The organism is Streptomyces sp. NPDC033136 (assembly GCF_055578235.1).
In genome coordinates this window covers 53,774-169,116 of sequence record NZ_JBVIPD010000004.1, presented here as the reverse complement: position 1 = coordinate 169,116, position 115,343 = coordinate 53,774, and the positions used below count along the sequence as shown (strand labels likewise).

At 71.3% G+C, this 115,343-nt stretch carries 89 protein-coding genes, 2 tRNA genes and 1 pseudogene (2 of these 92 running past the window's edge); 59 read left to right on the top strand and 33 right to left on the bottom strand.

Annotation, left to right across the window (positions count from 1 at the left end; translation table 11 throughout):
• A protein-coding gene (locus tag ACZ5TL_RS09015; RefSeq protein WP_468588720.1) for a globin crosses the window boundary here: on the bottom strand, nt 1–412 show its 5' portion. The gene continues 2 nt to the left of window position 1, outside the view; only the first 412 of its 414 coding nucleotides appear in the window; the start codon lies at nt 410–412; its stop codon straddles the left edge of the window (only 1 of its three bases is visible, at nt 1).
• A gap of 70 nt (nt 413–482) precedes the next feature.
• Between ACZ5TL_RS09015 and ACZ5TL_RS09010 the strand changes: the two genes are divergently transcribed.
• On the top strand, nt 483–1,466 hold the full coding sequence (locus ACZ5TL_RS09010) for a methyltransferase domain-containing protein (RefSeq protein WP_468588719.1): 984 nt from the start codon (nt 483–485) through the stop codon (nt 1,464–1,466).
• 24 nt (nt 1,467–1,490) lie between these two features.
• Here the strand turns inward: ACZ5TL_RS09010 and ACZ5TL_RS09005 are convergent, their stop codons facing one another.
• The 8 genes from ACZ5TL_RS09005 to ACZ5TL_RS08970 all read right to left on the bottom strand — a co-directional run bounded on the left by ACZ5TL_RS09005 (nt 1,491) and on the right by ACZ5TL_RS08970 (nt 13,767).
• A complete protein-coding gene (locus tag ACZ5TL_RS09005) occupies nt 1,491–2,963 on the bottom strand; it encodes an FHA domain-containing protein (protein ID WP_468588718.1) in 1,473 nt (490 codons plus the stop codon).
• 32 nt (nt 2,964–2,995) lie between these two features.
• Entirely contained in the window at nt 2,996–4,342 is a 1,347-nt protein-coding gene (locus tag ACZ5TL_RS09000; protein WP_468588717.1) for a vWA domain-containing protein, read from the bottom strand.
• A 99-nt stretch (nt 4,343–4,441) separates the two neighbouring features.
• Nucleotides 4,442–5,857, bottom strand: coding sequence for a PP2C family serine/threonine-protein phosphatase (locus ACZ5TL_RS08995; protein WP_468588716.1), 1,416 nt, complete (start codon nt 5,855–5,857; stop codon nt 4,442–4,444).
• Between the two features lie 3 nt (nt 5,858–5,860).
• Nucleotides 5,861–8,419 carry a serine/threonine-protein kinase gene (locus ACZ5TL_RS08990; protein WP_468588715.1) on the bottom strand — a complete coding sequence of 853 codons (2,559 nt, stop codon included), beginning with the start codon at nt 8,417–8,419 and terminating at the stop codon, nt 5,861–5,863.
• A gap of 17 nt (nt 8,420–8,436) precedes the next feature.
• A complete protein-coding gene (locus ACZ5TL_RS08985) occupies nt 8,437–9,774 on the bottom strand; it encodes a coiled-coil domain-containing protein (protein ID WP_468588714.1) in 1,338 nt (445 codons plus the stop codon).
• Between the two features lie 94 nt (nt 9,775–9,868).
• Nucleotides 9,869–10,891, bottom strand: coding sequence for a glutamate ABC transporter substrate-binding protein (locus tag ACZ5TL_RS08980; RefSeq protein ID WP_468588713.1), 1,023 nt, complete (start codon nt 10,889–10,891; stop codon nt 9,869–9,871).
• A 29-nt stretch (nt 10,892–10,920) separates the two neighbouring features.
• Nucleotides 10,921–12,381 (bottom strand): hypothetical protein, encoded by a 1,461-nt coding sequence (locus tag ACZ5TL_RS08975; RefSeq protein ID WP_468588712.1) that lies wholly within the window; start codon nt 12,379–12,381, stop codon nt 10,921–10,923.
• 276 nt (nt 12,382–12,657) lie between these two features.
• Nucleotides 12,658–13,767, bottom strand: coding sequence for a mechanosensitive ion channel family protein (locus tag ACZ5TL_RS08970; RefSeq protein ID WP_468588711.1), 1,110 nt, complete (start codon nt 13,765–13,767; stop codon nt 12,658–12,660).
• Between the two features lie 313 nt (nt 13,768–14,080).
• Between ACZ5TL_RS08970 and ACZ5TL_RS08965 the strand changes: the two genes are divergently transcribed.
• Entirely contained in the window at nt 14,081–14,617 is a 537-nt protein-coding gene (locus ACZ5TL_RS08965) for an HNH endonuclease (protein ID WP_468588710.1), read from the top strand.
• Nucleotides 14,618–14,734: 117 nt separating this feature from the next.
• On the opposite strand, the gene ACZ5TL_RS08960 is transcribed toward ACZ5TL_RS08965, so the two are convergent.
• From ACZ5TL_RS08960 to ACZ5TL_RS08950, 3 genes are read right to left on the bottom strand one after another with little or no spacing between them, the layout of a single operon-like run.
• Nucleotides 14,735–16,087, bottom strand: a complete 1,353-nt coding sequence (locus ACZ5TL_RS08960) for an FtsX-like permease family protein (protein ID WP_468588709.1) — start codon at nt 16,085–16,087, stop codon at nt 14,735–14,737.
• Nucleotides 16,084–16,770 carry an ABC transporter ATP-binding protein gene (locus tag ACZ5TL_RS08955; protein ID WP_468588708.1) on the bottom strand — a complete coding sequence of 229 codons (687 nt, stop codon included), beginning with the start codon at nt 16,768–16,770 and terminating at the stop codon, nt 16,084–16,086. Before ACZ5TL_RS08955 ends, ACZ5TL_RS08960 begins: the two co-directional genes overlap by 4 nt.
• A complete protein-coding gene (locus tag ACZ5TL_RS08950) occupies nt 16,767–17,300 on the bottom strand; it encodes a PadR family transcriptional regulator (protein ID WP_468588707.1) in 534 nt (177 codons plus the stop codon). Before ACZ5TL_RS08950 ends, ACZ5TL_RS08955 begins: the two co-directional genes overlap by 4 nt.
• Nucleotides 17,301–17,612: 312 nt before the next feature.
• Between ACZ5TL_RS08950 and ACZ5TL_RS08945 the strand changes: the two genes are divergently transcribed.
• The 3 genes from ACZ5TL_RS08945 to ACZ5TL_RS08935 are packed head-to-tail and all read left to right on the top strand — an operon-like array spanning nt 17,613 to nt 20,316.
• Nucleotides 17,613–17,870, top strand: a complete 258-nt coding sequence (locus tag ACZ5TL_RS08945; protein WP_468588706.1) for a hypothetical protein — start codon at nt 17,613–17,615, stop codon at nt 17,868–17,870.
• The gene (malQ, locus tag ACZ5TL_RS08940; RefSeq protein WP_468588705.1) at nt 17,871–19,970 is read left to right on the top strand and encodes a 4-alpha-glucanotransferase; all 2,100 of its coding nucleotides are present in this window, start codon (nt 17,871–17,873) and stop codon (nt 19,968–19,970) included.
• Nucleotides 19,971–20,028: 58 nt separating this feature from the next.
• Nucleotides 20,029–20,316: a hypothetical protein gene (locus tag ACZ5TL_RS08935; RefSeq protein ID WP_468588704.1), complete on the top strand. Its 288-nt coding sequence runs from the start codon at nt 20,029–20,031 to the stop codon at nt 20,314–20,316.
• Nucleotides 20,317–20,384: 68 nt separating this feature from the next.
• On the opposite strand, the gene ACZ5TL_RS08930 is transcribed toward ACZ5TL_RS08935, so the two are convergent.
• Entirely contained in the window at nt 20,385–20,897 is a 513-nt protein-coding gene (locus ACZ5TL_RS08930) for a MarR family winged helix-turn-helix transcriptional regulator (RefSeq protein WP_468588703.1), read from the bottom strand.
• A 105-nt stretch (nt 20,898–21,002) separates the two neighbouring features.
• Here ACZ5TL_RS08930 and ACZ5TL_RS08925 point away from each other — a divergent pair, with 105 nt between their 5' ends.
• Nucleotides 21,003–21,977, top strand: a complete 975-nt coding sequence (locus tag ACZ5TL_RS08925; RefSeq protein ID WP_468588702.1) for a DMT family transporter — start codon at nt 21,003–21,005, stop codon at nt 21,975–21,977.
• A gap of 146 nt (nt 21,978–22,123) precedes the next feature.
• On the opposite strand, the gene pepN (ACZ5TL_RS08920) is transcribed toward ACZ5TL_RS08925, so the two are convergent.
• Nucleotides 22,124–24,712 carry an aminopeptidase N gene (gene pepN / locus ACZ5TL_RS08920; RefSeq protein WP_468588701.1) on the bottom strand — a complete coding sequence of 863 codons (2,589 nt, stop codon included), beginning with the start codon at nt 24,710–24,712 and terminating at the stop codon, nt 22,124–22,126.
• Between the two features lie 151 nt (nt 24,713–24,863).
• Here pepN (ACZ5TL_RS08920) and ACZ5TL_RS08915 point away from each other — a divergent pair, with 151 nt between their 5' ends.
• Nucleotides 24,864–25,094 (top strand): ribbon-helix-helix domain-containing protein, encoded by a 231-nt coding sequence (locus ACZ5TL_RS08915; RefSeq protein WP_468588700.1) that lies wholly within the window; start codon nt 24,864–24,866, stop codon nt 25,092–25,094.
• A complete protein-coding gene (locus ACZ5TL_RS08910; protein ID WP_468588699.1) occupies nt 25,081–25,428 on the top strand; it encodes a type II toxin-antitoxin system PemK/MazF family toxin in 348 nt (115 codons plus the stop codon). Before ACZ5TL_RS08915 ends, ACZ5TL_RS08910 begins: the two co-directional genes overlap by 14 nt.
• 73 nt (nt 25,429–25,501) lie before the next feature.
• On the opposite strand, the gene ACZ5TL_RS08905 is transcribed toward ACZ5TL_RS08910, so the two are convergent.
• Complete coding sequence (locus ACZ5TL_RS08905; protein WP_468588698.1) at nt 25,502–26,518, bottom strand: aspartate-semialdehyde dehydrogenase; 1,017 nt, start codon at nt 26,516–26,518, stop codon at nt 25,502–25,504.
• A gap of 348 nt (nt 26,519–26,866) precedes the next feature.
• On the opposite strand from ACZ5TL_RS08905, the gene ACZ5TL_RS08900 reads away from it, so the two are divergent.
• Both ACZ5TL_RS08900 and ACZ5TL_RS08895 read left to right on the top strand, forming a co-directional pair.
• A complete protein-coding gene (locus tag ACZ5TL_RS08900; protein ID WP_468588998.1) occupies nt 26,867–27,439 on the top strand; it encodes a sigma-70 family RNA polymerase sigma factor in 573 nt (190 codons plus the stop codon).
• A 1-nt stretch (nt 27,440) separates the two neighbouring features.
• Nucleotides 27,441–28,367, top strand: a complete 927-nt coding sequence (locus ACZ5TL_RS08895; protein ID WP_468588697.1) for a hypothetical protein — start codon at nt 27,441–27,443, stop codon at nt 28,365–28,367.
• Nucleotides 28,368–28,480: 113 nt separating this feature from the next.
• Here the strand turns inward: ACZ5TL_RS08895 and ACZ5TL_RS08890 are convergent, their stop codons facing one another.
• Nucleotides 28,481–31,792 (bottom strand): S8 family serine peptidase, encoded by a 3,312-nt coding sequence (locus ACZ5TL_RS08890; RefSeq protein WP_468588696.1) that lies wholly within the window; start codon nt 31,790–31,792, stop codon nt 28,481–28,483.
• 241 nt (nt 31,793–32,033) lie between these two features.
• Here ACZ5TL_RS08890 and ACZ5TL_RS08885 point away from each other — a divergent pair, with 241 nt between their 5' ends.
• The 3 genes from ACZ5TL_RS08885 to ACZ5TL_RS08875 all read left to right on the top strand — a co-directional run bounded on the left by ACZ5TL_RS08885 (nt 32,034) and on the right by ACZ5TL_RS08875 (nt 35,808).
• Complete coding sequence (locus ACZ5TL_RS08885) at nt 32,034–32,510, top strand: NUDIX domain-containing protein (protein WP_468588695.1); 477 nt, start codon at nt 32,034–32,036, stop codon at nt 32,508–32,510.
• 313 nt (nt 32,511–32,823) lie between these two features.
• A complete protein-coding gene (locus tag ACZ5TL_RS08880) occupies nt 32,824–34,581 on the top strand; it encodes a TIGR03767 family metallophosphoesterase (RefSeq protein ID WP_468588694.1) in 1,758 nt (585 codons plus the stop codon).
• Nucleotides 34,582–34,677: 96 nt separating this feature from the next.
• Entirely contained in the window at nt 34,678–35,808 is a 1,131-nt protein-coding gene (locus tag ACZ5TL_RS08875; protein ID WP_468588693.1) for a serine hydrolase domain-containing protein, read from the top strand.
• A 306-nt stretch (nt 35,809–36,114) separates the two neighbouring features.
• On the opposite strand, the gene ACZ5TL_RS08870 is transcribed toward ACZ5TL_RS08875, so the two are convergent.
• On the bottom strand, nt 36,115–37,155 hold the full coding sequence (locus ACZ5TL_RS08870) for a hypothetical protein (RefSeq protein ID WP_468588692.1): 1,041 nt from the start codon (nt 37,153–37,155) through the stop codon (nt 36,115–36,117).
• A 196-nt stretch (nt 37,156–37,351) separates the two neighbouring features.
• Nucleotides 37,352–39,931 carry an aminopeptidase N gene (gene pepN, locus ACZ5TL_RS08865; protein WP_468588691.1) on the bottom strand — a complete coding sequence of 860 codons (2,580 nt, stop codon included), beginning with the start codon at nt 39,929–39,931 and terminating at the stop codon, nt 37,352–37,354.
• Between the two features lie 137 nt (nt 39,932–40,068).
• On the opposite strand from pepN (ACZ5TL_RS08865), the gene ACZ5TL_RS08860 reads away from it, so the two are divergent.
• The 3 genes from ACZ5TL_RS08860 to ACZ5TL_RS08850 all read left to right on the top strand — a co-directional run bounded on the left by ACZ5TL_RS08860 (nt 40,069) and on the right by ACZ5TL_RS08850 (nt 42,409).
• Nucleotides 40,069–40,707, top strand: coding sequence for a mycothiol-dependent nitroreductase Rv2466c family protein (locus ACZ5TL_RS08860; RefSeq protein ID WP_468588690.1), 639 nt, complete (start codon nt 40,069–40,071; stop codon nt 40,705–40,707).
• Between the two features lie 289 nt (nt 40,708–40,996).
• Nucleotides 40,997–41,620 (top strand): histidine phosphatase family protein, encoded by a 624-nt coding sequence (locus ACZ5TL_RS08855; protein ID WP_468588689.1) that lies wholly within the window; start codon nt 40,997–40,999, stop codon nt 41,618–41,620.
• A gap of 12 nt (nt 41,621–41,632) precedes the next feature.
• On the top strand, nt 41,633–42,409 hold the full coding sequence (locus ACZ5TL_RS08850; protein WP_468588688.1) for an SAM-dependent methyltransferase: 777 nt from the start codon (nt 41,633–41,635) through the stop codon (nt 42,407–42,409).
• Between the two features lie 139 nt (nt 42,410–42,548).
• Here ACZ5TL_RS08850 and ACZ5TL_RS08845 read toward each other — a convergent pair whose 3' ends face one another.
• Together ACZ5TL_RS08845 and ACZ5TL_RS08840 are read right to left on the bottom strand one after the other, a co-directional pair.
• A complete protein-coding gene (locus ACZ5TL_RS08845; protein ID WP_468588687.1) occupies nt 42,549–43,196 on the bottom strand; it encodes a superoxide dismutase in 648 nt (215 codons plus the stop codon).
• Between the two features lie 172 nt (nt 43,197–43,368).
• Nucleotides 43,369–44,751, bottom strand: coding sequence for an amino acid permease (locus tag ACZ5TL_RS08840; RefSeq protein ID WP_468588686.1), 1,383 nt, complete (start codon nt 44,749–44,751; stop codon nt 43,369–43,371).
• A gap of 386 nt (nt 44,752–45,137) precedes the next feature.
• On the opposite strand from ACZ5TL_RS08840, the gene ACZ5TL_RS08835 reads away from it, so the two are divergent.
• Entirely contained in the window at nt 45,138–45,719 is a 582-nt protein-coding gene (locus ACZ5TL_RS08835; RefSeq protein WP_468588685.1) for a biotin transporter BioY, read from the top strand.
• Between the two features lie 165 nt (nt 45,720–45,884).
• Here the strand turns inward: ACZ5TL_RS08835 and ACZ5TL_RS08830 are convergent, their stop codons facing one another.
• Nucleotides 45,885–46,637, bottom strand: coding sequence for an LPXTG cell wall anchor domain-containing protein (locus ACZ5TL_RS08830; protein ID WP_468588997.1), 753 nt, complete (start codon nt 46,635–46,637; stop codon nt 45,885–45,887).
• A gap of 241 nt (nt 46,638–46,878) precedes the next feature.
• On the opposite strand from ACZ5TL_RS08830, the gene ACZ5TL_RS08825 reads away from it, so the two are divergent.
• The 3 genes from ACZ5TL_RS08825 (at nt 46,879) to ACZ5TL_RS08815 (ending at nt 50,697) form a co-directional block, all read left to right on the top strand.
• The gene (locus ACZ5TL_RS08825; RefSeq protein WP_468588996.1) at nt 46,879–48,762 is read left to right on the top strand and encodes a serine/threonine-protein kinase; all 1,884 of its coding nucleotides are present in this window, start codon (nt 46,879–46,881) and stop codon (nt 48,760–48,762) included.
• A 303-nt stretch (nt 48,763–49,065) separates the two neighbouring features.
• Nucleotides 49,066–49,551, top strand: coding sequence for a ribose-5-phosphate isomerase (locus ACZ5TL_RS08820; protein WP_468588684.1), 486 nt, complete (start codon nt 49,066–49,068; stop codon nt 49,549–49,551).
• Nucleotides 49,552–49,887: 336 nt separating this feature from the next.
• Nucleotides 49,888–50,697 (top strand): Fpg/Nei family DNA glycosylase, encoded by an 810-nt coding sequence (locus ACZ5TL_RS08815; protein WP_468588683.1) that lies wholly within the window; start codon nt 49,888–49,890, stop codon nt 50,695–50,697.
• A 66-nt stretch (nt 50,698–50,763) separates the two neighbouring features.
• Here ACZ5TL_RS08815 and ACZ5TL_RS08810 read toward each other — a convergent pair whose 3' ends face one another.
• Nucleotides 50,764–52,017 carry a GNAT family N-acetyltransferase gene (locus tag ACZ5TL_RS08810; protein WP_468588682.1) on the bottom strand — a complete coding sequence of 418 codons (1,254 nt, stop codon included), beginning with the start codon at nt 52,015–52,017 and terminating at the stop codon, nt 50,764–50,766.
• A gap of 162 nt (nt 52,018–52,179) precedes the next feature.
• On the opposite strand from ACZ5TL_RS08810, the gene ACZ5TL_RS08805 reads away from it, so the two are divergent.
• Nucleotides 52,180–53,358, top strand: coding sequence for a SpoIIE family protein phosphatase (locus ACZ5TL_RS08805; RefSeq protein ID WP_468588681.1), 1,179 nt, complete (start codon nt 52,180–52,182; stop codon nt 53,356–53,358).
• A gap of 41 nt (nt 53,359–53,399) precedes the next feature.
• The gene (locus ACZ5TL_RS08800) at nt 53,400–53,861 is read left to right on the top strand and encodes an HD domain-containing protein (protein ID WP_468588680.1); all 462 of its coding nucleotides are present in this window, start codon (nt 53,400–53,402) and stop codon (nt 53,859–53,861) included.
• A gap of 21 nt (nt 53,862–53,882) precedes the next feature.
• On the opposite strand, the gene ACZ5TL_RS08795 is transcribed toward ACZ5TL_RS08800, so the two are convergent.
• Nucleotides 53,883–55,067 (bottom strand): acyltransferase family protein, encoded by a 1,185-nt coding sequence (locus ACZ5TL_RS08795; protein ID WP_468588679.1) that lies wholly within the window; start codon nt 55,065–55,067, stop codon nt 53,883–53,885.
• Between the two features lie 647 nt (nt 55,068–55,714).
• Between ACZ5TL_RS08795 and ACZ5TL_RS08790 the strand changes: the two genes are divergently transcribed.
• Nucleotides 55,715–55,909 (top strand): hypothetical protein, encoded by a 195-nt coding sequence (locus ACZ5TL_RS08790; protein ID WP_468588678.1) that lies wholly within the window; start codon nt 55,715–55,717, stop codon nt 55,907–55,909.
• 397 nt (nt 55,910–56,306) lie between these two features.
• Here the strand turns inward: ACZ5TL_RS08790 and ACZ5TL_RS08785 are convergent, their stop codons facing one another.
• Complete coding sequence (locus tag ACZ5TL_RS08785) at nt 56,307–56,693, bottom strand: hypothetical protein (protein WP_468588677.1); 387 nt, start codon at nt 56,691–56,693, stop codon at nt 56,307–56,309.
• Nucleotides 56,694–57,045: 352 nt separating this feature from the next.
• Here ACZ5TL_RS08785 and ACZ5TL_RS08780 point away from each other — a divergent pair, with 352 nt between their 5' ends.
• The gene (locus ACZ5TL_RS08780) at nt 57,046–57,555 is read left to right on the top strand and encodes a hypothetical protein (RefSeq protein WP_468588676.1); all 510 of its coding nucleotides are present in this window, start codon (nt 57,046–57,048) and stop codon (nt 57,553–57,555) included.
• Between the two features lie 134 nt (nt 57,556–57,689).
• Here the strand turns inward: ACZ5TL_RS08780 and ACZ5TL_RS08775 are convergent.
• Nucleotides 57,690–57,763 (bottom strand) — tRNA-Gly (locus tag ACZ5TL_RS08775).
• Nucleotides 57,764–57,927: 164 nt separating this feature from the next.
• Here ACZ5TL_RS08775 and ACZ5TL_RS08770 point away from each other — a divergent pair.
• The 5 genes from ACZ5TL_RS08770 (at nt 57,928) to clpX (ending at nt 62,842) form a co-directional block, all read left to right on the top strand.
• Nucleotides 57,928–58,004, top strand: a tRNA-Pro gene (locus tag ACZ5TL_RS08770).
• Nucleotides 58,005–58,197: 193 nt separating this feature from the next.
• Nucleotides 58,198–59,595, top strand: a complete 1,398-nt coding sequence (gene tig / locus ACZ5TL_RS08765; protein ID WP_468588675.1) for a trigger factor — start codon at nt 58,198–58,200, stop codon at nt 59,593–59,595.
• 356 nt (nt 59,596–59,951) lie between these two features.
• Nucleotides 59,952–60,557 (top strand): ATP-dependent Clp protease proteolytic subunit, encoded by a 606-nt coding sequence (locus ACZ5TL_RS08760; protein WP_468588995.1) that lies wholly within the window; start codon nt 59,952–59,954, stop codon nt 60,555–60,557.
• Between the two features lie 109 nt (nt 60,558–60,666).
• The gene (locus tag ACZ5TL_RS08755) at nt 60,667–61,374 is read left to right on the top strand and encodes an ATP-dependent Clp protease proteolytic subunit (protein ID WP_468588674.1); all 708 of its coding nucleotides are present in this window, start codon (nt 60,667–60,669) and stop codon (nt 61,372–61,374) included.
• Nucleotides 61,375–61,555: 181 nt separating this feature from the next.
• Entirely contained in the window at nt 61,556–62,842 is a 1,287-nt protein-coding gene (gene clpX, locus ACZ5TL_RS08750) for an ATP-dependent Clp protease ATP-binding subunit ClpX (RefSeq protein ID WP_468588673.1), read from the top strand.
• 84 nt (nt 62,843–62,926) lie between these two features.
• On the opposite strand, the gene ACZ5TL_RS08745 is transcribed toward clpX, so the two are convergent.
• The gene (locus ACZ5TL_RS08745; protein ID WP_468588672.1) at nt 62,927–63,916 is read right to left on the bottom strand and encodes a hypothetical protein; all 990 of its coding nucleotides are present in this window, start codon (nt 63,914–63,916) and stop codon (nt 62,927–62,929) included.
• A 138-nt stretch (nt 63,917–64,054) separates the two neighbouring features.
• On the opposite strand from ACZ5TL_RS08745, the gene ACZ5TL_RS08740 reads away from it, so the two are divergent.
• From ACZ5TL_RS08740 to ACZ5TL_RS08690, 11 genes are all read left to right on the top strand, one after another.
• Nucleotides 64,055–66,679: a valine--tRNA ligase gene (locus tag ACZ5TL_RS08740; RefSeq protein WP_468588671.1), complete on the top strand. Its 2,625-nt coding sequence runs from the start codon at nt 64,055–64,057 to the stop codon at nt 66,677–66,679.
• Between the two features lie 182 nt (nt 66,680–66,861).
• Nucleotides 66,862–68,382, top strand: a complete 1,521-nt coding sequence (gene folC, locus ACZ5TL_RS08735; protein ID WP_468588670.1) for a bifunctional tetrahydrofolate synthase/dihydrofolate synthase — start codon at nt 66,862–66,864, stop codon at nt 68,380–68,382.
• 6 nt (nt 68,383–68,388) lie between these two features.
• Nucleotides 68,389–68,745 carry a DUF4233 domain-containing protein gene (locus ACZ5TL_RS08730; RefSeq protein ID WP_468588669.1) on the top strand — a complete coding sequence of 119 codons (357 nt, stop codon included), beginning with the start codon at nt 68,389–68,391 and terminating at the stop codon, nt 68,743–68,745.
• A 73-nt stretch (nt 68,746–68,818) separates the two neighbouring features.
• Complete coding sequence (gene ndk, locus ACZ5TL_RS08725; protein WP_468588668.1) at nt 68,819–69,232, top strand: nucleoside-diphosphate kinase; 414 nt, start codon at nt 68,819–68,821, stop codon at nt 69,230–69,232.
• A gap of 275 nt (nt 69,233–69,507) precedes the next feature.
• The gene (locus ACZ5TL_RS08720) at nt 69,508–70,527 is read left to right on the top strand and encodes a rod shape-determining protein (protein ID WP_004001297.1); all 1,020 of its coding nucleotides are present in this window, start codon (nt 69,508–69,510) and stop codon (nt 70,525–70,527) included.
• 145 nt (nt 70,528–70,672) lie between these two features.
• On the top strand, nt 70,673–71,620 hold the full coding sequence (mreC, locus tag ACZ5TL_RS08715; RefSeq protein WP_468588667.1) for a rod shape-determining protein MreC: 948 nt from the start codon (nt 70,673–70,675) through the stop codon (nt 71,618–71,620).
• Nucleotides 71,621–71,633: 13 nt separating this feature from the next.
• On the top strand, nt 71,634–72,305 hold the full coding sequence (mreD, locus tag ACZ5TL_RS08710) for a rod shape-determining protein MreD (protein WP_468588666.1): 672 nt from the start codon (nt 71,634–71,636) through the stop codon (nt 72,303–72,305).
• 115 nt (nt 72,306–72,420) lie between these two features.
• Nucleotides 72,421–74,661, top strand: coding sequence for a penicillin-binding protein 2 (mrdA, locus tag ACZ5TL_RS08705; RefSeq protein ID WP_468588665.1), 2,241 nt, complete (start codon nt 72,421–72,423; stop codon nt 74,659–74,661).
• Nucleotides 74,658–75,860, top strand: a complete 1,203-nt coding sequence (gene rodA, locus ACZ5TL_RS08700) for a rod shape-determining protein RodA (protein WP_468588664.1) — start codon at nt 74,658–74,660, stop codon at nt 75,858–75,860. Before mrdA ends, rodA begins: the two co-directional genes overlap by 4 nt.
• A 65-nt stretch (nt 75,861–75,925) precedes the next feature.
• Nucleotides 75,926–77,431: a CYTH and CHAD domain-containing protein gene (locus tag ACZ5TL_RS08695; protein WP_468588663.1), complete on the top strand. Its 1,506-nt coding sequence runs from the start codon at nt 75,926–75,928 to the stop codon at nt 77,429–77,431.
• Between the two features lie 88 nt (nt 77,432–77,519).
• Nucleotides 77,520–79,490 carry a TIGR03960 family B12-binding radical SAM protein gene (locus ACZ5TL_RS08690; protein WP_468588662.1) on the top strand — a complete coding sequence of 657 codons (1,971 nt, stop codon included), beginning with the start codon at nt 77,520–77,522 and terminating at the stop codon, nt 79,488–79,490.
• Here ACZ5TL_RS08690 and ACZ5TL_RS08685 read toward each other — a convergent pair.
• The 5 genes from ACZ5TL_RS08685 to ACZ5TL_RS08665 form a co-directional block, all read right to left on the bottom strand.
• Nucleotides 79,444–81,258, bottom strand: coding sequence for an amylo-alpha-1,6-glucosidase (locus tag ACZ5TL_RS08685; protein WP_468588661.1), 1,815 nt, complete (start codon nt 81,256–81,258; stop codon nt 79,444–79,446). The genes ACZ5TL_RS08690 and ACZ5TL_RS08685 overlap by 47 nt on opposite strands.
• A 34-nt stretch (nt 81,259–81,292) precedes the next feature.
• On the bottom strand, nt 81,293–82,108 hold the full coding sequence (locus ACZ5TL_RS08680; protein WP_468588660.1) for a carbohydrate ABC transporter permease: 816 nt from the start codon (nt 82,106–82,108) through the stop codon (nt 81,293–81,295).
• A complete protein-coding gene (locus ACZ5TL_RS08675; RefSeq protein WP_468588659.1) occupies nt 82,105–82,992 on the bottom strand; it encodes a carbohydrate ABC transporter permease in 888 nt (295 codons plus the stop codon). The genes ACZ5TL_RS08680 and ACZ5TL_RS08675 overlap by 4 nt, the downstream gene beginning before the upstream one ends.
• Before the next feature lie 10 nt (nt 82,993–83,002).
• On the bottom strand, nt 83,003–84,247 hold the full coding sequence (locus ACZ5TL_RS08670; RefSeq protein ID WP_468588658.1) for a sugar ABC transporter substrate-binding protein: 1,245 nt from the start codon (nt 84,245–84,247) through the stop codon (nt 83,003–83,005).
• Between the two features lie 168 nt (nt 84,248–84,415).
• Nucleotides 84,416–85,432 carry a LacI family DNA-binding transcriptional regulator gene (locus ACZ5TL_RS08665; protein ID WP_468588657.1) on the bottom strand — a complete coding sequence of 339 codons (1,017 nt, stop codon included), beginning with the start codon at nt 85,430–85,432 and terminating at the stop codon, nt 84,416–84,418.
• A 478-nt stretch (nt 85,433–85,910) separates the two neighbouring features.
• On the opposite strand from ACZ5TL_RS08665, the gene ACZ5TL_RS08660 reads away from it, so the two are divergent.
• Nucleotides 85,911–89,567, top strand: a complete 3,657-nt coding sequence (locus ACZ5TL_RS08660; RefSeq protein ID WP_468588656.1) for a LamG-like jellyroll fold domain-containing protein — start codon at nt 85,911–85,913, stop codon at nt 89,565–89,567.
• 109 nt (nt 89,568–89,676) lie between these two features.
• On the opposite strand, the gene ACZ5TL_RS08655 is transcribed toward ACZ5TL_RS08660, so the two are convergent.
• Complete coding sequence (locus ACZ5TL_RS08655) at nt 89,677–90,339, bottom strand: GAF and ANTAR domain-containing protein (protein WP_468588994.1); 663 nt, start codon at nt 90,337–90,339, stop codon at nt 89,677–89,679.
• A gap of 170 nt (nt 90,340–90,509) precedes the next feature.
• Between ACZ5TL_RS08655 and ACZ5TL_RS08650 the strand changes: the two genes are divergently transcribed.
• The 14 genes and pseudogenes from ACZ5TL_RS08650 to ACZ5TL_RS08585 all read left to right on the top strand — a co-directional run bounded on the left by ACZ5TL_RS08650 (nt 90,510) and on the right by ACZ5TL_RS08585 (nt 108,959).
• The gene (locus ACZ5TL_RS08650; RefSeq protein WP_468588655.1) at nt 90,510–91,007 is read left to right on the top strand and encodes a DUF2975 domain-containing protein; all 498 of its coding nucleotides are present in this window, start codon (nt 90,510–90,512) and stop codon (nt 91,005–91,007) included.
• A complete protein-coding gene (locus ACZ5TL_RS08645; RefSeq protein WP_468588654.1) occupies nt 91,007–91,237 on the top strand; it encodes a helix-turn-helix domain-containing protein in 231 nt (76 codons plus the stop codon). Before ACZ5TL_RS08650 ends, ACZ5TL_RS08645 begins: the two co-directional genes overlap by 1 nt.
• Entirely contained in the window at nt 91,237–91,704 is a 468-nt protein-coding gene (locus ACZ5TL_RS08640; RefSeq protein WP_468588653.1) for a GNAT family N-acetyltransferase, read from the top strand. The genes ACZ5TL_RS08645 and ACZ5TL_RS08640 overlap by 1 nt, the downstream gene beginning before the upstream one ends.
• 45 nt (nt 91,705–91,749) lie before the next feature.
• Nucleotides 91,750–92,205, top strand: a pseudogene (locus ACZ5TL_RS08635) (hypothetical protein); the annotation flags it as partial.
• A 48-nt stretch (nt 92,206–92,253) separates the two neighbouring features.
• Nucleotides 92,254–93,036, top strand: coding sequence for a TIGR03936 family radical SAM-associated protein (locus ACZ5TL_RS08630; RefSeq protein ID WP_468588652.1), 783 nt, complete (start codon nt 92,254–92,256; stop codon nt 93,034–93,036).
• Between the two features lie 259 nt (nt 93,037–93,295).
• Nucleotides 93,296–97,405, top strand: a complete 4,110-nt coding sequence (locus tag ACZ5TL_RS08625; RefSeq protein WP_468588651.1) for an Rne/Rng family ribonuclease — start codon at nt 93,296–93,298, stop codon at nt 97,403–97,405.
• 269 nt (nt 97,406–97,674) lie between these two features.
• A complete protein-coding gene (rplU, locus tag ACZ5TL_RS08620) occupies nt 97,675–97,995 on the top strand; it encodes a 50S ribosomal protein L21 (protein WP_004931419.1) in 321 nt (106 codons plus the stop codon).
• A gap of 14 nt (nt 97,996–98,009) precedes the next feature.
• Nucleotides 98,010–98,264 (top strand): 50S ribosomal protein L27, encoded by a 255-nt coding sequence (gene rpmA / locus ACZ5TL_RS08615; RefSeq protein ID WP_003990207.1) that lies wholly within the window; start codon nt 98,010–98,012, stop codon nt 98,262–98,264.
• A 127-nt stretch (nt 98,265–98,391) separates the two neighbouring features.
• Nucleotides 98,392–99,828: a GTPase ObgE gene (gene obgE / locus ACZ5TL_RS08610; RefSeq protein ID WP_468588650.1), complete on the top strand. Its 1,437-nt coding sequence runs from the start codon at nt 98,392–98,394 to the stop codon at nt 99,826–99,828.
• Between the two features lie 146 nt (nt 99,829–99,974).
• Nucleotides 99,975–101,456, top strand: coding sequence for an FG-GAP-like repeat-containing protein (locus ACZ5TL_RS08605; protein ID WP_468588649.1), 1,482 nt, complete (start codon nt 99,975–99,977; stop codon nt 101,454–101,456).
• Nucleotides 101,457–101,624: 168 nt separating this feature from the next.
• Nucleotides 101,625–103,175: an alkaline phosphatase D family protein gene (locus ACZ5TL_RS08600; protein ID WP_468588648.1), complete on the top strand. Its 1,551-nt coding sequence runs from the start codon at nt 101,625–101,627 to the stop codon at nt 103,173–103,175.
• Nucleotides 103,176–103,774: 599 nt separating this feature from the next.
• Complete coding sequence (locus ACZ5TL_RS08595; RefSeq protein WP_468588647.1) at nt 103,775–105,271, top strand: D-ribitol-5-phosphate cytidylyltransferase; 1,497 nt, start codon at nt 103,775–103,777, stop codon at nt 105,269–105,271.
• A gap of 168 nt (nt 105,272–105,439) precedes the next feature.
• A complete protein-coding gene (locus ACZ5TL_RS08590) occupies nt 105,440–107,548 on the top strand; it encodes a hypothetical protein (RefSeq protein ID WP_468588646.1) in 2,109 nt (702 codons plus the stop codon).
• A gap of 202 nt (nt 107,549–107,750) precedes the next feature.
• Nucleotides 107,751–108,959 (top strand): glycosyltransferase family 2 protein, encoded by a 1,209-nt coding sequence (locus ACZ5TL_RS08585; protein WP_468588645.1) that lies wholly within the window; start codon nt 107,751–107,753, stop codon nt 108,957–108,959.
• Nucleotides 108,960–109,072: 113 nt separating this feature from the next.
• Here ACZ5TL_RS08585 and ACZ5TL_RS08580 read toward each other — a convergent pair whose 3' ends face one another.
• On the bottom strand, nt 109,073–111,163 hold the full coding sequence (locus ACZ5TL_RS08580; protein WP_468588644.1) for a hypothetical protein: 2,091 nt from the start codon (nt 111,161–111,163) through the stop codon (nt 109,073–109,075).
• A 359-nt stretch (nt 111,164–111,522) separates the two neighbouring features.
• Between ACZ5TL_RS08580 and proB the strand changes: the two genes are divergently transcribed.
• The 4 genes from proB to ACZ5TL_RS08560 all read left to right on the top strand — a co-directional run.
• Complete coding sequence (gene proB / locus ACZ5TL_RS08575) at nt 111,523–112,704, top strand: glutamate 5-kinase (protein WP_468588643.1); 1,182 nt, start codon at nt 111,523–111,525, stop codon at nt 112,702–112,704.
• Nucleotides 112,705–112,828: 124 nt separating this feature from the next.
• The gene (locus ACZ5TL_RS08570) at nt 112,829–113,311 is read left to right on the top strand and encodes a hypothetical protein (RefSeq protein WP_468588642.1); all 483 of its coding nucleotides are present in this window, start codon (nt 112,829–112,831) and stop codon (nt 113,309–113,311) included.
• A gap of 72 nt (nt 113,312–113,383) precedes the next feature.
• The gene (locus ACZ5TL_RS08565) at nt 113,384–114,670 is read left to right on the top strand and encodes a glutamate-5-semialdehyde dehydrogenase (protein WP_468588641.1); all 1,287 of its coding nucleotides are present in this window, start codon (nt 113,384–113,386) and stop codon (nt 114,668–114,670) included.
• A gap of 193 nt (nt 114,671–114,863) precedes the next feature.
• Nucleotides 114,864–115,343: the 5' portion of an SCO2584 family spore wall biosynthesis protein gene (locus ACZ5TL_RS08560; RefSeq protein WP_468588640.1), read on the top strand. Its footprint extends 96 nt past the window's final position; 480 of the gene's 576 nt are visible here — the first part of the coding sequence; the start codon lies at nt 114,864–114,866; its stop codon lies off the right edge, out of view.

Sequence of the window (115,343 nt, the reverse complement as noted above, 5' to 3'; positions counted from 1 at the left end):
AGCCCGGGCTGTTCACCATCGAGGCCGCCGCGTACGTCAGGTAGTTCCACAGGGTGTGCTCGTGCTCCTCGGACAGCCCGAGCTCCTCGACGGCGACCCGCATGTGCTTCAGCCACGCGTCGTGCGCCGCACGGTCGACCGTGAAGGGCACGTGCCGCATCCGCAGGCGGGGATGCCCGCGGTTGTCGCTGTACGTCGTGGGGCCGCCCCAGTACTGGATGAGGAACAGCGTGAGGCGCTCCTCGGCCGGGCCCAGGTCCTCCTCGGGGTACATGGGCCGCAGCAGCGGGTCCTCGGCGACGCCCTCGTAGAAACGGTGGACGAGCCGGCGGAAGGTCTCCTCCCCGCCGACCTGCTCGTAGAAGGTCTGCTCCTGAAGCGTGCCGCGCCGAATCTCTTTCACGCCGTCCATGGTCTCAGACGCCCCGGCATAGGACTCAAGACCTAGGACCAGCCCAGGACCCTCCGCCTACTGTGGAGACATGGGCGGGCACGCACCCGGCAGGGAACTCGACGGTCTCGCCGCCTCCGCGCGGGCGGCGCTGGTGCGGCGGATCGAGGCGAGCGGCGCCTGGTCCGCCGATCCGGTGTGGCGGGAGGCGTTCGCGGCGGTCCCACGGCATCTCTTCGTGCCGTACTACTACGTCGGCGTCGCCGGCGGCTACGAACGCCGCTGGGGACAGAGCCCGGACGCCGAGGCGTGCGAGCGGTGGGTGCGCGGCGCCTACGAGGACACCCCGCTGGCGACCCGGCTGCGGGACGGCGAGCTGCTGTCGTCCAGCAGCCAGCCCTCCCTGATGGCGGAGATGCTGGCCGCGCTGGAGGTGGCGGACGGGCACACCGTCCTGGAGATCGGCGCGGGCACCGGCTACAACGCCGCGCTGCTCGCCCACCGGCTCGGCGACGACAAGGTCACCACCGTCGACCTCGATCCGGAGATCACCGAGTCGGCCCGTCGGCATCTGGCCGCGGCCGGGTACCACCCGGCCGTCGTCACCGGCGACGGCGCCCGGGGCGTGCCCGAGCGTGCCCCGTTCGACCGGATCATCGCCACCTGCGCCCTGGATACGGTGCCCCGCGCCTGGCTCGCCCAGAGCCGCCCCGGCGGCCGGATCCTGCTGCCGCTCGCCACCGGCCTGATCGTGCTCACGGTGACGGACGCCTCGCACGCCGAGGGGCGGTTCCTGCACACGCCCGCCTACTTCGTGCCGCTGCGCGGCACCGGCCGGCCCGGCGGTGAGCCGTTTCAGCTGGGCGGGGTGCCGCGCCGGGCCAGGGAGGACGACGCGTTCCGGTTCCTGCTGGCCCTGACCCGCGGCAGCCTCGACCCGCAGGAGGCGCACGCGCTCTGGGAGCAGGAGGGCCGGCCGCAGCGCGAGCGCTACGGGATCACCGTCAGCGGCGAGCGGGAATGGGCCTGGCTGGACGACCCGGAGGGGCCGTACGCCTGGCCCCTCCCGTCCTGACAGGCCGCTGACCGGGGCTCAGGCTCAGCCGCGGCGGATCGTGATCGTCGTCCAGGCGCCCACGTGCACCCGGTCGCCGTCCTGCAGCGGCACGGGGACGAACGGCTGGATCGGGTCCTCCGAGCCGTTGACCGTCGTGCCGTTCGTGGAGTTCTGGTCGACGACCGCCCAGCTGCCGTCCGGCTGCTGGACCAGCACCGCGTGCTGGTGCGAGACGCCCGGGTCCTCCGGCGGCACCGCCAGGTCGATGTCGGGGGTGTCGCCGGTGGAGTGCCGGCGGCGGCCGATCGTGATCTGGTTGCCGGTGAGCGTGCGCTGCTGCTCGGGCGAGTACGCGGGCAGGTTCAGACCCGCGGCCTCGGGGCCGGAGCGCTGCATCATCGCCATGAAGTAGTCGCGGTCCGGGCCGATGGTCGCGGTCCACGTCGCTGGTCCCTGCGGCGCCTGGGGCTGCTGCGGGAAGCCGCCGGGGCCGGGCGGGGCCTGGGTCGCGCCGGGATGCGGGTAGCCGTAGCCGCCCTGGCCGGGGCCGGCGCCGGGCTGAGGGTAGCCGTAGCCGCCGCCCTGACCGGGGCCGCCGGGGCCGCCGGGGCCACTCGGGCCGGTGGACGACGGCGGGGAGATCACCCAGTCGTCGTCACCGCTGCCGAAGGACGGACCGCCCTGCTGCGGGGGCCGCCGGGTCTCCTGCGGGAATCCGGGCGGGGCGGGAGGGCCGGACTGGTGGAAGGCCTGCGGAGCCCCACCGGGGCCACCACCGGGACCGCCAGGTCCGCCGGGACCACCGGGACCGGGCGGCGGCGGGACCGGCCGCGAGGGGTCGGCACCGAAACCGGGCGGGCCGGAGGCGCCGCCCGGCCCGCCACCAGGACCGCCGGGACCACCAGGGCCGGGAGGTCCGCCGGCGCCGGGCTGGGGGTAGCCGTAGCCGCCGCCCTGACCCGGGCCGCCGGGGCCACCAGGGCCGGGCCGGCCGGACGGGGCGCCGCCGAACGGCGGGATCGGCTCGGCCGGGCGGTTCATCTGGGACGGGCGGGAGCTCTGGTAGTCGTACCCGTCACCGCCGCCGTACGACGGACCCGACGGACCCGACGGGCCGGGCTGACCGGGCTGGCCGGGAGGCTGGAACCGCATGCCCGGGCCGGGCGGGGGCGGGGCCGCGGGAGTGTACGAGGTCGCCGTGTTCGTCAGGAAGTTCCACCGGCACTCCTCGCAGAACGGCGCAGCGCCCTCACGCGGCGTACGGCACTGCGGGCAGAGCTCCGGCTCGGCGTTCGGTACGGCGGACAGGTGCGGAGGACGCCCACCGGGCTGGCCACCGGGGCCGCCGGGAGGGCCGGGAGGACCGCCCTGGCCGGCGGGGGGCGGGAAGCCGTAGCCGCCGCCCGGCGGGGGCGGCGGGGGAGGAGGCGGAGGCACGGCACCCGCCATGCGGTGACCGCAGACCTCGCACCAGTCGTCGGAACCCGACTGGTGTCCGTTCGGGCAGGTCGGCATGTCGGCGCGTCCCTCCTTCGATCTCTTCTAGATCACTTCTTCACGCGAACAGTTTTGGTGGACCGGGTCTCGAGCGTCATCTCGTCCGCCTCCGCGACCTTCGCTTTCAGTCGCACAGTACCGGTCGCGGCATCGACCACGTCCACCACCTTCGCAAGCAGTTTCGCAGTATCGGCGTTGCCAGAGGCACTCGCGAGCTGAACGGCCCGGCCCAGTTTGGCCGTTGCTCCGTCCATATCTCCCGATTTACGGAGATCCAGTCCCTGCTGGATGACTTGTGCCAGTTCGGCCTGCCCGGTGTAGTGGGCGACCTGAGGATTGATCGACGTCGAGGCGACCATGTCGTCCGTCCACACGGCCCGCACCAGGCCCTGCGCGCCGAGGCTCTGGACGCTGCCGTCGGGCTGCGGAATGACCAGTGAGATACGGGCCGCCAGCATCTCCTGGCCGATGTGCGCGACGGGGACCTCCACGCAGACGTGGTAGTCACGGGACTCGTCGCCCCAGGAACCGAGCGGGTAGTCGCCTGCCCGGGGCCCCGCCTCCGTGCGCCGGCCGGTCAGTTCCTCGACCGTGGGCGCGACCTGCTTGACGAACTTCACCGTCGTGTCGACCGGGGTCCACAGCCGCAGGGAGACGTCCGCGACCTCCTTGCCCATCGCCGTCTCCATCATCCGCGTGAAGTCGGCGGCGAGCCCGGCCGGATCGGCGACGATGTCGGCCGTGCCGAGCAGGGCGGAGGCGATCCCTGTGACTTCTTTCACTTCCCAGTCGGTGCCCACACCGCGCGCGTCACAGGTGAAACGCCCGGTGCACGCGTCGAGCGCGGCCTTCAGATCCTGCGGCGACTCGTGCTCGTTGCGGCCGTCGGTGAGCAGGATGCCGTGCCGGATCGCGACGTCCGCGGAGGAGAGCAGGCGGTCGGCCAGTCTCAGCCAGGTGCCGATGGCCGTGCCGCCGCCCGCGCTGAGCGAGCGCAGCGCCCGCTTGGCCTGCTCACGGGTGGTGGCGTCGGCGACCGCGACGTGCCCGCCGCCCGGGTAGACCTCCTTGGCCAGGTGGGTCCCGCCGATCACCGCGAAGTGCACGCCGTCGCGCAGGGCGTCGATCGCCGCGGCCGTGGCGTCCCGGGCGTTGCGCATCTTGGTCGGCGGGTAGTCCATCGACCCCGAACAGTCGACCATGATCGCCACGGCCGCCGACGGGCCCTGGCCGGGTGCGTAGAGGTGGGGCGCCGCGACCGCGCTGCCGATCGTGCCGCCGCCGGTCGCCGTCACCGTGACGATGGCGTTGACCTCGCCGGCGCCCTCCGGCAGGTACTCGTTCTGGTACACGTCCACCGAGAACCGGGGCACGTTCGACTTCGAGAAATTGGCCATGCCTGCTTCGATCCCCCTTCAAAGCCCCCGCCGCGGCGGGGTGATGACGGTAGGCGGACCGGTCCCCTCCGGTCCGCCGAGGCACCCCCGTGCGTGGCCTCAGGCCGATCCTGCCCCCTGTGGCACGGCCGGGAACGGCACGAGCGCCACTGTTACGTTGTCGTGGCCCCCGCCGTCCAGGGCGTGGCCGACGAGGACCCGGGCGCTGTGCAGCGGATGCGCGGCGGCGTCGAGCGGGACGACCCGGGCCATCTCCTCGGCGGCTTCCGCGTAGTTCCACAGGCCGTCCGTGCAGACCACGACCACGCCCGGCCGGTCCGGCTTGAACGCGGCGGTGTGCGGCTCCAGTTCGTAAGCGTCCGCGCCGAGCCAGCCGGTGATCGCGTGGGCACGCTCGTCGGCGTAGGCCTCGGCCTCGTTCATCAGGCCCGCGGCGACCATCTGAGCGGCCCAGGAGTCGTCCTCGGTGAGCCGGGCCGGGGGAGCGCCGCGGTCGACCGGGACCCAGTAGGCGCGGCTGTCGCCGACCCAGCCGACGATCAGCAGGCCCGAGGTGACCACGGCACCGACGATGGTGCAGGCGGGGGCGTTCTGGTGCGGGGCCTGCTCGAGGGCCGTGGCGGGTTCCGCGGCGAGCGAGTTGACCGCGCGGGAGGCGGCGATGATCGCGTCATGCATCGCCTGCTGCGGGTGCGTGCCGCGCGGCAGGGCCGTCAGCAGGCTCTCGCTCGCGGCCTTCGAGGCCGCCGCGGAGGCGTCGTCGGGGCGGGTCGCCGAGGAGACGCCGTCACAGACGATCGCCACGGACGCCGGTGAGCCGTCGGGCAGTGCGGTGGTGCCGAGGGCGTACGCGTCCTCGTTGCGGTGGTGGCGCAGGCCGCGGTCGCTGACCGCGGCCACCGGGCCGGACTCCTGCTCCATGTGGTCCCGTTCGCGCGGCTGGGCGTGGCCGCAGTTCTCGCAGTAGCCGTCGTCGTCCACGCGGCCGGCCCGGCAGGCCACGCAGACCTTGCCGCCGGCGCCCGCGGCCGGGGCCGCCGGGTCGGCGGACGCCCGTGGGTCCGGTGCCTGGAGGGCGTACTCGTCGGGCTGGGTCTGGTAGATCTCCGGCGACGCGGCATACCCGTCGGGCTGCGCCGGCCGGTCGAACCGTACGCCCGCGGCCGGGGCCGGCGGGGCGCTCGGGGGCGGGGGCGTGCCCGGCGGCAGGGCGGATCCGCCCGAGTCCGTGCCCCGCAGGTCCGTCGGCAGGTGCGCCGCGTCCGGGGCACCCGCGCCGTCCGGCCCGGGGGCGGGCCAGGCCGCGCCGGCGGGTGGCGCCGACGGGGGCTCGCGATACGCGCCGGCCGGGGCGCCCTGCGCGGGCACCGAGCCGTTCATGGTGATGGTCGGGTTGTCCTGAGGCCGTGCCGGCACGGCGGACAGGTCGTATCCGCACGCGCCGCAGAAACGGTCACCCGACTCGAGGGGCTCCTCGCAACTCGGGCAGGCGGACAACTGGGGCATCTGCGACATCAACTACACCCACGTCCGGGGGCGGTAACGATTGGCACGTTCCACCAGGTCGATCCTCTCCTCGCCGCCCCGCGCCAGCCGGGCCAGCGTGCGGTACGAGCGCTCCAGGCCGAAACGCAGGCCCCGCTCGTCCAGGCCGCTGCCGAGCAGCGTCCGTCCCCCGGCGGCGGGAGGGGCGGAACCCTGGCCCCCGGAGAGTACCCAGTCCAGGGCGCAACCGAGGACTTCGGCCGACAACTGCTCACGCCGCGCCGGATCCAGACCGTACGCCTCCAGCGCCTCGACCTGCACCGCGGCAGCCGTCAGGTCCTCCAGGAACGACACGTCCGAGGCGGTCGCCGTGCGCTGCCGCAGCCGCGCCCGCACGGCCGCCACACGCGCGGCCGTGTAGTGGATGGAGGACTCCGGGACCGACTCCAGCGTCCGCACGGCGCCGCGCCGGTCCCCGGTCGCCAACTGCACCCGGGCCAGCCCGAACGCGGCGCTCACATGGCTCGGGTCGGTCGACCACACCAGCCGGTAGTACTCGGCGGCGTTGTCGAGCTGCCCCAGCACCTCCGCGCACAGCCCCAGCGCCAGCTTGGGCGCGATCTCGCCGGGGAAGGCGTCGTAGATCGCGTCGAAGGCCAGCGCGGCGCCCTCGTCGTCGCCGGTCACCAGGGCCGCCACGCCCCGGTACCAGACCACCCGCCAGTCGTCGGGCCGCTCGCCCTCCAGCGTGACCAGCGCCCGCAGCGCGGCACCGGGGTCGCCGGTCTCCAGCCGGGCCCGGATCTGCCGCAGCCGCGTCTCGGTCGACGGGGCCGGGGCGGCGGCCAGGGCGCCGAGCAGCTCGGCCGGGGCGGAGGTCATCAGGCCCGCGAGGAAACCGGCGTTGGGGTCCGTCGGGTCGACCCGGGGGACGGGCAGGGCCAGCGCGGCGGCGGGAGTGTCGACCGACTTGACGAGACTGTAAGGGGCGGCGGGGTGCGCCGCACCGGCCTGGCCCCGCGCGCCGCCCGGCAGTGCGGCGGCGGTGGAGGGACGGCGCCCCGTGCGCACCGCCCGTGCCCCCAGCCGGGACACCTCACCGTCCGGCTTCGGGAACAACTCCGTGTCCGTGACCCGCAGTTCCGGCCCGAAGAGGGTGGACAGGGCGGGGCGGGCCCGGCCCGTCTGGAGGGAGACGACCTCGCGCAGGACGCCCGTCAGCTGCTCGGTCATCTCCTGGGCGGAGGCGAAGCGGCGGGCCGCGTCGGGGTCGGTGGCGCGGACCAGGAGGCGGTAGAACGACTCGTACTGCCGGAAGACCTCGATGTGGTCCGGGTCGGGCAGGGAGTCCACGTAGACGTTCGTGTAGCCCTGGAAGTCGAAGGTCAGGACCGCGAGGGTGCGGGCGACCGTGTACAGGTCGCTCGCCACGGACGGGCCGGCGTCGGCGACCTCGGGCGCCTGGTAGCCGACCGTGCCGTAGATGGCGGACTCCTCGTCGTCCATCCGGCGCACCGCGCCCATGTCGATCAGCTTGAGCTGGTCCTCGGTCTGGATCGCGTTGTCGACCTTGAAGTCGCAGTAGAGCAGGTTCCGGCTGTGCAGGTGCCCGAGCGCCTCCAGCGCCTCGATGCCGTACGCGCAGGCCTGCTCCACCGGCAGCGGGTCGCGCCTGTCCTGCGGGGTGCGGCGGGCGTTGGCGATCTCCTTCAGGGACTTGCCACCGACGTACTCCATGACGATGTAGCCGTCGAGCGAGCCCGTGCGCTGGTCCAGGTGCTCCACGAAGTTGTAGATCCGCACGATGTTGGCGTGCTCGATCTCCGCGAGGAAGCGCCGCTCGGAGATCGCCGCGGCCATCGCGTCCTGGTCGCCCGTGTCCAGCAGGCCCTTGAGGACCACCCAGCGGTCCGAGACCGCCCGGTCGACGGCCAGGTAGATCCAGCCCAGCCCGCCGTGCGCGAGGCAGCCCACCACCTCGTACTGCCCGTGCACCACGTCCCCGGCCCTCAGCTTCGGCACGAACGAGTACGGGTGCCCGCACTTGGTGCAGAAGCCCTCCGTACGGCCCGGCCGGTCGCCGCGCGCCCGGCCCACCGGGGCGCCGCAGTCGGAGCGCGAGCAGAACCGCTTCCGCTCGGGTACTTCGGGGTTGTCCAGGACCATCGCGCGCGGGTCGGGCCGCGGGATCGGCGGCACCTGGACCAGCCCGGCGCCCAGCCGGCCCCGGGACGAGGAACCGGCGGTGGAACCGGAGCTGCGCACCGACACCGAGCGGCTCGTCGCCTTGCCCGACAGGGAGCGCGAGAGGCGCCCCGACACCGAGCGGCGCGACTTCGACGACTGGGACGACGTACGGGGACTGCGGCTGCTGGAGCGGGCGCTGCCGCTGCGGGCCGAGCCGCCCCTGCCGCCGGCGGTGATGCCGGTGGGGGGTGAACCGACCATGCCGCCCGAGGCGACGACCGGGGCGAGGCCGCAGGTGTCGCAGTACAGCTCGCCGCCGCCCACGTCCTCGTAGGCGCCGTCACAGGTGGGACGCTGGCAGGTGCGCGGAGACGGGCCGGGTGGCTGCCGCGGCGCCTGACTCATGGACTCCCCCTCCTCACTCATGCGCCCGGCCCCCTCCGGTCGTCCTGGGGGACGGCACCCTGCTCCGGCACCCGCGGGCCGCCGAGCAGTTCCGCGGCCGCCTGCTGGTAGCGCAGCACGGCCTGTTCGGCGGCGCGCAGGTCGCAGGGGGCGCTCCACAGCATGCGGCGGGCCTTCTCGTACCGTTCCACCAGCACCGTGTCCTCGGCGAAGCCGTGCCGGGAGACCTTCGCCTTGTAGGCGTCGAGCCGGCCGCGCAGCTCCGCGCGGACCGCCAGGGGCGCGGTGACCGCCGTCAACGACTCCCGGGCGCGCAGCAGTTCGTCCTCCGCCTTCTGCTCCAGCGACTCCAGCAGCGGGGACAGCCGGTGCCACTGCGCGTGCCTGCGGTACTCCGCGGCCGTCGCCAGCTGCTCCTGCAGCGCCGTCGGCGGTCCGCTGACGACCGGCACCTCCGTCGCCGCGATCTTCGCGAGGACCTCGCCGCGGGCGGTGCGCGCCTCGGCGAGCGTACGGTCCGCGCGGCTGAGGACGTCCCGCAGCTTCACGATCCGCGCCTCGGCGTCCTGGCGCACCGTCAGCACCGCGTCGATCTCGCGGCGCACGTCCTCCAGGGCGCGGGCCTCACGGTCGTACACCGTCGTGTCCGGCCGGCCGCCGCCCGGCGCCGAACTGCCCTCGGCGGCCGTCCAGAACGCCAGCGGGTCCGAGACCACCTGCTCGCGCAGCTTCGTCAGCGTGCGCGTGATGCGCTCCAGGTCGTCTCCCGCGGGGTGCTCGCCGGGGCGCACACCGACCGAGTGCGCGAGCCGGCGCGTGCGCTGGAGTTCGGCCGCCAGCAGGTCGATCCGGGCCGGCAGCGCCGACCAGACCGCGTCGGCGGCGACGACCATGTCCAGGCTCGTCGCGTACAGCTCGTTCATCCGGTCGACGAGGGTGGTGAGCGAGTAGTGCTCGCTGAGCTTGTTCGGAGTGCCGGTCAGCGTCGGGGCGTTGGCCGTCGCGGCGGCGCTGCCCGCGAGCGTGACCGACTCGCCGGTCAGGAGTTCCGACAGCTCCACCAGGTCCTCGCGGCTGGACCAGCGGCGGCGGGCGCGGATGTCGCGGGCGGTGCGCAGCGCGTCCGTGTATGCGTCGAAGTACGTCCACAGCAGCGTGATCGACGCCTCCGTGGACGTCCAGCGCTCTTGGGTCACCCCGGTGAGCTCGGCGCCCTCCAGGAGTCTGCGGCCCGCGTGGTCCTGCAGGGCGAGGAGCGAGGTCTCGATCGCCTCGTGTTCCGCGCCGAGCCGCGCCAGCGCACGGTCCACCTCGTCCCGGTCCAGTACCGGCCCGGTGGGTCCCGTGACGCCCATCGATCACCTCTCGCTGCGGTTGAGTGTTGGGTGGGGTGGGGTGGTGTGTGCGGGTGTGGGTTGTGTGTGGCGGGTGTTCGGGGTTCGGCAGGTGTCAGGTGGTGCGGAGGTACTCCGGTGCCGGGGGTTCCGACTTCTTCGCATCCTTGCCCAGTGTTGCCGACAGCCATTTCTCGTACGACGCCTGCCAGCCGTTCGCGGTGTCCTCGCGGTAGTCCACCAGGATCCGGTTGACCCGGCGTACCAGATCGTCCGCCTCCTTCTTCATCGCCACGCCGTAGTACTCGGCAGTGAAGGCGTCACCCTTGAGCTGCACCGTCGGATCCTGTGCCGCCTGGCTCGCCGCGAGCGCGCCGTCGGTGACCACCGCGTCGACCTCGCCGAGCTGGAGTCTGACCAGGCAGTCGAGTTGGTTGGGGACGGTGGTGGAGATGTCGGTGGTGGCGGGGAGGTCGTCGCTCTCCTTGTCCGCCTTCAGCGTGGAGTACGCCGTCGAACCCGCCGCCGTGCAGATCCGCTTGCCGGCGAGCGTGTCGTCGTAGCCCTTGACGGCCGAGGACTTCGGGGCCAGGACCTGCTGCCCCGTCCTGAAGTACGGCGCGGAGAAGGCGACGTCCTCGATGCGTGCGCAGTTGATCGTCATCGTGCGCACGACCATGTCCACGCGGCCGTCCTGGATCGCCGGGACGCGCTGGTCGGTGGGGATCGCCTTGAACTGGACCGCGTCCGGGTCGCCGAGTATCTCCTCGGCGATGCGGTGGACCAGGTCGATGTCAAAGCCCTCGAGCTCCGCGGTCTTGCCGTTGTTGGGGTCGCGGTACCCCCAGCGGTAGCTGTTCTGGTCGACGCCGACGATCAGCTTGCGCTTCTCGCCCTGGCGGTTCTTGATCTCCTGGATGGCGTCGCCGTCCGCGGAGGAGGGGGAGAGGGTCTGCTTCTCCGGGGACTCGCAGTCCTCTTGCGCTTCGGTCCCGGTGACGGTGCTGGTGGTCGTGGTGGCTCCTGATCCCGCGTCCGTGACGGACGTCCTGGGGAGACAGAGGGCGATGAACGCCACCAGGGCGCAGGCGATTGCCATCGCGGTCACTCCGCCCCAGCCCCTGAGAGTGCTGCGCATCGTCGTGCCTCCTCTCGTCCGTGGCCCGTTCATCGGTACTCCGAGAGCCTGCGGCCGATGCCCAGGACCGCGCCCGCGGCGCCCAGGACCGCCAGTACCGCCGCGCCTGCCGGCAGGCCCGTCAGTGCGTCACGGCCGTCGCCGGCCGCGTGCTTGAACTCCGTCTCCTCGTGCGCGAGTGCCGTACGCAGGTTCGCGTCGACGCTGTCGAAGCACTCGCCGGTCGCGCCCTTGGCGCCGATGACCATGTCCAGTGCCTGCTGGTAGTTGCCGTTCTCGTCCTGCTCGCGGGCCGCGGCGTGGCGCTTCTTCCACTCCGCCATGTTGCCCACGGCGGTGGTGACGGGCTTCTCGCCCGAGGCGTCGTCGGCGAGCTTCCCGGCCTTCGCGAGGTGCCGGCCGAGCGCCTCGATGTCCGTGCCGAAGTCGTGGTCGTAGGCGTCGTACGTCTCCTCGCCCACCTTCTTCGTCTCCGCGCCCCGGGCCACCAGGGTGAGATTCTCGTTGCCGCGCGCCTTGAGGGAGGCGATGCGGGCGTCGTGCAGGACGTTCAGGGAGCGGACGCCGTGGTCGTAGGAGTCGGTCAGGCCCGCGCGGGCGACGCTGTGACCGACGATCAGCCAGAGCAGGACGACGGTCGCCATGGCCGTGGCCGCTACCAGACCGTGGTTCAGGACCCTGTTCGTCCGCTGGTAGTTGCGGTGCTGGGCCCAGGCGAGGGCGGCGAGGGCGATGACGCCCAGGGCGATGGCTGCCCAGGGGTAGGGCGTGGCGTCCGCGTAGTCCGCCTCGAGGCGCTGGTTCTCCTTCTCGTAGAGGTCCTCCGCCGCCGGGAGCATCTGCTGCTGCATCTTCTCGTTGGCGTAGCGCAGGTAGGCGCCGCCGACGGGGAAGCCCTGGCGGTTGTACGTGCGGGCGCGCTCCACCAGGCCCTTGTACTCCGGGAGGAGCCTGTTGAGCTTGGCGATGGTCTGCGCGGAGGGGGAGTCCGGGTCGGAATTGGCGGCGGCGTTGACGAGTTTCTCCGCGGCCGTGCGGATGTCCTTCTCGTAGCGGTCGCGGGACGCGGACGACTCCTGGCCGCCCGCGAGGAAGCCGCTGGAGGCGGTGGTGTTGGCGTCCGCGAGGGAGCGGTAGATGTCGGCCGCGTCCGAGCTGAGGGGCTGGCTGCTGGTGAGGACGTCGTCGGCGGCGGCCGCGCGGCCGGTCATCTGCCAGGCGCTGACGGCGCCGAAGGCGATGACGAGGGCGGCCAGGAACGCGCCGATGCCGCGGAGGCGGCCGGGTTCCGTGGTGGCGGCGGTGCGCAGTCGGTCCAGGCCCTCGGCGAAGGCGGTGCGGCGGGGGGTGGTGGGGGGCCGAGGGGAGGCCGGGGGTGTCGCGGGGCTGCCGGAAGGCCGGGCCGGCGGGGCCGGTTGTGCGGGTACGGCCGGCAGGACGGGCAGGCTGGGGCCCGGTGGTGGTGCGCTGCTCTTCGGCGTGTGTGTCACTGTGACCTCCCCCATGGTCATCCGTCGCCGCAAGTATCGCCGCCGGGACTGACATTCGCACCGGCCTTGCCTCGATCCTGATCGGATCGCAGCGTCTGGGACCACCCCTGCCCAGGTACACGTCGAGGGGGAGTGGTTCGGTTCCGGAACAGGACCGGAGTTCGGGGGGCAGCCCGGTCGCGAGCGCGCTCTCCAGCGCGCCGGGACATGCGGAGAGGGGCGGCACCCGCAGGTCCGGGTGCCGCCCCTCTCCGTCCGCCGCGAACGGCGTGACCGCTACTTCGTGGTGCTCGTCGGCGCGGGCGGGACCAGCGGGGAGGCCGCCGCCGACTGCGGGGACGTGGTGCTCGCGTACGCCGACGGGGCCGCCACCCCCGCCGTCGGGTCGGCGGGCGTCTCCTCCGCCGGGGCCGTCGCGCCGCCGACGATCTGGATGTCCGCCGCGTCGAAGGCCCGCTTGACGCGCCAGCGCAACTCGCGCTCCACCATCAGCGACTTGCCGGGCATGGTCTTGGCGGAGATGCGCACCACCATGGAGTCCAGCAGGACGCTGTCCAGGCCGAGGACCTCGATCGGGCCCCACAGCAGCTCGTTCCAGGGCTCCTCGGCGCCCATCTTCTCGGCGACCTCGTCCAGGGTGGCCTTGACCTTGTCCAGGTCCTCGCCGGCGTGGACCGTGACGTCGACGTTGGCCGTCGCCCAGCCCTGGGAGAGGTTGCCGATGCGCTTGACCTCGCCGTTGCGGACGTACCAGATCTCGCCGCCGTCGCCGCGCAGCTTGGTCACGCGCAGGCCCACCTCGATGACCTCGCCGGAGGCGACGCCCGCGTCGATCGTGTCGCCGACGCCGTACTGGTCCTCCAGGATCATGAAGACGCCGGACAGGAAGTCCGTGACCAGGTTGCGGGCGCCGAAGCCGATCGCCACACCGGCGACACCGGCCGAGGCCAGCAGCGGGGCCAGGTTGATCCGGAAGGTGCCCAGGACCATCAGCGCGGCCGTGCCGACGATCAGGAACGACGCCACCGAGCGCAGCACCGAGCCGATGGCCTGCGAGCGCTGGCGACGGCGTTCGACATTGACCAGCAGCCCGCCGATCGCGCTGCTCTCCCCGGTCTGGGAGTTCCGGTTCATGCGGTCGATCAGCTTGGTGATCGACCGCCGCACGACGACCCTCAGCACCGCGGCGACCACCACGATGAGCAGGACCTGCAGACCGATCGCGAGCCACGTCGACCAGTTCTGCTCGACCCAGCCGGCGGCGTTCGTCGCGCCCTCCTGGGCGTCCTGGAGGGAGGGCACTCTCGGGGACTGCGTATCCGACGGGGTCGGCGACGGTGACGGGCCGGCGGCCAGCGGGACGGCGTCCGCGACGGACAAGGACACGGCAGGTACCTCCAGGTGCAGCGGTCTGCCCCGGCGCGGTGGTTCAAGGGGTCAAGGTCACGGCCGGGTCACCGAAGGGGCAGAACCACCACACTAACGGGGCATTGTGTGTGCCTCTTGCCGAATCCGTGAAGGAGAGACCGTGCTCACCCGGGCTTGAACAGGCCATGATCCTGGGGATGCATCAGATGTGGTCGAAAACACTCCCAGCCCGTTACGGGGACATGGTGGCGCTTCCACCAGGCATGAGGGGAAACTGGCTACGAATCGTCCCGGCGCGAGCCACGCGCCGCCGGCGTCCAAGGAGGCATCCGTGCCGCATGTCCTGGTCCTCAACGCGTCGTACGAGCCGCTAGGCGTCGTACCGCTCCGCCGCGCGCTCGTCCTCGTCCTCGAGAACAAGGCCGTATGCCTCGAGGAGTCCGGCGCCTATCTGCACAGCGCGACCGTCACAGTCCCCGCACCCAGCGTGGTCCGGCTCAAGCGATTCGTCCGGGTTCCCTATCGGGGGCCCGTTCCACTGACCCGCCGGGCGCTGTTCGCCCGCGACGGGGGCCGGTGCATGTACTGCGGTGGCGTCGCAACCAGCGTCGACCACGTCATCCCGCGCAGCCGCGGGGGCAAGCACGTCTGGGACAACGTGGTGGCGTCCTGCCGCCGCTGCAACCACGTGAAGGCCGACCGGCACCTCTTCGAGATCGGCTGGCGGCTGCGCCACAAACCCGCCCCGCCCACCGGCCTGGCCTGGCGCATCATCGGGACCGGCCACAGGGATCCGCGCTGGATGCCGTACTTGCAACCGTACGGCGCCGAGGACGCCATGGCCCGGATCGACGGCATTTCCGCCTGACGACGATCCGGGCCTTCGTGTTGGCGCGCACGGCACGGGGCAGGCCCCGGAGAACCCCCGTTCCCCCGGGGCCGGCCTGCCTTCCGCCCCCGTTCCGCGACGCGGCTCAGGGCACTCTCACGCGTACCGCAGCTCCCCGGGGCGCACCGAGCGGCGCAGCAGGGGCAGTGAGGTGGCCGCGGCCAGCAGGCAGGCGGTGTAGACGGCGAGGGGGGTCAGGGCGATCGCCCAGGGGACGGGCCAGCCGGTGAGCAGGGCGTACCAGGTGCCGATGGCCGTCCCGCCCAGCCCCGCGAGCAGCACCGCGGGGGCCAGCGGCAGCGCGGTCTCCAGCAGCAGGGCCCGGCCGAGCACCGCGCGCGGCACCCCGGCGGCGGCCTGTGCGGCCAGGCCCCGGCGGCGGGTGGCCAGGGACTCGGCGGTGCCGACGGCGAGGCCGGACAGGGTGATCGCGAAGGCGACCGCGACGGCGGCGCCGGCGAGGTCGGCGCCGGTGGTGTAGTAGGACGGATCGGCGATGTACTTCCTGGTGTGCACCATGTCCAGAAGCACCCGCCGGATGCCCAGGAAGCCGGTCCCGACGATGGTCACCAGCAGCACCGCCGCGTGGGTGCGGGCGCCTGCCCAGGGGTCGTCGCGCAGCCGTTCCGCGGCGATCAGCGTCGCCGCCGACCGTGCCCGGACCGCGAGGATCCGCCCGGTCGCCCTGGCGGTGGCCCCGGAGAGCCACACCGCGCCCGCGCCGACCGCGAGGACCGCGCCCGTCAGCATCACCGGCGGCCCGCCGTACGGCCGGCTCGTGGCCGGTGTGGAGGTGGTGGATACGGCGAACAGCGCCACCACACCCACGAGGAGCACCCCGGCCAGGGACAGCAGCCCGGGCCCCCGTCCGGTGCGTGGTCCGACCCGGCGCACCCAGCCCAGCGGCGAGGCCACCACCCGGCGCAGCGCCAGCGCGCCCGCCGTCGCGCCCAGCACCGGTACGGCCACGGCGACCAGGGCGGTCCCCGCCCAGGCCAGGGCGGTCGGCCGGTCCCACAGGCGCAGCAGGAGCAGCACCGAGAAGCAGGTGGTGACCGCCGAGCCCAGCAGGCAGGCCAGCCCGGACTCCAAACCGGCGATCCGCCGCACCTGCCAGGGCGTAGCCCCGGCCAGCCGCAGCGCGGCGAGCCGCCGGTCGCGGTGCACCGCGCCGATCCGGGCGCACTGGCCGAGGAACCCGAGCACCGGCACGAGCAGGAGCAGCAGGCCGACGATCACGCCGGAGCGCGTGCCGGGCTCGTCCAGGAGGCCCGCGGCGTAGGACACGTCGTAGGAGCCACGCAGCGAGGCCAGAGCGACGGCGGCGAGCGCGAACACCGTCGCGAGTGCCGCGCCCAGCGCCGTCAGGATGATCCGCCACCACTCCCCGCGGTCGGAACCGCGGGTGAGTTCCCAGGCGAGGCGCAGATCGGACCGCAGGGACGTCACGCGGTCACCCCCGTCGCCGCCACGGCGCCGTCCCGCAGCTCCACTTCCCGGTCCGCGTACGCCGCCACCTGCGCGTCGTGGGTGATCAGCAGAACCGCCGTGCCCGACTCGCGGGCCGTGTGGACGAGGGCCGTCATGACCTGCTCCGCGGCCAGCGAGTCCAGCGCACCGGTCGGCTCGTCGGCGAAGACCACCCGCGGGCCGGTGACCAGGGCCCGGGCCAGCGCGGCCCGCTGGGCCTGCCCGCCGCTCATCTCGCCCGGCCGCAGATCCCCCTGCCCGCGTACCCCGAAGCGCTCCAGCCACTCACCGGCCCGGTCCCGGGCGCGGGCCCGGTCGGTGCCGGCCAGCAGCAGGGGCAGGGCGACGTTGTCCAGGGCCGTCAGCTCGGGGATGAGCTGGCCGAACTGGAACACCACGCCGAACTCGGTGCGCCGCAGCTCGCTCAGCCGCTTCTCGGGCAGCTCCTCCAGCCGCCGGCCGTCGTACGTCACCGAGCCCTCGTCCGGCCGGACGATCCCGGCCAGGCAGTGCAGCAACGTCGACTTCCCGCTGCCGCTCGTGCCGGTCACGGCCAGGATCTCCCCGGTGTGCAGGGCGACCGAGGTGCCGCGCAGGGCCGGTGTCCTGCCGTGTGCCTTGGTGAGGTCACGGGCGGTGAGAAGAGGCACGGGTTCGCTCATGCTGCGTCGACCTCCGCGGTCAGGGTGGTGAGCCGGGCCGCCGTGGTGGTCATCCAGCGGAGGTCGGCGTCGAGATGGTTGAGGGCGTAGTCCGCCGACAGCACGGTCGCCAGGTCCGCGCCCCGGGCGGCCTTGACCGCCGTGAGTTCCCGCATCCGCTCCATGTGGGCGGCGCGCTGGGCGCTGAGATACCCGGCCGGGTCGCCGCCCGAGAGGATCGCGACGACGACCTTCGCGAAGATCTCGTTCGCCACGAAGGGCGCGGGCGGCGCGATCTCCCCGGCCCAGCGGGACAGTTCGCGCGTCCCCTCGTCCGTCGCGCGGTACAGCGTCCGCTCCGGGCCGCCGTCCGAGTCGGTGCCCTCGACCTGGGCGAGCCCGTCCCGGACGAGGCGCTGCAGGGTCGTGTAGACCTGCCCGTAGGCCAGGGGGCGGGCCTGCGGGAAGCGCTCGTCGTGGCGTCGCTTGAGGTCGTAGCCATGGCTCGGACCCGTGGCGAGCAGGCCCAGCAGGATGTGGCGGGTGCTCATGCCGATCATTATGCACTCGCTACATGTACTGAGTGAATAGTGACCCCCGGACGAACTGCTCCGAATAGCCGGGCCGAAGATCTGACGGGGCTCGGGCCAGGTGTGTTCGACCGGCGGAACGAGTCCACCACTCGCCTGGTGAACGTGTCAGCGAGAGTGGCCGTTGTGGCGTGGTTTGCCGGAAACTGGAAGGACTGGAGGGGAGCGGAATGTGAGCAGGAACACGATGTTCGGCCTGGGGTGTCTGCCTTCGCGTCGACTGGGTAGGGCTGCGATGACCCGTTGAAAGACGTACCTGAGAAGGAGGCCTCCGTGGCTGCGATGACTTTCCTACCGCTCCCGGCCCCGTCCAAACCCGTGGCGGACCAGTCCGCCGACCTCGACGACCCCCACTACCACGACCCCCAATACTGCGTCTTCAGCTCCGAGAGCGCCTTCACCGAGCCCCCGCTGACCAGCGAGCCCCCGCTGCCCGACGCCGAGCCCCTCACCAGCGAGCCCCCGCTCGCCGAAGCCGCCCCCCTGACCAGCGAGCCCTCTGCCTTCGTCCCCGACTGCACGAGGCCGTAGATGACCGCACCCCGGCCTGCCGACCCGCCTTCCGAGGACCTGTCGCGCCTCGCCGCCCTGTACGGCGTCGCCACTTCCTACAGTCCGTCCCCGGACCGCGCGGTCGCGGCCTCGGCCACCGCGGTCACCCTGACCCTGGCCGCCCTCGACGTGGACGCGAGCACGCCCGGCGCCGTCAGCGCCGCGCTCGCGGCCCGCGAGCGGGAACTGGGCGAGCGGCTGCTGCCGCCGACCGTCGTCGGCTGGAGCGGCCGCCCCCCGGCCGCCCTGGCCTCCCTCCCCGGGGGAACCCGGCTGCTCATCGACACCGAGCAGGGCGAGACCCGCGCCTCGGCCGACGACCTCCCGCCCGGTGTCCACCGGCTGACGGCCACCACCCCCGACGGCCGCACCGCCACCGTCCATCTGATCGTCGCCCCGCCCCGCCTGCCCGCGCCCGACGGACGCTCGTACGGACTCCTCGTCCAGCTGTACTCGCTGCTGTCCCGCCGCTCCTGGGGCATGGGCGACCTCGGCGACCTCGCCGAGCTGGCCGGCTGGGCCGGGCGGTCGCTCGGCGCCGGGTTCGTCCAGGTCAACCCGCTGCACGCGGCCGTGCCCGGCGCCCCCACCGACCCCTCCCCGTACCGCCCCTCCTCACGCCGCTTCCCCGACCCGGTGCACCTGCGGATCGAGGACGTCCCCGAGACCGCGTACGTCGAGGACCGCGAGCGCCTGCGCACCCTGCTGGAGAGGTCCGGCCGACTGCGTACGGCCGTGCTGGACGAGGGCGCGCTGATCGACCGGGACGCAGTCTGGGAGCTGAAGCGGGAGGCGCTGGAGTTGCTCGGCGACGTCCCGCTCGGCCCCGGCAGGCGCGCCGCCTACTGTGACTTCCTCGCCGGGCAGGGCCAGGCCCTGGAGGACCACGCCACCTGGTGCGCGCTCGCCGAGGTGCACGGCTCCGACTGGCACCGCTGGCCGGCCGGCCTGCGCGACCCCCGTTCGGCCGACACCGCCCGCGCCCGCAACGGCCTCATGGACCGGGTCGACTTCTGGTCCCGCCTCGCCTGGCTCACCGACACCCAGCTGACCGCGGCGCAACGCGCCGGGCGCGAGGCCGGCATGCCGGTCGGGATCGTCCACGACCTCGCGGTCGGCGTGCACCCCGGCGGCGCCGACGCCTGGGCCCAGCAGGCGTACTTCGCCGCCGGCATGTCGGTCGGCGCCCCACCGGACGCCTTCAACGCCCGCGGCCAGGACTGGGGCCTGCCGCCCTGGCGCCCCGACCGCCTGGCCGACTCCGGCTACGCCCCCTTCGGTGAGCTGCTGCGAGCCCTGTTCCGCTACGCCGGAGCCCTGCGCATCGACCACGTCATGGGCCTGTTCCGCCTGTGGTGGGTCCCGCAGGGCCATCCCCCCACGGAGGGTACCTACGTCCGCTACGACGCCGAGGCGATGCTCGCCGTCCTCGTCCTGGAGGCCTCCCGGGCCGGGGCCCTGGTGATCGGCGAGGACCTCGGCACCGTCGAACCCGGCGTCCGTGAGGCGCTGCGCGAGCGCGGCGTGCTCGGCACGAGCGTCCTGTGGTTCGAGCGGGACTGGGAGGGCGACGGCCGCCCGCTGCCGCCCGAGAACTGGCGCTCCGACTGCCTGGCCACCGCCACCACCCACGACCTGCCCTCCACGGCCGCCCGCCTCACCGGCGAGCACGTCGAGCTCCGCGACAGCCTCGGGCTGCTGGCCCGCCCGCTGGCTCAGGAGCGCGCCGAGGCCGCCGCCGACACGGGGGAGTGGCTGGCCCTGCTCTCCGACCTCGGCCTGCTGCACGGCACGGGCGGGGGCAGCGACACGTCGTCGGAGGAGGCCGAGATCCAGGCCGTCCACCGCTTCCTGCTGCGCACTCCGGCCCGCATGGTGGGCGTCTGGCTCCCGGACGGGGTCGGCGACCGGCGCCCGCAGAACCTCCCCGGTACCTGGGACCAGTACCCGAACTGGCGGCTGCCGATCGCGGACGCGCAGGGCCGCCCGGTGACGCTGGAGGACCTGGCCGCCTCGCCGCGGCTGCACGCGCTGATGGAGGTGTTCGGGGCAGGCGCCCATGAGGCGAGGGTCCCTTAGGCGGCCTTACGGCACCCCCGGACGCGCGTGCTCACTCGGCGTTGGATAGTTTGACACCGTGGACAAGAAGAACGCCCTGCGCGCCGGCGCCCTGGCAGCCGGTACGACGCTGATGATGCTGCTCATGTCGTCCCCTGCGAGCGCGCTCACCCGCGACGACGGTGACGACCCCGGCCCGGGCCTGAGCGTCATCGAGACGCTGGGCCTCTTCGTCGTGGCCCCCCTCGTGCTGTACCTGGTCATCCACGGACTCGTGGTGGTCGGCGACAGGTCGCACAAGAAGAAGGACCCGACCAGCTCCAACATCACCACCAAGGCCGAGGCGAAGAGCGAAGTCAAGGCCTGATCAGGGTTTTCCTCACCGAGGGCGCCGTCGCGGTCACCGCGACGGCGCCCTCGGTGCCGTCAGGGCCGTCAGGGTCGTTCCGCCCCGGCCAGCAGGTCCCGCAGCAGGCCGGCCAGTTGACCGGCCTGCTCGGCCTCGAGGACGGACAGCGCCTCCGTCTGCACCGCCAGCCCCGCCCCGACCGCCTCGTCGACCAGTTCGAGGCCCTTGTCCGTGAGGGTGACCTGCAGCCCGCGCCGGTCGTGCGGATCGGGTGAGCGGCGCAGCAGCCCCGCCCGCTCCAGCTTGTCCAGCCGCCCCGTCATCCCGCCCGTCGTGAGCATCAGCGTCGCCGAGAGCTGCCGGGGCGAGAGCGTGTAGGGCTCTCCGGAGCGGCGCAGGGCCGCCAGGACGTCGAACTCCCCGCGCGCGATACCGAACGCCGCGTACACCTTCGCCATCCGGTCCGCCATCGCGAGCGAGAGCCGGTTGACCCGGCCGAAGACCTCCATGGCGGTGGTGTCCAGGTCGGGCCGGACCCTCGCCCACTGCTCGATGATCGCGTCGACGGGGTCCTTGCGCTGCTCCGGGCGTTCCCTCATGGCACGAGTATCGGCTCCCTCTCGGTCACCCGCAAGAAAGTAGCTTGACTGTAAGTTGCTTAGCGCTAAGCTACTTTCTGCCGACCTACTTGAAGGGTGCCTCCCATGGCCGCGTCCCGCCCGGCTCTCACCGCCCTCACCGCCCTCGCCCCCGTCTCCTGGGGCACGACCTACGTGGTGACCACCGAGTTCCTCCCGCCCGACCGCCCCCTGTTCACGGCCCTGATGCGCGCCCTGCCCGCCGGTCTGCTGCTGCTCGCCCTCGCCCGGGTGCTGCCGCGCGGCGCCTGGTGGTGGAAGGCGGCGGTGCTCGGCGCGCTGAACATCGGCGCCTTCTTCCCCCTGCTGTTCCTCTCCGCGTACCGGCTGCCCGGCGGTCTGGCGGCGGTCGTGGGGTCGGCCGGGCCGCTGTTCGTGGCCGGGCTCTCGGTGCTGCTGCTCGGGCAGCGGCCGTCGGCGCGCACGCTGCTGACCGGGGCCGTGGCCGCCTTCGGGGTCAGCCTCGTCGTCCTGCGGGCGGCCGGGGCGCTGGACGCGCTCGGCCTGCTGGCGGCCGTCGCCTCCACGGCGTCGATGTCCACCGGCACCGTGCTCACCCAGCGCTGGGGGCGACCCGAGGGCGCCGGTCCGCTGGCGCTGGCCGGCTGGCAGCTGACCGCGGGCGGCCTGCTCATCGCGCCGCTCGCCTTCCTGATCGAGGGCGCGCCGCCGGCGCTGGACGGCCGGGCGGCCGGCGGTTACCTCTACCTCGCCGTCGCGAACACGGCGGTGGCGTACTGGCTGTGGCTCCGTGGCATCGGCCGCCTCACCGCCACCCAGGTCACCTTCCTCGGGCCGCTCTCCCCGCTGACCGCGGCCGTCGTCGGGTGGGCGGCACTCGGGCAGGCGCTGACGCCGGTGCAACTGGTCGGCATGGGGCTGGCGTTCGGGGCGACGGTGGCGGGGCAGTTCGTCACCCGGGAGCCGCGCACGTTCAGTTTCACTGGAGGGAACGCCCGAAAGGGTTCGAGGGACGCTTCGACGGGCGTGACGGACGGGGCGCTGCGGCACGCCGCGGAGGGACTGGGCGGCCGTCGCTGACGCTCTGGCGACGGCGCTGCCGGCTGCTCCTGGGGGCAGGCTCGCCAAGGTCGGCTGAGAGGAAGCTGCGGGGAGGCGGTGGGAAGCGGTGGGGGAGCTGCGGGGAGGCGGTGGGGCGCCCGGGCGCCCCACCGCCTCCAGGGCGGCTACTCCCCGGCCGCCGCGTCCGCCCGCTGGGCCCGCAGCGCGCGCTCGACGCCCGCCCGCGACTCCGAGACCAGGCGGCGCAGGGCCGCGTTCGGCTCGGCGGAGGTCAGCCAGGCGTCCGTCCTGTCCAGGGTCTCCTGGGAGACCTGGACCGTCGGGTAGAGACCGACGGCGATCTGCTGGGCCATCTCGTGGGAGCGGGACTCCCAGATGTCCTTGACCACCTCGAAGTACCGGTCCGCGTACGGGGCGAGCACCTCGCGCTGGTCGGTCTGGACGAAGCCGCCGATGACCGCCTCCTGCACGGCGTTCGGCAGCTTGTCGGAGTCGACGACCGACGCCCACGCCTCCGCCTTGGCCTCCGGGGACGGGCGGGCCGCGCGGGCCGTGGCCGCGTGGCGCTCACCGGCGGCCGTGCGGTCACGGTCGTACTCGCCCGCGATCTCCGCCTCGTCGAACCGGCCCACCGCCGCGAGCCGCTGCACGAACGCCCACCGCAGCTCCGTGTCGACGACCAGGCCCTCGATGGTCTGCGAGCCGTCCAGCAGCGCGTCCAGCAGATCCAGCTGCTCCGGCGTGCGGGCCGTCGCGGCGAACGCCCGCGCCCACGCCAGCTGGTGGTCGCTGCCCGGTGCCGCCGCCCGCAGGTGGGCCAGCGTCGCGTCGGTCCAGCGGGCCAGCAGCGCCTCGCGGGCGGCCGGGTCGGCGTACAGGTCGATCGCCAGCTTCACCTGCCGCTGCAGCGACTGCACGACACCGATGTCCGACTCCTTGCCGATGCCGGACAGCACCAGGGACAGATAGTCGCGGGCCGCGAGCTGGGCGTCGCGGGTCATGTCCCAGGCCGACGCCCAGCACAGGGCGCGCGGCAGGGAGGACTCGAAGTCGCCCAGGTGCTCCGTGACGAAGGCCAGGGACTGCTCGTCCAGGCGGACCTTCGCGTACGACAGGTCGTCGTCGTTGAGCAGCACCACGGCCGGGCGGCGCCTGCCGACCAGCTGCGGCAGGTCCGTCAGCTCGCCGTCGACGTCCAGCTCGATCCGCTCGTCACGGACCAGCTTGCCGCCGGCGCCTTCCGAACTGTCCAGTTCGTACAGGCCGACGGCGATCCGGTGCGGGCGCAGCGTCGGCTCGCCCTTCGCGCCGGCGGGCAGGGCCGGGGCCTCCTGGCGGATCGCGAAGGACGTGATGACGCCGTCAGCGTCCGTCTCGATCTCGGGGCGCAGCACGTTGATGCCGGCCGTCTGCAGCCACTTCTCCGACCAGGTCGTCAGGTCGCGGCCGGAGGTCTCCTCCAACGCGCCCAGCAGGTCCGACAGGCGCGTGTTGCCGTAGGCGTGGCGCTTGAAGTACGCCTGCACGCCCCGGAAGAACTCGTCCATGCCGACGTAGGCGACGAGCTGCTTCAGGACGCTGGCGCCCTTGGCGTACGTGATGCCGTCGAAGTTGACCAGGACGTCGTCCAGGTCCCGGATCTCGGCCATGATCGGGTGGGTGGAGGGCAGCTGGTCCTGCCGGTAGGCCCAGGTCTTCATGGAGTTGGCGAAGGTGGTCCACGCGTGCGGCCACCGGCTCCCGGGCGCGTGCGCCTGGCAGGCGATCGAGGTGTACGTGGCGAACGACTCGTTCAGCCACAGGTCGTTCCACCACTCCATGGTCACGAGGTCGCCGAACCACATGTGGGCCAGCTCGTGCAGGATGGTCTCCGCGCGCACCTCGTACGCCGCGTCCGTCACCTTCGACCGGAACACGTACTGGTCGCGGATGGTCACCGCGCCCGCGTTCTCCATCGCGCCCGCGTTGAACTCCGGCACGAACAGCTGGTCGTACTTCTTGAACGGGTACGCGTAGTCGAACTTCTCCTGGAACCACTCGAAGCCCTGCCGGGTCACCTCGAAGATGGCGTCCGAGTCGAGGTACTCGGCGAGCGAGGGGCGGCAGTAGATGCCGAGCGGGACGGACTGGCCGTCCTTCTCGTACACGCTGTGCACCGAGTGGTACGGGCCGACGATCAGCGCCGTGATGTACGACGAGATGCGCGGGGTCGGCTCGAACTCCCAGACACTGTCCTGCGGTTCGGGCGTCGGCGAGTTGGAGATGACCGTCCAGCCCTCGGGCGCCTTCACCGTGAACTGGAAGGTCGCCTTCAGATCAGGCTGCTCGAAGCTCGCGAACACCCGGCGGGCGTCCGGCACCTCGAACTGGGTGTAGAGGTAGGCCTGGTCGTCGACCGGGTCGACGAACCGGTGCAGGCCCTCACCGGTGTTGGTGTACGCGCAGTCGGCGACGACCCGGAGGATGTTGCGGCCCTGGAGCAGTCCGGGCAGCGCGATCCGGGAGTCCGCGAAGACCTCGGCCGGGTCGAGGGAGTCCCCGTTCAGGGTCACCTCGTGCACGGCCGGCGCCACCAGGTCGATGAACGACTCGACGCCGTTCTCGGCCGCCACATCGAAGCGCACCGTGGTCACGGACCGGTAGGTGCCGCCCTCCTGCGCGCCGGAGAGGTCGAGTTCGATCTCGTACGAGTCAACGGCGAGCAGCTGCGCCCGCTGCTGCGCCTCTTCGCGGGTCAGGTTTGTGCCAGGCACGCGGTCATCTCCTCGTTATGGGTGGGTTGCGCCATCTTTCCACGGCGGGTCCGCGTCAGGCGACGACGGAGCTGGTCCATGGGGATACCCCTGCATCGGGCGGGCCAGATGTAGTAGCCATGCCTTTGCTACTGGAGGTAGCATTGCCGGTATGAAGATCAGTGTGAGCCTGCCCCAGGAGGATGTCGCCTTCGTCGACGAGTACGCCGCCCGTACAGAGGCCGAGTCCCGGTCGGCCGTGATACACGCCGCGATCGAGCTGCTCCGGCAGGCACAGCTGGAGCAGGAGTACACAGAAGCGTTCGCCGAGTGGGACGCGAGTGACGACGCCGGCCTGTGGAACCGGACGAGCGGGGACGGGATCACCGATGAGGCGTGGTGACATCTACATGGTGGCCCTCGAGCCGGTGCGGGGCAGTGAGGCCAACAAGGTCAGGCCAGCGGTGATCGTGTCCAACGACGCCGCCAACGAGTCCGTCACGCGGAACGGCCGGGGGGTCGTCACGGTGGCGCCGCTGACGTCGAACACCTCTCGTGTGCTGACGTTCCAGGTCCTCGTACGCTCTGAGGAGAGCCGTCTGCCGAAGGACTCCAAGGTGCGGTGCGAACAGGTCCGTGCCGTCGCGCCGGACCGGCTGCTGCACAAGGTCGGCGCCGTACCACGCCAGCGCATGGCCGAGGTCGACAGGGCGTTGCGGCGGCATCTCGCCCTCTGACCTGGCGGCGTTTCGCCCTCATCCGCACAGCGAAGGGGCGCCCGGCCGGGCGCCCCTTCGCTGTGCCCAGTGGCTACTTCCGGAGCTCCGCCGCCACCAGCTCCGCGATCTGCACCGCGTTCAGCGCGGCGCCCTTGCGGAGGTTGTCGTTGGAGAGGAAGAGCGCGAGGCCGTTGTCCACCGTCTCGTCGCGGCGGATGCGGCCGACGTAGGACGGGTCCTTGCCGGCGGCCTGGAGGGGGGTGGGGATGTCGGAGAGCTCGACGCCCGGGGCGTCCTTCAGCAGCTCCGTCGCGCGCTCCGGGGAGATCGGGCGGGCGAAGCGGGCGTTGACCTGGAGGGAGTGGCCGGAGAAGACCGGGACGCGTACGCAGGTGCCGGAGACCTTCAGCTCGGGGATCTCCAGGATCTTGCGGGACTCGTTACGGAGCTTCTGCTCCTCGTCGGTCTCGTTCAGGCCGTCGTCGACGATGTTGCCCGCGAGCGGCAGCACGTTGAAGGCGATGGGGCGCTTGTAGACGCCCGGCTCCGGGAAGTCGACCGCCTCGCCGTCGTGCGTGAGCTGGTCGGCGTCGGCGACGACCTTCTGCGTCTGCCCGTGCAGCTCGGCCACGCCCGCGAGGCCGGAGCCCGAGACCGCCTGGTAGGTGGCGACGACCAGGGCCTCCAGGCCCGCCTCCGCGTGCAGCGGACGCAGCACCGGCATCGCGGCCATCGTCGTGCAGTTCGGGTTGGCGATGATGCCCTTGGGGCGGTTCCTGATCGCGTGCGGGTTGACCTCGGAGACGACCAGGGGCACCTCCGGGTGCTTGCGCCACGCGGAGGAGTTGTCGATCACGACCGCGCCCTGCGAGGCGACCTTTTCGGCCAGCGCCTTGGACGTGGCACCGCCCGCGGAGAAGAGCACGATGTCCAGGCCGGTGTAGTCGGCGGTCGCCGCGTCCTCCACCGTCACGCCGTCCAGCTCGGAGCCCGCCGAGCGGGCCGAGGCGAACAGGCGCAGCTCCGTGACCGGGAAGTTCCGTTCCTTGAGGATCCTGCGCATGACCGTGCCCACCTGTCCGGTGGCTCCGACGATTCCGACCCTCACGGTGACTCCCTCTCCTGCGTCTCTTCACGTTCTCGTTGCTTGGCCGAGGCTTTTCCATCATGCGGCCGACCACGGCCCGCCTGTCCACTTCTTTCCCCGGTCTGCCCGGAGAGTGGGACGGCCTGTCCCGCTCCATGGTTGCGGACCTGCGGTGTCGACCCCGATGAGCTGGAGGAATTCATCCGGCAGGGGTCGTGCGCCGCAGGCTTGCCTGCCCATGTTGCTCTCGGCCACACGGAAGTGTGATGTACGCCTCTGTCGCCTCTCCGGGACTCGTCAGGAAAACGACCGAACGTTCCGGGCCGCGCCGGCGTCGTAGGGGAAACACGGTGAGGGGGGTGGCTTGTGCTGCTGCGCGGAAGGGCCCGGCGTGGCCGGGAGGCGCACGCGGGGACCGGCGACGATCCGCGGGACGCGGCCGATCCCGTGCGCGCGGCCGATCCGCTGGACGTGGCACAGGAACGCCGGGTGCGGGCGGTGCTCGCGCTGGGCGGGGTGCCGCAGGCGGACCTGCCGGACGGGGTGCAGCAGGTCCGCCTGCGGCTGCTGGAACGGGCCGCGAGCGGCCGGGAGGGGCCGCGGGACGTGTCGGCCTGGGCCGCGGTCGTCGCCTCCAACCTCGCCATGGACTGGCACCGGGCCAAGCGGCGCCAGGAGCGTCTCGGGGAGCGGCTGGCGGCCCTGCGCCAGCCGGTGCATCCCTCCGGGGAGGACACCAGCGTGCTGTCCGTCGCCGTCGCCCAGGGTCTGGACGAGCTGCCCGACGCCCAGCGTCAGGTCGTCGTCCTGCGCTTCTACGCCGACCTGCCGGTCCGGTCCATCGCCGAGCAGCTCGGCGTCCCGGAGGGCACGGTCAAGAGCCGCCTGTATACGGCGGTACGGGCCCTGCGCGCCCGCCTGCACGAGGATGAGGTGGTGTGACGTGACCGCCCGGAACGATGACGCCTGGAGCGATGACATCCGGAACGAGGGCGCCCGGAACGATGACGCCTGGTTCGAAGGCGACGGCCACGACGCCCGTTGTGATGAGGCCGGTGAGCGGAACGGAGGCGAGTATGGCGGCCCCGCGTACGACGGTATGGACGCGTTGATGGCCGTCCTCGTCGGCGAGCCTCCGCCGGAGGAGGCCCGCGGGGACGCGGCTTTCATGGCCGCCCATCGCTCGGCGGCGGCGGATGTGGCGCTGCTGCGAGAACAGCTCGGGCTGCTCGGGGACGCGCTGGCGCACGACGCCGAGGGCGATGCCCGGCCGCCTGCCCGGCCGTCCGTGGGGTCGCTGCCCGCGGCGCCCGAGGAGGCCGGGGCGGGCCCGGCCGTGACCTCGCTGTCCGGACGACGGCGTACCCGGTCCAAACCCCTCGTCATCGCCCTGAAGGGTCTCGTCGCCGCCGCAGGGGCCACCGTCGTCCTCGGCATGGGCTGGCTCGTCGTACAGAGCGGCGGGGGAGGGAGCGAGCACGGCGCTGCCTCCTCCGCCGCCGACAGTTCCGCCGGCGGGGCGCAGGCCGATGAGGACGCCAAGCTCAGTCACGCCGGGTATCTCGCCTGCGCCCGGCTCGTCGTCGAGGGCACTGTCGCCGAGGTCGAGGCGGTCCCCGGGACCGGGCAGGACCGGATCACCCTCGACGTCAGCCGGTATTACAAGCCCGCCGAGGGGCGGGGCCGGGTCTTCTTCCCCATGGAAAGCGACGCCGAGCCCCGGCTGCGGGCGGGCGACCACGTCCTGGTCGGCATCCCGCACGGGCAGGCCGGGCCCGACCTGTGGACGACGGGGGAGAGGGAGATCGCCCGCGACCGGGCGTGGATCACCGCCGATCTGCCCCGGTCGCGCACCTTCACCTGCCGTTAGACCCGGAGAGAGTGCCGTTCGGCCCGGCCAAGAGAGAGTGCCGTTCGGCCCGGCCAAAAAAAGGGGGCGGGCGCCCGGAACCCCGGACGCCCGCCCTCGTCAGCCGTGAACCGTTACGGCACGACCTTCTCGATCTTCACGCTGCCCAGTCCCGCGACCGTGCCGCGCGCGTTGACCAGCTGGACCTGGCCGAAGAACTCACGCCCCTCGGGAGCGGCCGCCGCGGCGGTGACGCTGCCCGAGACGTTCGCCGAGTCGCCCGTGCCGAGCTTCACCGGCGCCGAACCGTCGACCGTCACGCTGCCGAGCGAGGCGGAGAAGAACACGTCCCGGTAGTCGTACGCGGTGGTGCCGGCCGGCACCGAGTAGCCGACGACCTCGATCGTGTACGTCCCGGCGGCCGGGGACGGCACCGAGACCGACTCCTCCGAGTCACCGTCGGCGGAGCTGCCGACCTGCGTGCCGGACGCGTCGTACACGGCGAGGTCCAGGTCCGCGGCCGCGTCCGAGACACCGCCGATGGCGACGTCCAGGGACTTCGCGCCCGCCGGCACCTCGACCGTCGTGGTCTGGGTCTCGCCCTGCCCGATCGACGGACGGGCCGCCTTGGACGAGCCGAGCGGGCCGCCCACCAGCTTGCCGTCGAGCGCGGCGAAGCCGTTCGTCACCTTCCAGGAGGCGGTGGCCGGGGTACCGACCTTCGCCTCGGCCACGGTCACGGTCTCCGGGTCGAAGGCCGCGCCGAGGACGGCGACATCCAGCTTGTACGGGTTGTTCAGCAGCGGCGACGTACGGCGCGACTCGACCTCGATCTCCCACACGCCGGGCTGCGGGTCCGCGTAGGAGCGCAGGTCCGGGCGGCAGGTGTTGGCCGGGTTGGGGTAGTCCGGGTAGCAGTTGATCGTCGACGTCGGGTCGGACGGGACGCCGTAGGGGTGGATGGAGATGAACCGGGTCTGGCTCTTGTCCTTCAGCCCGCTCATCGCGACCTCGAGCGTCTTCGCGCCCTCGGGGACGGTGACGAAGTAGTGCCGCGTGCTGTTGCGCTGCACCGAACCCTTCGCGGAGTACGTGTACTTCAGCGGCGCCGAGACGACCACCGTGCTCAGGACCTGCCGGTCGATGCCCTCGGTCCGCGGGTCGTCGACCTCGAGGATCGCGCTCTTGATGCCCGCGGACTTCGGCGCGGCCTGGACCTTGACGGTCACCGGCTTGTTCAGCGGCAGCTTCACCTCGTCGGAGCCGACGATCCGGAACGTGCGGCCCGCGTTGTTCTCGAAGTGCAGCTCGTGCCGGATCGCCTTGTCGGCGCCGGACGTGCGGGTGATCGTGATCTCGTAGGTCTTCTTCTGACCGGCCTTCAGGCCGCCCTCACGGTCGTAGAGGCCCGTGCCGTAACCGGGGGTCTTCAGGAACTGGTCGATCGCGGTGTCGACCGGCGCCTTGACCGCGTAGGCGTGGGAGGTCGCGCCGTCGCGGATGGCGTCCCAGGCGTCCTCGATGTTCATGAGGCCCGCGCCCTCCTCGTACGCCTGCACACCCTTGATGTGGTCGGCGGTCGAGGTGAGGGCCGTGCGCAGGGTCGCCGGCGTGAGCTCGATCTTCTTCTGCTTGGCGGCCGAGAGCAGCAGCGCCGCGGCGCCCGCGGCCTGCGGGGAGGCCATCGAGGTGCCCTGGAGCATGCCGTAGCCGGCCGGCAGGGAGTAGCCCGCCTCGGCGACCGGCGCGCCCGGCATCCAGGTCTGGATGGTGTTGATCGCGGCGCCCGGGGCGACCAGGGTCGGGGTGAAGCCGCCGTCCTCACGCGGGCCGCGCGAGGAGAACGGCATCATCGCGTACTTCTTCTTGACGACAGAGCCGTAGTTGGCGGCCCAGGTCTCCCTGGAGACGGACGCGCCGACCGAGATGACCTTGTCGGCCAGGGAGGGGTCGCCGATGGTGTTGGCGCCGGGGCCGGAGTTGCCCGCGGAGATCACCAGCTGGACGCCGTAGGTGTCGATGAGGCGCGTGTACAGCTCGGCGCGCGCGTTGTTGCCGTCGTTCAGCGCCGGCAGGCCGCCGATGGACATGTTGACGATGTCGACGCCCCGCTTGGTGACGAGGTCGATCATGCCCTCGGTCAGCGCCACGTTGGTGCATCCGCCGGACCAGGTGCAGGCGCGGGAGGAGACCAGCTTGGCGCCGGGCGCGGCACCGTCCATCTTCCCGCCGAACAGGCCGTTCGCGGCCGTGATGCCCGCGACGTGCGAACCGTGGGAGCCCTCGATGACGCCGATGTTGACGAAGTCGGACTTCTTGCCGACCCAGGAGCCGCCCAGCGGGTCCATCGGGACGTCCTTGCGGATCTCCACGACGAACGGCTGCCGCTCGGCGACGTCGGTCTTCGGGTCGTCGGTGCCGAAGTACCCGACCTGGAAGCCGTCCTTGTACGGCTTCATCGGGGAGTCGTCACCGAAGTCGTTGTTGTTGTTCAGGTCGACCCGGACCGTGCCGGACGCCGCGTCGTAGAGCACGCCCCAGGCGTCGGTGGTGTCACCGTCCCGGTTGGCGTCGCCCGCCGCGTCGCCGCCGGTGGTGTACGACTCCTTGAAGAGGCTGACGCTGTAGGAGCCCGCCGGCGCCTTCCACGACTGGCCCTGGTACGTGAAGGCCGGGCCGGACACGGCCGTGACCATCGGGCGCCAGGTGTTGTCGTTGTCGATGATCGGGTCGGTCGCGGTCACCCAGTCGACGATCTTCCGCTCACCGGTCGTCGTCTTCTGCAGCGCCGGGTGGCCGAGGTCCACGCCGGAGTCCAGGATGCCGATGGTGATGCCGCGGCCGTCCGCCTTCGGGTGGTCCTCGACGAAGTCGACCGCGCCCGTCTCGAAGGACGGGTTGTACGGGTTCTCGGCCGGGGTCTTCTTCCCCGGGCCCGAGTACCTTCCCTTCGCGGCCTTGGCGCCCTTGACGGCGTCCGCGCTCGGGGTCGGGTCGTCCAGCGGGATCTCCTCGCGCAGGTCGATGCCGTGCACGGAGGAGAGCTTGGCGGCGGCCGCGATGGCCGAGTCCGCCCGGGAGGTCGGGACGGTGGCGCGGACGTAGCCCAGCTTGTCGTCGGCCCGGCCGACCGAGCCGCCCTTGACCGCGTCCAGCTGCCCGGCGACCTGCTCGGTCTTCCCGGGCGCGGTGGCGATCATCATGGTGACGGTCTTGTCGCCGTCGGCCTTGGCCTCCGCGAGCAGGTCCGCGTCATCCGAACCGAGCTTGGCGTGCGCGGACTTGACGTCCGCGTCGGCCGGAGTCGAAGCGCCCGGCCCGTCGGCGGAGAAGGCCAGCGGGACCGGCCCGGCCGCACAGAGCGCGGCGACGAGACCGGCGGCCACGGCGACACGTGCCGCACGTCTCCGGCCCCGTATCGGGTCGTGCTGGGGGGTGAGGGTCATCGGCATCCCTTGTAGGTAAAGGAACGAGCGGGGAGCGACCGGGTCCGATCGGTCCTGGTCGCGTCGGCCCGGGGCGCGACCCCGGACGATCGCACAGCTTTGCGCAAGGGACGGGAGTTTGGGGATAGTTGACCGAAACGAAATGGACGCATGGGGAAAACCCGCTATGAGCTTTGGGGGCAAGGGCCCCGAACGCGACGAATCGACTCGCCCGTCCGGCGTGACGGGTTAACGTCCCGTAATGCGACAGAGGTTGAGGGTGGCGGCCTACGCCGTATGCGTCCGTGACGGTCTGATACTGCTCGCGCGCTCCCCTGCCCCGGGCGGCACCCACGAGTGGGTCGTGCCGGGCGGCGGCATGGAGCACGGCGAGGATCCGTACGACACGGTGCGGCGGGAGGTGGAGGAGGAGACCGGGTACCGCATCGAGGTGACCGGGCTGCTCGGCGTGGACTCCTCCCACCGCGCCTTCCGCGACGGCCTGGGACGCACCGTCGACCATCACGCGGTCCGGTTCGTCTACGAGGGCCGGATCACCGGCGGTGAACTGTGCAACGAGGTGAACGGCTCCACCGACCTGGCCGCCTGGCAGGACCTGGACGCGGTGCCGGGGCTGGTGCGGGTGCCGATGGTCGACATCGCGCTGCGGATGTGGCGTGAGCGGCCGGCGGCGGGGCACCTGACCGAGCAGGAGGGAGCCGCCCTCCCCGAGACGTAGCCCGCCCTACCCGAGACGTAGCCTCGCTGTCCCCGAGGTCTGGCCCCGCCCTCCCCGAGCCTCGGATCCGGCTGCTTCAGCGGCCGGTTGCCCCGGAAGGTGAACGCGGCGTGACCGGCTCCGGGCCGCCGCGGGGGCGGTCGTCGACGCGCAGGGTAGCCCAAGATCGACGTTCGGTGATCGGCGCCGCCCGTTGCGGCCGCGTTCACGCACAGGTCATTCCCGTTGCCAACGATCCAGTACGAGCGGGGCGTTCAGCCGACGAACGCCCCGCGACCACTGCCGACGCGTTCGCACTCGGGGAGAGAAGCGCATGTCGCGCACACGCTCAGTCACCGGCTCCGGCCAGGGCATCCACCGTCGTTCCGTCCTCGCCGCCACCGGCGCGGTCGCCCTCTCCGCCGGCGTCGGCTACGCCCTGCGGCCCAGCGACAGCCAGGCCGCCACGGCCGAGGAAGCCATCGAGGCCGTGGCCGCATCCTCACGCCAGGCACCGGCCCCGCCGCTGGCCCCGTACACCAAGGGGACGACCGTCGCGTCCGTCGCCACCCCGCGCGGCGGCTCCGGCTACCGGCGCCTGGGCGACGGACCCGGCTGGCAGCGGGTGGTCCGCTCCGAGTTGGCCGCGCCCAAGTCCGGCCGCGCCGGCCGCCGTACCGCGCTGGCGGCGTTCGTCCAGCTCACCGACCTGCACATCATCGACGCCCAGCACCCGCTGCGCCTGGAGTACCTGCGCTCGGCCGACGTGCACGCCTGGCGGCCGCACGAGGCACTGACCGTGCAGGGCGCCATCGCGCTGGTGGAACGGATCAACGCGCTGCGCGGCGCCCCCGTCACCGGCGCCCCGCTGCACTTCGCCATGACCACCGGCGACAACACGGACAACAACGCCAAGTCCGAGCTGGAATGGTTCCTGAAGATCATGAGCGGCGGGCGCATCACGCCCAACACCGGCGACCCGCGCCGGTACGAGGGCGTCCAGAACAGCGGCCTCAAGCTGTACTGGCAGCCGGACGCCGCCGTCCGCGACAGCGACAAGCAGGCCGGCTTCCCTCGCCTCGACGGCTTCCTCGAGGCCGCGATCCGCGAGGTGCGCAGCCCCGGCCTCAACCTGCCCTGGTACTCGACCGTCGGCAACCACGACACCATGCCCATGGGCTGCTACGCCTCGCACGGCGACTCCCACCTCACCGAACTCGCCATCGGCGGCAGGAAGCTGATGGACGTGACCGCAGCCGAGGCGCAGCGACTCCGGACACTCATCAAGAAGGCCCGGGACCCCGAGGGCGTCCGCTACCGCGACTTCCTGAAGTCCCACGCGCGCGGCATGCGCGCGGTCACCCCCGACGAGAGCCGCGCCCCCTTCACGCCCGGCGACTACATCAAGGCGCACCTGGACCCGGCCTTCCGCGGCGTCGGACCGGCCGGCCACGGCTACTCCTTGGCCAACCTCGACGCGGGCACCCAGTACTACGCCTTCCGCATCTCCGACGACGTCATCGGCATCAGCCTGGACACCACCGACGCGGGCGGCCACTACGAGGGCTCCCTCGGCAGCGCCCAACTGCGGTGGCTCGACAGGACCCTGCGGGACAACAAGGACTCCTACGCGGTCGTCTTCAGCCACCACACCAGCAAGACCATGACCAACACCCGCCGCGACCCGGCCCGCCCCGACGAGCGCCGGCACGACGGCCAGGAGGTCCTCGCCCTGCTCGGCGGCCACCGCAACGTGCTCGCCTGGGTGAACGGCCACATCCACAAGAACGTCATCACGCCGCACTCCGCGTCCGGCGGCCGCTCCTTCTGGGAGATCTCCACCGCCTCCCACGTCGACTACCCCCAGCTCGCCCGGGTCATCGAACTGGCCGACAACAAGGACGGCACGATCTCCCTGTTCACCACGCTCGTGGAGTCCTCGGCCCCGCACCGCACGGACTTCTCCGACCTCTCCCAGACCGGCCTCGCGGCCCTCTACCGCGAGCTGTCCCTCAACGCCCCCGGCGCACGCACGACCCTGGCCGGCGACCGGAAGGACCGCAACACCGAGCTGGTGCTGAAGAAGGGCTGAATCGCACTCAACTGCCGCAAGCCGCATCAACCTTCACGTCCGCACTCCAGGTCTGTCCCCCCGACGAGCTCAAGTCCGAGCGAGATGAGGGAAGACATGACCATACGTACGACCGTGATCGCGGCGACCGCGGCAGCGCTGGCGGTGGCTCTGGCAGCACCAGCGGTCGCCGCGCCCGACGGGGCCGGTCACGAGGCCACCCGCAAAGCCATGCGGGCCGCGGTCGAGGCCGGTGTCCCCGGCGTGACGGCGACCGTGAAGGACGGGCACGGCAGCTGGACGGCCACCGCGGGTGTCGGCGACCTCAAGACGGGGAAACCGCGCTCGACGCAGGACCGCTACCGTGTGGGCAGTATCACCAAGACCTTCGTGGCCACGGTACTGCTCCAACTGGAGGCGGAGGGGCGCCTGTCGCTGGACGACAACTTGGACACGTGGCTGCCGGGCGTGGTCGTGGGCAACGGCCACGACGGCACGCGCGTCACCCTGCGCCAACTCCTCAACCACACCAGCGGCATCTTCAGCTACACGGCGGACGACGACTTCGGTCGTACGTACTTCCTGAAGGACGGCTTCTTCGAGCACCGCTACGACACGCTGACACCCCGGGAGCTGGTGGCGATCGCCATGGCCCACAAGCCGGACTTCGAGCCGGGGACATCCTGGAACTACTCCAACACCAACTACGTCCTGGCCGGGATGGTGATCGAGAAGGCCACGGGCCGCCCGTACGGCGCGGAGATCCGCGACCGCGTCGTCAAGCCGCTGCACCTGACCGCCACGTCGGTCCCCGGTACGAGGGTTACCGTCCCGCGGCCCAGCAGCCGCGCATACGGCAAACTCGCCGAGACGGCGACGGGTCCGACGTACGACGTCACGAAGCTCAACCCGTCCCTCGCCTACGCGGCCGGAGAGATGATCTCCGACTCGGCCGACCTGAACCGCTTCTTCACGGCCCTGCTCCGAGGCAGGCTTCTCCCGCCGAGACAGCTGAAGGCGATGACCGACACGGTCCCGATGGACAAGACCAACGCCTACGGCCTCGGCCTGATGAAGACGAAGCTGACCTGTGGGGTGACCGTCTGGGGCCACGGCGGCGGCATCCACGGCTCCGTCTCCGAGGCGGTCACGACGAAGGACGGCCGCCGGTCCCTCGCCTTCAATTTCAACGGCGACTGGTCGGGGGGCACAGCGGCGGTCGTCGAGGCCGAGTTCTGCGACAAGTGACTTCCGGGGCGGCACGGGGCAACATGGGGCAGAGGGGATACAGGACGCCAACGATGGTGCTGACCCCGTGGATCATGGCGCCCTCGTCCGCAGCGAGGAAGCGGTCGCGTACTCGAGCACGGTCCTGACAGAGCGCCCGCTCGGACCACCAGCGTCGGCAACACGCCTCGAAATCTCATCCTGCCCAACCCGAGGCCTGCCCCGGCCGACGGCACGAGGAGGGACCGCCGGGCGTCAACCGGCCCGGCGGTCCCTCCTCTCCCCTCCTGGTCCGCCCCCTCCTGGTCCACCCCTCCTGGTCCGTCACTACCGGGGCAGCACCACGACATGAGCGGCCGGATCGCGGTCGGCCGCCGCCATCAGGGCCGTGCGGATCACCGTCGCCTGCTGTTCCGGGGAGTCGCGGAGCTTCCTCGGCGTGATGTGGACGACCGTGATGCCGAGGCGCTCCAGGTGCTCGCGCTTGCGGGCGTACTCGGACCACAGGGCGTCGTCGTCCTGGCGGGGCGCACGGGTGTCGAGTTCGACCGCCACCGCCTGGTCGGGCCAGTACGCGTCGAGGCCGCCGAGGTAGGGGCCGCCGGGCAGGCGCAGGTCGACGTTCCAGACCGGGTCGGGCAGGCCGTACCGGCCGACCATGCGGTACAGGCGGTCCTCCGCGCGGGCCCGGCCCTCGGCGAGCAGGGAGTCCACCGCGTCCACCACGTGCGGGCGGCTCAGCAGCCGCGCCTGGTTCAGTTCGCGCACCACGGACGTCGCGTCGCAGTGGGCGCCGCGCACCGCCTCCGTCAGCAGCAGCCGCACGACGTCGGCGTCCGCCAGCTCGGCCACCGCGTCGGCCAGCGCACGGGCCACCGGGGCCACCGGGACGCCCGTGACCTGCTCGGGGGCGGGCAGCGCGGGGGTGCGGACGATGCGCGCGCAGCCCGTCGAGCGCAGCCGGCGCATGCGCGGGACCAGGACGTCGAAGGCGTTCAGGGACGGCAGCGGGGGTGTGGAGGAGAAGCCGTGCAGGGTCAGCGCGGCCAGACCCGTGATCATCACCTCCGGGTAGGCGGGGGCGTGTGCCTCGCTCGCGCCGGGCTGGGCCGGGACCCCGGTGCAGCGCTCCCGCGCCGCGTACATCAGCACCGCGTGCAGCCGCTCCTCGCTGGTCGGCGGGCCCGGGTGGAGCAGGACGACACCGGGGAGGAGCTGCTGCCAGGGGCCCCCGGGGCGGCACTGCTCGTTCGTCTCGGCCGTGGAGACGCCGTGCGAGCGGAGCTGCGCCACCGTCAGCACACGGAGGCGGCCGCGGCCGGACAGGTCGTGCAGGGGGCGGGGGGAGAGGGGGGTGTTGTGGTTCATGACCCGCAATTTCCCTTGCCGGGGCCGCCCTTGAACCGCTGTTACAGATCCGTCGACAAACACGGACAACGCGGCACTAAAGGACGCATGTTCGGATGCCGAAAGCCCCTGGTCCGTTCGGGTGCGGACCAGGGGTTACGGCTCGCGGGGCATTCATCTCGTAACGATGACGGAACGCCCGGATCTCAGGTCAAAGCTACTGGTCGGAGACCTGATCGCACGCCTGTCCACGCAACGCGCGTGCCAGATCGTCCCGCTCCTCCAGCACCAGCCGACGCAGCGCCGGGGCCGCCTCCTTGTGGTCGTCCAGCCAGGCGTCCGTGGCGTCCAGCGTCTCCTGGGACTGCTGGAGCGACGGGAACAGGCCCTGCACCACGTGCATCCCGATCTGGATCGACCGCTCGGCCCACACCCGCTCGATCGCCGCGAAGTACTTCTGCGCGTACGGCGCGATCAGCTCCCGCTGCGAAGTCTGGGCGAAGCCCGCGATGGTCGCCTCGACCATGGCGTTGGACAGCGCGTCCGACTCCACGACCTGCGCCCACGCCTGCGCCTTGACCGCCTCGGACGGGCGGGCGGCCAGGCAGCGCACCTGGTGCCGCTTGCCGGAGGCCGTGTCGTCCCGGGCCAGTTCCCCGGCCAGGGCCTTCTCGTCCACCGCCCCGTGCGCGGCCAGCGGCTCCAGGAACACCCACCGCAGCTCCTGGTCCAGGTCGAGGCCCTCGACCGTCGCCGTGCCCTCCAGCAGCTCCCGCAGCAGCTCGAAGTCGGCCCCGGCGGTGGCCGTCCGGGCGAAGAAGCGCGCCCAGGCCAGCTGGTGCTCGCTCCCGGCGTCGGCCGCGTACAGCTCACGCCGCGCGCCCTCGGCGAGCAGCCGGGCGGTCGTCTCCCGCCGGGCGGGCGCCGTGTAGTGCGTGACCGCCGACTCGGCCCACGCGTGCAGCATCTGCACCACGCCGATCTCGGACTCGCGCCCGGCGAACCGCAGCACCAGGTCCACGAAGTCCCGCGCGGGGAGCAGCGCGTCCCGCGTCATGTTCCACAGCGCCGACCAGCACAGGGCGCGGGCGAGGGGGTCGGTGACCGCTCCCAGGTGCTCGCGCAGGGTCGCCAGCGACGTCGCGTCGAAGCGGATCTTGCAGTACGTCAGGTCGTCGTCGTTGACCAGGACCAGGTCGGGGGCGTCGGCGCCGGCCAGTTCCGCCACGACCGTCCGCGCCCCGTCGACGTCGGTCTCCACCCGCGCGTACCGCTCCAGCGCCCCGCCGTCCGTCACCCGGTACAGGCCCACCGCCGCCCGGTGCGGGCGCAGTTCGGGATACGACTCCGCGGCCTCCTGGACCACCGCCAGTTCCTCGACACGGCCGTCCGCGCCCAGCAGCACCTGCGGCGTCAGCGAGTTCACCCCGGCCGTCTGCAGCCAGGACCGCGACCACGCGCTCATGTCCCGGCCGCTGGTCTCCTCCAGCACCGACAGCAGGTCGCCCAGGCGCGTGTTGCCGTACGCGTGCCGCTTGAAGTAGCGCCGGGCGCCCTCCAGGAACGCGTCCTCACCGACGTAGGCCACCAGTTGCTTCAGCACGGACGCGCCCTTGGCGTACGTGATGCCGTCGAAGTTCAGCTTGGCGTCCTGCAGGTCGCGGATGTCCGCCGTGATCGGGTGCGTGGAGGGCAGCTGGTCGGCGCGGTAGGCCCAGGCCTTGCGGCGGTTGGCGAAGGTGATCCAGCCGTTGACGAAGCGGGTCGCGCCGACGAGCGAGAACTCGCCCATGAAGTCCGCGAACGACTCCTTCAGCCACAGGTCGTCCCACCACTCCATGGTGACCAGGTCGCCGAACCACATGTGCGCCATCTCGTGCAGGATGACGTTGGCCCGGCCCTCGTAGGACGCCTGCGTCACCTTGCCGCGGAAGATGAACTCCTCCCGGAACGTCACCAGGCCCGGGTTCTCCATCGCGCCCAGGTTGTACTCGGGCACGAACGCCTGGTCGTACTTGCCGAACGGGTACGGGTAGTCGAAGTGGTCGTGGAAGAAGTCCAGGCCCTGCTTGGTGACCAGGAAGACGTCGTCGGCGTCGAAGTAGGGCGCGAGGCCCTTGCGGCACAGGGCGCCGAGGGGGATCTCCAGCGTCGTGCCGTCCTCGAACGTACGGGAGTAGGAGTCCGTGACGTAGTGGTACGGGCCCGCCACCACACAGGTGATGTACGTCGAGATCGGCTTGGTCTCCGCGAACCGCCACACCCCGTCGGCCTGTTCCCCGGCCCCGTTGCTCCACACCGTCCAGCCCTGCGGAGCCCGCACCTCGAAGCGGAACGGGGCCTTGAGGTCGGGCTGCTCGAAGCCCGCGAAGACCCGGCGGGAGTCGGCCGGCTCGTACTGCGTGTACAGGTACACCTCGCCGTCCTCGGGGTCGACGAAGCGGTGCAGGCCCTCGCCGGTGCGCGAGTAGGCGCACTGGGCGTCGACCACCAGTTCGTTCTCCGTGGCCAGGTCCTCCAGCGTGATCCGGGAGCCGTCGAAGATCTCGCCGGGGTCCAGATCACGGCCGTTGAGTGAGACCGCCGTCACACTCGGCGCGATCAGATCGGCGAAGGTGCTCGCGCCGGGCTCGTTGCAGCGGAAGCGGATCGTCGTGACCGAGCGGAAGGTGCGGGGCCCGTCGCCCGCGTCCTTACCGACCGCCGACCGCAGGTCGAGGAACACCTCGTACCCGTCGACGCTCAGCAGGGCGGCCCGCTCGCGGGCCTCGTCGCGGGTCAGATTCTCACCGGGCACGGGCGGCACTCCTCGTGTGTCGTGGGGTACGGCTGAACAGCACCGATCCTGCCACGTGCCCCTGACGCCGGGCAGCCGGGAATGAGGCGAGTGAGCACCGGCGTTCCCGGAGAAACGGTTCCCTGATGAGGAGAGACATGTCGGACAAGACCCCCGTCGACTTCTGGTTCGACCCGCTGTGCCCCTGGGCGTGGATGACCTCCCGTTGGGTGCTGGAGGTGGAGAAGCTCAGGGACATCGAGGTCCGCTGGCATGTCATGAGCCTCGCCGTCCTCAACGAGGACAAGCTGGACGAGCTGCCCGAGGAGTACCGCGAGCTGCTGGAGACCAAGGCGTGGGGCCCGGTCCGGGTCGTCATAGCCGCACAGCAGGAGCACGGCGCCGAGGTCCTCGGCGACTTCTACACCGCGCTCGGCACCCGCATCCACAACCAGGGCGAGGGCCCCGGCAAGGAGACCGTCGCCGCCGCCCTGAAGGACGCCGGCCTGCCCGATTCCCTCATGGAGCACTGGGACTCCACCCCGTACGAGCCGGAGCTGCGCGCCTCCCACAAGGAGGGCATCGACAAGGTCGGCCAGGAGGTCGGCACCCCGGTCATCGCTGTGCCCGGCGCCGACGGCGAGCAGATCGCCTTCTTCGGCCCGGTCGTCACCCCGGCCCCGCGGGGCGAGGAGGCCGCCCGTCTCTGGGACGGCACCCTCGCCGTGGCCTCGGTGCCGGGCTTCTACGAGATCAAGCGCACCCGTACCAAGGGGCCGGACTTCTCCAACCTGTAGGTCACTTCCCGGCCGCGGGCTCCTCACCGAACCGCTCCGGGAGGAGCCCGTGGCCGGCCTTTCTGAACCGGGGGTTGTTACTGCTGCCGCTTGGTCGGGCGTGACGACGGGACGCAGTCGGCTTCGGAGTCAGGGGAACGGACGTTTGCCTGTCGAATGGGTGACCTTTACGGCTGGGGCTCGTTGGATGCGGTGACGGATCCGACAGTCCGCCGACCCTGGTGAGGTCCCGGATCTACAGCCCGAACGCCCCTGACCCCGAACGCACCTGAACCGAACGGACCGGCCCATGACCACGACCCTCCTGCTGGCCCGCCACGGACAGACCGTCTGGCACGCCGAGAACCGCTACGCCGGCGTCAGCGACATCGCCCTCACCGAAACCGGCCGTGTCCAGGCCGAGGCCCTCGGCCGGTGGGCCGCCGCCCACCCCGTCGACGCGATCTGGACGTCCCCGCTGTCCCGGGCCGTCGCCACCGCCGAGCCCGCCTGCCGGGCCCTGGACCTCACGCCGCAGAGCGAACCCGGCCTGCGGGAATGCGACTTCGGGGTGGTCGAGGGTCGTACGCTCGCCGAGTTCGAGGCCGAGGACCCGGAGTGGGCCGCGGCCTACCGCGCCGACCCGGTGGCGCACTCCTTCCCCGGCGCCGAGGACCCGCTGGCGGCAGCGGCCCGCGGTGTCCGTGCCCTGCGGGACATCGCCGCCGCCCACCCCGGCGGACGCGTCCTGGTCGTCGCCCACAACACCCTGCTCCGCCTGGTGCTGTGCACCCTGCTGTCGATCCCGGCTCGGGAGTACCGCAGAGTGTTCCCGCGGTTGCGGAACGCGGCGATCAGCGGACTGCGTATGAACCCCGACGGATCCGCCGCACTCCTCTCACTCAATGTGCCGTGCGGGACGGACGTGCCGTAGCACTATGGGCCCATGACGCAGATCGACACCTCCGTGCCCCACTCGGCCCGGATCTGGAACTACTGGCTGGGCGGCAAGGACAACTACCCGGTGGACGAGGCGGCCGGCGACGCCTACACGGCCGTCTTCCCGGGCATCGTCACCATCGCCCGCAGCAGCCGTGCCTTCCTGGGCCGCACCATCCGCCACCTCGTCCAGGAGGCGGGCGTACGGCAGTTCCTCGACGTCGGCACCGGCCTGCCGACCGTCGACAACACCCACGAGGTCGCCCAGCGCATCGCCCCCGAGTCGCGGATCGTCTACGTCGACAACGACCCGCTGGTCCTCGCGCACGCCCGCGCCCTGCTCACCTCCACTCCCCAGGGGGCGACGGCGTACGAGCCCATCAACCTCTACGAGCCGGAGCGCATCCTGGAGGCCGCCGGCGAGACCCTCGACCTCACCCGCCCCACCGCCCTGATCCTCAGCGGCATCCTGGGGCACGTGGCCGACTACGAGCAGGCCCGCGACCTGGTCCGCCGCCTCCTGGCCGGTCTGCCCTCCGGCAGCTACCTCTCCCTCAACGAGGGCTCCCGGGGCACCGATCCGGCCTACGAGGAGGCCCAGGACGCCTACAACGAGACCGGCGCGGTCCCGTACTTCCTGCGACCGGTGGAGCAGATCGAGGCGTTCTTCGAGGGGCTGGAGCTGGTGGAGCCGGGTGTGGTCTCGGTCCCGCTGTGGCATCCCGAGCCGGGTGCCTCCCCGGGGCCGATCGGCCAGCACGGAGGCCTGGGCCGCAAGCCCTGACCGTCGCCCGGACACGGGAAAACCCCCGCGAGTCACGTCCTCGCGGGGGCTTCCTTCTTTCGCCTGCCGTTCGTGAAGGGTGAGAAGACGATCACGAGGCAGGACGCTTCACGGGGCCTCAGGGGCCTCAGGGGCCGCCTCAGGGCGCCAGCAGCAGCACGTCCGTCCGGGACTTGGCGGCCGCGTAGCGGCGGGCCACGTCCTGCCAGTTGACGACCTGCCACATGGCCTCGATGAAGTCGACCTTCTGGTTGCGGTACTGCAGGTAGAAGGCGTGCTCCCAGGCGTCGAAGACGAGGATCGGGGTGGCGCCCTGGCCTACGTTGCCCTGGTGGTCGTAGACCTGCTCGACGATCAGCCGGCCGCTCAGCGGCTCGTGGGCGAGTACGCCCCAGCCGGAGCCCTGCGTGGTCGCGGAGGCCTTGGACAACTGCGCCTTGAACTTCGCGAAGGAGCCGAACGACTCGGTGATCGCGTCCGCCAGCTCACCCACGCCGTCCTGCGCCAGCGGCTCGCCCCCGCCGTCCTTCGGGCCGGTCATGTTCTGCCAGTAGATGCTGTGCAGGATGTGCCCGGAGAGGTGGAAGGCCAGGTTCTTCTCCAGCCCGTTGACCGACCCCCAGGACCCCTTGTCCCGAGCCTCGGCCAACTGCTCCAGCGTGTCGTTGGCGCCTTTCACATAGGCCGCGTGGTGCTTGTCGTGGTGCAGCTCGATGATCTCGGGGCTGATCACGGGGGCGAGCGCGGAGTAGTCGTAGGGCAGTTCAGGCAGCGTGTAGACGGACATGGGCGGGTTCCCCTCCGGACCTCTTATTGCAATAGTCTCGCAACTGCACGCTAGCAGCAAGAAGGCGGCGTGGGTGCCCAGGGCACGCGAAAAGGCCCCCGCGTGTGCCGGGGCGACGATCCGAGGGATCCGCCGGCTTCGTATCGCGGGGGCCTTTTCCCTGGTGAGGTTCCTACTGCCTGGCGCGCGCCTTCTGCCACGCGAACCCGGTGGCCGCGAGCACCAGGATCATCCCGCCCGTCGAGTACAACTGCATCCGCGTGCCCGGCTCCCGGGCCATCAGGACGAACACGGCGGCCATACCCGCCAGCGCGACCCACGTCAGCCACGGGTACGCCCACATCCGCACGGTCAGCTTCCCGGGCTCCTCGCGCTCCAGCCGGCGGCGCAGCCGCAGCTGCGAGACGGCGATGAAGATCCAGACGGCCAGGATCACCGCGCCGATCATGTTCAGCAGCCAGGCGAAGACGTCGTTCGGCCGCCAGTAGCTCAGCAGCACGCACAGGAACCCGAAGACGGAGGACGCCAGTACGGCGATCCGCGGCACCCCGTCCGAGACCCGGCCCAGCCCCTTCGGGCCCTGGCCGCGCTGCACCAGCGAGTAGGCGATGCGGGAGGCGCCGTAGATGTTGGCGTTCATGGCGGACAGCAGCGCCACCAGCACGACCACGTTCATCAGCTGGCCGGCGCCGGGGATGCCGAGCTCGTCGAGGGCGGCGACGTACGGACCCTTCTCGACGACCTCCGCGGAGTCCCAGGGGACGAGGGTGACGATGACCGCCATCGAGCCGATGTAGAACAGCGCGATCCGCCACATCGCGGTCCGGACGGCGCTCGCCACGCCCTGGACGGGGTTCTCCGACTCGGCCGCCGCGATGGTGACCGTCTCCAGGCCGCCGTAGGCGAAGACCGAGGCGAGCAGGCCGATGACCAGGCCCTCGCCGCCGTTGGGCAGGAAGTCGGTGAGGTGGCTCGCGCCGGGCGAGTCGGTGCCGGGCAGGACGCCGAGGATCGCCAGGATGCCGAGCACGAGGAACAGGCTGATCGCGCCGACCTTCAGGGCCGCGAACCAGAACTCGAACTCGCCGAAGTTCCTCACCGCCGCGAGGTTGGTGCCGCAGAAGACGACCATGAACAGCGCCACCCACGCCCACTCCGGGGTGCCCGGCAGCCAGCCGCTGGCGATCTTCGCGGCGCCGATGCCCTCCAGGCCGACGGCCGTGCAGAGCAGCACCCAGAAGGACCAGCCGGCGGTGAAACCGGCCCAGGGGCCGATCGCCCGCTCCGCGTGCGCGGAGAACGAGCCGGACGACGGATACGCGGCCGACATCTCGCCGAGCATCCGCATCACCAGCATCACGAGGAGACCGGAGAGGGTGTAGGCGACCACGATCGACGGGCCGGCGGCGGCGATGCCGGCACCGGATCCGACGAACAGACCGGCGCCGATCACGCCGCCGAGGGCGATCATCGACAGGTGGCGCTGCTTCAGGCCATGGGAGAGGGGAGCGTCACCCGTGCTGGGCGGCGTCTCCGTGGTGGTGGTGCTGGGCATGGGCGCGGCTCGTCCAATGCGTGAGGAGCGTACGAGGGCAAAAACGCCGCCAGTCTCGGTTGCCACTCCGCCGGGGCGTGGATGCATCCCGCTATTCGGACACCTGTGTCGCTCTCCGTGTCCGGACGGCGACCGCCGCGCGGGGCTCAGGCGGCGGGCTCCGCGCCTTTGGTGGAAACCTACAGACGCCTCGCGTCCCGTTCCCGTGCCCTGTGCCACCCCAGCAGCGTGACCGGCATCACCCCGTACTCGGTGTAACCCGCATCCTTTGTTCAGAGCCGACCAAGCGCCGGTCCGTGCCTTTGTCGACCACTGACGGTGATCGGGGCGAGAGCGCTGGGATAGCGTCACGGTGTCCCACCAGCCCTCGCCCTCGCGGAGTCCCCATGAGCACCGCTGCCGTCCCGTCCGCCCGCGCCGGACAGGTCCTCGCCGACCTGCTCCCCGCCTCCCGTGTCCGGGACGCGGTACTCGTGCTCGGCGGCGCCGTGCTCACCGGCCTCGCCGCTCAGCTCTCCGTCCCCGTGCCGGGCTCCCCGGTGCCGGTGACCGGCCAGACCTTCGCCGCGCTGCTCGTCGGCACGTCCCTCGGCGCCGGCCGCGGCTTCCTCGCGCTGGCGCTCTACGCCGTGGCGGGCCTCGCCGGCGTGCCGTGGTTCGCCAGCGGCACCTCCGGTGTCTCCCCCTCCTTCGGATACATCCTCGGCATGGTCCTCGCCGTCACCGTCGTGGGCGCCCTGGCCCGCCGCGGCGCCGACCGCTCGGTGTGGCGCATGGCCGGCACGATGCTGGTGGGCGAGGCGATCATCTACGCGATCGGCGTGCCCTACCTCGCCCTCGCGACCGGCATGTCCGCCACCGCCGCGATAGCGGCCGGCCTCACGCCGTTCCTCATCGGCGACGCACTGAAGGCGGCCCTGGCGATGGGGGTGCTGCCGACGGCGTGGAAGTTCGCCGGCAAGCGCTGATGGCGTAGCTCTCGGTTCTGGACGAGAGGCCCGCCGGGAGGAATTCCCCGGCGGGCCTCTCGCGTGCGCGGGCGCGTCGTGTGCGGTGCGAGACGCGCAGGAAGCCGGCCCGGGAGGCCGTTTCGGGAGGCCGGCCTTCTCAGGAGGCCGGCCCAGGAGGCCGGTTCAGCCCTCCCGCATCCCCGGCCGCCGCCGCTGCGACCACCACAATCCGGCCACGCCCGTGGCGAGCAACGACGCGCCGGCCGCGCCCAGCGGCAGCAGATCACGGGCCGGGCCGGTCTTGGGCAGCTTCTTGCCGCCCGGGCCCGCCGGCTTGTTGTCCGTGCCGAGCAGCAGGGGAGTGGCCGGGGCGTCCGGCGACGGGTTGGCCGTGCCGAACGGCACCGGGCCCTGCTGCCAGAACGTCTTCTTCCCGTCGCTCGTCTGGACGGGCAGACAGATCTTCCCCGTCTTTCCGGTCTTCCTGGTATTCCCGGTCTTCCCCAGGTCGTATGTCACGTCCACGGCGTATGACTTCGAATCACCGGCCGCGAGATTGTCGAGCGGGCAGGCGAAACCGCTGTTCGAACCCTCCGGAAGATTTTTCTCGGCTATCGCGGAACACCCCTCGACATTCTTGACGACAAGCCCGTCGAAACCGACGACCAGCAACCTGATCTTCCCGCTGTCCTTACTTCCGTCGTTCTTCACCGTCGCGGTAATCGACGTCTTTTCCGAAGCGTTGTCGACCGAGATCTTCCCGGGCAGCAGCGTGGTGAGCTTCACCCCCGCCGGCGCCTCGTCAACGACCTTTCCCCCCTTGCTGCTTGCAGGTCCTTCGTCCTCCGCGCCGGCGGTGCCGGAAAGGATCAGCACCGCCGAGAATGATGCCGCGACCAGCGGTCCCACGACCACGGCCGTACGACGAGAACTCATGTTCGCCCCCCTTGCGTCCCCCTGGGCTGCGCCTGAATTCGCAGCACTGAAAGAGGTACCACAAGAAGTGGCCGCACTATCCTGGTGCGGCACGAAGTGTGACCGTTGTGTTTCACTGGAGTGGGTCGCGGCGTCGCGGAGGGGGTGCAACGGATTGCCGGGAAATGCGAACAGCGGCGGTGTTCCAGGGATATTGGTGACGGGACGCTATCGGTTGGTCGAAAGTATCGGCCAGGGGGGAATGGGGCGGGTGTGGCGAGCCGCCGACGAAATGCTCGACCGGCAGGTCGCCGTCAAGGAAATGCGGATCGACGGCCCCGACGCGGAGGACAGCAGGACCCGCCGCGAACGCACCCTGCGCGAAGCCAGGGCCACGGCCCGGATCGACCACCCCAACGTCGTACGGATCTACGACGTGGTCGACGAGGGCGAACGCCTGTGGATCGTCATGGAGTTGGTGGCGGGCCGCTCCCTCGAACGGATCCTCGCGGAGGAGGGCCCCCTGAGCCCCTGCGAGACGGCCCGGATCGGCCTCGGCCTGGTCGCGGCGCTACGGCAGGTGCACGAACGGGGCGTCCTGCACCGGGACATCAAGCCCGGAAACGTACTGGTGGAGAACGCGGTCGGGGTGGCCGGATCCGGACGGAACCAGGGCGACGGCCCGGCCACGCGCCCTCGTTCCCTGGACCGCCGCGTCGTCCTCACGGACTTCGGCATCGCAGCGATCCAGGACGCCAAGGCGCTCACCATGGTCGGCATGCTGGTCGGCTCGCCCGACTACATGGCCCCCGAGCGCATCTCCGGCCGCCCCCAGGGTCCGCCGTCCGACATCTGGTCCCTCGGGGCGACCCTCTGCGCGGCCCTGGGCTGCCGCTCCCCGTTCTCCCGCGACAGCACACTGGCGACCCTGCACGCGGTCCTCTACGAGGAGCCCGAACTCCCCGTGACGTCGGGCCCGTTGCGCGACATCCTGGCGGCCCTGCTGGAGAAGGACCCGACGACCCGCCCGAGCCCGGAAGACGTGGAAACGGCCCTGGAGCCGGTGGCGTTCCCGGCGGCGACACCGACGCTGCCGGTGGGGTCGCCGCCCAGCACGCCGTCCGCGCCGGCGGGGAGCGAGTCCTCCGCCCCACGCGAATCACCCACGCCCGCTCACCTCCAGGGCGGGCCCGCCACGCCCCCGAACCCCCGCCCGGACCCCGCCCTCGGCGCGGCAGCCCACCACAGCCCGACCTCCCGCCCCACACCCACGGCAGCCACCGCGAAGGCACGACCGAACGCGGCAGCGCGCCCCGAAAGCCACACCACACCCGGCGCCACCACCGCACACCGCCCGAGCTCCGTGTCCCTCACGCGCGCCCAGGCGGAGACCGAACGGCGCCCCCACCCCGCCCCCATGCCACCGGGCGAACTTCCCGGCCCCGCGGTCCCGGCCACACCCCACTCCAGCCCCAGCCCCAGCCCCCGCCCCCGCATCGGCACGGGCCGTCGCCGTACGGTGGTCGCCGCCGCGGCAGCCACCTTCGCCGCCGCCGGCACCGTCGTAGGCATCCTGCTGGCGACATCCTCCGGCTCACCCGGCGGCGACGACAGCCGCGCAGGCTCCTCGAGCTCGGCACCGCCCGCCACGGATCTCACCCGCAGTCCCACCCCCGCACCCACCCCCGCCTCCACCGTCGAGGGCACGGCCAGGCCGCAGAGCCTGCCGCCCGGCACCCGGCGCGAGGCCGGCGGTTTCGCCTGGGCGCCCCCCGGCGGCTGGCGGCGGGACGTGAAGACGGGCGCGGAGGTGCACTACACCTCCCCGGACGGCGCGCAGGAGCTGGTCGGCAAGTCGTCCCTGGCCCGGGGCGACCTGCTGGAGACCTGGCGGACCTCGGAACGCAACGCCCGGCAGGGCGAGGACTATCGCAAGATCCGGCTGGAGGAGACGACGTTCCGCGGTCACCCGGCGGTGGTCTGGGAGTACACGTTCACACTCAAGGGCGTCCACTGGCACGCCCGCCTGCTCGGCTTCAACGTGCAGGGCACGTCGTACCAGGTCAACACCTGGTACGGCACCGGCGACGAACCGGCGGCCCTCCGCACGTACGAGAAGGTCAAGGACAGCTTCACTGTGCTGTAGGGAGACGAAAGGGGCCCGCGGCGCATGTAGAGGGGGCAACCCGCGCCGCGGGCTCGGACGGTCACGCGGAACGGCACGTGCCGGAACCGGCAGGGTCAGCCGGCCGAGACCTCGTCCCGCGCCTCGACGGCGTCAGCGGCCCGCCGGTCCGGCAATCGGAGGCAAGCGCATAGGGAAAGCTTGGAATCAAGATTGTCGCTTGAGGTCTTCCTGAGCTTCCAAAATGCAGCTCACATTCGCATCACGTTTTCCTGAGCGTCACCCCGCGCGCATTCGCCGAAACGCCCGTGTCACACTCGTCCCATGCGCGTGTACCTCGGCTCGGACCATGCGGGCTACGAACTCAAGAACCACCTCGTCGAGTGGCTGAAGGAGGCGGGGCACGACCCCGTCGACTGCGGCCCGCACATCTACGACGCCCAGGACGACTACCCGCCCTTCTGCCTCCGCGCGGCGGAGCGCACGGCCGCGGATCCCGACGCCCTCGGCGTCGTCATCGGCGGCTCCGGCAACGGTGAGCAGATCGCCGCGAACAAGGTCAAGGGCGTCCGTGCGGCCCTCGCCTGGAGTGAGGAGACGGCGTCCCTCGGCCGCCGGCACAACAACGCCAACGTCGTGGCCGTGGGTGCGCGCATGCACTCCCAGGACGAGGCGACGAAGTTCGTGGAGACCTTCCTCGGCACCCCGTTCTCCGGTGACGAACGTCACATCCGCCGCATCGACATGCTCGCGGCCTACGAGACGACGGGCGACCTCCCCCCGATCCCGCCGCACCACCCGCAGGCGTAGGGCCGCCGCCCTCCCGCGAGGCAGACGAAGAGGGCCGGGGCCACTGGCCCCGCCCTGCACGGCCGCACCCTCTCTGTGCCTGTGCCTGTGCCGGTGTTGGTGCTGGGCCCGGCGCGAGGCCCGTCACAGCCGCAGCGGAGCCCCGCGCGACCCGGTTGCCCCGGCGGAGGCCAGGTGCCCGAGCCCTGTCCGGAATGCAGCGTTCGCCCCTGGGGGCTTGGAGTGCGGTCCCTGAGGGGTCCGGGGCGGAGCCCGGGGTCTTTCGACCTCGGCCTCCTGGCCGACCGGTTCGGGCGGGCGGTGGGCGAGAACCGCAGACGATCACCGGGAGCACCCGTGCCAGAAGGCCACACCATCCACCGCCTGGCCCAGGACTACGCCACCGCCTTCCTCCGCACACACCCCCAAGTCACCAGCCCCCAGGGCACATTCCAAGCCGCCGCCACCCTCCTCACCGGCACGGAACTCACCGCCACGGAGGCCCACGGCAAACACCTCTTCCTCCGCTTCCGCGTCACCGACTGGGTCCACATCCACCTCGGCCTCTTCGGCAAGGTCACCTTCGGCCCCACTCCAGCCCCGCCCCCCACCGGCACCGTCCGCCTCCGCCTCGCGAACGACACCGCGTACGTCGACCTCAGGGGCCCCACCACCTGCGCCCTCATCACACCCCCGGACAAGCAGGCGATACACGAGCGCCTCGGCCCCGACCCCCTCCGCGACGACGCCGACCCGGACACCGCGTACCGTCGCGTCACCCGCAGCCGTACGACGATCGCCGCCCTCCTCATGGACCAGAAGGTCATCGCGGGCGTGGGAAACGTCTACCGCGCGGAGGTCCTCTTCCGGCATCACATCGACCCGTACCGCCCGGGCAAGGACATCGCTCCCACCGAGTGGCACGCGATCTGGACCGATCTCGTCGCCCTCATGCGCGAGGGCGTCCGCAACAACCGCATCGACACCGTCCGCCCGGAACACACTCCGGAGGCGATGGGCCGCCCACCCCGCGTCGACGACCACGGCGGCGAGGTGTACGTCTACCGCAGGGCCGACCAGCCCTGCCACATCTGCGGCGACCCGATCCGCACCGCCGACCTCGCCGCCCGCAACCTCTTCTGGTGCCCGACCTGCCAGCGCCCCTGAGCCAACGCCCCTGACCGCGAACGGCGTCAGAAGCGACACACGACGAACAACCCCGGCCTCACGGCATCAGAACCCGTGCGGCAGCCACGGAGCCAGGCCCCCGCTGCCGAATCCCGACGAGGCCTCCGCCAGCGCCCCTCGCCGGACCTCCCGCACACGCCCCGCCGCCGCCAGCGACGCCAGCGACACACCTCCGAGATACGCCGCCCCCAACTCCCGCACGGACAGGGCGAGGTCCGCCGCGTCCGCCGTACGCTCGCAGGACGCCCCCTTCGCATCCCCGCTCAACCGCCAACGCCCCGCGTTCCAGGGGCAGAACGCGTCCTCCACCTCGAACACCACATCCACCGGCGCCTGATACGTCCGCGCCTCCAACGCGGCCCCGACCTCCACCGGCCGCAGGTACAGCGCATCCCGCAGCCGCGGCTGACAGCGCCGTATGTCGGACACCAGGTACTGCCACGCGTCGTCCACCGGCCGCCCCCGCACGGCCACCTTCGACGTCAGGTCGATCCCGAACAAAAATCGCCACAACGCCGCGTCCGCCGCCGGATCCAGCACGGCCAAGTCCTCGAGAACCACCGTGCCGTTGGGCCCGGAAGGCTCCCACCCCGGCTTGACGCGGTACCGCGCGTACCCGACCGTCTCCCCGTCCCGCTCGGCGAGAACCCACTGCATCGGCGAGGCGCCCTCCCGATCGCTCTCCGGATCCAGCACCCCGAGCCGCTCCCAGCCGGGCCGCCGCGCGAGCATCCCGGGCCGCGACGGCACCAGCCGGGCGTACAACGCCTCGCACACATCGAGGACATCGGCCGGCTCCGCGTACCGCACCCGCACCTCGTCCGTGCCGGGCGGCACCGACAGCCGCACCCGGCTCGTGTCGATCTCGGCGTTCAACTGGACGGTTGCGTTGCCGTATCCGAACCGGCCGTAGATCGCCGGCTCGGAGGCCGTGAGCACGGCGAGCGGCTCACCCCAGGACCGAACGTCGTCCAGCTGCCGCCGCATCATCGACGTCAGCACCCCGCGCCGGCGATGCGTGGCGGCCACGCTGACCATCGTGACGCCGGCGGCGGGCACCGACGCGCCGCCGGGCACGGTGAGCCGGAAGCTGAACGCCCCGGCCGTCCCCACGCACTCGTCCCCGTCCCAGACGCCGAGTGAACGGTCGAACTCGGTCAGCGAGTTCCACAACTCGCGCTCCTCGGCGGACTCCGGCACCCCGCCGAAGCCCCGGATGAGGGTGCCGTACCAGGTGTCCCACTCGTCCTGCCGCAGTACCCGCAGGCCGGGAGAAGAGCCGTTCGCGTCAGTAGCCATGGGCCATGCCTACCAGGGCAATGCGGGACGAGCGAGAGAATTTCTCCCACGTGGCGGCGGGGCGACGCGCGGTGAAGTCCCCTGTGAAGTCGGCCCTCGGACGGGGGACAAGTAGGACCTCCCGTGCCAAGGGGCTGGTCCGATGGATAGGGTCCCGGACTAATGGCATCAGGACGAGAGCGGCGTGCGGAAGCCGATACGTTCACGGCCCGGTTGAAGAAGCAGTGGCACCGGGCCCGCGTCGGCATGCGCCGGTCCGCCGTGGACTACTTCCGCGGCGACGGCTCGGACTGGATCGCCCTGGCCGGTCTGCTCCTGACCGTCCCGCTGATCGCGGCGGCGACGCTGGCGAACTCGGTGTGGTTCCCGCCGGCCGCGCTGGTCCTGCCGGTCGTCGTGGGCGGCCTGCTGCTGCGCCCGGCGAGCCTGCTCGGCCTGTACGCGGCGGCGGCCACGGCCCTGATCGTGGAGTCGGTGCGGCTCGGCCCGTACACGGAAGGTCCGTCCCGGGTCGCCCCGGGTGTCGTGCTGGTGGTCGCGGCCTGCGGGTTCTTCGGGCTGCTGCTGGCGCAGTTCCGCAGCCGGGTGGGCGTGCCCTGGCGGCGCGGCGGCACCATGCTGTTCGACCTGCGTGAACGCATCCGGGTGCAGAGCAAGCTGCCCGGTCTGCCGGACGGCTGGCACCGGGAGATGGCGCTGCGCCCGGCGGGCGGCCAGTCCTTCTCGGGCGACTTCGTGGTGGCGGCGCGCACCAACGGCGGCCGGACGCTCGAGGTCGTCCTCACCGACGTCTCCGGCAAGGGCATGGACGCGGGCTCCCGCGCGCTGCTGCTGTCCGGCGCGTTCGGCGGCCTGCTCGGCTCCCTCCCGCCGCACGCCTTCCTCCCGGCCGCGAACGGCTACCTGCTGCGCCAGGACTGGGACGAGGGCTTCGCCACCTCCATCCACCTGGTCCTGGACCTGGACTCCGGCGACTACGAGCTCTACTCCGCGGGCCACCCGCCGGGCCTCCAGCTCAGCGCCGGCAGCGGACGCTGGGAGGAGAAGGCGGCCGAGGGACCGCTGCTCGGCGTGTACGACGGCGCCCAGTTCGACCCGGTGAAGGGCTCGCTGCGCCCCGGTGACGTGCTGATGCTGTTCACGGACGGCCTGGTGGAGACCTCCGACCGCGACATCGTCGAGGGCATCGACCGCCTCACCGGCGAGGCCGACCGCTATGTCGCGGGCGGCTTCCACGGCGCAGCCTGGCACCTCATCGAGGCCGTGGCCAAGGACGTCAACGACGACCGTGCCCTGCTGCTGATCTGCCGGGAGGGCCCCACGGCCGCCACGGCCCGCTGAGGCGGTTCTTCCTCCTGGCCCGCGCGGGAGACACTGGAGCGGTGACCGAGACTCCCGGAACCCCGCTGCCCCTGGCCCAGATCGAGGCCACGGCCCGGGCCGCGCACGCCGGCCAGACCGACAAGGCGGGGCGGCCGTACGCAGAGCACCTGGAGGCCGTCGCGGAGGGGGTCAGGGCGCGGGGCGGTGACGAGGAGCAGATCGCGGCGGCCTGGCTGCACGACGCCGTCGAGGACGACGCTCTCCCGGTGGAGTGGCTGCGCGAGGCGGCGTTGACCAGTCGTACGAAGGACATCGTCCTGGCGGTCACCAAGCGGACCGGGGAGCCGCCCGAGGCGTACGCCACTCGCATCCTCGCCACGCCCGGCGCCCTGCTGGTGAAGGAGGCTGACTTGGCGCACAACGCCGACCCGGTCCGCCTCGCGGTCCTCGACGAGGCCACCCGCACAAGACTGACCGAGAAGTACGCACGGATGCGCGCACTTCTCGGTCTCGTCGGGTGATGGCCGGTTCGGGGGCAGGGGTCAGGCGTCGACCTTCTCGCGCTCGCGCCGCTCGGCGCCCTGGCGTTCACGGGCGGCCTCGGCCGCGTCCCGCTTGAAGGCCCACTCCATCTTCGGCTCCATCGCGAACCGGAACACCCGCCGCACCGGCTTGGTGCACAGCCCGGTCACGACGGCCGCGGCGAGGACGGTCACGAAGATCTGACCGGTCGGCTGGTGCAGCCAGGAGGCCTCGAACCAGCCCTGGTATTCGCCGGCCTTCTTCAGGAAGCCGTGCAGCAGGTAGCCGTAGAGCGTGCCGGCGCCCAGCGCGGTGAACCACATGTGACGACGCGGTACCAAGGCGAAGAAGCAGGCGGTCAGCACCAGGGAGCAGCCGAACATCGCGAGCAACATGACCGGGCCGGTCCACCACGGCGCGCCCAGTTCCTGCGCGGCGTCCCGGTGGTAGAGCCACGCGGTGTTCATGCGCGGCACGGCCCACCAGCTGAAGGCCAGCGCGGCAGCGAACACGGGCACCGAGGCGATCCGCACGGAACGGCGGCGCACCATGTGGAAGTGCTCGGGCTTCATCACCAGGCCCAGCACGAAGAACGGCAGGAACTGCAGAACCCGCTGCAGGTCGAGGTCGTCACCGATCTCCGGGGAGACGGTCGCCAGCATGGCGAGACCGAGCGCGAGCGGCAGCGGCCAGCGCACCATCTTCCAGAGCGGGGTCGTCATCCGCCAGACGAACAGCGCGCACAGGAACCAGGTCAGGTACCAGGGGTCGAGGAGGCTGATCTCCTGCCCCGGGTCGTCGTCGATGAACCGCTTGAAGAGCGGATAGGCGGTCTCGAAGACGATGTACGGCACGGCCACACCGGTGATCAGGCGCTTCAGCCGGTCGGGCCGCATGTCGAAACTGCGGGAGAAGTAGCCGGAGATGATGATGAACGCCGGCATGTGGAACGCGTAGACGAGCTGGTACGCGGCCTCGAGTGTCCGGCTGTCGCTCTTGAGCGGCTCCCAGGCGTGGCCCACGGCGACCAGCACGATCGCGAGGTACTTGGCGTTGTCGAAGAACGCGTCGCGCTGTTTGCCGCCGTTCTGCTTCTTCTGCGTGCTCTGCGGCGAGCGCGGGCTCGGCACTCCGTCGGCCGGCGGCGACTGTGCCGGGGGAAGTGGCGCCCTGCGGTCGCCGTTCGGTCGCAGCGAGTTCGTCACAGACCCTCCCACCAGGAGCTCGGGGAGACGATCCGGGACCTCGCTGCGCTTGCGGGGGACGAGGCAGCGTGGAACATCTGAGGCACCCTAGCGTTCCCTGCAGCTATTCGTAAAACGCCGGACGTGAATCCTGGCTATTCGCTGCGAGTTCCCCGGATTACGGGCAGTTGACATCACAGTCGGCGTGATGAACGGCACATTTCCCGATGACGGATCGTGCGCCTGGTTCGAGTCCTGCTTGTCATGACACTTCCGGACTAAGTGATGCATAAGACCAGCAGGCGACTCCAGTGGAATGTCCGCTTCCGGAGTGCTTCCGGGGTGCTTCGGAGTCGCTCCGGACCCTGTCCGCAGGGTTGTTGGTGATTCCTTGGCAACAATTCGAATTAGCTGCGAACGCGTTGTGTGGAGACGGAAACGGTGCGGCCGAATTCCTCGTGAGGGTGGTGCATCGAATTGCCGTACGAGTCCCCGCCGACGGGTCCCCAACCCCCAGGCGGCGCAAGCCGGTCCGGGTGAGAGGGGAGTGGCTGATGCGTCACTGGCCGCATAGCCCGGCCGTGTTGGTGGCACGATGGTTCTGGCGGGGGTGCGCGGGGTCGCGTCCCCGGGCCGGGAGAGCGGACCGACCTAGGGTGTGATCAGTTGTGGCCATTTCACTGTCTGTGGTGCTGCTGTTGGCGATCATCCTCGTGGTGTTGCTGAGAGGCGGCTCCATCAAGGCGGGCCCCGCGGTCGTGGCGGTCCTCTTCGGCTTCTTCCTCGCCTCGACCGGTATGGCCGACGACATCCAGCGTTTCCTCAACTCGATAGCGCAGACCATCAACTCGATCAGTTTCTGACCGGGCCGGTACCGCCGGCCCGAGGAGCGTGCGGATGCGCTCCTCCCCGACGACGGGACGGTGCGTGACGGGGGGAACGTACGGGGATGGCGCTGCGCGACTCTGACCGGCGGAGGTCGGCGGCTACCGCATCGGGGACCGCCTGGGCTCCGGCGGCATGGACGTGGTCTACCTGGCCTGCTCGGCCTCCGGCCGACGCCTCACGTGATGCTCGCCGACGACGGCCCCCGCGTCATCGACTTCGGCATCTCCCGCGCCGTCGAGTTCGCCGCCGCCGACGTCCTCACCCAGACCGGCCGTGTCATGGGCACGCCACCCTCTATGTCCCCGAAGCAGTTCGCCTCCCCCAGGACGTGGGCCCGGCCGCCGACATCTTCTCCCTCGGTTCGGTCCTCACCTACGCGGTCACCCGCCGGGGCCCGTTCGACAGCCCAGCCCGTACGAGACGGCGCTGCGCGTCGTCGAGGGCGAGCCGGACCTCACCGGCGTACCGGACGAACTCCTCCCCTTCGTCCGCTCCTGCCTGGAGAAGCACCAGGAGTCCCGCCCCGCCGCGGACGACCTGTTCACCCTGTTCCGTGAAGGCACCACCCCCGGCATCGCCGCACCACGTCCGGCACGACCCTGCCCGGGCGCCCGCCCCACCGAGCCCGCGGTCACGGCATGGCCGGACGCGTCCACCACCGACCGGGGCGAAGCCCCGCTCCACCTGCCCGCGGAGCCGGACACCGAGCGGGAAGAGGACCGCCGCCACCGGCCCGGCAAGACGCCGACGGAGCAGCACGGACCGCCCCGTGATCCGCCCGGGACACCGGCACCGAGGCCGGGCTCAGGCATCGCGGACGCGTCACCGCCGGCGCCCCGCTCGTCCTCGTCGGCGACGCCCTGTACGTCCCCCACGACATCCGCTCCGTCTACCCGGTGAACGTACGCGACCTCTGAGCCCCGGAAACGCCCCCGGAAGCGCCCCTGGGCCCGGTTCCGAAGACCCGGGCCCAGGGCCTGCGGAGCGGGCGACGGGAACCGAACCCTCGCACTCCAGGAAGGCGCCCATCGGTCCATGCCCTGAGCCGGGTGCGCGCCACCGCCTCACATAGTGTCGCGATACACCGTCGGCTCTGAAGGGGATTCGGGACGTGAACCAAGGGTGGGACCGGCGCATCCGGCTCGCGAGGCTTCTCGGCGCTGCCGTGACGGCATTCCTCGCGGTGACAGCGGTGGTCGGCTTCGGGATCAGGGCCGACCTGCCTTGGTGGACTGTGGTGGCCGGGGCTTTGCTGACGGCGGGACTTGCCGGCTGGACCGGGGCGCGGATCGGCCGTCAGCGCGGTATCCGAAACGAGGTCCTGGAGCCGGGGGAGACGGTGCTCGGCACCTACACCGTCCGGCCCCCGTACACCGAGCACACCCCGCCGGCAGCCCATGAGGGCCCGCAGTATCAACTCCGCATGACCACCCGCAGCATGGAGATGTGGGAGCGCACCGCCTTGCTGTGGCGGCATCCGTTGCCGGAGTTGCGTGTGATCACCGAGGGCCCGCGACTGCGCATCCACCATGACGGGCGCGAGGCCGGGACGATGCTGCTGGAGCAGCCGAACGCCGCGCAGGAGATATGCAGCGCCGCGAGGCGGCACGGGGCCACCTGATGGGCGATTCCTATCGCACTGCGGTCAGGCCGTGTCCTGCGCGGCACGCGAGGGACACGGCCTGACTGAACACAGCCCCGGGAAACGATCAAGGCCAGGCGGAGGACTGATCCTCCACCTGGCCTTGAGCCGTATGGAGCGGGCGACGGGAATCGAACCCGCGTAGCTAGTTTGGAAGACTAGGGCTCTACCATTGAGCTACGCCCGCACAGCGCGCGCCGCAAGTCGGGCGACCGCGGCACTGAAGGCATCGTAGCGGGTCGGGCCCGTCCGTCGCACACCGCGTTCCGGCCCGGGCCGACGCGGCGCGGGCCCAGCGGAAATGCGGCGGTCGCACCGCCTGCGGGCATGTACCCTACGTCTCGCACCAGACGGGGTGTGGCGCAGCTTGGTAGCGCGTCCGCTTTGGGAGCGGAAGGCCGTGGGTTCAAATCCCGCCACCCCGACCAGCCATCCGGTCACCTCGTGTGATCGTCGCCCGGTCACTCGCGTGATCGCCTTTTGGGCGGTGTAGTCGCTGCCGTTACTATGCAAGCTGCACGCCCGTGTGTCTCATCGTCTGAAGTCCTCCGGGCGGCGAAATCCGCCGGGCCGCTCTGGCGCCGGCAGAACCCAAGAAGTCAGCCACAAGGAGACCGAACCGTGAAGAGCGCCGTGGAGACCCTGAACCCGACTCGGGTTCGGCTCACTGTCGAGGTGCCCTTCGAGGAGCTCAAGGACAGCCTCGACGCGGCGTACAAGAAGATCAACCAGCAGGTCACGGTGAAGGGCTTCCGCAAGGGCAAGGTCCCGGCCCGGGTCATCGACCAGCGGTTCGGCCGCGGTGCGGTGCTGGAGGAGGCCGTCAACGACGCGCTTCCGAAGTTCTACACCGACGCGGTCAACGAGGCCGAGCTCAGCGTGCTGGGCCAGCCCGAGGTCGACATCACGGAGCTGAAGGACGGCGAGACGCTGAACTTCACCGCCGAGGTCGACATCCGCCCCTCGATCGAGATCCCGGACTTCTCCGGCATCGAGGTCGAGGTCGACGCGGTCGAGGTCACCGACGAGGACGTCGACAAGGCGGTCGAGGAGCTCCGTGAGCGCTTCGCCTCCACCGCCCCGGTCGAGCGCGCCGCCGAGGACGGCGACGTCGTGACGATCGATCTGCAGGCCAAGGTCGACGGCGAGGTCCTGGAGGACGGCGTCGCCGACGGCGTCTCCTACACCATCGGCTCCGGCGAGCTGCTGGATGGCATCGACGACGCCGTGAAGGGCCTGGAGGCCGGTGGCGAGGCCACCTTCACCTCCGAGCTCAAGGGCGGCTCGGCAGCCGGCAAGGAGGCCGAGGTCACCGTCAAGGTGACCCAGGTCGCCAAGCGTGAACTGCCCGAGCTGGACGACGAGTTCGCGCAGCTCGCCTCCGAGTTCGACACCATCGAGGAGCTGCGCGCGGACAGCCGCAAGCGCCTCGAGAACATGAAGCAGTACGACCAGGCCACGCAGGCCCAGGAGCGTGTCCTGGAGAAGCTGCTCGAGCTGGTCGAGGTCCCGGTCCCCGAGAAGCTGCTCGAGGACGAGGTCAACACGCGCAAGCACAACCTCGAGCACCACCAGCTGGGCCAGATGGGTCTCGACCTCGCGAAGTACCTGGAGATCCAGGGCAAGAGCGAGGAGGAGTTCGAGACCGAGACCCGCGAGGCCGCGGTCAAGGGCATCAAGACCCAGTTCGTCCTCGACGAGCTCGTCAAGCAGGAGAAGCTCAACGTCAACCAGGAGGAGCTCACCGAGCACCTCATGCGCCGCGCCGCTTCCTCCGGCATGTCCCCCGACCAGTTCGCCCAGGCGGTCGTCGAGGGCGGCCAGGTTCCGCTCCTGGTCGGCGAGGTCGCCCGCGGCAAGGCCCTGGCCGTCGTGGTCGAGAAGGCCACGGTCAAGGACACCAACGGCGAGATCATCGACCTCGACGACGAAGAGGACGAGGACGCCACCGAGACCGCCCCCGAGGCCTCCGCCGAGGAGGCCCCGGCCAAGGCCGCCGAGGAGAAGACCGAGGGCTGAGCCCCGGCACCGGTGAGGTTGTGAGGAAGGCCCTGGGGCACGCCCCAGGGCCTTCTTGCCGCCCGCGGGGGCAGCGCCCCTCGGGGGGCGCGGGGAACCGCGCGACAAGCCCCCACCCGCCCGCAGCCCGGTGATTCCCGCACCACCCTGGACGAGACCGCACGGCCCCCCGGCGGAGCCCACCGCGCTACGCCCCCGGCGAACACCCCCATCTCCGGGATTCCCCGAAGGGACCCGCGCGTTAGGGTCCATGAATACCAGGGCAGTGGAGTCCCCGAGCGGCTCCAGCCCCGCAGGGAAACGTGAGACGGCCCGGCGCCGTCGCAAGACGAGCAGGTGGATACGTGACGAATCTGATGCCTTCAGCCGCCGGCGAGCCTTCCATCGGTGGTGGCCTCGGCGACCAGGTCTACAACCGGCTGCTCAACGAGCGGATCATCTTCCTCGGCCAGCCGGTCGACGACGACATCGCGAACAAGATCACCGCACAGCTGCTGCTCCTTGCCGCCGACCCGGACAAGGACATCTACCTGTACATCAACAGCCCCGGCGGTTCGATCACGGCCGGCATGGCGATCTACGACACCATGCAGTTCATCAAGAACGACGTGGTGACCATCGCCATGGGTCTCGCGGCCTCGATGGGCCAGTTCCTGCTCAGCGCGGGCACCCCCGGCAAGCGCTTCGCGCTGCCGAACGCCGAGATCCTGATCCACCAGCCCTCCGCCGGCCTGGCCGGCTCCGCCTCGGACATCAAGATCCACGCCGAGCGGCTGCTGCACACCAAGAAGCGCATGGCCGAGCTCACCGCCCAGCACACGGGCCAGACGATCGAGCAGATCACCCGCGACTCGGACCGCGACCGCTGGTTCGACGCCTTCGAGGCCAAGGACTACGGCCTCATCGACGACGTGATCCCCACGGCCGCCGGCATGCCGGGCGGCGGCGGCACCGGGGCCTGAGCGGTCCCCACGGGGCCTGTCGCGCCCCGTGAGGCCCACGGAGCCCTCCCGGGCCCCAGCGACCCCAGACAGCCCCAGCCGACCGCCTCAGCCCTTCTCAGGAGACACCGTGAACCAGTTCCCCGGCAGCGGGATCTACGACCGTACGCAGGCCGTGCAGGACATGAACGCCTCGCAGGGCCGCTACACCGGCCCGCAGGCCGAGTCCCGCTACATCATCCCGCGCTTCGTCGAGCGCACCTCCCAGGGCATCCGCGAGTACGACCCGTACGCGAAGCTCTTCGAGGAGCGCGTGATCTTCCTGGGCGTCCAGATCGACGACGCCTCCGCCAACGACGTCATGGCGCAGTTGCTGTGCCTGGAGTCGATGGACCCCGACCGTGACATCTCGGTCTACATCAACAGCCCCGGTGGCTCCTTCACGGCGCTCACCGCGATCTACGACACGATGCAGTACGTGAAGCCGGACATCCAGACGGTCTGCATGGGCCAGGCCGCCTCCGCCGCCGCCGTCCTGCTGGCCGCCGGCACGCCGGGCAAGCGCATGGCCCTGCCGAACGCGCGCGTGCTGATCCACCAGCCCTACAGCGAGACGGGCCGCGGCCAGGTGTCCGACCTGGAGATCGCCGCCAACGAGATCCTCCGGATGCGTACGCAGCTGGAGGAGATGCTGGCCAAGCACTCGACCCAGGCGATCGACAAGATCCGCGAGGACATCGAGCGCGACAAGATCCTCACGGCCGAGGACGCGCTCAACTACGGCCTGATCGACCAGGTCATCACCACCCGGAAGATGGACAACTCGAGCCTGCGCTGAGGCGAGAGGCTGTATCGTCTGCCGCCCCTTGGCATGGTTTGGGACGGTTCACGTCAAAGCGAACCGTGCCAAGGGGGGCCCGAACGAGGGGCCCGGCAAGGTACCGTCGGACATAAGGCAGCACCAGGAGTCCGCTGGACGTCGGCGTCCAGGAGTCTCCCAGGCGAAGGGGAAGCACACCGTGGCACGCATCGGTGACGGCGGCGATCTGCTCAAGTGCTCGTTCTGCGGCAAGAGCCAGAAGCAGGTCAAGAAGCTCATCGCAGGGCCCGGTGTGTACATCTGCGACGAGTGCATCGACCTCTGCAACGAGATCATCGAGGAAGAACTCGCGGAGACCAGTGAGGTCCGCTGGGAGGAACTCCCGAAGCCCCGCGAGATCTACGAGTTCCTCGAGGGGTACGTGGTCGGCCAGGAGGCGGCCAAGAAGGCTCTCTCCGTGGCGGTGTACAACCACTACAAGCGAGTCCAGGCCGGCGAGAACGGCGGGGCGAACGGCCGCGACGACGCCATCGAGTTGGCGAAGTCCAACATCCTCCTCCTCGGCCCCACGGGCTCCGGCAAGACCCTCCTCGCACAGACCCTCGCGCGCATGCTCAACGTCCCCTTCGCGATCGCGGACGCCACGGCCCTGACGGAGGCCGGCTACGTCGGCGAGGACGTCGAGAACATCCTCCTCAAGCTGATCCAGGCCGCCGACTACGACGTCAAGAAGGCCGAGACCGGGATCATCTACATCGACGAGATCGACAAGGTCGCGAGGAAGAGCGAAAACCCCTCCATCACACGCGACGTGAGCGGCGAGGGCGTCCAGCAGGCCCTGCTGAAGATCCTGGAGGGCACCACGGCCTCGGTCCCGCCGCAGGGCGGCCGCAAGCATCCCCACCAGGAGTTCATCCAGATCGACACGACGAACGTGCTGTTCATCGTGGGCGGTGCCTTCGCCGGACTGGAGAAGATCATCGAGTCCCGGGCGGGTGCCAAGGGCATCGGCTTCGGCGCGCAGATCCTCTCCAAGCGCGAGATGGAGGCCAAGGACCAGTTCCAGGAGGTCATGCCGGAGGACCTGGTGAAGTTCGGGATGATCCCCGAGTTCATCGGCCGCCTCCCGGTCATCACCTCGGTCCACAACCTCGACCGCGAGGCCCTGCTGCAGATCCTCGTCGAGCCGCGCAACGCGCTCGTCAAGCAGTACCAGCGCCTCTTCGAACTCGACGGCGTGGAGCTGGACTTCGAGCGCGAGGCCCTCGAGGCCATCGCCGACCAGGCGATCCTCCGCCAGACCGGCGCGCGAGGCCTGCGCGCCATCATGGAGGAGGTCCTCCAAGGTGTGATGTACGAGGTTCCGTCCCGCAAGGACGTGGCCCGGGTCGTCATCACGGCGGACGTCGTCCAGTCGAACGTGAACCCGACGCTGATCCCGCGGGACGCGCGGGGGCGGGGCCCGGGCGAGCAGAAGACGGCCTGACACAGACGTAGGGCGTGACACAGACGCACGAGGGAGGGGCTCCGGTCGACGACCGGAGCCCCTCCCTCGTGCGTCCGGGGGCCGTCAGGCCTTGACGCGGACTTCCTTGCGGGCCTTGGTGGTGAGGTCGATCGCCACGTCCTTGGTGACGCCCTGTGCCGCGTCACCCGGCGACACGATGGCGAGGGTGCTGTAGTCGGCCCACGCGCAGAACCAGTTGGTCTTCTCCTTCTTGGTCGCCCGGTCCTGCCCCTTGACCGACTGGCACTTCATGACAGCGCCGTCGAGGTCCGCCGCCTCGGGTGCGCCGACCAGTTCCGGCTTGCCGGAGCCGGAGGCGGTCTGCTTCTCGGCCGACTTCCTGAAGTTGGCGAAGAAGAGGTCCAGAGCCGCCTTCGGGTCGGAGATCTCACCGTAGGCACCGGCCACCGAAAGGGTCTTGGCCGTCGCCGCCTTCGCCGCGGACGACGGATCGTCGGGGTCGTAGTCGCTCAGGTCCACCGTGGAGTAGAGGCCCGCCGCGGTCTTGGCGTTCTTGACGCCGCTCTTCTCCAGCTCCGACGTCGAGCCGGAGCCGACGCTCTGCCCGTCCTTCGTGGTGCGCTTGTAGTCGCCGAGCACCTTCGCCGGCGTCGTGAGCTTGTGCGGCCCGTCGTCCTCCAGGCCGCCGCCACCCCCGCCGATCACGAAGTACGCGCCCACGCCGATCGCCGCCACGACGGCCACCGCGCCGAGGATGATGCCCGTCTTCTTCTTGCCGCCGCCCGGGGCCGGGGGCTGGGGGACACCGTACGGGGCTTGGCCGTAGGGCGGCTGCTGGCCGTACGGGGCCTGCTGGCCGTATGGGGCCTGCTGGCCGTATGGGGCCTGCTGGCCGTATGGGGCCTGCTGGGGCGGAACGCCCTGCGGGGCCTGCTGCGGGTAGCCGTAACCGGGCTGGGGCGGAGGGGCCTGCTGGGGGTAGCCGTAGCCGGGCTGGGGCGCCTGCGGCGGCTGGCCGTACGGGCCCGGCTGGCCGTACGGTCCGGGCTGCTGGGGCTGCCCGTCGTACGGGCCCGGCTGGTTGTAGCTCATGTTCTGGGTTCCCCTCCAGATGCCTGTGTGTTGTCGCCATCCTGGCGCAGACCCGCGGTGTGCATGGCATCGGGCCCCCCACCGTTACAAAGGAAACGCGTTTCGGGACGGGGTGGTGACACCTCTAAACTGACCCCCGTGACCGAGAACGCTCAGCAGCAGCCACCAGCGCCCAGCACCGACCTGCCGACCCAGTACGCGCCGGCCGACGTAGAGGGGCCGCTGTACGAGCGCTGGGTGGAGCGGGGTTACTTCGAGGCGGACGAGAAGAGCGACAAGCCGCCGTTCACCGTTGTCATCCCGCCGCCGAACGTCACGGGCAGCCTGCACCTCGGGCACGCCTTCGAGCACACGCTCATCGACGCCCTGACCCGCCGTAAGCGTATGCAGGGCTTCGAGACGCTGTGGCAGCCGGGCATGGACCACGCCGGTATCGCCACGCAGAACGTCGTCGAGCGGGAGCTCGCGAAGGAGGGCAAGTCCCGGCACGACCTGGGCCGTGAGGCCTTCGTCGGGCGGGTCTGGCAGTGGAAGGGCGAGTCCGGCGGCCAGATCAGCGGCCAGATGCGCCGCCTCGGCGACGGCGTCGCCTGGTCCCGCGAGCGCTTCACCATGGACGAGGGCCTCTCGCAGGCCGTCCAGACCATCTTCAAGCGGCTCTACGACGACGAGCTGATCTACCGCGCCGAGCGCATCATCAACTGGTGTCCCCGGTGCCTGACGGCCATCTCGGACATCGAGGTCGAGTACCAGGACGACGACGGCGAGCTCGTCTCCATGAAGTACGGCGACGGGGACGACACCATCGTCGTCGCCACCACCCGCGCCGAGACGATGCTCGGTGACACGGCCGTCGCCGTCCACCCCGAGGACGAGCGGTACAAGCACCTGGTCGGCAAGCTGGTCAAGCTGCCGCTGACCGACCGCTCCATCCCGGTCGTCGCCGACGAGCACGTCGACCCCGAGTTCGGCACCGGTGCCGTCAAGGTGACCCCGGCGCACGACCCGAACGACTTCGAGATCGGCCAGCGTCACGACCTCCCGGCTCTGACGATCATGGACGAGCACGCGGTCATCACCGCCCACGGCCCCTTCCAGGGCCAGGACCGGCTGGAGGCCCGCTCGGCCATCGTCGCCGCGCTGCGCGCCGAGGGCCGGATCGTCGCGGAGAAGCGGCCGTACGTCCACTCGGTCGGCCACTGCTCGCGCTGCAAGACCACGATCGAGCCGCGTCTGTCCATGCAGTGGTGGGTCAAGGTCGGCCCGCTCGCGAAGGCGGCCGGTGACGCCGTCCGTGACGGGCGCGTCAAGATCCACCCGCAGGAGATGGAGAAGCGCTACTTCGACTGGGTCGACAACCTCCACGACTGGTGCATCTCACGCCAGTTGTGGTGGGGCCACCGCATCCCGGTCTGGTACGGCCCGAACGGTGAGGTCGTCTGCGTCGGCCCCGACGAGGAGCCGCCGGGCGGCGAGGGCTGGCGCCAGGACACCGACGTCCTCGACACCTGGTTCTCCTCCGGCCTGTGGCCGTTCTCCACGCTGGGCTGGCCCGAACGGACCGAGTCGCTCGCCAAGTTCTACCCGAACTCCGTCCTGGTCACGGGCTACGACATCCTCTTCTTCTGGGTCGCCCGGATGATGATGTTCGGCCTGTACGCGATGGACGGCACCCCGCCGTTCCACACCATCGCCCTGCACGGCATGGTCCGCGACCAGTTCGGCAAGAAGATGTCGAAGTCCTTCGGCAACGCGGTCAACCCGCTGGACTGGATGGACAAGTACGGCAGCGATGCGCTGAGGTTCACCCTCGCCCGTGGCGCGAACCCCGGTGTCGACGTCCCGATCGGCGAGGACTGGGTCCAGGGCTCCCGCAACTTCGCCAACAAGATCTGGAACGCGACGCGCTTCGCGCTGATGAACGGCGCGACGGTGGACGGCCCGCTTCCGGCCCCGTCGACGATGTCCTCGACGGACCGCTGGATCCTCTCCCGCCTGAACTCGGTCGTCGCGGAAGTGGACGCGTACTACGACGACTACCAGTTCGCGAAGCTGTCCGACTCGCTCTTCCACTTCGCGTGGGACGAGGTCTTCGACTGGTACGTCGAGCTGTCCAAGACGACGTTCCAGGCGGGCGGCGAGGCGGCCGAGGTCAGCAAGCGCGTCCTCGGCGAGGTCCTCGACGTCACGCTCAAGCTGCTGCACCCCGTGGTCCCCTTCGTCACCGAGACCCTGTGGACCACGCTCACCGGCGGCGAGTCGGTCGTCATCGCCGACTGGCCGAACGACAGCGGCTTCCGGGACGCCGGCGCCGAGCGTGAGATCGAGAGCCTGCAGTCGGTCATCACCGAGGTCCGCCGCTTCCGCGCCGACCAGGGGCTCCAGCCCGGCCAGCGGGTCCCGGCCCGGCTGACCCTGGACGGCACGCCGTTCGCGCCCCACGAGGCGGCCATCCGCCAGCTGCTCCGGCTCCAGCCGGAGGGCGAGGCCTTCACGGCCACGGCGACCCTCCCGGTCTCCGGTGCGGAGGTCGCCCTCGACCTCTCGGGCACGATCGACGTCGCGGCGGAGCGCAAGCGCCTGGCGAAGGACCTCGCGGCGGCGGAGAAGGAGAAGGCGCAGGCGACGGGGAAGCTCGGCAACGAGGCGTTCCTGGCGAAGGCCCCCGACCACGTCGTGGACAAGATCCGCACCCGCCTCGCCAAGGCGGAGGAGGACATCGCCCGCATCCAGACCCAGCTGGAGAGGCTGCCGCAGGGTTAAGGGTTCGTACGGCCGTGGAGGCCTCGGTGCTGGGCGGCGCCGGGGCCTCCACGCAGTTCAGGGGCGTGGGGCGTATCGATGTGCGGCTCCGCCGCGGGGCGCGACCAGGCACGGACAACCCGCACGAACACGACGGGAGACCACCCCCGGTCTTTGTCACCTCCGCTCCGTAGACTGGCCCCGTGAGCGAGCTCCCTCCAGACCACGACGCCGACCAGCCCGACCCCCTCGACCCCTTCGACGAGATCATCGCGGAGGAGACCACCCGCGACCCCGACCTCGCCGTCATCGAAGCCGGCAGCCGAACCCTGCGCACCCAGGGCGGCCCCCCGGAGGCCGACATCCCCGCCCGGCCCGCCGACCCCGAGGTCGACAAGGCCCTGCGCGAGGTCGAGGCGGAGCTCGCCACCCGCTGGGGCGAGACCAAGCTGGAGCCCTCCGTCAGCCGCATCGCCGCGCTGATGGACGTCCTGGGAGAGCCGCAGCGCTCGTACCCGTCGATCCACATCACGGGCACGAACGGCAAGACCTCCACGGCCCGCATCATCGAGGCCCTGCTCGGCGCCTTCGAGCTGCGGACCGGCCGGTACACCTCGCCGCACGTGCAGTCGATCACCGAGCGCATCAGCCTCGACGGCGCCCCCATCTCGCCCGAGCGGTTCATTGAGACGTACCAGGACATCAAGCCGTACGTGGAGATGGTCGACGGTCAGCAGGAGTACCGGCTGTCCTTCTTCGAGGTGCTCACCGGCATGGCGTACGCGGCGTTCGCCGACGCCCCCGCGGACGTCGCGGTCGTCGAGGTCGGCATGGGCGGCTCCTGGGACGCGACGAACGTGATCGACGGTGACGTCGCCGTCGTCACCCCCATAGACCTCGACCACACCGACCGGCTCGGCTCCACGCACGCCGAGATCGCCACGGAGAAGGCCGGCATCGTCAAGCAGGGCGCGACCGTCATCCTGGCGCAGCAGCCGGTCGACGCGGCGCAGGTGCTGCTGAAGAAGGCCGTCGAGGTGGACGCGACGGTGGCCCGGGAGGGGCTGGAGTTCGGTGTCGTGGAGCGGCAGGTGGCCGTCGGCGGTCAGCTGCTGACGCTGCGCGGGCTGGGCGGCGAGTACACCGAGGTGTACCTGCCGCTGCACGGCGCGCACCAGGCGCACAACGCGGCCGTCGCGCTCGCCGCCGTCGAGGCGTTCTTCGGTGTCGGCGCGCAGCGCGCCCAGACGCTGGACCTGGACACGGTCCGCAAGGCGTTCGCGTCCGTCGCCTCGCCGGGCCGGCTGGAGGTCGTGCGCCGGTCGCCGACGGTCGTGCTGGACGCCGCCCACAACCCGGCGGGTGCCCGGGCAGCGGCCGAGGCGATCGGGGAGGCCTTCCAGTTCAGCCGCCTCATCGGCGTGGTCGGCGCGAGCGGCGACAAGAACGTGCGGGGGCTGCTGGAGGCCTTCGAGCCGGTGTTCGCGGAGATCGTCGTCACCCAGAACTCCAGCCACCGCGCGATGGACGCCGACGAGCTGGCCGGTATCGCCGTCGAGGTGTTCGGCGAGGAGCGCGTCCAGGTCGAGCCGCGGCTGCCCGACGCGCTGGAGGCCGCCATCACCCTGGCCGAGGAGGAGGGCGAGTTCGCGGGCGGCGGTGTGCTCGTCACCGGTTCCGTCATCACCGTCGGCGAGGCCCGACTGCTCCTGGGGAGGGGCTGAGATCCCGTGCGTATGCTCTGTTCCTCGACCCTGATCGGCGAGTTCTTCATCATCGGATTCGCCGGGCTGGTCGCCATGAAGGACCCCGGCCTGTCCATGACGACCGTGTGGACGGTCAGCGGTGTCGCGATGTTCCTGTGCCTGGTGCTGTGCGGGCTGGTGACGCGCCCGGGCGGGGTCGCGCTCGGCTGGGCGCTGCAGATCGCGCTCATCGCGTCGGGCTTCGCCGTGCCGATGATGTTCTTCCTGGGCGTGGTCTTCGCGGCCCTGTGGTGGGCGTCGGTGCACTACGGGCGGAGGGTGGACGAGGCCAAGGCGAGATTCGCCGCCCAGGCGGACTCCTCCACACCTGACGCTGCGTAACAGCCGTCCCGACACGCCGGGTAATCTCGTCCCACCGCACAACCGCACAGCCTTGACGCATAAGGAGCCCGTCGTGACCCAGCGCACCCTCGTCCTCCTCAAGCCCGACGCCGTCCGTCGTGGCCTGACCGGCGAGATCATCAGCCGCATCGAGCGCAAGGCGGGCTGGACGATCACCGCGCTGGAGCTGCGCACCCTGGACCAGGACACGCTGGAGCAGCACTACGGCGAGCACAAGGGCAAGCCCTTCTACGAGCCGCTGGTGGAGTTCATGGCCTCCGGTCCGGTCGTGGCGCTGATCGTCGAGGGTGAGCGGGTCATCGAAGGGGTGCGTCAGCTGGCCGGCCCGACCGACCCGATCGCCGCGGCCCCCGGCTCCATCCGCGGCGACTACGGCGTGATCGTCCGGGAGAACCTGATCCACGCGTCGGACTCGGAGGAGTCCGCCGAGCGCGAGGTGAAGATTTTCTTCCCCGGCCGGGCGTAGCGTCCGCACCTCACCAGCACATACGCCGGGTCTGGGGGCCGAGGCCCCCGGACTTTGCGGCATATGCGTGGCGATCGAGGGAACGATGGTCCCCGAACGCCCGTCTCCAGAAGCGAACGCGGTCGGCATCTGCTGACAATGGCGCAGACCCTCCCGCAGTGTTCGCGAAGGCGCGTCTACGATGGAAGCCTTCACGTCACAGCACCCACCTTTGCCTACCTGAAAAGCCCTCAAAAGCCAGTGGGAAGGCCAGACGAATCCTGATGGGGAACTCAATGTCGTTCATCGGCCGTGACATGGCTGTCGACCTCGGGACCGCCAACACGCTGGTGTACGTCAGGGGTCGCGGGATCGTACTCAACGAGCCGTCCGTCGTCGCGATCAACACCAACACCGGTGGCATCCTCGCGGTCGGCGCCGAAGCGAAGAAGATGATCGGGCGCACGCCCGGCAACATCGTTGCCGTGCGTCCGCTGAAGGACGGCGTGATCGCCGACTTCGAGATCACCGAGCGGATGCTCCGCTACTTCATCCTGAAGATCCACAAGCGGCGGTATCTGGCTCGTCCGCGGGTCGTCGTCTGTGTGCCGTCGGGCATCACGGGCGTCGAGCGCCGCGCCGTCATCGAGGCGTCGTCCCAGGCCGGCGCCCGTCAGGTGCACATCATCGAGGAGCCCATGGCCGCGGCCATCGGCTCCGGCCTGCCGGTCCACGAGGCCACGGGCAACATGGTGGTCGACATCGGCGGCGGCACCACGGAGGTCGCGGTCATCTCCCTCGGCGGCATCGTCACCGCCCAGTCCATCCGCGTCGCGGGCGACGAACTGGACAATGCGATCATCCAGCACATCAAGAAGGAGTACTCCCTCCTGCTGGGTGAGCGCACGGCCGAGCAGATCAAGATCACGATCGGTTCGGCGTACGACCTCGACTCCGACGAGCACACCGAAATCCGCGGGCGGGACCTGGTGTCCGGGCTGCCGAAGACCGTCGTCATCTCCGCAGCCGAAGTCCGCAAGGCGATCGAGGAGCCGGTCAACGCGATCGTCGACGCCGTCAAGACGACCCTCGACAAGTGTCCGCCGGAGCTGTCCGGCGACATCATGGACCGAGGAATCGTTCTGACCGGCGGCGGAGCGTTGCTGAGGGGTCTGGACGAGCGGCTGCGCCGGGAGACCGGCATGCCGATCCACATCGCCGAGGACCCCCTGGACAGCGTGGCGCTCGGATCCGGAAAGTGCGTCGAGGAGTTCGAGGCGCTCCAGCAGGTGCTGGACGCCCAGCCGCGCAGATGACGTAACGCTGCGATTCCGCCGTACGGGACGATCTCCTCTCGTACGGCGGATCGTTGATATAGAGGCATAAGCTCCCATAAAAGCAGCCCCTCGGGATTCCCTGGGGCTTCCCGAATTCCTACGAGGAAGGGCACGGCCGCCGCACGTGAGGGACACACGAGAGAGCCGGCTGCTCCTGGTGCTGCTGATCGCCATCGCGTTCGCGTTGATCACGGTGGACATCCGCGGTGGGGAGAAGACGCCCGTCGACGGTGCCCGGCAGGCCGCGGCGACGGTCTTCGGCCCGATCGAGAGCGGTGTCGCGGCCGCGGTCGACCCGGTCGGCAACGCGGTCTCCGCCATCCGGGACTCGGGCGAACGACACGACCGGCTCGCCGTGCTGGAAGAGGAGAACGCGGCCCTGAAGGCACGCCTCGGCAGCGACGACCGCAGCCGCAGCCGCCTCAAGCAGCTCGACAAGCTGCTGAAGATCTCCGGCCGGGGCCAGTACGGCATCAAGGGCGCCCAGGTCATCGCCATCGGAGCCGCGCAGGGCTTCTCCTGGACCATCACCGTCGATGTCGGCGCGGGCGACGGCATCAAGCGCGACATGACCGTCCTGAACGGGGACGGGCTCGTCGGGCGGGTCACCACCGTCGGTCCCGACACCGCCACGGTCCTGCTCGCCAGCGACCCCGACTTCACGGTCGGCACCCGGATGGAGTCCGGCGACGAACTCGGTTTTGCCTCCGGGCAGGGCGACCGCCCGCTGCGCGTCGAACTCCTCAACGGCAAGGCGGAGGTGAAGAAGGGCGACCGCCTGGTCACCTTCGGCTCGCAGGCCGACCGGCCGTTCGTGGCCGGCGTGCCCGTCGGCGTGGTCTCCCGCGTCGACCCCTCCGGCGGCGGCCTGACCCGCACGCTGTACGTCACGCCGTACGCCGCCTTCAGCAAGCTCGACATCGTCGGTGTCGTCGTCGAGGCCCCCAAGAAGGACCCGCGTGACACGGTGCTCCCGCCCAAGCCCAAGCCGACCCCCAGGCCGACGGTGACGGTGACCGTGACGCCGTCCGCCGGGGCGCCCGTCGACGGCCAGAACCAGCAAGAGCAGTAGGAGCTGTCACCCCATGCGCGTCAACCGGATCCTGCTCTCGTCCGCCCTGGTCGTCGTCGCCCTGGTGATCCAGGTGAGCGTCCTCGCCCGCCTCCACCTGCCGGGCGCCGTGCCCGACCTGCTGCTGCTCACCGTGCTCGGCCTCGCGCTGGTGTACGGCCATGTGGGCGGCGCCCTCGTCGGGTTCGGCGCGGGCCTGCTCGCCGACCTGGCGCCGCCCGCCGACCACGCCGCCGGGCGCTACGCGCTCGTGCTGTGCGTCATCGGCTATCTCGCGGGCCTGGTCAAGCCGGAGACGGGCCAGTTGAAGTCCGCGACCGGCCCCATGGCCGTGGTGGTCGCCGCCGCGGCCGGCTCGACCCTGCTCTACGCCGGTGTCGGGGCCCTCGTCGGTGACACCGCCGCCCGCCATGTGGGCCTGGGCAGCCTGCTGTTCACGGCCGTCCTGTACGACCTGCTGCTCGCCCCGTTCGTCGTGCCGGCGATCATGGCCCTGGCCCGGCGCGCCGAGAACGATCCGCTCGCCGAGACCGGCTCCTCCGCCACGACCACGGACATCTCCTCCGGCTGGCTCTCCGGCGGCACCGGCCTGAAGATCGGCAGCCAGCGGAACGGGCTGCGCGTGAAGGCGGCCCGGGCGCGGGTGGCGCGCGCCGGGCGCATCAAGGGGGTCAAGCGGCTGTGAGCGCGGGGAACTTCACCCGAACGGGCCGGTCCAGTAGGAACGCCCGCTCGTGGGCGGGCGTTCATCACTCGTACCCGCACACCTGTACGCGCACCGAGAGGGGGAGGCAGCCGCAGTGACCAACATTCCCGAGACCGGGCGGAACTCACGGGTCCAGATCCGGCTCGTCGCCATCCAGGTCCTCGTCCTCTCCCTGCTGCTCACCCTCGGCGGACGCCTGTGGTACCTGCAGATCCGTGAGGGCGCGGCATACGCCAAGGAGGCGTCGGGCAACCACGTCCAGCAGGTCGTCCAGCCGGCCGTCCGCGGCTCGATCCTGGACGCACGCGGCGTGGCCCTCGCGGACAACGAGACACGTCTGGTGGTCTCCGCCTCCCGCACCGATCTGCTGAAGATGAAGGACGACGGCGAGGAAGTCCTCACCAAGCTCGCCGCCGTCCTCGGCATGACCCCCAAGGAGGTCATGGAGAAGGTCCGGCTGTGCGACGCCGAGACGCCCCAGCCCTGCTGGAACGGCTCGCCGTACCAGCCCATCCCCATCACCGACGAGGCCACCCCCAAGCAGGCCCTGCAGATCCGCGAGCGCGCCGAGGACTTCCCCGGCATCACCGCCGAGCCGCAGGCCGTGCGCCGCTACCCGAGCCCCGGCAAGGCCAACACCGCCCAGGTCCTCGGCTACCTCTCCCCGGTCACCGACGAGGAGATCAAGAAGGCCCAGAACACCGACTCGCCGTACCTGCGCTCCGACCAGGTCGGCCGCTCCGGCCTGGAGCGCCAGTACGACAAGCAACTGCGCGGCAAGGCCGGTGTCACCCGCTACGAGGTCGACAACCTCGGCCGCGTCATCGGCCAGGCCGAGGCCGATCCGGCCCACCCCGGCGACAACCTCATCACCAGCATCGACTCGCGCGTCCAGCGGATCGCCGAGTACGAGCTGAACGAGGCCATGAAGGAAGCCCGCAAACAGCACGACCGGAACACCGGCACCAACTACAAGGCGGACTCCGGTGCCGTGGTGGTGATGGAGGCCAAGACCGGCCGCGTCGTCGCCATGGCGTCCAACCCGACCTACGACCCGAACGCCTGGGTCGGGGGCATCTCCGCGAAGGACTACGCGCACCTCACCGGCAAGAGCTCCAACTACCCGCTGCTCAACCGCGCGATCCAGGGCCAGTCGGCCCCCGGCTCCATCTTCAAGGTCATCCCGACGGCCGCCGCGGTCAACGCGGGCTACTCCTTCAACGGCCCCTACCAGTGCTCCAGCTCGTACTCCATCGGCGGCCAGGTCTTCAAGAACTTCGAGTCCAAGGGATACGGCCCGATCAGCCTCGGCCGCGCCCTGGAGGTCTCCTGCGACACGGTCTTCTACCGCCTCTCCCACGAGGAATGGAAGAGGGACGGCGGCAACAAGCCGAAGAAGAGGACCAACGACTGGTTCTACAAGACCGCCCACCAGTTCGGCCTCGCCAAGGAGACCGGCATCGACCTGCCCAACGAGGTCACCGGCCGCGTCCCCGACCGCCAGTGGAAGCTGGACTACTGGAAGGCCAACAAGGACGCCTGGTGCCGCACCGGCAAGCGCAACGGCAGCTACGCCGAGAAGATCGCCTACGAGAACTGCCTCGAAGGCAATCGCCTGCGCGCCGGTGACTCCGTCAACTACTCCATCGGACAGGGTGACACCCTCGTCACACCGATCCAGATGGCCACGATCTACGGAGCCATCTCCAACGGCGGCACGATGTACACCCCTTCGGTCGGCAAGGCCGTCATCAGCGCCGACGGCAAGACGGTCACCCCGATCAAGCCCCAGGCGCACGGCAAGCTGCCGATGACGAAGAAGCTCCGCAACGAGATAGACGAAGCCCTCGAGGGAGTCGCCACCCGCGGTACGGCCGCCTGGAGGTTCGGCGGCTGGCCGCAGGACAAGATCCCGATGCACGCCAAGACGGGTACGGCCGAGGTCTACGGCAAGCAGACGACCTCCTGGTTCGCCACGTACACCAAGGACTACGCGATCGTCATGACGATCTCCCAGGGTGGTACGGGTTCCGGCGCCTCCGGACCGGCCGTCCGCAACATCTACAACGCGCTGTACGGAGTCTCCCCGGAGGGCGACATCGACCCGAAGAAGGCGCTGCTGCCCACCCCGCAGAAGGCCCTGCCGAAGGTCAGGACGGACGGCACCATCTCCTCCCCGAAGGTCTCCAAGGACCCGGCCAAGGAGGCGAGCAGGAAGGACCCGAACGCCCCGGCCGACCCGCTCCAGCCGGCGACGGCGGCTCCGCCGACGCCCGAGAACCGCGACACCCGAAGGCGCAGGCGCCGGCGGGGAAGCCGGAGGTTGCCGACATGACCGGCGGTGTGAACAGCTTCCAGGTCTCCGGCTACGGACCCGAGCGCTCCGGCTGGACGCGGCTGCTGGCCCGGGACTCGGTGGCGCGACGGCTCGACTGGCCGATCCTGCTGTCGGCGACGGCCCTGTCGCTGCTCGGCACGCTCCTGGTCTACTCGGCGACCCGCAACCGCACGGAGCTCAACCAGGGCGACCCCTACTACTTCCTCGTCCGGCACCTGCTGAACACCGGCATAGGCCTCGCGCTGATGGTCGGCACGATCTGGCTCGGCCACCGCGGCCTGCGCACGGCCGTGCCGGTCCTGTACGGCCTGTCGGTGCTGCTGATCCTTCTGGTGCTCACCCCGCTCGGCTCGACGATCAACGGCGCCCACTCCTGGATCAAGCTCCCCGGCGGCTTCTCGCTGCAGCCCTCGGAGTTCGTGAAGGTCACGATCATCCTGGGCATGGCCATGCTGCTGGCGGCCCGGGTCGACGCGGGAGACAAGCAGTACCCCGACCACCGCACCGTCGTGCAGGCCCTCGGCCTGGCCGCCGTGCCCATGGTGATCGTGATGCTCATGCCCGACCTCGGGTCGGTCATGGTCATGGTCATCATCGTGCTCGGAGTGCTGCTCGCCTCCGGGGCCTCAAACCGATGGGTGTTCGGCCTGATCGGCACGGGCGCCCTCGGCGCGATCACCGTCTGGCAGCTCGGAGTGCTCGACGAGTACCAGATCAACCGCTTCGCCGCCTTCGCCAACCCCGAGCTCGACCCGGCCGGCGTCGGCTACAACACCAACCAGGCCCGTATCGCCATCGGCTCCGGCGGACTGACGGGCTCCGGCCTCTTCCACGGCTCGCAGACCACCGGCCAGTTCGTGCCCGAGCAGCAGACGGACTTCGTCTTCACCGTGGCGGGGGAGGAACTGGGCTTCCTCGGCGGCGGCCTGATCATCCTGCTGCTCGGCATCGTGCTGTGGCGGGCCTGCCGGATCGCCCGGGAGACCACGGACCTGTACGGCACGATCGTGGCCGCGGGCGTCATCGCCTGGTTCGCCTTCCAGACGTTCGAGAACATCGGCATGACCCTCGGCATCATGCCGGTCACCGGCCTGCCACTGCCCTTCGTGTCCTACGGCGGTTCATCGATGTTCGCCGTGTGGATAGCGGTGGGTCTGCTGCAGTCGATCAGGGTGCAACGGCCGATGTCGGCCTGAGCGGGTACGGGGCGCCGTGCGGCGCCCCGTAGTCGTCCCGCCCTCGGGGCGACTAGATTCGCTTCATGGCGGACACCAAGCGCGAGATCGAACGAAAGTACGATGCCAGGGGTGGCGAGCTGCCCGACCTGACCGGTGTGGCCGGGGTCGCGACCGTGGCCGACAAGGGAGTCACCCACCTCGACGCCACCTACTACGACACGGCCGACCAACGCCTCACCGCGTCATCCGTCACCCTCCGCCGCCGCACCGGCGGCTCGGACGCCGGCTGGCACCTGAAATTCCCTGTCAGTCCCGGCGTCCGCGACGAGATCCAGGCCCCGCTCTCCGACACCCTCCCCGACGACCTCGCCGGACTGGTCCGCTCCCGCACCCGCGGCGGGGAACTGCGCCCCGTGGTGCGGCTGCGCTCCGACCGCGACGTACGCCACCTCCTCGACGCCGACGGGCGACTGCTCGCCGAGGTCGGCGTGGACACCGTGCACGCCGAGCGGCTCACGGGCGACGGGGGCGAGGCGCGGTGGACCGAGCTGGAGGTCGAGCTCGCCGACGGAGGCGACCCCGCCTTCCTCGACAAGGTGGAAAAGCGGCTGCGCAAGGCGGGCGTACGGCCGTCGAAGTCGGCGTCCAAGCTGGCACGGGCCCTGGCGGAGACAGCGCCGAAGAGGCTCCGCCCATCCGCCCCCGCCGCGGAACCGGTGACCGCCGCAGACCATGTGCTGGCGTACGCGCGCACCCAGCGGGACGCGATCGTCGAGCTCGACCCGGCCGTCCGCCGGGACGCCGAGGACGCCGTGCACAGCATGCGCGTCGCCACCCGCCGGCTGCGCAGCACCTTCAAGTCGTTCGGCGAGATCCTCGACCGGGCGGTCACCGACCCCGTCGGCGACGAGCTGAAGTGGCTGGCCGCCGAGCTGGGCGTGGACCGGGACCGCGAGGTGCTGGCCGACCGGCTCACGGCGACCCTCGACGAGGTGCCCGACAGCCTGATCCGCGGCCCGGTCCGGGAACGGCTGCACGCCTGGTCGAGCGCCGAGCACAGCGGCGCCCGCGGCCGGATCATCGGCGTACTCGACTCCCGCCGCTACCTCGCCCTGCTCGACACCCTGGACGCGCTGATCGCCGACCCGCCACTGCTGAAGGCGGCCGGCAAGAAGCCCTCCAAGCCGGTCGCCAAGGCCGTCAAGAAGGACTTCCGCAAGGTGACCAGCCTGGTCGAACGGGCGCTGGAGCTGGAACCCGGCACCGACCGCGACGTCGCACTGCACGAGGCCCGCAAGAAGGCCAAGCGCACCCGCTACGCGGCGGAGGCCGCCAAACCCGCCCTCGGCAAACCCGCCAAGACCATGGTCAAGTCCATGAAGGCCCTGCAGAAACTGCTCGGCGAGCACCAGGACAGCGTCATGGCCCGCCAGACCCTGCGCGAGCTGTCGGCCGTGGCCCACGCGGCGGGCGAGAGCGCCTTCACCTACGGCCTGCTCCACGAGCGCGAGGAACAGCAGGCCCTGCGCACGGAGGCCGAGCTGCCCGCCCTCTGGGACGGGCTCAAGGGCGGGGCGAGGGGCCTGTGAGCCTCGGGGCGTACGGAGGTGCGCCCCGGTCGCGTTAGTCTGGATGGTCACCCCTGTCAGTTCAGTCCAGCTCACGAAGGTGCGCGACATGCCTGCCGAAGTCGCTGCGTCGGTCTTCCCGCAGCTCGAAGCTCTGCTCCCGCACGTGCAGAAGCCGATCCAGTACGTCGGCGGAGAACTCAACTCCACGGTCAAGGACTGGAATTCCTGTGACGTCCGCTGGGCGCTCATGTACCCGGACGCCTACGAGGTCGGCCTGCCCAACCAGGGCGTCATGATCCTCTACGAGGTGCTCAACGAGCAGCAGGGCGTCCTCGCCGAGCGCACCTACAGCGTGTGGCCGGACCTGGAGGAGCTGATGCGGGAGCACAACGTCCCGCAGTTCACGGTGGACAGCCACCGGCCGGTGAAGGCCTTCGACGTGTTCGGCCTGTCCTTCTCCACGGAGCTGGGCTACACGAACATGCTGGCGGCCCTGGACCTGGCCGGCATCCCGCTGGAGTCCCGGGACCGGACCGTCGACGACCCGATCGTCCTGGCCGGCGGCCACGCCGCGTTCAACCCCGAGCCGATCGCCGACTTCATCGACGCCGCCGTCATCGGCGACGGCGAGCAGGCCGTCCTCGACATGACGCGGATCATCCGCGAGTGGAAGGCGGAGGGCCGGCCGGGCGGCCGCGAGGAGGTCCTGTTCCGCCTGGCGAAGACGGGCGGCGTGTACATCCCGGCGTTCTACGACGTGGAGTACCTCCCCGACGGCCGTATCGCCCGCGTCGTACCGAACAGGTCGGGCGTCCCGTGGCGCGTGTCCAAGCACACCGTCATGGACCTCGACGAGTGGCCCTACCCCAAGCAGCCGCTCGTCCCGCTCGCCGAGACGGTCCACGAGCGCATGTCGGTGGAGATCTTCCGCGGCTGCACCCGCGGCTGCCGCTTCTGCCAGGCCGGCATGATCACCCGGCCGGTCCGCGAGCGCTCCATCACGGGCATCGGCGACATGGTCGAGCAGGGTCTGAAGGCGACGGGCTTCGAGGAGGTCGGGCTGCTGTCGCTCTCCTCGGCGGACCACAGCGAGATCGGCGACATCGCCAAGGGCCTCGCGGACCGTTACGAGGACGACAAGATCGGCCTCTCGCTCCCCTCCACCCGCGTGGACGCCTTCAACATCGACCTGGCCAACGAGCTGACCAGGAACGGCCGCCGCTCCGGCCTGACCTTCGCCCCCGAGGGTGGCTCGGAGCGCATCCGCAAGGTCATCAACAAGATGGTCTCGGAAGAGGACCTGATCCGCACGGTCGCGACGGCCTACGGCAACGGCTGGCGCCAGGTGAAGCTGTACTTCATGTGCGGCCTGCCCACGGAGACCGACGACGACGTCCTGCAGATCGCCGACATGGCGACGAAGGTCATCGCCAAGGGCCGTGAGGTGTCCAGGTCCAACGACATCCGCTGCACGGTCTCCATCGGCGGCTTCGTCCCCAAGCCGCACACGCCCTTCCAGTGGGCCCCGCAGCTCTCCGCCGAGGAGACGGACGCCCGCCTGACCAAGCTCCGCGACAAGATCCGCGGCGACAAGAAGTACGGCCGCTCCATCGGCTTCCGCTACCACGACGGCAAGCCCGGCATCGTCGAGGGCCTGCTCTCCCGGGGCGACCGCCGCATCGGCGCGGTCATCCGCGCGGTCTACGACGACGGCGGCCGCTTCGACGGCTGGCGCGAGCACTTCTCGTACGACCGCTGGATGGCGTGCGCCGACAAGGCCCTGGAGCCGTTCGGCGTGGACGTCGACTGGTACACCACCCGCGAGCGCACCTACGAGGAGGTCCTCCCCTGGGACCACCTCGACTCGGGCCTCGACAAGGACTGGCTCTGGGAGGACTGGCAGGACGCCCTCGACGAGACGGAGGTCGAGGACTGCCGGTGGACGCCTTGCTTCGATTGTGGGGTGTGTCCGCAGATGGACACGGCCATCCAGATTGGCCCCACGGGCAAGAAGCTGCTGCCGCTGACGGTCAAGAACGCGGTGCCGGCTCCCGCGTCGGGCGGTCATGCGCACTGAGGTGAGCACTTCGGGAGCCCCCTTCGCCGCGGAGGGGGCTCCGTGCTGTCTGGGAGGCCTCCGCCAGGAGGAGGTAGCTGCTCGCCGTCCAGGTGTAGGCGCGGTCGCGTAGGCCCGTGCCCGTGAGGGCGTCGAAGTTCTCCGCGAAGCCGTGGGTCTCGCACAGGGTGCGGAAGCGGGTGCTGATGTCGGCTGCCAGGCGGTGGTGGCCGGCGCGGCGCAGGCCGTCTTCGATGAGGACCGTGGCGGGGGCCCAGATGGGGCCGCGCCAGTAGCCGTCGGCGAGGTAGTGCGGGGAGGCCGGCAGTTCGGTGGCGAGGCCGTGGGGTGTCAGGTGGGCCTCGATGCGGGCGGCCAGGGCGTTGCTGATCTCGGGCGGGAGGTGCTCGCCGAGGGCGATGGGCATCAGGTCGAGGAGGCTGGAGCAGGTCCAGGTGCCGCCGCTGTGGACGCCCCGGGCGACGAAGCGGTCGCCGGTCCAGAGGTCGTCGAGCAGGGCCGCCTGTGTCGCCGCGGCGGTTCGTCTCCACCGGGCGGCCTCGTCCGGTCTGTTCACGTCCTCTGCCAGTGTGGCCAGTTCGTGCAGCTGGAGGGTGAGGAAGGCGGACAGGTCCGCGGTGACGACGACGCGCTCGGGGTCGAAGGTCGTGGCGTTGTCCCAGCCGCTGTCGTTGCCGTGCTGGTAGTGGGGGAGGGCGGCGTCCGGGGCGCGGCGGGCGGTGAGCCAGAAGTCCGTCCAGCGTCGCAGTCTGTCGTAGGTCTCGGTCAGTTGGGTCCGGTCGAGGGGGCTGGGCAGGCGGTGGCGGAGGCGGGCGAGGGTCCAGCCGTGGATGGGCGGTTTGACGAAGTTGCGCAGGACCTCGGAGTGGGTGACCGAGTCGGGCAGGGCCCCGGTCTCGTCCTGGTGGTCGAAGGGCAGTTGGTACTGGTCCCAGGCCAGTTCGGGGCGGCCGGGGGCCAGGGCGAGGGCGTTGAAGCAGTGGTCCCAGCTCCACACCTTGTCCATCCAGTGCTTGGACATCAGGACGGCGGGGCGGGCGAGCATCCCGGCGGGGCGTACGGTCGCGGACCACAGGACGTAGGCGGCGAGTTCGGCGGCCGGGGTGGCGGGGGAGCGCCAGGGGGCCACCGCGTCGACGAAGTCCGTGAAGGCGCCGCGGGCCGTCTCGACCAGGTCGGGGAAGGGTGTTGCCGAGGTGTACGGGGGGCGGGCGGTGTCGAGTTCCTCGACCGCGATCTCCCAGGTGGTGTCCGGTTCGGCGGTGATCGTGAGGCCGCGGTCGGCGCTGCCCAGGGCCTGGTCGCCGTGCGTGTGGGTGACCGTGCCGGACAGCACGGTGACGCGGTAGCGGCGGCCGGTCTCGTACGAGGTGAAGACGTGGGCGCCGGCGGTCGCGTCCCGGAAGTAGTACGTGCCGCTGAACGGGGTCAGGGTGCGGGCCGCCGCACAGAGGCGCAGGGGGAGTGCCCGGCCGCGCAGGCGCACGGTGTCCGGTGAGGCGTAGGTCAGCTCGATGCGGCCCCTCTCGCCGGTCCAGGTCAGCAGGGCCGGTGTCGCCTCCACGCGGGTCTCGGCGCGCTCGCCGGTCGCGGTGTCGAGCGGGGTCAGGCGCAGGACGGCGTGCATGCCGTTCTGGTGCGAGACCAGGTGGAGGTCGTCGGCGTACGTCTTCTCCGCCACCACGGGGGAGAAGCCGAACCAGGATCCGTACGTGCTGAAGGGGATGTCCTGGACGGAGAAGGCCGGGCCGGGACGGTCGGCGGTCATGTCGGTGTCACTCGTTTCTCGAGCAGGGGGAGGGTCAGTCCTTGACCGCGCCGGCTGTCACGCCGGCGGCGACATAGCGCTGGGCCAGGACGAGGATGACCGCGGCGGGCAGCGAGGCCACGACGGCGGTCGCCATGATGGCGTTCCACTCCTGGTTGTTGTTGCCGATGTAGTGGTAGATGCCGAGGGTGATCGGCTCGTGCGCGCCGCCGTTGACCAGGGTGCTGGCGAAGACGAAGTCGGACCAGGACCACAGGAAGGCGAACAGGGACACGGTGACGACGGCGTTGCGGCTCATGGGCAGCACGATCGAGCGGAAGGTGCGCCAGCTGCCGGCGCCGTCCACGGTCGCCGCCTGGAGCAGTTCGCCGGGGATGCCGGACATGAACGCGGTGAAGATGAGCACCGCGAAGGGTACGGCGAGGGTGGAGTCGGCGATGATCAGGCCGGGTATGGAGCGGAGCAGGCCGAGCTGAAGGTAGATGGCGTAGAAGCCCATCGCCATGATGATCGCGGGGATCATCTGCGCGGTCAGGAGGAGGAAGCTCAGCACGCCGCCGCCGCGTGGGCGCAGCTTGGCCAGGGCGTAGCCGGCGGGGGCGGACAGGGCCACGGTCAGGGCGACGGTGCCCAGGCCGATGACGAGGCTGGTGCCGAGGTAGGGCAACTGCTCGTCCAGGACGGTGCGGTAGCCGGCCAGGGTGCCGTGGACCGGGAAGAGGCCGGGCGGGCTCTTGCGCATGTCCTGGTCGCGGGTGAGGGAGACGTTGAGCATCCAGTAGACCGGGAAGAGCATGACCGCGGTCAGCAGGACTCCGAGGGCCGTCGTGCCCCAGGTGCGTCTTTTCATGACAGTGCCTGCTTCCGCTGGACCTTCACGTAGACCAGGCCGAAGGCCAGGGCGGCGACGACGAGCAGGTTGCCGACGGCCGCTCCGGGGCCGAAGGCGGGCAGCAGGTTGCCGAAGCCGAGCTGGTAGGACCAGGTGGCGAAGGTCGTGGACGCGTCGGCCGGGCCGCCCTTGGTCATGATCCAGATGATGTCGAAGACCTTGAGTGTGTAGACCAGCCCGAGGAGCAGGGTGATCGCGGACACCGGACGCAGCAGCGGGAAGGTGATGCTCCAGAAGCGGCGCCAGGGCCCCGCCCCGTCGAGGGCGGCGGCCTCGTACAGGCCGGACGGGATGGACTGCAGGCCGCTGTAGAGCACGACGAGGTTGAAGGGGACGCCGATCCAGATGTTCGCGATGATCACCGAGGTGAGCGACCAGGACGGGGAGGTCAGCCAGTTGACGGGGTCGAGGCCGAGGGCGTGCAGTGCCGCGTTCACGATGCCCGAGTCGCTGTTGAGCATCCACGACCAGGTGGAGGCGGACACGATCAGCGGCAGCAGCCAGGGGACGAGGAACAGGGCCCGCAGGGTCGCCGACAGCCGGAAGCGCTGGTTGAAGAAGACCGCGAGGGCGAGGCCGATGGCGTACTGGAAGGCCAGGCACACGGTCGTGAAGACCACGGTGTGGAGCAGGGCCGGGGCGAAGACCGGGTCGTCGAAGACCTTCTGGTAGTTCTGCAGGCCGGTGAAGGGCGCGTCGCCCTGGACGAAGGAACGGACGGTGTAGTCGCGCAGGCTGAGGTCGATGTTGCGGTAGAGCGGGTAGGCGTAGAAGAGGGCGAGGTAGAGGGTCACGGGGGCGAGGAAGGCCCAGGCGGCCCATCGCCCCCGCGTCTGTTTCATCGGGGCCATGTCACTTGACCGCCGCCTGAGCGGCAGTGAGCGCGTCCTTCGGGGACTTCGAGCCGCTGAGAGCGGACTGGACGGCCTTCCACATCTGCTCGGAGATCTTCGGGTACCTGGTGCCCAGGTCGTCACTGGTGCGCCCCTTGGCCGCCTTGACCGCGTCGACCCACGGCTTGAGGCCGGCGTTGGACGCCACCTGCTTGTCCTGCACCTCGCGGGTGGGTGCCACGTAGGAGAGGGTGGTGTCGGTGTCGTACAGGTTCTTCGTGCTGGTCAGGCAGGTCGTGAGCTTGCGGGTGGTGGTGTAGCGGGCGGTGTCGTCCTGGACGGGGACGGTGACGAACTCGCCGCCCGTGGGGGCCGCGGCGTTGCCTCCTCCGGAGGCGGGGATGGGCAGGACGCCGTAGTCGAAGCCGGCCTTCTCGGCGGCGGCGAGCTGCCAGGTGCCGTTCTCCGCGAAGGCGTAGTCGCCGGTCGCGAACTCCTGCCAGCTGGTGGTCTGGGTGTTGTTGAGTACGGAGTTGGGGGCGTAGCCCTTGTCCAGCCAGCCCTTCCACAGGGACAGTGCGGAGATGGCCGCGGGGGAGTCCAGGTCGGTCAGCTCGGCGCCCGAGCCCCAGAACCACGGCAGGAACTGGAAGCTGCCCTCCTCGGTGCCGATCGCGGAGAAGGTGATGCCCTTCTTGCCCGCCTTCTCGACCTTCGCCAGCGCCGCGGTCAGGGACTTCCAGTCCTCGATCGCGGCGATGTCGACGCCCGCCTCCTTCAGGACCTTCTTGTTGTAGTAGAGCGCGAGGGTGTTGGCGCCGATGGGGGTGCCGTACGTCTTGCCGTCCGACTGGCCGGCCGCGAGGAGGTTGGGGTCGACGGCCGAGGTGTCGAGCTTGTTCTCGTCGGTCGTGGTGAGTACGCCCGCCTCGGCCAGGGTCGAGACGACCGGGTTGTCGACGATGAGGACGTCCGGGGAGTTGCCCTGCTGGGCGGCGAGCAGGGTCTTGTTGGCCAGGTCGCTGGTGTCGAAGCCGGTCCGCTCGACCTTCACACCGGCCTCGGTGCCGCAGGCGTCCAGCAGCTTCGCCCACGCCGAGCCCTTGGCGAACTGGGGGTACGGGTCCCAGATCGTGTACGTGCCGCTGTTCGCGGCCTTCGCGTCGGCGGAGCCCGAGCCGGAGGAGCAGGCGGTGCCGGCGGCGGCGAGGACGGTCGAGAGCGTCACTGCGGCGAGGCGGCGCCTTGAGGAGCTGTGGTGCATCGCGGGTTCCTTCGTTCTTGGCACACGGGTGCCGGGGCAGGGGCGATGGGGGGAGGCGGGCACGCCGAACGGGGGCGGTGGGGGGCGTGCTCGAAGAAGGTGTCGCAGGAGGTGCTTGCTGAAGCTGCTTTGGAAGATGAGAGGGGAAGGGCGGGGTCGAGGACAGGACTACGGGGCGCCGGAGGCGGGGCCGGTGCTGGCCCGCAGCGAGATCGGGGGCGTCAGGAGGTGGTGCCGGGCAGGGGCGTCGGGCTGGTCCAGCCGCTCCACCAGGAGCTCGACGGCGCGGTGGCCCATCTCCTCCGCCGGCACGTCCGCCGCGGTGAGCTGGGGGGTCACCGTCTCCGCCCACCGGCTCGCCACCACCCCGGTGACGGAGACGTCACGCGGCACATGGCGGCCCGCCTGGGCGAGCCCCCGGTACAGGCCGCCCAGCGCGGCCTCGTTGAGCGTGACCAGGCCGGTGGTCGCGGGATCCTCGTGCAGGATCCGCTCGACACACGCCTGGCCCGACGCGGCATCGTCCCCGCAGCAGTACGTCCGGACGGTGAGCCCGCGTTCGGCCGCGGCCTTGGTGAAGCCGTCCAGGCCGCGGTGCGCGGACTCGTACCCGGCCCGGAGCAACTGCTCGGGACGGTTGACGAAGGCGACTCGGCGGTGGCCGAGATCCGCCAGGTGATGGACGCACGCCTCCACCAGCGCGGTGTGGTCCAGGCCGACCCACCAGCCGCCCTCCGGGTGGGCGGTGCGGCCGATGGCGACGGACGGGAAGTCCAGGTCGGACAGGTGGTCGACCCGGTCGTCCTCCAGCCGGATCTCCATCAGGATCGCGCCGTCGACCCGCCGTTCCCCCAGCAACCGCTGGAAGGAGCGGTCGCTGTCCACGCCGCTGGGGGAGAGGAGCACGTCGTAGTCGTAGACCGCGGCGGCCTCCACCACGCTGCCGATGAAGTCCAGCTGCATGCCCGTGTAGTGGTTCCCGGCGGGTGGGAAGACCAGGCCGAGGGTGCGGGTCCGGCCGTTGGCCAGGGCGCGGGCGCTGGCGCTGGGCCGGTAGCCCAGTTCGTCGACGACCTGCTGGATCTTCCGGCGGGTCTCCTCCGACACCGGGCGTTTGCCGCTCAGCGCGTAGGACACGGTGCTGCGCGAGACACCGGCTCGCCGGGCGATCTCACCGATGTTCACGGCAACTCCTAGCTCGTCGAACCGGTTCGCATGGCAGAACGTAGGAACTGCCCGGACGTCTGTCAACACTTCGGGCGCACTTCCCTGGTCGGGTGGGTCCGTCGGCAAGTTCCTCGTGTCGAAGGGATTGCTGGCCGCAAGGCCCGGTGCTAGCTTCCCGAACCGGTTCGACACATCGATCCCTGCCGGGAGCGGTGGGGCAGACCCCTCACGCTTCCATGCGCGGAGCCGCCGCGCCCGGTGTCCCGACACGTCTCCTTGGCGGCCGCGCGCTCCGCAATCGAACCGGTTCGACGACACGGACCACTGACGCGACGCCCCCGACAACACCCCGACACGCCCCGACAGCGATCCGCCGACGACTCCACGACGACGACTCCACGACGCCCTGACGCCGACCCGACGAAGAGCCCGACAACGCCCCGACGACGACCCGAAGAAGATCCCGACGACGCCCCGACAACAGAGGACGCCATTCATGCCATCCGCTGACAGATCCCCGCGGCGCCGGGCCCCGGCCGCCCTGGCGCTGACCCTCGGCGCGGGCCTGCTGGCCGCACCGGCCGCCCCCGCGCACGCCGCCGAGGCGCCGCAGCCCGCCGCCCGCTACACCTTCGACCAGGACGACCTGGCCGCCGGGAAGATCGCCGACAGTTCCGGCAACGGCCTGACGGCGACCCTGGTGAACGGCTCCACCGCCCAGTCGGTCACCGGCGCGGCCGGGGGCAAGGCCCTGGCCCTGCCCGGTGGTGCCCCCGCCTCCGATGGCGCGTACGTCCGCCTGCCCCGCCAGGTGCTCGACGGCACGACGGACCTGACCGTCTCCGCCCGCGTGAAGTGGAGCGGCGACAAGGCGCCCTGGCAGCGGCTCTTCGACCTGGGCACCAACACCACCAAGTACCTCTTCGCCACCCCGCACAACAGCAACGGGCTGTTCCAGACCTCCGTGACCACCGGCGGGGGCGGCGCGGAGACCCAGGTCCGCGGCTACGCGAGCCTGCCCGCGGACGAGTGGCGGACGGTCACCGTCACCCTCGACACCACCGCCGGCCGGCTCACCGCCTACCTCGACGGTGTGGCGGTCTCCTCGTCCAAGACCGGCATCAAGGCCGGGGATCTGCTGGACGGTTCGGCCACCGCCGCCGGCTACATCGGCAAGTCCCTCTACCCGGACCCGCTGCTGAAGGGCGCGGTCGACGACTTCACCGTGTGGCACGCGGCACTGAGCGCCGAGCAGGTGGCCGGTACGGTCGACGCCGTGCCGACCCTCCAGGAGCTCTCGCGGACGTCCTTCGAGGTCCGTACGACCACCGGGACCGCCCCGTCCCTGCCCGGTGCCGTCCGCGCCTCCTTCTCCGACGGCTACGACCGCGACACGCCCGTCACCTGGGACGCCGTACCGCCCGAGACGTACGCGAAGCCGGGCACCTTCACGGTCGCCGGCACCGCGGCGGGGCGTGCGGTGAAGGCCACCGTCACCGTGGTGCGCGAGGGACAGCTCACCGTCGACCTCGGCTCGGACACCGGCGCGTTCCACGGCGGCGCCTCCGGCACCCTCTACGGCGTGTACGGGCCGGACGTCCCGACCAACAACCTCATGGAGGGCATGGGCCTGCGCACGGTCTCCACCAAGGCCCAGGACGGCCCGCAGCATCCCGGTGCCGACGCGCTGGAGGTGGTGAAACCGCTCGCGGACTCCACCGACGGTGACGTGTACATCTACATGACCGACATCCACCGCGGCTTCCCGTACCAGTGGCCGGGCGACACGCCCGAGGAGAAGCTCAAGCTCTACCAGGAGAAGATCGCCGAGCAGGTCGACCAGGTCCTGAAGCTGCCGGAGCGGTACCAGGACAACGTCGTCTTCGTGCCGTACAACGAGCCCGAGGGCAACATGTTCGGCACCGGTGAGTGGAGTTACAACAAGGTCAGCTGGCTCAACGACCCGGACGACTTCTTCGCCGCCTGGGACGCGTCCTACAAGCTCATCAAGAGCAGGATGCCGGACGCCCGGATCGCGGGCCCCAACACCAGCGTGCTGTACAACCAGGTGAAGGGCTTCCTCACGCACACCCTGGCCGCCGGCACCCTCCCGGAGGTCATCACCTGGCACGAGCTGAGCCACCCGGAGGCGGTGCGCCAGAGCGTCGCCAAGTACCGGGCGTGGGAGAAGGAGCTGTTCAAGGGCACCGACCGCGAGGGCACCCAGCTCCCCGTCAACATCAACGAGTACGCCTTCAACTACCACACCTCGGTCCCCGGCCAGATGATCCAGTGGGTGTCCGCGATCGAGGAGTCGAAGGTCGACGCCGACATCGCGTACTGGAACATCGACGGCAACCTCTCCGACTCCGCGGTGCAGTCGGGGCGCGGCAACGGCCAGTGGTGGCTGCTGAACGCGTACGCCTCGATGAGCGGGCACACGGTGAAGGTGACCCCGCCGTTCCCGGGCGAGAACTACAGCATGCAGGGCGTCGCCACACTCGACGAGAAGAAGAAGCAGTCCCGGCTGATCTTCGGCGGCTCCACCGGCGAGGGTCACATCACCTTCGAGGACGTCCCGGAGAAGCTGTTCGGGGACCGCGTGCACGCCTGGGTGAGGGAGATCGACTGGAGCGGTCAGGTCGGCGACAACTCCGGCCCGAAGCTGCTCGCCGAGCAGAACCTGGAGGTCGGCGCCGACGGCACGGTCGTCGTCGGCTTCGGCGAGGGCGCGCTGCCGGAGCTGAAGGAGTCCTCGGCGTACGAGATCGTCCTCAGTCCCGCAGGTGAGGCCAAGGCCACGCAGGCCCCGCCGGTGCGCTGGCAGGGGTCCTACGAGGCGGAGGACGCCGCGCACACCGGCTCCGGCTGGTCGAAGAACGGCCCGGAGGGCTCGCCCCGGGACGTGTCGAAGTTCTACACCTCCGGCGGCTACAACGTGGGCGGTCTGCGCACCGGCTCGGACGTCACACTCGACTTCACCGTCGACGTGCCCGAGGACGGCACGTACGACCTGAGCGTCTTCGCCAACTCCCTCAACACCTTCGACAAGGTGAAGGAGCAGGGCCCCACCAACGTCTTCCTGCGCGTGGACGGCAAGGCCGACACTGAGCAGGAGCTGCATCTGCCGCTCGGCTACAAGTGGGTGGTGTGGGACCACACCGACACCGAGGTGAAACTCACCAAGGGCAGGCACACCCTGACCCTCGCCGCCGAGAGCCTCGACGGCAAGCGTGCCACCCAGGGCGACGCCATCGTCGACCGTCTCACGCTCTCCCTCCCCGGGGCCTCGGCGCGCACCCGGGTGTACGAGGGCGAGCTGGCCTGGCCGGCCGGCGGGGCCCGCCCGGTCTACGACCTGCCGAAGCCGGCGGCCACCGGCTCGGGCGCGGCCCGGCTCGCCGAGGGCCAGAGCGCCACGTTCTGGGTCTACTCACCGGCCGACCGCGAGGCCACGCTCCGGGCCGACACGCTCGGCGGCGCGGGCGCCCGGCTCGCCGTCAACGGACACGACGTCCTGCGCCTGGCCAAGGGCGGCGGCAGCGTGGCGGTGTCCCTGTCCGGCGGCGTCAACAAGGTGACGGTGACCGCGGGCGCGTCCACGACCCTCCTCGACCGCCTCACGGTCACACCGACCGAGGGCGCGCTGCCGGCGCGGACGTACGAGGCGGGCGACGCCCGGCTCTCGGGCTCGGCCACGCTCGCCCCGCTCTCGCTGGCCACCGGCGGCACGGCGATCACGGGAATCGGCGGGGACCCCGGCAACGGCAACACGGCGACGTTCACCGTCACCGCCGACCGGGCCGGCCCGTACGCGCTGCGCGTCCGCTACTCCAACCCGGAGCAGTCCGAGGCCACCCACTACAACCCGGACCCGCTCGCCCGCCACGCCGACATCAGCGTCAACGGCGGAGCGGCCCGGCGCGTCGGCTTCCCGCACAGCTTCCACCGGAACAACTTCTGGGAGCTGACCGTCCCGGTGCGGCTGAAGAAGGGGGAGAACACCATCGCCTTCCGCTCCGAGGAACTGCCGAACTTCGACGGCACCACCTACGCCTCGGACACCTTCCCCGGCGTGCTGCTCCGCTCCCGGTACGCGCCGCTGATCGACCGGATCACCGTCGCGCCCTACGCGAGGAGGACGGGGAGGTGAGAGGCCGGTCCTGAGGGGGACCCGCTGCATCAGGCCGGGTCGGTGACGCTCCCCCGGGGGGCCGTCCCGGCCAGGTTCCCCCAGTTCAGACTGTGTGCTGGGGGAGCCGTCAGCCCAGGCCGCCCTGCTCGCACACCCGGCGGGCGACCTCGCGGAGCTTGACGTTGTTCTCCTGCGAGTAGCGGCGCAGCACGTCGAAGGCCTGCTCCTCGGTGAGGCGGTGGCTGCCCATGAGGATGCCCATCGCCTCGCCGATGACATGGCGGGTGGCCATCGCCTGTTCCATCTGGGCGTGACTGCGGGCGCTGGCGAAGGCCACGGCGGCGTGCGAGGCCAGCAGCCAGCCCGCGGTCTCGCTCTCCTCCGAGAAGGATCCCGGCCGCCGGGAGTAGAGGTCGAGCGCGCCGAAGTCCTCGTCCTCGGTGTAGAGCAGGAACCCCATCATGCTGCCCACTCCCAGCTCACGCGCCTGTACGGCGTAGGCGGGCCAGCGGTGCTGCTCGGCGGTGAGGTCGGCGATGCGGAACACACGCTCCCCGGTACCGCTGCGGGCCGCGTCGAAGCAGGGACCCTCCGCGAGGCGCTCCTGGAGCCGGTCGCTCTCCACGACCAGGTCGTGGGTGGGCGCGAGCGTCTCCACGCTTCTGCCGTGCAGGAGGAGGATGCCGGCCGCGTCGCATCCCTCCACCCGTTCCGTGGCCGAGCCGGTGATGCGTTTCAGGGTGGCGCCGACCGATTCCTGGGCGAGCAGGTCACGCGCCATGGAGGCCATCTCCCGTGCGAACACGCGCCAGTCCACTGTCGTCCTCCTCGGTCCGCGTACTGGCCTTGGGTGCCTCTTGCCCACAGTTCCATGTGTCGCACGCTTCGGCGGGAACGGCCACTTGCCGTCGCTATCGAATTTCGATGGATTTCCATCGTGGGTCGATCGAAGGAGTGGCGATGGGGAAGCTGGCCGTGGCGGCGTTGCGTGGGGTGCTCGTGGTGCTGCTCGCCGGGTCGTTGTTCGTGCAGGGGGTGATGGTCCCGCTGCTGGCCATCGACATGAACGGGCTCAGGCCCGAATACGCCTACCTGCGCACCCCGATCCTCGTGATCTCGGTTCTGGGTGTCGTGACGGCCCAGGTCGTCCTGGTCTGCGTGTGGCGGCTGGTGACGATGGTGCGTCGCGGGACGGTGTTCTCCACGGCCGCCTTCCGGTACGTGCACGTCGTGATCGGCGCGTTCGTCGCGGCCGCGCTGCTGGTCTTCGCGCTCGCGGTCGTGCTCGCGCCGGGCGAGGCCGTCGCTCCCGGGGTGGTCCTGCTGCTGTGCGGGGTCGTCGTGGCCGTGCTGAGCGTCGCGCTGGTCGTGCTCGTGCTGCGGATGCTGCTCGCGCAGGCCGTCGCGCGCGACATCGAGGCGACCAGGATGCGGGCCGAGCTGGAAGAGGTCATCTGATGCCGATCGCCGTCGACATCGACGTGATGCTGGCCAAGCGCAAGATGTCCGTGGGCGAACTCGCAGAACGCGTCGGCATCACCCCCGCCAACCTGGCCGTCCTCAAGAACGGCCGCGCCAAGGCGGTCCGCTTCTCGACCCTGGCCGCCCTGTGTGAGGTGCTGGAATGCCAGCCGGGAGATCTCCTGCGCTGGGAGACGGACGCGCCCGGGGACCCCGCAATGCCCTGATGGGGAACATCGACATCCGCCCGGCCCGGCCCGGCGAACTGACCGCCGTGGCCGCACTCCGGTGGGACTGGCTCGTGGAGAACGGCGACGAGGCAGCCGGTGAACGCGAGGACTTCGTACGGCACTTCGCCGACTGGGCGTGGGACAACGCCGCGTCGCACCGCTGCATGGTGCTGGTGCGTGACGACGTGGTCATCGGCATGGCCTGGCTGGTGGTGGTGCAGCGGGTGCCCACCCCACGGGCACCTCGGCGGGCCTCCGGCGACGTGCAGTGCGTGTACGTCGTCCCCGAGGCACGGGACGGCGGCCTGGGCGGGCGGCTCATCCGGGCGGTTCTCGACGGGGCCCGGGAGCTCGGCCTGGAGCGGGTGACCGTGCACTCGACCTCCCGGGCGATCCCCGCCTACGCCCGGTGCGGCTTCCAGGAGTCCCCCCGGTTGCTGCAGGCACACGTCATGGGCGCCTGACTCGTACGAGCCCGGGGTCGCGCGGAGGATCCGCGGGAGAACGGGATGCTCGTCCTGCCCGCGCTCGCCCTCTGGCGCTGGATCCTCACCCCGGCCGGACGCGTCCTCGCCGTCGTCGGACGGGAGGTCCGGGACGCCCTCGGCCACGCCTGGCGCGTCGCCGGCCACCTCTCGCTCGCCGTCGGACGGTTCCTCGCGACGCTCTTCCGGTGGATCTTCGTCGAGCCGGGGCGATGGGTGTACCGCAGCGTGCTCACGCCCCTCGGGCACGTCGTGCGCGGCACCGTCCTGCGGCCCGCCGCGGAGGCCGCCCGCAGCGTGGGACGGGCCACGCGGCAGGCGCTGGCCGCCGCCCGGGAGACCGTACGGCAGGCCCGCGTCGACGCCCGGCGGATGCTCTTCGGCGCCCCGCGGCAGCCCCGGCCGGTCGACCGCGGGGAACCTTCGGGCCGCGGGGCACGTAGTCTTGGTAGAAGTACGACCGCTCTCACGAAGGACTGAACGACACTGGGCAAGCGACAGCCCGAAGGCCCGCCGCCCGCACCCGCGGTGCAGCGCATCCGACTGCGCTACACCAAGCGCGGCCGCCTCCGGTTCACCAGCCACCGTGACTTCCAGCGCGCCTTCGAGCGTGCGTTGCGCCGTGCCGAGGTGCCGATGGCCTACTCGGCGGGGTTCACACCGCACCCGAAGGTGTCGTACGCCAATGCCGCACCCACCGGCACGGGCAGTGAGGCGGAGTACCTGGAGATCGCGCTCACCGCGCCGCGCGACCCGGAGCAGCTCAGAGTTCTTCTCGACGCCTCGATGCCCACCGGGCTCGACATCGTCGAGGCGGTCGAGGCCCGCACCTCGGGACTCGCCGACCGGCTGACGGCTTCCGTCTGGGAGCTCCGGCTGGACGGCGTGTCGCCGGCGGAGGCCCGCCGCGCGGCGGGCGCCTTCAACGCGGCCGAGACCGTCGAGGTCCAGCGCCTCGCCAAGAACGGCGTCCGCACCTTCGACGCCCGCTCCGCCGTCGCGAGCCTGGAGATCCGCGATCTCTCGGAAACGCAGAGTTCGCAGGCTGATAGGCCGACCGACCAGCCCTGTGCGATACTGCGGCTGGTTGTTCGGCACGTGACGCCTGCCGTACGACCCGACGACGTCCTGTCCGGTCTCCGCGCCGTGGCCGACCTGGCGCCGCCGGTCCCCGCAGCGGTGACCAGGCTGGCGCAGGGGCTGTTCGATGAAGAGACCGGCACGGTGACCGACCCGCTCGCGCCCGACCGCGAGGCAGCCGAGGCCCACTCAACGGCCGAACCGACTGCCGCCGCGACGGCGTCGGCGTAAGGAAGGTTCCGCGTAGGGACGGACGTCGTAGCGCCGCCCTCGGACTCGGGAGCCACCTGGGTCGGGCAGCGCACCGACCAGAAGACTTTCGCCAGGCCGTACGCATTCGGCGTACGGAACCGGCGAGACAGGACACGGAAAGCTCCCGTGCGGCGCCCGCGCCCCGGACGGCGGCGACGCGCACAGCGCGAGCCGCGGACGTCACCGGCACAGCCGGACCAGGCGCGGCGCCCGGGAGCCTGACGGGAGAAAAGCCCGCATGCTCGAACCGACCGAACCCACAGAGTCCGCCACGGGCTCCGAACAGAACAACACCCCCAGCGACACCCTGCCGCCCCGCAGGCGGCGCCGTGCCGCGTCCCGCCCGGCGGGCCCCCCCGTCGGTGCCTCCTCCGACGCGCCGGCGGAGACCGTCGCGCCGGCCGTACCGGCCGCCGAGGCCGACGCACTCGCGGCCGACGGCGTGGAGACCGATGAGGTCGAGGAAGCCGCCGCGGAGGTGGAGGAGAGCCCCGAGGCCGCTGCCGGTGCCGAAGAAGTCGCGCCCGCCGCTCCCAAGCGGCGGCGCGTGGTGCGTCGCGCCTCCGCGCCCGCCGGGGCCCCCGCGGCTGCTCAGGCCGCCGAGACCGTGATGCCCGTGACCGCCGGTGTTCCGGACGCCCCCGAGGCGCCGGAGCCGGCCGAGGCCCCCGCGCCCGCCGACGCCCCCGCAGCCGCCGAGGTGTCCGAGGACGCCGCCCCCCGGCGTACCCGGCGCCGGGCGACGCGCACTGTGACCGCGCCCGCCGCGGCTCCGGCGGAGGCCGTTACCGAGACCGTGGCCGTGGAGACCGCGCCGAGCGGCTCCGAGCCCGCCGGCGCAGGCGCCGAGGCTGCTGACGCCGCCGAGGACGCCGCCCCGCGCCGGACCCGCCGGCGTGCCTCGCGACGGGTGTCCGCGCCCGCCGCGGCGCCCGCGACCGCCGAAGGGAACGCCGAGGAGGCGGAGGCACCAGTGACCGAGAACCCTGCCGCGGAGAGCGCCGCCGCCGAGCCCGCCGCCGTTGAGGCCCCGGCCGACGAGACCGCCCCGGCCGCCCAGGCCGAGCCGGCCGAGGACGCCGGGCCGCGTCGCCGCCGGCGGGTCGCCCGCCGGGCCGCCGGCGGTTTCGCCGAGCCCGCGCAGCCTTCGAAGCCGTCGAGGAGCTCGAAGTCCTCGAAGCCCGCCGCGGACGCGGACGCCACGGACGGCGACGGCGAGGCCCCGGCGCGTCCGGCGCGGCCCGCTGTCGCGCTCTTCCAGGCGCCCGTCTTCACCGAGCCCCAGTTCCAGACCCCGGAGCGGGCCGCCGCCGCGGCCGCCGCCGAGGAGGCCGGGCCCGAGGAACCCGACGAGGTCGCGCAGGCGGAGGACGTCCGCGAGGAGCAGCCCGCCGGGTCGCGCCGCCGACGCCGGCGCCGTGGCTCCGGCGAGGAGCCCGAGGCTCAGGCGGCCGAGGCCCCCGCCGCCCGGACCCCCGCAGCCGCGAGCGCCGAGTCCGCCGAGTCCGCAGAGGACGAGACGGATGAGGACGACGAGTCCGCCGACGACCAGGCCGACGGCGACGACCAGGACGAGTCCGAGGGCAGCGGCTCACGCCGGCGCCGCCGCCGGGGCGGTCGCCGCCGCCGGCGTGGCGAGTCCGCCGACTCCGACGCCGAGGACACCGCAGACGCCGAGTCCGACCAGTCCGCCGCGCAGTCCGCCGCGCAGGAGAGCGAGGACAGCGCCTCGCAGACCGACGAGGACCAGGACGACTCCGACGACACCGACCGGGACGAGTCGGCCGGGGGCGGCTCCAGCAGCAGCCGTCGTCGCCGTCGCCGCCGTCGCCGCGCCGGTGACTCCGGCGCCGAACCCGAGTCCTCCGACGACCCCGAGCGCACCGTCGTCAAGGTCCGCGAGCCCCGTCCCGCGCGGGAAAGGGCTGCCGAGCCCTCCGACGAGGTGCAGTCCATCAAGGGCTCCACCCGTCTGGAGGCCAAGAAGCAGCGCCGCCGCGAAGGCCGCGAGCAGGGCCGCCGCCGCGTCCCGATCATCACCGAGGCCGAGTTCCTGGCCCGCCGCGAGGCCGTCGAGCGCGTGATGGTCGTCCGCCAGCACGGCGACCGCACACAGATCGGCGTCCTCGAGGACAACGTGCTCGTCGAGCACTACGTCAACAAGGAGCAGTCGACCTCGTACGTCGGCAATGTCTACCTCGGCAAGGTGCAGAACGTGCTGCCGTCGATGGAGGCCGCCTTCATCGACATCGGCAAGGGCCGCAACGCCGTCCTGTATGCCGGTGAGGTCAACTTCGAGGCGCTGGGCATGGCCAACGGGCCGCGCCGCATCGAGTCCGCCCTGAAGTCCGGCCAGTCCGTGCTCGTCCAGGTGACGAAGGACCCCATCGGCCACAAGGGCGCCCGTCTGACCAGCCAGGTCTCCCTGCCGGGCCGGTACCTCGTGTACGTGCCCGAGGGCTCCATGACCGGCATCAGCCGCAAGCTGCCCGACACCGAGCGGGCCCGGCTGAAGACGATCCTCAAGAAGATCGTCCCCGAGGACGCGGGCGTCATCGTGCGCACCGCCGCCGAGGGCGCGAGCGAGGACGAGCTGCGCCGGGACGTCGAGCGGCTGCAGGGGCAGTGGGAGGACATCCAGAAGAAGGCCAAGAACGGCGGCAACGCGCCGACGCTGCTGTACGGCGAGCCGGACATGACCGTCCGGGTCGTGCGCGACATCTTCAACGAGGACTTCTCCAAGGTCGTCGTCAGCGGCGACGAGGCCTGGTCGACCATCCACGGGTACGTCTCGCACGTCGCGCCCGACCTCGCCGAGCGGCTGCAGAAGTGGACCTCCGAGGTCGACGTCTTCGCCACCTACCGGATCGACGAGCAGCTCGCCAAGGCCCTCGACCGCAAGGTCTGGCTGCCCAGCGGCGGTTCGCTGGTGATCGACCGGACCGAGGCGATGGTCGTCGTCGACGTCAACACCGGCAAGTTCACCGGCCAGGGCGGCAACCTCGAGGAGACCGTCACCAGGAACAACCTGGAGGCGGCCGAGGAGATCGTGCGTCAGCTGCGGCTGCGCGACCTCGGCGGCATCATCGTGATCGACTTCATCGACATGGTGCTGGAGCAGAACCGGGACCTGGTGCTGCGGCGCCTGCTGGAGTGCCTGGGCCGGGACCGTACGAAGCACCAGGTCGCCGAGGTGACCTCGCTGGGCCTCGTGCAGATGACCCGCAAGCGGGTCGGGCAGGGACTGCTGGAGTCCTTCTCCGAGTCCTGCGTCCACTGCAACGGGCGCGGTGTCATCGTGCACATGGAGCAGCCGACCTCGCCCGGAGGCGGCGGCAAGCGCAAGAAGCGCGCGCGGGCCGGTGCCGCCGAGGAGCCGCACGTCCACGAGGCCGCCGCCGCGACCGCCGAGCAGGAGGCGGAGACCGAGGCGGAGGTCGTCGCCGAGGTCGCCGAACCGGTCGCGCTGCCCGAGCCGGCCTTCGAGCCGGACGAGGAGCTGTTCAACAGTGCCGCCGAGGCGGAGGCCGCGGCCACGCGTGGCCGGACGCGGCGCCGGGCGAGCCGGCGGGCGTCCGCTCCGGCGGGCTCGCCCCGCGGTGAGACGGCGGAGCCGCAGGCCGAGCAGGGCAGGGGCCGGGCCGAGGCGCCGACCGCTCAGGACGTGACCGTCGAGGAGGAGGCCGCACGCCCGGTGCAGCCGGAGCCGGCCGCCGAGGCGCACGCCGAGCCGGTGGCCGTCGAGGACCCGGTGGTCGAGGCCCCGGCCCCGGCTGCCGAGGAGGCCGCGCCCAAGGGCCGTGGCCGCCGCCGGGCGACGCGCAAGGTGTCCGCGCCGGCCGGTTCCCCGGCGGGGGCGGAGGCGACCGTGGTGACGGTCTCCGAGACCGCGCCCGCGGCTCCGGAGGCGCCCGAGCCGGCCGAACAGCTCGAGCCGGCCGCCGAGGCACCCGCCGAGAGCGTCGCCCCGGCCCGTCCGCGGCGCCGTGCCGTGCGCAAGCCCACCGCGCCCACCGCGTCCGAGGAGACGGCAGTCGTGGTCGTACCGTCGGCCGCGTCCGAGCCCGCCCCCGAGGCGGCCGCCGCGGAGGGCGTCGCCGTGGAGGAGGGCGCCGAGTCGGCCCCGGCCAAGAAGACGGCCCGCAAGACGGCCAAGAAGGCCACGGCCAAGAAGGCCGCCACCAAGAAGACCGCGGCGAAGAAGACCGTGGCCAAGAAGGCGACGGCGAAGAAGGCGGCGAAGACCACCAAGACCGCCGCCAAGAAGACCGCGTCGAAGAAGACCGTGGCGGCGGAGCAGTCCGCGTCCTCCGCGCCCTCCGTCTCGGCTGCCACCGACGAGGGCTGACCGGCGTCGGTGTCCGCCGGGGCGTGCGCGACCGCGCGTACGTCCCGGCGGACGCGACCGGCGTGACCGGTCGCACAGAGGGCGGGCCCGGCTCGGTTTGACCCCTTCGGTCGCGGCCCCGTAACCTTGACTGTCGGCGTGTCGACTGACGCGTCACATCCCCGTAAACCTCATCCTCCAGGGCGCCGGGCGCCCGGGAGAGGCTGCTCGCTGTGTCGGGCTGCTGGCCTGCGGGGGTGCCGTTTCCCGAGCGAGAGAGTGAGTCCCGCGTGTACGCCATCGTGCGCAGCGGTGGCCGTCAGCACAAGGTTGCTGTCGGTGACATCGTTGAGGTTGACAAGATTTCCACTGCCAAGGTTGGCGACACGGTCGAGCTCTCGACCCTGCTCGTTGTCGACGGCGACGCCGTGACCAGCGACCCGTGGGTGCTGGCCGGTATCAAGGTCCAGGCCGAGGTCGTGGACCACCACAAGGGCCAGAAGATCGACATTCTGCGCTACAAGAACAAGACCGGTTACCGCCGTCGCCAGGGCCACCGCCAGCAGTACACGGCGATCAAGGTCACTGAGATCCCCGCGGCTGCGAAGTAAGGGACTGAGGAGAAATGGCACACAAGAAGGGCGCATCGTCCACCCGGAACGGTCGCGACTCCAATGCCCAGCGGCTCGGCGTGAAGCGCTTCGGCGGTCAGGTCGTCAACGCGGGTGAGATCCTGGTCCGTCAGCGCGGCACCCACTTCCACCCGGGCGCCGGCGTCGGCCGTGGCGGCGACGACACGCTGTTCGCCCTCGAGGCCGGTTCGGTGCAGTTCGGCACCCACCGTGGCCGCAAGGTCGTGAACATCGTTCCGGTCGCCTGACCGGAAGCTTTCGCGAGGCGGACCTCACTTCCCTCACGGGAAGCGGGTCCGCCTTTCGCGTGTTACGCAGAGAACGACCCCGTACAACCCCGTACACAACGGCCGTACATCACTGGAGGCACACACCATGACCACCTTCGTGGACCGCGTCGAGCTGCATGTCGCCGCGGGTAGCGGAGGCCACGGCTGTGCCTCCGTCCACCGTGAGAAGTTCAAGCCGCTCGGCGGGCCCGACGGCGGCAACGGCGGTCGTGGCGGGGACGTGATCCTCACTGTCGACCAGTCCGTCACCACGCTCCTCGACTACCACCACTCCCCGCACCGCAAGGCCACGGGCGGCAAGCCCGGCGAGGGCGGCAACCGCTCCGGCAAGGACGGGCAGGACCTGGTCCTGCCGGTGCCGGACGGCACGGTGGTGCTGGACAAGGCGGGCAACGTCCTCGCCGATCTGGTCGGGCAGGGCACCTCGTACGTCGCCGCGCAGGGAGGCCGGGGCGGGCTCGGCAACGCGGCGCTGGCCTCCGCCCGGCGCAAGGCGCCCGGGTTCGCGCTGCTCGGCGAGCCGGGGGACCTGCAGGACATCGTCCTGGAGCTGAAGACCGTCGCCGACGTGGCGCTGGTCGGGTACCCGAGCGCCGGCAAGTCGTCGCTGATCTCGGTGCTGAGCGCCGCCAAGCCGAAGATCGCCGACTACCCCTTCACCACGCTCGTGCCGAACCTCGGTGTCGTCACGGCCGGTTCCACGGTGTACACGATCGCCGACGTGCCCGGGCTGATCCCCGGGGCCAGCCAGGGCAAGGGCCTGGGCCTGGAGTTCCTGCGGCACGTGGAGCGGTGCAGTGTGCTCGTGCACGTCCTGGACACGGCCACGCTGGAGTCGGAGCGCGACCCGGTCTCCGACCTCGACATCATCGAGGAGGAGCTGCGGCAGTACGGCGGGCTGGACAACCGGCCGCGCATGGTCGTCCTGAACAAGATCGACGTACCGGACGGCAAGGACCTGGCCGAGATGGTGCGGCCCGACCTGGAGGCGCGCGGCTATCGCGTGTTCGAGGTTTCGGCCGTGGCGCACCTGGGGCTGAAGGAGCTGTCGTACGCGCTCGCGGAACTCGTGGCGAAGGCGCGGGCCGCGAAGCCGAAGGAAGAGGCCACGCGGATCGTGATCCGGCCCAAGGCCGTGGACGACACCGGCTTCACCGTGACGCGCGAGGCCGATGGGCTGTTCCGGGTGCGCGGCGAGAAGCCCGAGCGGTGGGTGCGGCAGACCGACTTCAACAACGACGAGGCGGTCGGCTACCTGGCGGACCGGCTCAACCGGCTCGGTGTCGAGCAGGAGCTGATGAAGGCGGGCGCCCGGGGTGGCGACGGTGTCGCCATCGGTCCCGAGGAGAACGCCGTGGTCTTCGACTGGGAGCCGTCCGTGATGGCCGGGGCCGAGATGCTCGGCCGGCGCGGTGAGGACCACCGGCTGGAGGAGGCGCGGCCGGCGGCGCAGCGCCGCAGGGACCGGCAGGCCGAGCGGGACGAGGCGCAGCAGGAGTTCGACGACTTCGAGCCGTTCTGAGTCGACGGCAAGCGCGCATACGCAACGGATCCCACGGCAACCAAGTGGTCCCCCGGTGAGTCGTACTGGGCGGCGCGGGTGAGGATCTTGTTCCTCGCCGCGTGACAACTGCCCAGCTGACCACTGGAGTTCACGTGCCCCAGTCCATGAGCAAGCGCAGGATCGGCCGAGGAGTCGCGGTGGCCGTCGCGGTTGTCGCGGCGGTCGCCACCCCGACGGCCGCGCACGCCGCCCCCGTCGCCCCGCCCACCGCGGCGAAGCTCCACGACGACTTCAACGGCGACGGCTACGCCGACCTCGCCGTGGCCGCCCCGACCGCGACCGTCGGCGGCAAGAAGGGCGCCGGATACGTCGCCGTGGTCTACGGCTCGCGGAACGGGCTGGACGTGACGAAGCGGCAGGTGCTCACCCAGAGCACGGCCGGCGTGCCCGGCAGCCCCGAGACGGACGACGCGTTCGGCAGCGCGCTCACCACCGCCGACCTCGACCGTGACGGGTACGCGGACCTGGTGGTCGGCGTGGGAAACGAGGACACGGCTGACGGCGGTGAGGAGTCCGGGCTGGTCGAGGTCCTCTGGGGTGGCGCGAAGGGCCTGTCCGGCGGGGCCGTCCTGGCCACCGGGACGACCTACGACCGGCTCGGTGGCAAGGGCCGCCTGATCGTCGGGGACACGAACGGCGACGGCGCCGGGGACCTGGTGACCGCGGAGAATCATTTCAATCTGCGTGTGCTGAAAGGCCCGTTCGCCCGGGACGGCTCCGCGGCTCACGGCGAACAACTCGTGACGGACGAGTTCGACAGCCGCGTTCTCGACCTGGCCGCCGGCGACGTCAACGGTGACGGCGTCACGGACGTCGCCGCCGTCCAGAACGACGGCGACGAGTTCGACGCCCGCCGGGTCGTGTACTGGCTGGGTACCCGGCAGGGACTCAAGCCGTACACCACCGTGCAGGGCGGCGACGGCTACCGGCTCCAGGGCGGCGAGAACCTCGACATCGGGGACGTCGACCGGGACGGTTACGACGACATCGTGGTCGGCCGGGCCGTCGACGGGTACGACAGCGACCTCGACACCCCCGCCGCCAAGGGCGGCCGGGTCACCTGGATCCCGGGCGGCCCGGACGGGCCCGACGGTGTGAAGGCCGAACACCTCAACCAGGACAGCCCCGGTGTGCCCGGCAGCGCCGAGGCGGGCGACGGCTTCGGGACCGACGTCCAGGTCGCGGACGTCAACGGCGACGGATACCCGGACGTGGCGACCGGGCTGCCCGGTGAGAACCTGGGCAGTGTGGCGGACGCGGGGGCCGTCGTCGTACTGCCCGGCATCGCGCGCGGACTCACCGGCACCGGCGCCCAGGTGGTCACGCAGAACACGCCCGACGTGCCGGGCACCCCCGAGAAGAGCGACGCCTTCGGCCGGGCCGTCCACCTCGCCGACGCCGACGACGACGGCCTGGCCGACCTGGCCGCGGGCGCGCCGGGGGAGAACGGCAACGCCGGGTCCGTGTGGTACTTCAGGTCCGGCCCGACGAGCGTCGTGAGCCCGAACGCCACGACTGCCTTCGGCAACACCCTCCTCGGTACGACTGCCACGGGCGCACGCCTCGGCACCGGCTTCGCCTACTGATCACCCGTCAGACCCGCCCCGGCAACGGCTTGTTCCAGCGCCGGCGGCGGGTCTTCGGCTGTCTGCCTAGTTGTCATGTACGTGAATCCCGACGTTCAGCGGGCGGACCGCCCGCAGGCGTGAAGCTTCCCAGTGTCCAAGTGGCCGGAGAGGTGAGGGAGTCAGTCGATGACCGGAGCAGTATCCCCCGACCGACGCCGCCTTCTGACCGCCGGTGCCGCGGTGCTCGGTGCCGCGGCCTCCGCCCAGCTGTGGGTTCCGGCCGCCGCGCACGCGGCCGGGACGCCGCTGCCCGACGGGGTGTTCAGCCTCGGCGTCTCCTCCGGCGACCCGCTGCCGGACGGCGTCGTGCTGTGGACCCGGCTCGCCCCGGATCCGCTGAACGGCGGGGGGATGCCCGACCGGAAGGTGCCCGTGGAGTGGCAGGTCGCGGAGGACCACCGCTTCAGAAAGCTCGTCCGACGGGGCACCGCCCAGGCCCGGCCCGAGTACGGGCACAGCGTTCACGTGGACGTACGGGGCCTGCGCGTGGACCGTTCGTACTGGTACCGCTTCCGTACCGGCGGGCAGCTCTCACCCGTCGGCCGCACCCGTACCGCGCCCCACCCCCACAGCTCCGGCGGCTTCCTGCGCATGGCCCTCGCCTCCTGCCAGAACTGGCAGCACGGCTACTTCACGCCATACGCCGACATGCTGCGGCAGGACCCGGACGTCGTGGTCTTCGTCGGCGACTACATCTACGAGTCCACGCCCTCGGCGACGGGCGTCCGGCGGCACGAGGGGACCGGCGAGCCGTTCAGCCTGGCCCAGTACCGCAACCGGTACGCGCAGTACCGCACCGACCCGGACCTCGCGGCGATGCACGCGAACGCGCCCTTCGTGGTGAGCTTCGACGACCACGAGGTGGACAACGACTTCGCCGGACAGATCCCGCAGGACCCCGGCAAGCAGCCGCACGACGCGTTCGTGGCCCGGCTGACCGCGGCCTACCAGGCGTTCTACGAGCACATGCCGGTCCGGGCCACCGCCGTCCCCACGGGTCCGCACATCCGGATGTACCGCCGCCTGGAGTTCGGCCGCCTGGCCCGCCTGAACGTCCTGGACACCCGGCAGTACCGCAGCGACCAGGCCACCAGCCAGGCCGGCGCCCAGGACCCGTCGCTGACCATGCTGGGCGCGCGGCAGAAGCGGTGGCTGCTGAACGGGCTGCAGGACTCGCCCGCCCGCTGGAACCTCATCGCCTCCCAGATCATGATGGCCGAGACGGACCTCAAGGTCGGCGAGGGCAAGCTCTGGTTCTACGACGCCTGGGACGGCTACCAGGCCGAACGCAACCGTTTCATGCGGGAGTTCAAGCAGGTCCGCAACCCGGTCGTGCTCTCCGGTGACCGGCACCTGACCATGATCAGCGACCTCAAGGAGGACTACGCCGACCCGGACTCCGTGGTCGTCGGCGCCGAGTTCGTCGGCACCTCCGTCTCCAGCAACGGCGACCAGGACCAGGAGGCCTTCCGCAGGGAGTGGGACCCGAGGCGCCCGGACAACCCGCACTGGAAGCTGCTCGACGCGCACCGCGGCTACCACCTGTTCGACATCCGCCGGGACGGCATCGACGCGCGGGTGCGCGTGGTCGACACCGTCCGGCAGCCGACGGCGACCGCGAGCACGCAGGCCCGGCTGAGGGGCGAGGCGGGCCGCCCGGGAGTCGAGGTCGTCTGACACCCGCGCCCGACACCCGACCCGGCGCCGCCGCCCGCGTGAGCCCGGTACTCCTCGGAGTGCCGGGCTCTTCGCCGTACCGGACCGCCGTGCGGAACCGGGGAGCCTGTGAGAAGTCCGACCCGGGCCTGCCGCGTATGGCTCTCCGAGGCCGGAGTGCTGCGGAATCCTGATCAGGCATTCCGCGTCAATGGGCGGCCCTGCGGGCCGCATTCGCGGCCGGGTCCATGAAGGAGGCGTGCAGCCGTGCCCCGGGACGTGAAGAACCGCACACCACGGCGCGGATCCCGCCACCGCGAGCGGCGGACCCGGTATGCGGGGCATCGTCAAAGCGCGTACCGTGCACGGGACATCGTCCAAGGAACCGGCGCTGGGCCTCGGTCGCCGCCGTCCCGAGCGGCTCCGACGTCGCTGAGCTTCTGTGGGGTTGCTCACAGCGTACTTCCCCGGGGCCCGCACAGTCGTCTCACCAACCAGAAGGAGTGGGAGGTGAATGACAGGTTGCGCGCACATATGCGGCAGAGGTCGCTCATCTTGCACCGCAATAACCACAAGTGGGACCATTTTGGAGTCCCCTGTCGCCCCGAGGTAGGTCGCCTGTGTCCCAGCACATAGCCAAGCCCCGTACTACCGCAGTGGTTCTGGCCGGTGGCACCGGCCAGCGCGTGGGTCTGTCGATCCCCAAGCAGCTGCTGAAGATCGCCGGCAAGGCAGTCATCGAGCACACGCTGGCCACTTTCGAGAACGCCGACTCGATCGACGACATCATCGTGCTGATGGCGCCTGGTTATGTGCCCGACATCGAGAAGATTGTCGCGAAGGCCGGATTCAAGAAGGTCTCGAAGATCATCGAGGGCGGCGCCACGCGGAACGAGACCACTGAGCGCGCCATCTCGGCCCTGGGCGAGGGCCTCGCCGAGGGCGAGGACGCCAACGTCCTCTTCCACGACGCCGTGCGCCCCCTGCTGTCGCAGCGCGTCATCGACGACTGCGTCACCGCGCTGGAGCGCTACCAGGCCGTCGACGTGGCCATCCCGTCCGCCGACACCATCATCGTCACGCGCACGCACGGCGAGGACGGCGAGTTCATCACCGAGATCCCGGACCGCTCCCGGCTGCGCCGCGGCCAGACGCCGCAGGCCTTCAAACTGTCCACGATCAAGCGGGCCTACGAGGTCGCCGCCGGCGACCCCAACTTCCAGGCCACAGACGACTGCTCCGTCGTGCTCAAGTACCTGCCGGACGTGCCGATCCACGTCGTCGCGGGTGACGAGTACAACATGAAGGTCACCCAGCCCGTCGACGTCTTCATCGCCGACAAGCTCTTCCAGCTGGCCTCCACGGCCGTGCCCGAGCAGGTCTCCGAGGAGGCCTACCGCGAGCTGCTGACCGGCAAGACGTTCGTCGTCTTCGGCGGCTCCTACGGCATCGGCAAGGACATCGCCGAGCTCGCCGAGTCCTACGGGGCCAAGGTCTACGCCCTGGGCCGCTCCACCACCGGTACCCACGTGGAGAATCCGGAGGAGGTCGACGACGCCCTGTCCAAGGCGTACGCCGAGACCGGCCGCATCGACTACGTGGTGAACACCGCGGGCGTGCTGCGCATCGGCAAGCTCGCCGAGACCGACAACGCCACCATCGAGGAGGCACTGAAGGTCAACTACCTGGCCCCGGTGCAGATCGCCCGGTCCTCGTACAAGTACCTGTCCGAGACCAAGGGCCAGCTGCTGCTGTACACCTCCAGCAGCTACACCCGGGGCCGCGCCGAGTACAGCCTGTACTCCTCGACCAAGGCCGCCATGGTGAACCTCACCCAGGCGCTGTCCGACGAGTGGGCCGGTGACGGCGTCCGCGTCAACTGCGTCAACCCCGAGCGCACCGCCACCCCGATGCGCACCAAGGCCTTCGGCCAGGAGCCGAGCGGCTCGCTGCTGTCCTCCGAGGCCGTGGCGCGCACCTCACTGGACGTGCTGCTGTCCGAGCTGACCGGCCACGTCATCGACGTCCGCCAGCAGGATCCGACGGCCGGCGCGGCCCGGGCCTCCGGCTTCGAGCAGGCGCTGGCCTCGGTGCTGGACCGGCAGGACGACGTGTAATAATTGGCGTCAAATAGACTTTGGTAATTCAGGCCTCTGCGCTCTCCTGTTGACGAACTCGGTTACAGGAGTGTTCGCAGGGGCCTGAATCCATAGCCCTCGGAATATTCACAGACCAGCCGCATTCTTGAACAAGACCGGTACACCCTCCCAAGAGCAGGTTTCTCCGTGATATCCACCGCTATTCGGGTCGCCCGGGTGGGCAGCGCGGCCGAACTGGCCGCGGCGGTCCTCATGGTGGCGGGCTTCCCCGCCCTCATGCTGGCCGCGCTCGTCCCGAGCGTCCCCGCCTTCGCGGCAGCGGCCGCCGTGACGTACCTGGCGGACCACTATCTGCACCGCAAGGGCAGCTACCTGATCAACCGCCTCGGCAAGGTCCGGGCCGGCCTGTCGATCCGCTTCCTGATCCGGCAGCTGCTCCTCGTCCTGCTGCTGGCCCGGCTGTCCCTCGCGGACAACCTGATCTACTACGGTGCGATCGCCTGCTTCATCGCCTTCTACGGGCTGCAGGCCCCGCACGGCGCGCTGGTCCAGCTGGCCCGCAACCGCCGTCGCATGCCGGTCGCCACCCGCAACGTCGATCTCAAGTCGCGCATCCGCATCCCGGACGCCCCGCCGCGCCGGCTGCTGCACCGCTCCGCCGAGAAGATGCTGCACCTCGATCTCGCGGCTGTCGTCGGCATCCTGGTCGCCGCGCAGGTGAATTCGGCCCTGGTCGGGTTCATCGGCATCGGCGTCACGGTGGCCCTCGCCACCCTGTACGTCCTGGCTCTCATGCCGTACGTCCGCGGCCGGAGGATCGCGCCGAACGCCGAGCGGGTCCTGGCCGCCGTCGACGACTGGCTGGGGGAGTACAAGCCGGAGACGGTCCTGTACTTCTCCGGGTCGAAGGACTCCGCCTACCAGGTCAACATGTGGCTGGACACCATGGAGAACCTGGACTCCAAGCCGCTGATCATCCTGCGTGAGCGGGCCATCCTGAACAACCTGGTGCCCACCACGGTCCCCGTCATCTGCGTGCCCGGAGGGGTGCACCTGATGAACATGGACCTGTCCACGGTGCGTGTCGCGCTCTACGCGGCCAACGTCGGCAAGAACATCCACCTGCTGCGTGTGCCCACCATGAAGCACGTCTTCATCGGCCACGGCGACAGCGACAAGCTCGCCAGCGTCAACCCGTACAGCAAGGCCTACGACGAGGTATGGACGGCCGGCCGCGCGGGCCGCGACCGCTACGCCATCGCCGACGTCGGTGTCCGCGACGACGACATCGTCGAGGTCGGCCGCCCGCAGCTCGCCCCCATCCAGACCTGGCAGGGCGTGCCCGAGGGGCGGATCCCGACCGTCCTGTACGCCCCCACCTGGGAGGGCTGGGACGACAACCCGGGCAACACCTCGATCCTGCTGGCCGGCGAGAACATCGTGCGCAAGCTCGTCGCCGCCGACCCGCCGGTCCGCGTGCTGTACAAGCCGCACCCGTTCACCGGCACCCGCAGCGAGGACGCCAAGGACGCCCACCAGCGCATCACCGCGCTGGTGCGGAAGGCCGCCGCCGAGCGCGCCGTCAGCACGCGGTTCGTCGCCGACACCGCCGCCCAGGCGCAGGCCAAGGCCGAGCTGGCCCGGATCGAGGCCCGGCTCGCCCAGCTGTCCGGCTCCGGCGGCGACCGGGGTGACGAGGCCGAGGCCACCCGTGAGGGGCTGATCGACGTCGCCCGGCACGAGGAGGCCGCCCGGCTGCGCGCCGAGTGGAACGACGCCTACTGGCGTTCCTTCCCCTCCTGGGAGCACCGCGTCATCACCGGTGCCGAGCCGCGGCTGTACGACTGCTTCAACGTCTCCGACGCGATGGTCTCCGACATCTCCAGCGTGGTCTCCGACTTCATCGCGAGCGGCAAGCCGTACGCCGTCACGGACTCCGCGGAACTGGGCGTCGAGGAGTTCAAGCGGAACAACACGGCGGTGCGTGCCGCAGTGATCCTCTCCAACAGCGCGACCGAGCTGGGCGAGCTGCTGGGCGCCGTCCGCGACCCGGCCGCCGATCCGCTGGCCGAGGACCGCAAGGAGCTCAAGCAGTACCTGCTGGGCCCGGACGAGCCGACCTCCCTGGAGCAGTTCAACACCGCCGTCGCGAACCTCGCGCTCAAGGCCGAGACGCGCAACGTCGGCCAGGAGTCACGGGCGGGGGCCGCCGGCGCCGAGGCCGGGCTGGCAAACGCCGTGCCCGGGCAGCGGGTGTCCGCGGCCGGCGACACGGACGGTGTCGGCGCGGGCTGAACTGCCGTAGCCGAGTGAAGAGTTCGGCCCCGAGGAGGTTCTCCTCGGGGCCGAACTCTTTCGCTTTCCCGCCCCCTGTGAACTCACCGTGTGAGGTGACTCACTAACACGTGCGTGCGAGGCAACCGCTTGCCTCGATCACCCGTCTACCAAGTAGCGAATGAGGCGATACGGGGGGAATATCCCATTGAATAGGGGGAACGTGGCCGTGACGCAGCCTGATGTGAGCGTGGTCATCGGGGCGTACGAAGCGATGCCGTATCTGATCGAGTGCCTCTCGTCCGTCGAGGCACAGACCATCGATCCGGAGCGCATCGAGGTCATCGCGGTGGACGACGGATCGACGGACGGCACGGGGGAGTACCTGGAGGAGTTCGCCGAACGGGCTCCCATGCACGTCCTGGTGATCCGGCAGGAGAACTCCGGCGGCCCCAGCGGCCCCCGCAACCTCGGCCTGGGCAAGGCGAGCGGACGCTACGTCTTCTTCCTCGACGCCGACGACCGGCTCGGCCCCGAGGCGCTGGAGCGCATGGTCGCCATGGCCGACCGGGCCGGCACGGACGTGGTCCTCGGCAAGGTCGAGGGCGTCAACCGCTCGGCGCCGAAGTCCATGTGGGGCAGGACGGTGGAGCGGACGGACGTCTACTCCTCCAACATCAAGTTCACGCTCAGCGCGCAGAAGCTGTTCCGCCGCGCGCTGCTGGAGCGGCACGGCATGCGGTTCGACGAGTCGCTGTTCACCGGCGAGGACGCGCTGTTCACCATGGAGGCGTACCTGCGGGCGGACGGCGTGTCCGTGGTGGCCGACCACACCTGCTACTACCTGGTGGGCCGTGACGACGGCAAGCACGTGACGAAGAGCGGCAGTTACACGCTGCGCTTCGACTCCGCGCGGGCCCTGATGGATCTCATCGCCGAACTCGTCCCCGCGGGCGGCCGGCGCGACCAGCTGATGGTCCGGCCCTTCGTCGTCACGCTGCTGCCGCAGTTCGGGCCCAAGTACCTGACGGACAGCGAGGAGATCCGCCGGCACAAGTTCGAGCTGGCGAAGCCGCTGATGGACGCCTACTGGAGCGAGGGGGTCGCCCAGCGACTCAAGGTCCACGAGCGGCTGCGGCTGCACCTGGTCGCCGAGCAGCGCCCGGAACTGCTGCCGGACGTCGTCACGTTCGTCAAGGCCAAGAAGCAGGCGGCGGCCCTCCTGGAGAAGAAGGGCCGCCGGGTCTACCTGGCCTACCCGCACTTCCGCGACCGCGCCGCGGGCATCCCCGACGCGGTGTACCTCGCCGAGCCCCGAGAGGCCCGCGCGTTCCCGGGCTACCGGGAGGGCGGCGCCGACACGCTCATGCGACGGGCGGTGCGCAAGGCCCGGCGGGTGCTGCCGTCCCGCGAGGTGCGGTCCGCGGCGTGAAGGCCGGCCGGGGAGTGCGGATGCGGTGGTGCGGGTGCCGGCCCGGTGTGCACAGCGGCGCGGGGCCACCGGACGTTTCCGGTGACCCCGCGGCCGTCTCGTCGTGCCGCCGGTCAGCGCGGGGCGGTGGGCACTCCGGCCGGGTCGCTCGCCGTCCTGGTGCGCTGGCCCGGCACTGCCGACAGGTGCTCCGCCGCCAGCCGTTCCGCCACCCGGGCCTGGTGGTCCCGGGCCTCCTCGCACAGTGCCCGCACGGCCTCGTTGAAGCGCTCCTGCGACGACGGCTCGGCCGGACCCAGCAGGCGCCGCTTCAACTCGGCCCGAGCCTCGCCCAGGTTGTCCTTCTCCGGGCGCCGGACCGTCTCCAGCAGGCCCGCCACCCCCGCCGCGTCCGGCGTCAGCACGGTCGCCGCCGCCACCGTCGGGAACGCCGCACGGAAGGCGTCCTCGGGCAGACCGCTGGTGTTGGCCACCGCGTACGGCTTCTCGCTCGCCAGGAAGTCGCTGATCACGCTCGACACATCACTGATCAGCAGGTCGGCCGCGTTGTAGCAGGAGTACAGCGTGGGCCGGACGTCCGTGATGATCTGGTGCTCACCCTCCGGCAGCGAGGCCCAGTACGCCTCCTCCCACGCGGCCGTCGCCCGTGCCACCGCCTCCGCGCGGCCCGGCTCCGGCGCCGACTGCACCAGCATCCGCTCCACGGTGTCGGCCCCGGCCCGGAAGACGGACGTGGTCAGCCGGTCCAGCTCGGCGGTGCGTTCCGTCAGTGCCGCGGTGGCGGCAGCGGCCGCAGGTGCCGGGTGGCGCGTCCCCGTCCGCTCCCGGTTCGCCGACCGGATCAGCTCGCGGATGCGCAGGTCGGCCGCGCCCGCGCGCGGGTCCACCGAGCCCGTCAGCGGGTGCGGCTTGTACAGCAGCCGTACGCCCGGGTCGGCGAGCAGCGCCCGCACCAGGTTCTCACCGGCCGCGATCACCGACGTGTTGCCGGGGTTGCCGTCCCAGCCCTCCCAGGTCGGCGCGTACAGGACGGTCGTCCAAGTCCCGGTCGGCGGGCCCGCGTACGGCGTCACGCCGTCCAGCTGCGGGCGGCCCGTCTCCACCACGTCCTTGTCCTCGACGCCCACCTCGGCCAGGGCGTACCGCTCGCGCGCCGCGGGCCCGGCGACCCACACCTCGTCGTAGGCCTTCGCGTACGGGTTGCAGGAGGACAGCTTGTCGCTCTCGCCGTGGTTGACGAAGGTGTGCCTGATCGTGGGGATGCGCAGCACCTGGGAGGTCTTGCCGGAGTTCGACGGGTGGATGAGGACCTGGAGCGTGGAGTGCTCCAGCCGCATCAGCGTGGCCACCTTCGGCAGGCAGACGACCGGGATGTCCGTCGCCGCGATCTTCTGGACCATGAACCGCTCGCGCAGCACGATGACCGGCCTGCCGTCCAGCTTCGCGAGCGGCTCCAGCCACATGTTCGCCTGGTACGCCGAGGAGGCGCCGCCGGAGAAGTACAGGCCGACGGTCGGCCGGTACTCCGCCAGCCATCCGTCGAACCACTCCAGTACCTCCTGCTCGCCTGCCGGACGGCGGCCCGGCAGCAGCCGGAGCAGCAGCGCGCCGAGGCCGGCCAGCCCGAGGGCGAGGGAGAGCGCGATGCCGACGGCCGCGTACAACGGCTCGTCGCCCGCCGCGGCGGCCAGCAGCCCCGCCGTCGCGGGCAGGCCGAACACCAGCAGCCGCTGGCCGGGGCGGCGCAGCAGCAGGGCCGGGGCCGGAGACAGCCGCAGCGCCGAGGCGTCGATGTTCCGGGTCACCACCGGCAGCGTGCGGGTACGGCGCACCAGCACGGAGACCGCCTGGATCGCGCAGTGCAGCGCGTAGAAGGCGAACAGCCCGGCGACCAGAGGGGCGTACACCGTCTCCCGGTCCTGCTCGCCGAGCCGCAGCAGGCCCACCACCAGCAACAGGTCCCGCAGGACGTGCCGTACGGTGATGTCTGCGTGTGACTTGGCGAACAGCGACAGCACCCCGCGCTGCCACCGGTACAGCACGCCCTCGGTGGCCAGCGAGACGGCGGTCGCGGCCAGCAGCAGCGGGACGTGGGGCAGCAGCGCCGCGACCGCCTGCGCGGCGAACGCGGCGGCCAGGACGACGGTCACCAGCCCCTTGAGCAGGGCCGGCGGGTGGGGGAGAGGTAGGGGCACTGCGGTCACTCCAGGAGCATCAGGTCGGCGCAGGTCAGCCGTCCGGGTTAACGCGCGGCGACATCCTGACGACACGCGTGTGTCGATCAGGGTACTGGGGCGGCCGCCGTGTGCGTGTCCCCGGACCGTAACGGAAGATCGCCTTCATGTCATGAGACGGGGGCGACGAAGGGTGGCTGCCGTCCCGCTTGCCGCAGGGCGTAGCGGAAGATCGCGTTCCTGTCATCAGGCGGGGGCGAAGATGTGCGGCTGCCGTCCCGTGACGCGGGTGGCACCGTCCGTAGCGTGGACCGGCGCCGCGCCCCGTCCGGCCGTCCCGTAGATTTCCTGGTGAGCGACCGAATCGACGCGAGGGGACGGACGGCGACGTGGCAGGGGCAAGGCAGGCCGTGGGCGAGGCTCGCAGGATCGTCGTCAAGGTCGGGTCCTCCTCGCTGACCACCGCCTCCGGCGGCCTGGACGCGGACCGCGTGGACGCGCTGGTCGACGTGCTCGCCAAGATCCGCGGCGAGGGGGCGGCCCGCAGGGCCTCGGCCGAGGGCGGTGGCGGGAGACGGGTGGGTGGCGGGGAACGCGAGATCGTCCTGGTCTCCTCCGGAGCCATCGCCGCCGGTCTCGCCCCGCTCGGCCTGCGCCGCCGGCCCAGGGACCTGGCCCGGCAGCAGGCCGCCGCCAGCGTCGGCCAGGGCCTGCTGGTCGCCCGGTACACCGCCTCCTTCGCCCGCTACGGCGTCCGCGTCGGCCAGGTGCTGCTGACCTCGGACGACATGAGCCGCCGCGCGCACCACCGCAACGCCTCCCGCACCCTGGACAAACTGCTCGCGATGGGCGCGGTCCCGATCGTCAACGAGAACGACACCGTCGCCACGGACGAGATCCGCTTCGGCGACAACGACCGCCTCGCCGCCCTCGTCGCCCACCTCGTCCACGCCGACCTGCTGGTCCTGCTGTCCGACGTGGACGGCGTCTACGACGGCGACCCCGCCAGGCCCGGCACCTCCCGCATCGCCGAGGTGCGCGGCCCGTCCGACCTCGCGGACGTCGAGATCGGCAGCGCGGGCAAGGCCGGCGTCGGCACCGGCGGCATGGTCACCAAGGTCGAGGCCGCCCGGATCGCGGCCGCCGCGGGCGTCCCCGTCGTCCTCACCAGTGCCGTCCACGCGGCCGACGCCCTGACCGGCCAGGACACCGGCACCTACTTCCACCCCACCGGCAGGCGCTCCGCCGACCGGCTGCTGTGGCTCCAGCACGCCTCCACCCCGCAGGGCGCGCTCACTCTGGACGACGGCGCCGTGCGGGCCGTCGTCCAGGGCCGCAAGTCGTTGCTGCCCGCCGGGATCGCGGCGGTCGAGGGCGAGTTCAGCGCCGGCGACCCGGTCGAACTGCGGGACGGCACCGGGCACGCCGTGGCCCGCGGGCTCGTCAATTTCGACGCCAAGGAGATCCCCCGGCTGATCGGCCGCTCGACCCGCGAGCTGGCCCGGGATCTCGGGCCCGCGTACGAGCGCGAGGTCGTACACAGGGACGACCTGGTGGTCCTGCACCCGTAATGTGTCGAAACATCCGCCCTCGGTGGTGGACGTTCCGCAAAACCGCCACGCGATCCCTTGCGGCCTGCTCAACTTTGTCTCGGGGACCTGTTCCGCACACCGCCACTGAGCGAAGGAGGCCGTCGTGAGACGAGTGCGCCCGGGGACCGCCGCATCCCGCGGTGGTGCCGGCTCCCGTGGTGCCGGCTCCCGTGCGGCGGGCGACGAGCGCGCCCTGACGAGTGTGGCGGCCGGGGACCGGTTCGAGGGCGAGGAACCCGCGGACCTCCCGCGCCTGTGGCACGTCACCCTCAGCGTCTCCGGCAAGGAGGCCCCGCTCCCCGAGGTCCGGCGCGCCCTGGAGCAGCTCGCCCACGACCACCCCTTCCTCCTGACCAGCCGGTACGCCGTCGACCACGCGGAGATCCGGTACTGGGAGGAGGCCCGCGACCTGCACGACGCGGCGGCCGTCGCCCTGCGCCTGTGGGGCGAGCACCGGCAGACCGCCGGGCTGCCGCCCTGGGAGATCGTCGGCCTGGAGGTCATCGACCGCGCGACCTACCACCAGCGCATCGCCGAGGGGTACGGGCCCCCTCCGGCCTCGCCCGTCGGGGTTCACCCGTTTTGATCCGGTCCATGGAGTGTCTCGGGGTGTGGAACGCGCCGTGAACGGACGCGTTCCGCGCACTACCCTGCCCTCATGACCACGCTCTCTCCGTACGACTCCATGTCCCCGGTCACCCAGGCCGCCTACCGGGCCAAGGCCGCCGCCGCGAGCCTCGCGCCGCTGCCGCGGGCCGACAAGGACGACGCGCTGCTCGCCATCGCGGACGCGCTGGAGGTCCGGACGAGCGAGATCGTCGAGGCCAACGCCAAGGACGTGGCCAAGGCCCGCGAGGCCGGCATCAGCGAGGGCATGATCGACCGGCTCACGCTCACCCCCGAGCGGGTCCGCGCCATCGCCTCCGACGTCCGCGACGTCGCCGCCCTGCCCGACCCGGTCGGCGAGGTCGTCCGCGGCTCCACGCTGCCCAACGGAATCGACCTGCGCCAGGTCCGCGTGCCGCTCGGCGTCGTCGGGATCATCTACGAGGGCCGGCCCAACGTCACCGTGGACGCCGCCGCCCTCTGCCTGAAGTCCGGCAACGCCGTCCTGCTGCGCGGCTCCTCCTCGGCGTACCAGTCGAACACCGCCCTCGTGCGCGTCCTGCGCGACGCCGTGGGCGGGGCCGGGCTGCCCGCCGACGCCATCCAGCTGGTGCCCGGAGAGAGCCGCGACAGCGTGCGCGAGCTGATGCGCGCTCGCGGCCTGGTCGACGTGCTCATCCCGCGGGGCGGCGCCTCGCTGATCAACACCGTGGTCCAGGAGTCCGTCGTCCCGGTCATCGAGACCGGCACCGGCAACTGCCACGTCTACGTCGACGCGCAGGCCGACCTGGACATGGCGGTCGAGATCCTGATCAACTCCAAGGCCCAGCGGGTCGGCGTCTGCAACGCGGCCGAGACCCTCCTGGTCCACCAGGACATCGCCGCCGAGTTCCTGCCGCGCGCCCTGGACGCCCTCGCGGAGGCCGGGGTGACCGTGCACGCCGACGAGCGCGTGCAGGCCCACGCCAAGGACACCAAGGCCACGGTCGTCGAGGCCACCACCGAGGACTGGGAGACGGAGTACCTGTCGTACGACATCGCCGCGGCCGTGGTCGACTCCCTGGACAAGGCCGTCGAGCACATCCGGCTGTGGACCTCCGGCCACACCGAGGCCATCGTGACGACCTCCCAGCAGGCCGCCCGCCGCTTCACCCAGCTGGTCGACTCGACCACCGTCGCCGTGAACACCTCGACCCGCTTCACCGACGGCGGCCAGTTCGGCTTCGGCGCGGAGATCGGCATCTCCACGCAGAAGCTGCATGCCCGCGGCCCGATGGGCCTGCCGGAGCTGACCAGCACCAAGTACATCGTGACCGGGGACGGGCACGTACGGCGCTGACCCCCGTTCGGCGTACGGGGGCCCTACGGTCCCGCACGTGGGTGTGAGGCCCTGGTGAGGCGGCGCGTTCGCGTGCGGCAGGGGCGGACCGGCCCGGTGCGCGCCTGCCGGAACCCCGTGGAAGCCGTCTCGATCGGCGGATGAATTTCCATACCGTCTGCCCAAATTGACCCCCCAGGTCTACTCTGGATCCGTGCCGGAGGACGTGGGGGGCACGCCGTTTCCTGACGGCCGGGAGCCCGACGACGACCACGACCGCGGGGTGTCGGACGAAGAGTTCGCCTCCGTGGTCTTCGACGAGGCCTTCGTACGCGCGGCCGTGGTGCACGAGCCGACCGCCGTGGAGCGCCTCCTGGCCGCGGCCCAGGCGAGAGCCGAAGCCTCCGAGGCGGAGGCCCGCCGCGCCCACTCCGGAGGCGACCGGTACGACGACGGATACGGCCCGGACGGTCACGGCGATTTCGGCCATGATCCCGACCTGGACGAGTTCGACGACCCCGACATCCTCGAGGACCACTACGGCCACCCGGGGCCGTACTCCCGACAGGCCCGCTGGCACCGCCCGGTCGCCTGGGTGCTCGCCCTCGTGATGGGCATCGGCATGGTGGCCCTGGCCTTCACGGCGGTCTACCGGGGCGCGTCCTCCCCCCGCGAGGACCCCGTGCAGCCGCCC

Bases quoted from the DNA above. Each gene is read 5' to 3' on its own strand.
- ACZ5TL_RS09010 (WP_468588719.1), top strand. From the start codon at position 483: ATGGGCGGGCACGCACCCGGCAGGGAACTCGACGGTCTCGCCGCCTCC.
- ACZ5TL_RS09005 (WP_468588718.1), bottom strand. From the start codon at position 2,963: ATGCCGACCTGCCCGAACGGACACCAGTCGGGTTCCGACGACTGGTGC.
- ACZ5TL_RS09000 (WP_468588717.1), bottom strand. From the start codon at position 4,342: ATGGCCAATTTCTCGAAGTCGAACGTGCCCCGGTTCTCGGTGGACGTG.
- ACZ5TL_RS08995 (WP_468588716.1), bottom strand. From the start codon at position 5,857: ATGTCGCAGATGCCCCAGTTGTCCGCCTGCCCGAGTTGCGAGGAGCCC.
- ACZ5TL_RS08990 (WP_468588715.1), bottom strand. From the start codon at position 8,419: ATGAGTCAGGCGCCGCGGCAGCCACCCGGCCCGTCTCCGCGCACCTGC.
- ACZ5TL_RS08985 (WP_468588714.1), bottom strand. From the start codon at position 9,774: ATGGGCGTCACGGGACCCACCGGGCCGGTACTGGACCGGGACGAGGTG.
- ACZ5TL_RS08980 (WP_468588713.1), bottom strand. From the start codon at position 10,891: ATGCGCAGCACTCTCAGGGGCTGGGGCGGAGTGACCGCGATGGCAATC.
- ACZ5TL_RS08955 (WP_468588708.1), bottom strand. From the start codon at position 16,770: ATGAGCGAACCCGTGCCTCTTCTCACCGCCCGTGACCTCACCAAGGCA.
- ACZ5TL_RS08950 (WP_468588707.1), bottom strand. From the start codon at position 17,300: ATGAGCACCCGCCACATCCTGCTGGGCCTGCTCGCCACGGGTCCGAGC.
- malQ (WP_468588705.1), top strand. From the start codon at position 17,871: ATGACCGCACCCCGGCCTGCCGACCCGCCTTCCGAGGACCTGTCGCGC.
- ACZ5TL_RS08930 (WP_468588703.1), bottom strand. From the start codon at position 20,897: ATGAGGGAACGCCCGGAGCAGCGCAAGGACCCCGTCGACGCGATCATC.
- ACZ5TL_RS08925 (WP_468588702.1), top strand. From the start codon at position 21,003: ATGGCCGCGTCCCGCCCGGCTCTCACCGCCCTCACCGCCCTCGCCCCC.
- ACZ5TL_RS08915 (WP_468588700.1), top strand. From the start codon at position 24,864: ATGAAGATCAGTGTGAGCCTGCCCCAGGAGGATGTCGCCTTCGTCGAC.
- ACZ5TL_RS08910 (WP_468588699.1), top strand. From the start codon at position 25,081: ATGAGGCGTGGTGACATCTACATGGTGGCCCTCGAGCCGGTGCGGGGC.
- ACZ5TL_RS08890 (WP_468588696.1), bottom strand. From the start codon at position 31,792: ATGACCCTCACCCCCCAGCACGACCCGATACGGGGCCGGAGACGTGCG.
- ACZ5TL_RS08885 (WP_468588695.1), top strand. From the start codon at position 32,034: ATGCGACAGAGGTTGAGGGTGGCGGCCTACGCCGTATGCGTCCGTGAC.
- ACZ5TL_RS08880 (WP_468588694.1), top strand. From the start codon at position 32,824: ATGTCGCGCACACGCTCAGTCACCGGCTCCGGCCAGGGCATCCACCGT.
- ACZ5TL_RS08875 (WP_468588693.1), top strand. From the start codon at position 34,678: ATGACCATACGTACGACCGTGATCGCGGCGACCGCGGCAGCGCTGGCG.
- ACZ5TL_RS08870 (WP_468588692.1), bottom strand. From the start codon at position 37,155: ATGAACCACAACACCCCCCTCTCCCCCCGCCCCCTGCACGACCTGTCC.
- ACZ5TL_RS08860 (WP_468588690.1), top strand. From the start codon at position 40,069: ATGTCGGACAAGACCCCCGTCGACTTCTGGTTCGACCCGCTGTGCCCC.
- ACZ5TL_RS08855 (WP_468588689.1), top strand. From the start codon at position 40,997: ATGACCACGACCCTCCTGCTGGCCCGCCACGGACAGACCGTCTGGCAC.
- ACZ5TL_RS08850 (WP_468588688.1), top strand. From the start codon at position 41,633: ATGACGCAGATCGACACCTCCGTGCCCCACTCGGCCCGGATCTGGAAC.
- ACZ5TL_RS08845 (WP_468588687.1), bottom strand. From the start codon at position 43,196: ATGTCCGTCTACACGCTGCCTGAACTGCCCTACGACTACTCCGCGCTC.
- ACZ5TL_RS08840 (WP_468588686.1), bottom strand. From the start codon at position 44,751: ATGCCCAGCACCACCACCACGGAGACGCCGCCCAGCACGGGTGACGCT.
- ACZ5TL_RS08835 (WP_468588685.1), top strand. From the start codon at position 45,138: ATGAGCACCGCTGCCGTCCCGTCCGCCCGCGCCGGACAGGTCCTCGCC.
- ACZ5TL_RS08830 (WP_468588997.1), bottom strand. From the start codon at position 46,637: ATGAGTTCTCGTCGTACGGCCGTGGTCGTGGGACCGCTGGTCGCGGCA.
- ACZ5TL_RS08825 (WP_468588996.1), top strand. From the start codon at position 46,879: ATGGGGCGGGTGTGGCGAGCCGCCGACGAAATGCTCGACCGGCAGGTC.
- ACZ5TL_RS08820 (WP_468588684.1), top strand. From the start codon at position 49,066: ATGCGCGTGTACCTCGGCTCGGACCATGCGGGCTACGAACTCAAGAAC.
- ACZ5TL_RS08810 (WP_468588682.1), bottom strand. From the start codon at position 52,017: ATGGCTACTGACGCGAACGGCTCTTCTCCCGGCCTGCGGGTACTGCGG.
- ACZ5TL_RS08805 (WP_468588681.1), top strand. From the start codon at position 52,180: ATGGCATCAGGACGAGAGCGGCGTGCGGAAGCCGATACGTTCACGGCC.
- ACZ5TL_RS08760 (WP_468588995.1), top strand. From the start codon at position 59,952: ATGCCTTCAGCCGCCGGCGAGCCTTCCATCGGTGGTGGCCTCGGCGAC.
- ACZ5TL_RS08745 (WP_468588672.1), bottom strand. From the start codon at position 63,916: ATGAGCTACAACCAGCCGGGCCCGTACGACGGGCAGCCCCAGCAGCCC.
- ACZ5TL_RS08720 (WP_004001297.1), top strand. From the start codon at position 69,508: ATGTCGTTCATCGGCCGTGACATGGCTGTCGACCTCGGGACCGCCAAC.
- mreD (WP_468588666.1), top strand. From the start codon at position 71,634: ATGCGCGTCAACCGGATCCTGCTCTCGTCCGCCCTGGTCGTCGTCGCC.
- rodA (WP_468588664.1), top strand. From the start codon at position 74,658: ATGACCGGCGGTGTGAACAGCTTCCAGGTCTCCGGCTACGGACCCGAG.
- ACZ5TL_RS08695 (WP_468588663.1), top strand. From the start codon at position 75,926: ATGGCGGACACCAAGCGCGAGATCGAACGAAAGTACGATGCCAGGGGT.
- ACZ5TL_RS08690 (WP_468588662.1), top strand. From the start codon at position 77,520: ATGCCTGCCGAAGTCGCTGCGTCGGTCTTCCCGCAGCTCGAAGCTCTG.
- ACZ5TL_RS08685 (WP_468588661.1), bottom strand. From the start codon at position 81,258: ATGACCGCCGACCGTCCCGGCCCGGCCTTCTCCGTCCAGGACATCCCC.
- ACZ5TL_RS08680 (WP_468588660.1), bottom strand. From the start codon at position 82,108: ATGAAAAGACGCACCTGGGGCACGACGGCCCTCGGAGTCCTGCTGACC.
- ACZ5TL_RS08675 (WP_468588659.1), bottom strand. From the start codon at position 82,992: ATGAAACAGACGCGGGGGCGATGGGCCGCCTGGGCCTTCCTCGCCCCC.
- ACZ5TL_RS08670 (WP_468588658.1), bottom strand. From the start codon at position 84,247: ATGCACCACAGCTCCTCAAGGCGCCGCCTCGCCGCAGTGACGCTCTCG.
- ACZ5TL_RS08660 (WP_468588656.1), top strand. From the start codon at position 85,911: ATGCCATCCGCTGACAGATCCCCGCGGCGCCGGGCCCCGGCCGCCCTG.
- ACZ5TL_RS08655 (WP_468588994.1), bottom strand. From the start codon at position 90,339: ATGGCCTCCATGGCGCGTGACCTGCTCGCCCAGGAATCGGTCGGCGCC.
- ACZ5TL_RS08650 (WP_468588655.1), top strand. From the start codon at position 90,510: ATGGGGAAGCTGGCCGTGGCGGCGTTGCGTGGGGTGCTCGTGGTGCTG.
- ACZ5TL_RS08645 (WP_468588654.1), top strand. From the start codon at position 91,007: ATGCCGATCGCCGTCGACATCGACGTGATGCTGGCCAAGCGCAAGATG.
- ACZ5TL_RS08640 (WP_468588653.1), top strand. From the start codon at position 91,237: ATGGGGAACATCGACATCCGCCCGGCCCGGCCCGGCGAACTGACCGCC.
- ACZ5TL_RS08625 (WP_468588651.1), top strand. From the start codon at position 93,296: ATGCTCGAACCGACCGAACCCACAGAGTCCGCCACGGGCTCCGAACAG.
- rpmA (WP_003990207.1), top strand. From the start codon at position 98,010: ATGGCACACAAGAAGGGCGCATCGTCCACCCGGAACGGTCGCGACTCC.
- obgE (WP_468588650.1), top strand. From the start codon at position 98,392: ATGACCACCTTCGTGGACCGCGTCGAGCTGCATGTCGCCGCGGGTAGC.
- ACZ5TL_RS08605 (WP_468588649.1), top strand. From the start codon at position 99,975: ATGAGCAAGCGCAGGATCGGCCGAGGAGTCGCGGTGGCCGTCGCGGTT.
- ACZ5TL_RS08600 (WP_468588648.1), top strand. From the start codon at position 101,625: ATGACCGGAGCAGTATCCCCCGACCGACGCCGCCTTCTGACCGCCGGT.
- ACZ5TL_RS08565 (WP_468588641.1), top strand. From the start codon at position 113,384: ATGACCACGCTCTCTCCGTACGACTCCATGTCCCCGGTCACCCAGGCC.